The 84,348-nt window shown below is 70.0% G+C and carries 85 protein-coding genes, 4 tRNA genes, 2 pseudogenes and 1 riboswitch (1 of these 92 cut by a window edge); of the genes and pseudogenes, 52 read left to right on the forward strand and 39 right to left on the reverse strand.

The genetic code is table 11. From position 1 onward, the window contains the following. From AC3ETA_RS03300 to AC3ETA_RS03330, 7 genes are all read left to right on the forward strand, one after another. Positions 1–964, forward strand: partial view of a hypothetical protein gene (locus tag AC3ETA_RS03300; protein WP_432191276.1) — the 3' portion only. 170 nt of this gene lie to the left of the window's left edge; 964 of the gene's 1,134 nt are visible here — the last part of the coding sequence; the start codon falls outside the window, past its left edge; the stop codon is at positions 962–964. After that, positions 955–2,565 (forward strand): hypothetical protein, encoded by a 1,611-nt coding sequence (locus tag AC3ETA_RS03305; protein WP_432191277.1) that lies wholly within the window; start codon positions 955–957, stop codon positions 2,563–2,565. The genes AC3ETA_RS03300 and AC3ETA_RS03305 overlap by 10 nt, the downstream gene beginning before the upstream one ends. Beyond that, complete coding sequence (locus AC3ETA_RS03310) at positions 2,562–3,896, forward strand: AAA domain-containing protein (RefSeq protein WP_432191278.1); 1,335 nt, start codon at positions 2,562–2,564, stop codon at positions 3,894–3,896. The genes AC3ETA_RS03305 and AC3ETA_RS03310 overlap by 4 nt, the downstream gene beginning before the upstream one ends. Before the next feature lie 153 nt (positions 3,897–4,049). Next, on the forward strand, positions 4,050–4,256 hold the full coding sequence (locus tag AC3ETA_RS03315) for a hypothetical protein (protein WP_432191279.1): 207 nt from the start codon (positions 4,050–4,052) through the stop codon (positions 4,254–4,256). Continuing rightward, positions 4,243–4,752, forward strand: coding sequence for a DUF6879 family protein (locus AC3ETA_RS03320; RefSeq protein WP_432191280.1), 510 nt, complete (start codon positions 4,243–4,245; stop codon positions 4,750–4,752). Before AC3ETA_RS03315 ends, AC3ETA_RS03320 begins: the two co-directional genes overlap by 14 nt. Positions 4,753–4,775: 23 nt before the next feature. After that, a complete protein-coding gene (locus AC3ETA_RS03325) occupies positions 4,776–5,582 on the forward strand; it encodes a helix-turn-helix domain-containing protein (protein WP_432191281.1) in 807 nt (268 codons plus the stop codon). Between the two features lie 258 nt (positions 5,583–5,840). Beyond that, positions 5,841–6,062, forward strand: coding sequence for a DUF7848 domain-containing protein (locus tag AC3ETA_RS03330; protein WP_488187225.1), 222 nt, complete (start codon positions 5,841–5,843; stop codon positions 6,060–6,062). Positions 6,063–6,469: 407 nt separating this feature from the next. Here AC3ETA_RS03330 and AC3ETA_RS03335 read toward each other — a convergent pair whose 3' ends face one another. After that, a complete protein-coding gene (locus AC3ETA_RS03335; RefSeq protein ID WP_432191283.1) occupies positions 6,470–8,152 on the reverse strand; it encodes a recombinase family protein in 1,683 nt (560 codons plus the stop codon). Between the two features lie 267 nt (positions 8,153–8,419). Here AC3ETA_RS03335 and AC3ETA_RS03340 point away from each other — a divergent pair, with 267 nt between their 5' ends. The 3 genes from AC3ETA_RS03340 to AC3ETA_RS03350 all read left to right on the forward strand — a co-directional run bounded on the left by AC3ETA_RS03340 (position 8,420) and on the right by AC3ETA_RS03350 (position 9,655). Continuing rightward, positions 8,420–8,785 (forward strand): hypothetical protein, encoded by a 366-nt coding sequence (locus tag AC3ETA_RS03340; protein WP_432191284.1) that lies wholly within the window; start codon positions 8,420–8,422, stop codon positions 8,783–8,785. 140 nt (positions 8,786–8,925) lie between these two features. Further along, positions 8,926–9,591, forward strand: a complete 666-nt coding sequence (locus AC3ETA_RS03345) for a hypothetical protein (RefSeq protein ID WP_432191285.1) — start codon at positions 8,926–8,928, stop codon at positions 9,589–9,591. Next, positions 9,582–9,655, forward strand: a tRNA-Lys gene (locus AC3ETA_RS03350). Before AC3ETA_RS03345 ends, AC3ETA_RS03350 begins: the two co-directional genes overlap by 10 nt. Before the next feature lie 184 nt (positions 9,656–9,839). On the opposite strand, the gene AC3ETA_RS03355 is transcribed toward AC3ETA_RS03350, so the two are convergent. Continuing rightward, complete coding sequence (locus AC3ETA_RS03355) at positions 9,840–11,252, reverse strand: M6 family metalloprotease domain-containing protein (RefSeq protein ID WP_432191286.1); 1,413 nt, start codon at positions 11,250–11,252, stop codon at positions 9,840–9,842. Positions 11,253–11,561: 309 nt separating this feature from the next. Here AC3ETA_RS03355 and AC3ETA_RS03360 point away from each other — a divergent pair, with 309 nt between their 5' ends. Then, a complete protein-coding gene (locus AC3ETA_RS03360; protein WP_432191287.1) occupies positions 11,562–13,424 on the forward strand; it encodes a putative bifunctional diguanylate cyclase/phosphodiesterase in 1,863 nt (620 codons plus the stop codon). 16 nt (positions 13,425–13,440) lie between these two features. On the opposite strand, the gene AC3ETA_RS03365 is transcribed toward AC3ETA_RS03360, so the two are convergent. The 3 genes from AC3ETA_RS03365 to AC3ETA_RS03375 all read right to left on the reverse strand — a co-directional run bounded on the left by AC3ETA_RS03365 (position 13,441) and on the right by AC3ETA_RS03375 (position 16,276). Then, positions 13,441–14,529: an LLM class flavin-dependent oxidoreductase gene (locus AC3ETA_RS03365; protein ID WP_432191288.1), complete on the reverse strand. Its 1,089-nt coding sequence runs from the start codon at positions 14,527–14,529 to the stop codon at positions 13,441–13,443. A 192-nt stretch (positions 14,530–14,721) separates the two neighbouring features. Then, a complete protein-coding gene (locus AC3ETA_RS03370; protein ID WP_432191289.1) occupies positions 14,722–15,453 on the reverse strand; it encodes a maleate cis-trans isomerase family protein in 732 nt (243 codons plus the stop codon). A gap of 10 nt (positions 15,454–15,463) precedes the next feature. After that, on the reverse strand, positions 15,464–16,276 hold the full coding sequence (locus AC3ETA_RS03375) for a maleate cis-trans isomerase family protein (RefSeq protein WP_432191363.1): 813 nt from the start codon (positions 16,274–16,276) through the stop codon (positions 15,464–15,466). 206 nt (positions 16,277–16,482) lie between these two features. On the opposite strand from AC3ETA_RS03375, the gene AC3ETA_RS03380 reads away from it, so the two are divergent. Both AC3ETA_RS03380 and AC3ETA_RS03385 read left to right on the forward strand, forming a co-directional pair. Continuing rightward, entirely contained in the window at positions 16,483–17,466 is a 984-nt protein-coding gene (locus AC3ETA_RS03380) for a D-2-hydroxyacid dehydrogenase (protein ID WP_432191290.1), read from the forward strand. A gap of 23 nt (positions 17,467–17,489) precedes the next feature. Next, positions 17,490–18,890 carry an amidase gene (locus AC3ETA_RS03385; protein WP_432191291.1) on the forward strand — a complete coding sequence of 467 codons (1,401 nt, stop codon included), beginning with the start codon at positions 17,490–17,492 and terminating at the stop codon, positions 18,888–18,890. Here AC3ETA_RS03385 and AC3ETA_RS03390 read toward each other — a convergent pair. Then, complete coding sequence (locus AC3ETA_RS03390; protein ID WP_030954968.1) at positions 18,871–19,365, reverse strand: DUF3830 family protein; 495 nt, start codon at positions 19,363–19,365, stop codon at positions 18,871–18,873. The genes AC3ETA_RS03385 and AC3ETA_RS03390 overlap by 20 nt on opposite strands. A gap of 130 nt (positions 19,366–19,495) precedes the next feature. On the opposite strand from AC3ETA_RS03390, the gene ehuB reads away from it, so the two are divergent. From ehuB to AC3ETA_RS03425, 7 genes are all read left to right on the forward strand, one after another. Then, entirely contained in the window at positions 19,496–20,425 is a 930-nt protein-coding gene (gene ehuB / locus AC3ETA_RS03395; RefSeq protein ID WP_432191292.1) for an ectoine/hydroxyectoine ABC transporter substrate-binding protein EhuB, read from the forward strand. Next, positions 20,422–21,162: an ectoine/hydroxyectoine ABC transporter permease subunit EhuC gene (gene ehuC, locus AC3ETA_RS03400; protein ID WP_432191293.1), complete on the forward strand. Its 741-nt coding sequence runs from the start codon at positions 20,422–20,424 to the stop codon at positions 21,160–21,162. Before ehuB ends, ehuC begins: the two co-directional genes overlap by 4 nt. Beyond that, complete coding sequence (gene ehuD / locus AC3ETA_RS03405; protein WP_381452772.1) at positions 21,159–21,806, forward strand: ectoine/hydroxyectoine ABC transporter permease subunit EhuD; 648 nt, start codon at positions 21,159–21,161, stop codon at positions 21,804–21,806. Before ehuC ends, ehuD begins: the two co-directional genes overlap by 4 nt. After that, positions 21,796–22,611 (forward strand): ectoine/hydroxyectoine ABC transporter ATP-binding protein EhuA, encoded by an 816-nt coding sequence (gene ehuA / locus AC3ETA_RS03410; RefSeq protein WP_432191294.1) that lies wholly within the window; start codon positions 21,796–21,798, stop codon positions 22,609–22,611. Before ehuD ends, ehuA begins: the two co-directional genes overlap by 11 nt. Positions 22,612–22,734: 123 nt before the next feature. Then, positions 22,735–23,172, forward strand: a complete 438-nt coding sequence (locus tag AC3ETA_RS03415; protein ID WP_432191295.1) for a hypothetical protein — start codon at positions 22,735–22,737, stop codon at positions 23,170–23,172. Between the two features lie 161 nt (positions 23,173–23,333). Beyond that, positions 23,334–24,098 (forward strand): IclR family transcriptional regulator, encoded by a 765-nt coding sequence (locus AC3ETA_RS03420; protein ID WP_432191296.1) that lies wholly within the window; start codon positions 23,334–23,336, stop codon positions 24,096–24,098. 100 nt (positions 24,099–24,198) lie between these two features. Continuing rightward, positions 24,199–24,272: transfer RNA gene (locus tag AC3ETA_RS03425), tRNA-Lys, on the forward strand. Between the two features lie 101 nt (positions 24,273–24,373). On the opposite strand, the pseudogene AC3ETA_RS03430 reads toward AC3ETA_RS03425, so the two are convergent. From AC3ETA_RS03430 to AC3ETA_RS03445, 4 genes and pseudogenes are all read right to left on the reverse strand, one after another. Continuing rightward, positions 24,374–26,121 (reverse strand): annotated as a pseudogene (locus AC3ETA_RS03430) (AMP-binding protein). A gap of 206 nt (positions 26,122–26,327) precedes the next feature. Continuing rightward, positions 26,328–26,933, reverse strand: a complete 606-nt coding sequence (locus tag AC3ETA_RS03435; protein ID WP_432191297.1) for a lytic polysaccharide monooxygenase auxiliary activity family 9 protein — start codon at positions 26,931–26,933, stop codon at positions 26,328–26,330. A gap of 130 nt (positions 26,934–27,063) precedes the next feature. Further along, on the reverse strand, positions 27,064–28,194 hold the full coding sequence (locus tag AC3ETA_RS03440) for an SPFH domain-containing protein (protein WP_432191298.1): 1,131 nt from the start codon (positions 28,192–28,194) through the stop codon (positions 27,064–27,066). A 226-nt stretch (positions 28,195–28,420) separates the two neighbouring features. Continuing rightward, positions 28,421–29,845 carry a peptidoglycan-binding protein gene (locus tag AC3ETA_RS03445; protein ID WP_432191299.1) on the reverse strand — a complete coding sequence of 475 codons (1,425 nt, stop codon included), beginning with the start codon at positions 29,843–29,845 and terminating at the stop codon, positions 28,421–28,423. Positions 29,846–30,027: 182 nt separating this feature from the next. Between AC3ETA_RS03445 and AC3ETA_RS03450 the strand changes: the two genes are divergently transcribed. The 4 genes from AC3ETA_RS03450 to glxA all read left to right on the forward strand — a co-directional run bounded on the left by AC3ETA_RS03450 (position 30,028) and on the right by glxA (position 35,291). Then, a tRNA-Lys gene (locus tag AC3ETA_RS03450) sits at positions 30,028–30,101 on the forward strand. A 210-nt stretch (positions 30,102–30,311) separates the two neighbouring features. Beyond that, positions 30,312–31,028 (forward strand): FadR/GntR family transcriptional regulator, encoded by a 717-nt coding sequence (locus AC3ETA_RS03455; protein WP_432191300.1) that lies wholly within the window; start codon positions 30,312–30,314, stop codon positions 31,026–31,028. A gap of 322 nt (positions 31,029–31,350) precedes the next feature. Continuing rightward, complete coding sequence (locus AC3ETA_RS03460) at positions 31,351–33,357, forward strand: glycosyltransferase family 2 protein (protein ID WP_432191301.1); 2,007 nt, start codon at positions 31,351–31,353, stop codon at positions 33,355–33,357. Then, positions 33,354–35,291, forward strand: a complete 1,938-nt coding sequence (gene glxA / locus AC3ETA_RS03465; protein WP_432191302.1) for a radical copper oxidase GlxA — start codon at positions 33,354–33,356, stop codon at positions 35,289–35,291. The genes AC3ETA_RS03460 and glxA overlap by 4 nt, the downstream gene beginning before the upstream one ends. A gap of 125 nt (positions 35,292–35,416) precedes the next feature. Here the strand turns inward: glxA and AC3ETA_RS03470 are convergent, their stop codons facing one another. Further along, a complete protein-coding gene (locus AC3ETA_RS03470; RefSeq protein ID WP_432191303.1) occupies positions 35,417–36,445 on the reverse strand; it encodes a glycoside hydrolase family 6 protein in 1,029 nt (342 codons plus the stop codon). A gap of 202 nt (positions 36,446–36,647) precedes the next feature. Between AC3ETA_RS03470 and AC3ETA_RS03475 the strand changes: the two genes are divergently transcribed. Then, complete coding sequence (locus AC3ETA_RS03475; RefSeq protein ID WP_432191304.1) at positions 36,648–37,424, forward strand: GAF and ANTAR domain-containing protein; 777 nt, start codon at positions 36,648–36,650, stop codon at positions 37,422–37,424. Between the two features lie 445 nt (positions 37,425–37,869). Here AC3ETA_RS03475 and AC3ETA_RS03480 read toward each other — a convergent pair whose 3' ends face one another. The 6 genes from AC3ETA_RS03480 to AC3ETA_RS03505 all read right to left on the reverse strand — a co-directional run bounded on the left by AC3ETA_RS03480 (position 37,870) and on the right by AC3ETA_RS03505 (position 42,667). Then, a complete protein-coding gene (locus AC3ETA_RS03480; RefSeq protein WP_432191305.1) occupies positions 37,870–38,535 on the reverse strand; it encodes a class F sortase in 666 nt (221 codons plus the stop codon). Between the two features lie 2 nt (positions 38,536–38,537). Continuing rightward, on the reverse strand, positions 38,538–39,092 hold the full coding sequence (locus AC3ETA_RS03485) for a hypothetical protein (RefSeq protein ID WP_432191306.1): 555 nt from the start codon (positions 39,090–39,092) through the stop codon (positions 38,538–38,540). A gap of 119 nt (positions 39,093–39,211) precedes the next feature. Then, positions 39,212–39,991, reverse strand: coding sequence for an HAD-IIA family hydrolase (locus AC3ETA_RS03490; protein WP_432191307.1), 780 nt, complete (start codon positions 39,989–39,991; stop codon positions 39,212–39,214). 108 nt (positions 39,992–40,099) lie between these two features. After that, positions 40,100–40,267 carry a hypothetical protein gene (locus AC3ETA_RS03495; RefSeq protein WP_432191308.1) on the reverse strand — a complete coding sequence of 56 codons (168 nt, stop codon included), beginning with the start codon at positions 40,265–40,267 and terminating at the stop codon, positions 40,100–40,102. Between the two features lie 156 nt (positions 40,268–40,423). Continuing rightward, the gene (locus AC3ETA_RS03500; protein WP_432191309.1) at positions 40,424–41,242 is read right to left on the reverse strand and encodes a hypothetical protein; all 819 of its coding nucleotides are present in this window, start codon (positions 41,240–41,242) and stop codon (positions 40,424–40,426) included. A gap of 279 nt (positions 41,243–41,521) precedes the next feature. Further along, on the reverse strand, positions 41,522–42,667 hold the full coding sequence (locus tag AC3ETA_RS03505) for an ROK family transcriptional regulator (RefSeq protein ID WP_432191310.1): 1,146 nt from the start codon (positions 42,665–42,667) through the stop codon (positions 41,522–41,524). On the opposite strand from AC3ETA_RS03505, the gene AC3ETA_RS03510 reads away from it, so the two are divergent. The 3 genes from AC3ETA_RS03510 to AC3ETA_RS03520 are packed head-to-tail and all read left to right on the forward strand — an operon-like array spanning position 42,641 to position 44,795. Further along, positions 42,641–43,183, forward strand: coding sequence for a hypothetical protein (locus tag AC3ETA_RS03510; protein WP_432191311.1), 543 nt, complete (start codon positions 42,641–42,643; stop codon positions 43,181–43,183). The two genes, AC3ETA_RS03505 and AC3ETA_RS03510, sit on opposite strands and share 27 nt — an antisense overlap. 5 nt (positions 43,184–43,188) lie before the next feature. Then, positions 43,189–44,280 (forward strand): Gfo/Idh/MocA family protein, encoded by a 1,092-nt coding sequence (locus AC3ETA_RS03515; RefSeq protein ID WP_432191312.1) that lies wholly within the window; start codon positions 43,189–43,191, stop codon positions 44,278–44,280. Continuing rightward, positions 44,277–44,795, forward strand: a complete 519-nt coding sequence (locus tag AC3ETA_RS03520) for a heme-degrading domain-containing protein (protein ID WP_432191313.1) — start codon at positions 44,277–44,279, stop codon at positions 44,793–44,795. Before AC3ETA_RS03515 ends, AC3ETA_RS03520 begins: the two co-directional genes overlap by 4 nt. Before the next feature lie 114 nt (positions 44,796–44,909). On the opposite strand, the gene AC3ETA_RS03525 is transcribed toward AC3ETA_RS03520, so the two are convergent. The 4 genes from AC3ETA_RS03525 to AC3ETA_RS03540 form a co-directional block, all read right to left on the reverse strand. Continuing rightward, positions 44,910–45,767 (reverse strand): fumarylacetoacetate hydrolase family protein, encoded by an 858-nt coding sequence (locus tag AC3ETA_RS03525; RefSeq protein ID WP_432191314.1) that lies wholly within the window; start codon positions 45,765–45,767, stop codon positions 44,910–44,912. Positions 45,768–45,897: 130 nt separating this feature from the next. Beyond that, complete coding sequence (locus AC3ETA_RS03530; RefSeq protein ID WP_432191315.1) at positions 45,898–46,611, reverse strand: YidC/Oxa1 family membrane protein insertase; 714 nt, start codon at positions 46,609–46,611, stop codon at positions 45,898–45,900. Positions 46,612–46,728: 117 nt separating this feature from the next. Next, entirely contained in the window at positions 46,729–47,040 is a 312-nt protein-coding gene (locus AC3ETA_RS03535) for a DUF6412 domain-containing protein (protein WP_432191316.1), read from the reverse strand. 205 nt (positions 47,041–47,245) lie between these two features. Then, the gene (locus AC3ETA_RS03540; protein WP_432191317.1) at positions 47,246–47,773 is read right to left on the reverse strand and encodes a winged helix-turn-helix transcriptional regulator; all 528 of its coding nucleotides are present in this window, start codon (positions 47,771–47,773) and stop codon (positions 47,246–47,248) included. A gap of 69 nt (positions 47,774–47,842) precedes the next feature. On the opposite strand from AC3ETA_RS03540, the gene AC3ETA_RS03545 reads away from it, so the two are divergent. Beyond that, positions 47,843–49,309 (forward strand): MFS transporter, encoded by a 1,467-nt coding sequence (locus AC3ETA_RS03545; RefSeq protein ID WP_432191318.1) that lies wholly within the window; start codon positions 47,843–47,845, stop codon positions 49,307–49,309. Between the two features lie 24 nt (positions 49,310–49,333). Here the strand turns inward: AC3ETA_RS03545 and AC3ETA_RS03550 are convergent, their stop codons facing one another. Then, complete coding sequence (locus AC3ETA_RS03550) at positions 49,334–50,125, reverse strand: class E sortase (protein ID WP_432191319.1); 792 nt, start codon at positions 50,123–50,125, stop codon at positions 49,334–49,336. Between the two features lie 305 nt (positions 50,126–50,430). On the opposite strand from AC3ETA_RS03550, the gene AC3ETA_RS03555 reads away from it, so the two are divergent. The 3 genes from AC3ETA_RS03555 to AC3ETA_RS03565 all read left to right on the forward strand — a co-directional run bounded on the left by AC3ETA_RS03555 (position 50,431) and on the right by AC3ETA_RS03565 (position 56,780). Further along, positions 50,431–51,903, forward strand: a complete 1,473-nt coding sequence (locus tag AC3ETA_RS03555) for a glycoside hydrolase (RefSeq protein WP_432191320.1) — start codon at positions 50,431–50,433, stop codon at positions 51,901–51,903. Between the two features lie 207 nt (positions 51,904–52,110). Then, complete coding sequence (locus AC3ETA_RS03560) at positions 52,111–53,133, forward strand: SEC-C metal-binding domain-containing protein (protein ID WP_432191321.1); 1,023 nt, start codon at positions 52,111–52,113, stop codon at positions 53,131–53,133. A 497-nt stretch (positions 53,134–53,630) separates the two neighbouring features. Continuing rightward, positions 53,631–56,780, forward strand: coding sequence for a DEAD/DEAH box helicase (locus tag AC3ETA_RS03565; protein ID WP_432191322.1), 3,150 nt, complete (start codon positions 53,631–53,633; stop codon positions 56,778–56,780). 11 nt (positions 56,781–56,791) lie between these two features. On the opposite strand, the gene AC3ETA_RS03570 is transcribed toward AC3ETA_RS03565, so the two are convergent. Beyond that, positions 56,792–57,463 carry an ATP-binding protein gene (locus tag AC3ETA_RS03570; protein WP_432191323.1) on the reverse strand — a complete coding sequence of 224 codons (672 nt, stop codon included), beginning with the start codon at positions 57,461–57,463 and terminating at the stop codon, positions 56,792–56,794. A gap of 182 nt (positions 57,464–57,645) precedes the next feature. Here AC3ETA_RS03570 and AC3ETA_RS03575 point away from each other — a divergent pair, with 182 nt between their 5' ends. Together AC3ETA_RS03575 and AC3ETA_RS03580 are read left to right on the forward strand one after the other, a co-directional pair. After that, entirely contained in the window at positions 57,646–58,494 is an 849-nt protein-coding gene (locus AC3ETA_RS03575; RefSeq protein WP_432191324.1) for a helix-turn-helix domain-containing protein, read from the forward strand. Continuing rightward, positions 58,494–58,697 (forward strand): DUF397 domain-containing protein, encoded by a 204-nt coding sequence (locus tag AC3ETA_RS03580; protein ID WP_432191364.1) that lies wholly within the window; start codon positions 58,494–58,496, stop codon positions 58,695–58,697. Before AC3ETA_RS03575 ends, AC3ETA_RS03580 begins: the two co-directional genes overlap by 1 nt. Here AC3ETA_RS03580 and AC3ETA_RS03585 read toward each other — a convergent pair. After that, positions 58,690–59,247 (reverse strand): hypothetical protein, encoded by a 558-nt coding sequence (locus AC3ETA_RS03585; RefSeq protein ID WP_432191325.1) that lies wholly within the window; start codon positions 59,245–59,247, stop codon positions 58,690–58,692. The two genes, AC3ETA_RS03580 and AC3ETA_RS03585, sit on opposite strands and share 8 nt — an antisense overlap. A 99-nt stretch (positions 59,248–59,346) precedes the next feature. Between AC3ETA_RS03585 and AC3ETA_RS03590 the strand changes: the two genes are divergently transcribed. From AC3ETA_RS03590 to AC3ETA_RS03605, 4 genes are all read left to right on the forward strand, one after another. Next, on the forward strand, positions 59,347–60,378 hold the full coding sequence (locus AC3ETA_RS03590) for an SRA domain-containing endonuclease (RefSeq protein ID WP_432191326.1): 1,032 nt from the start codon (positions 59,347–59,349) through the stop codon (positions 60,376–60,378). Positions 60,379–60,697: 319 nt separating this feature from the next. Continuing rightward, positions 60,698–60,940, forward strand: a complete 243-nt coding sequence (locus AC3ETA_RS03595) for a hypothetical protein (protein ID WP_432191327.1) — start codon at positions 60,698–60,700, stop codon at positions 60,938–60,940. A 217-nt stretch (positions 60,941–61,157) separates the two neighbouring features. After that, entirely contained in the window at positions 61,158–61,886 is a 729-nt protein-coding gene (locus AC3ETA_RS03600) for a YqeB family protein (protein WP_432191328.1), read from the forward strand. 130 nt (positions 61,887–62,016) lie between these two features. Continuing rightward, positions 62,017–62,226, forward strand: a complete 210-nt coding sequence (locus tag AC3ETA_RS03605; protein ID WP_432191329.1) for a hypothetical protein — start codon at positions 62,017–62,019, stop codon at positions 62,224–62,226. Between the two features lie 156 nt (positions 62,227–62,382). Here the strand turns inward: AC3ETA_RS03605 and AC3ETA_RS03610 are convergent, their stop codons facing one another. Continuing rightward, entirely contained in the window at positions 62,383–63,990 is a 1,608-nt protein-coding gene (locus AC3ETA_RS03610; RefSeq protein WP_432191330.1) for a hypothetical protein, read from the reverse strand. A 317-nt stretch (positions 63,991–64,307) separates the two neighbouring features. On the opposite strand from AC3ETA_RS03610, the gene AC3ETA_RS03615 reads away from it, so the two are divergent. The 5 genes from AC3ETA_RS03615 to AC3ETA_RS03635 all read left to right on the forward strand — a co-directional run bounded on the left by AC3ETA_RS03615 (position 64,308) and on the right by AC3ETA_RS03635 (position 66,179). Then, positions 64,308–64,613, forward strand: coding sequence for a class I SAM-dependent methyltransferase (locus AC3ETA_RS03615; protein WP_432191331.1), 306 nt, complete (start codon positions 64,308–64,310; stop codon positions 64,611–64,613). Beyond that, positions 64,592–64,909, forward strand: a complete 318-nt coding sequence (locus AC3ETA_RS03620; protein ID WP_432191332.1) for a hypothetical protein — start codon at positions 64,592–64,594, stop codon at positions 64,907–64,909. The genes AC3ETA_RS03615 and AC3ETA_RS03620 overlap by 22 nt, the downstream gene beginning before the upstream one ends. 36 nt (positions 64,910–64,945) lie before the next feature. Continuing rightward, positions 64,946–65,125: a hypothetical protein gene (locus AC3ETA_RS03625; RefSeq protein ID WP_432191333.1), complete on the forward strand. Its 180-nt coding sequence runs from the start codon at positions 64,946–64,948 to the stop codon at positions 65,123–65,125. 190 nt (positions 65,126–65,315) lie between these two features. Then, positions 65,316–65,813: a hypothetical protein gene (locus AC3ETA_RS03630; RefSeq protein WP_432191334.1), complete on the forward strand. Its 498-nt coding sequence runs from the start codon at positions 65,316–65,318 to the stop codon at positions 65,811–65,813. Between the two features lie 63 nt (positions 65,814–65,876). Continuing rightward, complete coding sequence (locus tag AC3ETA_RS03635) at positions 65,877–66,179, forward strand: hypothetical protein (protein WP_432191335.1); 303 nt, start codon at positions 65,877–65,879, stop codon at positions 66,177–66,179. 291 nt (positions 66,180–66,470) lie between these two features. Here the strand turns inward: AC3ETA_RS03635 and AC3ETA_RS03640 are convergent, their stop codons facing one another. Continuing rightward, on the reverse strand, positions 66,471–66,830 hold the full coding sequence (locus AC3ETA_RS03640; protein ID WP_432191336.1) for a VOC family protein: 360 nt from the start codon (positions 66,828–66,830) through the stop codon (positions 66,471–66,473). A 104-nt stretch (positions 66,831–66,934) separates the two neighbouring features. Here AC3ETA_RS03640 and AC3ETA_RS03645 point away from each other — a divergent pair, with 104 nt between their 5' ends. Beyond that, on the forward strand, positions 66,935–68,431 hold the full coding sequence (locus AC3ETA_RS03645; protein ID WP_432191337.1) for an alginate lyase family protein: 1,497 nt from the start codon (positions 66,935–66,937) through the stop codon (positions 68,429–68,431). A gap of 318 nt (positions 68,432–68,749) precedes the next feature. Here AC3ETA_RS03645 and AC3ETA_RS03650 read toward each other — a convergent pair whose 3' ends face one another. Beyond that, a complete protein-coding gene (locus tag AC3ETA_RS03650) occupies positions 68,750–70,117 on the reverse strand; it encodes a DUF445 domain-containing protein (protein ID WP_432191338.1) in 1,368 nt (455 codons plus the stop codon). Positions 70,118–70,348: 231 nt separating this feature from the next. Here AC3ETA_RS03650 and AC3ETA_RS03655 point away from each other — a divergent pair, with 231 nt between their 5' ends. Further along, entirely contained in the window at positions 70,349–71,686 is a 1,338-nt protein-coding gene (locus AC3ETA_RS03655) for an SGNH/GDSL hydrolase family protein (RefSeq protein ID WP_432191339.1), read from the forward strand. Between the two features lie 41 nt (positions 71,687–71,727). On the opposite strand, the gene AC3ETA_RS03660 is transcribed toward AC3ETA_RS03655, so the two are convergent. The 4 genes from AC3ETA_RS03660 to AC3ETA_RS03675 are packed head-to-tail and all read right to left on the reverse strand — an operon-like array spanning position 71,728 to position 75,229. Further along, positions 71,728–72,543, reverse strand: a complete 816-nt coding sequence (locus tag AC3ETA_RS03660) for a DUF1707 SHOCT-like domain-containing protein (RefSeq protein ID WP_432191340.1) — start codon at positions 72,541–72,543, stop codon at positions 71,728–71,730. A 32-nt stretch (positions 72,544–72,575) separates the two neighbouring features. Continuing rightward, positions 72,576–73,604: an ABC transporter ATP-binding protein gene (locus tag AC3ETA_RS03665; RefSeq protein ID WP_432191341.1), complete on the reverse strand. Its 1,029-nt coding sequence runs from the start codon at positions 73,602–73,604 to the stop codon at positions 72,576–72,578. 10 nt (positions 73,605–73,614) lie between these two features. Next, entirely contained in the window at positions 73,615–74,436 is an 822-nt protein-coding gene (locus tag AC3ETA_RS03670; protein WP_432191342.1) for an ABC transporter permease, read from the reverse strand. After that, entirely contained in the window at positions 74,429–75,229 is an 801-nt protein-coding gene (locus AC3ETA_RS03675) for an ABC transporter permease (RefSeq protein WP_432191365.1), read from the reverse strand. Before AC3ETA_RS03675 ends, AC3ETA_RS03670 begins: the two co-directional genes overlap by 8 nt. 235 nt (positions 75,230–75,464) lie before the next feature. On the opposite strand from AC3ETA_RS03675, the gene AC3ETA_RS03680 reads away from it, so the two are divergent. After that, complete coding sequence (locus tag AC3ETA_RS03680) at positions 75,465–77,873, forward strand: transglycosylase domain-containing protein (protein ID WP_432191343.1); 2,409 nt, start codon at positions 75,465–75,467, stop codon at positions 77,871–77,873. 44 nt (positions 77,874–77,917) lie between these two features. On the opposite strand, the gene AC3ETA_RS03685 is transcribed toward AC3ETA_RS03680, so the two are convergent. The 3 genes from AC3ETA_RS03685 to AC3ETA_RS03695 all read right to left on the reverse strand — a co-directional run bounded on the left by AC3ETA_RS03685 (position 77,918) and on the right by AC3ETA_RS03695 (position 79,150). Next, complete coding sequence (locus AC3ETA_RS03685; protein ID WP_432191344.1) at positions 77,918–78,238, reverse strand: DMT family transporter; 321 nt, start codon at positions 78,236–78,238, stop codon at positions 77,918–77,920. Between the two features lie 34 nt (positions 78,239–78,272). Next, positions 78,273–78,344, reverse strand: a riboswitch (guanidine-III (ykkC-III) riboswitch). 64 nt (positions 78,345–78,408) lie between these two features. Beyond that, positions 78,409–78,765, reverse strand: a complete 357-nt coding sequence (locus AC3ETA_RS03690) for a GroES family chaperonin (RefSeq protein WP_030947507.1) — start codon at positions 78,763–78,765, stop codon at positions 78,409–78,411. 55 nt (positions 78,766–78,820) lie between these two features. Then, on the reverse strand, positions 78,821–79,150 hold the full coding sequence (locus AC3ETA_RS03695) for a DUF3618 domain-containing protein (protein WP_432191345.1): 330 nt from the start codon (positions 79,148–79,150) through the stop codon (positions 78,821–78,823). Positions 79,151–79,245: 95 nt separating this feature from the next. On the opposite strand from AC3ETA_RS03695, the gene bcp reads away from it, so the two are divergent. Next, the gene (gene bcp / locus AC3ETA_RS03700; protein WP_432191346.1) at positions 79,246–79,713 is read left to right on the forward strand and encodes a thioredoxin-dependent thiol peroxidase; all 468 of its coding nucleotides are present in this window, start codon (positions 79,246–79,248) and stop codon (positions 79,711–79,713) included. Here the strand turns inward: bcp and AC3ETA_RS03705 are convergent. After that, a complete protein-coding gene (locus tag AC3ETA_RS03705; protein ID WP_432191347.1) occupies positions 79,694–80,116 on the reverse strand; it encodes a GNAT family N-acetyltransferase in 423 nt (140 codons plus the stop codon). The two genes, bcp and AC3ETA_RS03705, sit on opposite strands and share 20 nt — an antisense overlap. 23 nt (positions 80,117–80,139) lie before the next feature. On the opposite strand from AC3ETA_RS03705, the pseudogene AC3ETA_RS03710 reads away from it, so the two are divergent. The 4 genes and pseudogenes from AC3ETA_RS03710 to AC3ETA_RS03725 form a co-directional block, all read left to right on the forward strand. Continuing rightward, a pseudogene (locus AC3ETA_RS03710) lies at positions 80,140–80,493 on the forward strand (HNH endonuclease); the annotation flags it as partial. Further along, the gene (locus tag AC3ETA_RS03715; protein ID WP_432191367.1) at positions 80,462–80,890 is read left to right on the forward strand and encodes an HNH endonuclease signature motif containing protein; all 429 of its coding nucleotides are present in this window, start codon (positions 80,462–80,464) and stop codon (positions 80,888–80,890) included. The pseudogene AC3ETA_RS03710 and the gene AC3ETA_RS03715, both read left to right, overlap by 32 nt. Continuing rightward, positions 80,838–81,044 (forward strand): HNH endonuclease, encoded by a 207-nt coding sequence (locus AC3ETA_RS03720; RefSeq protein ID WP_432191366.1) that lies wholly within the window; start codon positions 80,838–80,840, stop codon positions 81,042–81,044. Before AC3ETA_RS03715 ends, AC3ETA_RS03720 begins: the two co-directional genes overlap by 53 nt. A 10-nt stretch (positions 81,045–81,054) precedes the next feature. After that, positions 81,055–81,130, forward strand: a tRNA-Leu gene (locus AC3ETA_RS03725). Positions 81,131–81,185: 55 nt separating this feature from the next. On the opposite strand, the gene rdgB is transcribed toward AC3ETA_RS03725, so the two are convergent. The 4 genes from rdgB to AC3ETA_RS03745 all read right to left on the reverse strand — a co-directional run bounded on the left by rdgB (position 81,186) and on the right by AC3ETA_RS03745 (position 83,589). Next, positions 81,186–81,788, reverse strand: coding sequence for an RdgB/HAM1 family non-canonical purine NTP pyrophosphatase (gene rdgB / locus AC3ETA_RS03730; protein WP_432191348.1), 603 nt, complete (start codon positions 81,786–81,788; stop codon positions 81,186–81,188). A gap of 175 nt (positions 81,789–81,963) precedes the next feature. Beyond that, positions 81,964–82,368 carry a hypothetical protein gene (locus tag AC3ETA_RS03735; protein WP_432191349.1) on the reverse strand — a complete coding sequence of 135 codons (405 nt, stop codon included), beginning with the start codon at positions 82,366–82,368 and terminating at the stop codon, positions 81,964–81,966. Between the two features lie 146 nt (positions 82,369–82,514). After that, positions 82,515–83,270, reverse strand: a complete 756-nt coding sequence (gene rph, locus AC3ETA_RS03740) for a ribonuclease PH (protein WP_432191350.1) — start codon at positions 83,268–83,270, stop codon at positions 82,515–82,517. An 85-nt stretch (positions 83,271–83,355) separates the two neighbouring features. After that, on the reverse strand, positions 83,356–83,589 hold the full coding sequence (locus AC3ETA_RS03745) for a PTS sugar transporter subunit IIB (RefSeq protein ID WP_030945941.1): 234 nt from the start codon (positions 83,587–83,589) through the stop codon (positions 83,356–83,358). A gap of 148 nt (positions 83,590–83,737) precedes the next feature. Between AC3ETA_RS03745 and AC3ETA_RS03750 the strand changes: the two genes are divergently transcribed. Further along, on the forward strand, positions 83,738–84,348 hold a 611-nt coding region (locus tag AC3ETA_RS03750), incomplete at its 3' end, for a PTS transporter subunit EIIC (RefSeq protein ID WP_432191351.1).

Below are 84,348 nucleotides of genomic sequence, written 5' to 3' on the forward strand. Positions count from 1 at the left end.
CCTGGCGGGCGCCTTGGGTGCGCCGTCGGCCTTCGGACAGTCGCAGTTCGCCCTCACGCGCGGGAACGCCTTCGAGGCCAAGGTCAAGGCGGACGGCGGCGCTGAGCTGCTGCGCCTGGTGCGCGAGAAGCTGGACCGCGGCGCCGAACCGCCCGCCCACGCGCGCGTGCCCGAGCTCACCGCGACCGGCCCCGAGGGCCGCACGGCCCGTACGGCACTGGCGCTGCGCGAGGCCACCGAGGCGCCCGGCGAGTGGACCCTGCTCGACCACCCCATGCTCGCGCTGGACGTCGCAGGCTCGCCCGCCTTCCTGGAGCCGGACGCGGTCGTCGTGCACCCGGACGGCAGCTGGACGGTCGTGGAGATCAAGTCCTTCCCGATGCTGGACGGTTCGGCGGACCCGGCGAAGGTGGGCGCGGCCACGCGGCAGGCGGCGGTGTACGTGCTGGCGCTGGAGGAGGTCGCCGCCCGGCTGGAATCGGCTCCGCGCGTGCGCGACCGCGTCCTGCTGGTCTGCCCCAAGGACTTCTCCAACCTCCCCACCGCCTCGGCCGTCGACGTCCGCAAGCAGCGCGCGGTGACCGCCCGCCAGCTGGACCGGCTCACCCGCATCGAGGACATCGCCGACACGCTCCCCGCCGGCACCTGCTTCTCCCCCGAGCTGCCCGCGGCCGACCTGACGGCCGCCGTCGAGTCGGTCCCGGCGGCGTACGCGCCCGAGTGCCTGTCCGCCTGCGAGCTGGCCTTCCACTGCCGCGCCCGCTCCCTGGAGTCCGGCGCGGTGACGTCGCTGGGCCGCTCGGTGCGGGCCGAGCTGGGCGGCCTGACCACAGTCGAGGACGTCCTGTCGGCGGCGCGCGGCGAGTCCGGCGACCCGGACGACCCGGCGGTGGCGGCACTGCGCAGAGCGGCACACCTGCGGGCCGAGGCCCTCGGTCAGGAGGCGGTGGCCGCGTGTCGCTGATCTCCACCCTCGCCCGGCTGGAGGCCGTCAGCACCGGTCGCGCCCAGCCCGCCGCGACCGTCCGCCACCGGCATCTCTCGCAGCGCCCGCTCGTGTTCGTGCCCCTGACCACCGCCGGTGAGGCCGGTGCGCCGCTCGGCGCACTGGTCGGCACCGACCGGGACGCCCCGCACCTGCTGGTCGTACCGCAGCCGCGCGACCGGGACCTCAGGTTCGCGTTCCTGTCCGAGCTGGCGGACGTCGTCCTGCCGTACATCGACGCCTTCGCCGAGGACGTGGAGGCGGCCGAGCGCAACGAGACCGACCCGGAGACCGGCAAGCGGGTCAAGGTCGAGGTCGAACTGTGCGCGGACGCCCCGCAATTGATCATGCCGAGCCGCGCGGGCGTCGACTTCGTACGGCTGCTGGGCCGCTCGATGCGCTTTCGGCGTACGGCGGAGCAGGACCCGGAGGCCCCTTATCCGGCGCCCCCGCGCGTGCCGCTGCTCGGCCGCTGGCTGACCCACTTCGGCGAGCGGGCCCGCGTGCCCGGCTCCTCGCTGCTGCCGGCCATGACGGACCTGCTGTCCCGGCACTGGGCGACCGGCCAGTCCACGCTGGAGGACCAGCACCTGGGCGCGCTGCTGGCCTGGATCGCTCCTCCCGAGGGCGAGACGGGCGCCGAGGCGGCCCTGCGCGCGGAGCTCGCGCGGGACCGGGACGGCCAGCTGCTGTGCCCGCCGGCCGGTCCCGCGACCGACCCGGCGTTCGACAACAAGCTGCTGGCCCCCGCGATCGAGCGCTACGACCGTGCCCGCACCGCGCTCGCCGCCTCCGAGGACGGGCTGGAGGCCGACGACCGGCTCGGGGACCTCAGCGCCGCCGAGCGGGAGATCCGCGCCCTGGTGGCGAGCCGGACCCGGCCCACCTGGGACGCGGTGTGGCGGGGCCTGGACCTGCTGCGGGAGCTGCCCGAGGCCGGGCGGGTGGAGGAGCGGTGGGCCCGCGACCGCTGGTCGTTCACCGGCCACCGGGACCGGGTCGTCGCCGGTGAGCCCCCGCAGCCGCGCCGCGACGACGCCGTCACCGCCGCGAACAAGCTCGCCGCGCGGGAGCGGGAGCAGGCCCGTCTGGAAGCCCAGGAGGCGCTGGACGATCCGCTGGTGATGGCGGGGCGGCGGCTGGCCGGGGAGGCGTTCGCGGGCGAGGTCACCGAGGTGGTGATGGCGTACAGCGAGGGCAAGCGGCCGAGCCCGCGGCCCCTGGTCACCGTCCGCACGGACGACCGGCCACATCTGGGCGAGCGGGCCAAGGTGTTCCGCTCCCTGGGCGGCAAACCCCAGTCCGCGGAGTTCGTCGGCCACGAGGAGGCTCTCGACGACGAGGACGGCGGGGCCCTGCTGGTGCTGCGCGTGCTGGACAAGATGGGCCGCGGCAAGGAGCCGGAGGAGGGATCGGTGCCGCAGAAGGGCGACCTGGTCTGCTTCACGCTGTTCGAGCACGAGCAGCGGGGCGGCGCGAAGCTGCCCGAGCCGGAGCAGACACCGTGGACGCACGGCGGGCCGCCCGGGGAACAGGTGTCCGAGGCCGCCGATCCGCTCACCCAGGAGGACGTGCTGTGACCGCCGTGTTCGACCCCGGTGCCGCGGCGGCCGCGGCCACCGACGCGATCCTGCACAACACCCTGCACAGCGAGGCGCGCGGGGTCGTGGTGGACTCCCCGCCCGGTGCCGGCAAGTCCACGCTCGTCGTCCGCGCGGCCCAGCAACTGGCGGACGCCGGGCGCCCGCTGATGATCGTCGCGCAGACCAACGCGCAGGTCGACGACCTGGTGCTCAGGCTCGCCGAGAAGGACCCCGAGCTGCCGGTGGGCCGGCTGCACAGCAGCGACTCCGACCCGTACGACAAGGCGCTGGACGCCCTGCCGAACGTACGCAAGTCGGCGAAGGCGGCCGAGCTCGCGGGCCTGGCGGTGGTCCTGTCCACGGCTGCCAAGTGGGCGCATGTGAAGGTCGAGGAGCCCTGGCGGCACGCGATCGTCGACGAGGCGTACCAGATGCGCTCCGACTCGCTGCTCGCCGTGGCCGGGCTGTTCGAGCGGGCGCTGTTCGTGGGCGACCCGGGTCAGCTGGACCCGTTCGCGATCGTGGGCAGCGAGCAGTGGGCGGGCCTGTCGTACGACCCCTCGGCCTCGGCGGTGACGACCCTGCTGGCCCACAACCCGGACCTGCCCCAGCACCGCCTGCCGGTCTCCTGGCGGCTGCCGGCCTCGGCCGCGCCCCTGGTCTCCGACGCGTTCTACCCCTACACCCCCTTCCGCAGCGGCACCGGCCACGACGACCGCCGGCTCACCTTCGCGGTCCCTTCGGACGGCTCGGGCCCCGACCGGGTGATCGACGAGGCCGCGGAGTCGGGCTGGGGGCTGCTGGAACTGCCCGCCCGGCACACCCCGCGCACGGATCCCGAGGCGGTGCGGGCGGTGGCGACGGTCGTACGGCGCCTGCTGGACCGGGGCGGCGCGGCGACCTCGGAGCGCTCGCCGGACGCCGCGCCCCTGACCGCCGACCGGATCGCGGTCGGCACGGCCCACCGCGACCAGGCGGCGGGGGTCCGGGCGGCACTGGTCGAGCTGGGCGTGACGGACGTCACCGTCGACACCGCGAATCGCCTCCAGGGCCGCGAGTACGACGTGACGGTGGTCCTCCACCCGCTCTCCGGCCGCCCCGACGCCACAGCCTTCCACCTGGAGACGGGCCGCCTGTGCGTTCTCGCCTCCCGCCACCGGCACGCGTGCATCGTGGTGTGCCGCGCGGGCGTGAGCGACCTCCTGGACGACTACCCGTCGACGGAGCCGGTGCAGTTGGGGACGCTGGTGAAGTTTCCCGACGGGTGGGAGGCAATGATGACCACGTGGGATCACCTGTCCAACCACCGGGTGTCGTGGCGGCCGTAGCGCAGAGAAGCTCCTCCTTCACCACGGCTACGGCTGGTGGGGGCTTTCTGCTGCGCGGAGATGACCTTTCCCGTTCTGGAAAGCGGAAGTCCTTGACCCTTTGGCCACGGCGTCGCCAGCATCAAACAGGACAGACGACATGAGGGGGCAAGGATGCTGCGAAAGCTCTCCGGAGATCCGGACTGCAAGAACGGAACGTGCCCGACGCTGTGGGGTACCGAAGACGCCAAGGACTTCGTCGTGCAGGGCTACGTCATCACCGACCCGGAGCGGCTGGCACAACTCGACCTTCCCGAGGGCGAGACGGCCGTTGTGGTCCCGGCCGCCGTGCTTGAGGAGTACTTCAGTGCTCGCAGGTGAGGAGTTCGGCCGTCTCTTCGATACCTTCGAGCGGACCGCGTTCCGGCTGGAGACTCTCGACGTGTACGACGTGGAAGAGGAGCGGGACGAAATCGCGCGGTTCCTCGCGGGTGAGGACATGGGCCCGGAGTGGGACGACAACCCATGGGTGCGCTCGATGACCGACAAGGACAAGAGCGTGTCCCGCGTTCATGTCCTGCGCTCCCCTCTGACCGACTACCTGCGTTACGAGCTGTCGGCCTACCCCGGCAACATCAAGGCCGGGGAGTCCATCGGGATCATCGACCTTGCCGAGCAGGAGGTGATGGGCCTGCCAGACCACGACTTCTGGCTCTTCGACGACCGCAACGTGTATCGCATGCACTACACCCCCGACGGGGAGTTCATCGGCGGTGAACTCCTGCCTGCCGAACGACTCGCGAAGTACCAGGGTTACCGCGACCTGGCGCTCACCCGCGCCGTGCCGTTCGCGGCCTACTGGGAGCGGCATCACTGACCAAGGACTCGATCGGAACAGCCTTGCGGGCACTGCGCGAAGCATCGGGACTGACCGGTGACGCGGTAGCCCGCAGAGCTTCCATGTCCGCTGGGAAACTCTCGAAGATCGAAAACAGCCGTACCCTGCCCACCGTGCAAGACGTCGATCTGATCCTGTCCGCGCTCGGCGTCTCGGAGGCAGTGAAGGAACAGTTCCTCGCCACTGCCCGAGCTGAGGTCACCGAGGCCACGGCGTGGCGTCTCCTGCGTCGCATGGGCCCGTGGAAACACCAGAACACCATCAAGGCCATCGAGGCCAACACAGCCGCTCTCAGGCTGTTTCGGGGGCAACTCATCCCCGGACTTCTCCAGACACCGGAGTACGCAACGGCGGTGTTCTCCCTACCCCCAGCCTTGCCGGACGAGACCAGGACACGGACGGTGGCGGCGAGGATGGAGCGTCAGACGATGCTCTACGACGACAGCCGGTCGTTCCATTTCGTGATCTGTGAGCACGTCCTGCGGTGGCTTGTCTGCCAGCCGGCCATCATGGCGGTGCAGCTCGATCGGCTCGTCTCTCTGTCCCGGCTCCCCAACGTGACCGTTGGAGTGGTGCCCCTGGCCGGTCGGATGCCGGACTTCCCGATGACATGCTTCAGCATCCACGACGACCGACTTGTGATCGTCGAGACGTTCCACTCGGAGATCACAACACGGGACCCCAGGGACATACAAACGTACGTCGACACCTTCGAACGCTTCGCCGAAGTGGCGCTCTACGGAGACGACATGCGCGCCCTCGTCGAGAGCATCCGAGACGGGTTCTTGCCTCAACAGGAAAGAAGGTAGGGCCGATTGGCCAGAGCCCCAAGGATGGATCGCAGCGAGATCCAAGCCGGGAGTAGCCATGCCAATGACCGTCACCACGCAATCGGGACCGGTGAACCTGTCGCTTCCCCTTCCGCCTCCGGAACCTGCGCCGGACTGTGACGTGTGCGCCGCGTTGGTCAGGCAACGGGTGGAAGCGCGGGACAAGAAAGACCTGTCGGCGGCGACGGATGCCGACGTGGAGATCCGAAACCACCCGCACCGGACGCGGGGGCGGCGATGACGCGTTCCGTCCTGCGATACGTGAGGCACACGATCACGCAACACCCGGACTCCGACGTGACCTTTGAGGCCGAATGCCTGCGCTGCGACTGGACGGCGACGCCTTCAGCGGACAGTGCAGCGGTCGACGTGCAGTGCATGAGCCACACCGGCCTGACCGGACACGGAGGCTTCCGGCGCATTTGCACGTCGTTCGCGATGGTGGTCCGGGACGAGTGACCGACAGGCACTCGGAGTGCTGGGCAGACGGCAAGTACCCTCGGCCAGCGCCGCCCAAATGGCCAGCGCATGGTTCCTGAAACGATCCCCGCTGGTCACGCTCCGTGCACCACGGGGGTAACGCCCCGAGTTCAAAGCGACGTGGACCGCAGGGGAGCCATCCCTCACCCCTGTACGGGTTTCCGCTTCTCATGACGCCCTCCCGACAGAGGGAGACGCCTTGACCACCCCGGGCGTGTGACCCCTATCTCATTCGGCATGACCTCCATCCAGAAAGCTCACACAGGACACGTACATTATTTATGTGGGGGGTTATATATCCCCCACACTTTGACTTTCCTGAAGACCTGTAGGCATCCCCCGAAGGGATGCCAGCAGGACCCTCATACAAGAGGAAAGACCCGACCTCAGCAGGGGCCCTGCTTACTGTCCCCTCGCACAGAACTCTGGATTCTTTCCAGCTCAGCTTCAATGACCTCCTTGAAGATCTCCAGAGCTTGCAGATCCCATTCCTTTTCATCGCTTGGTTCCACAGCACCAGAAAGGGTATCGCTTGCCTTCGATGCCACATCATTCGGTGAGATGACGTAGATTGCCATGTCCCGACTCTTGTCCTTCGGGTGCCCCCAGACGAAGAGTCGAAATCCTGCCTTCCGGAGGAAGGATCCACGTTCCTTCCATTCCGCCATGGCGGACCACTTCGCGGCGTAGGTCTGTCCCGTACCGGTGACCTCCCACCTGCCGGGCACAAAAGGTTCCTCCTTCAACGCTTCGAGATTGACGGAATGCCGTTCCATGGTGCCCGTGATCGAGGCAACGACGGCAGGGGAGGACGCCAAGGCAATAGATTGCGCCAGGTTGTCGATGGCGTGCTCCAGTTCCTTGATTTTTTTCCTGTTGTCCTTCCCCGGGATGTAACGGCGTTCCGTGATCTCGTCACCACCCAACCTAGAGAGAAACGCTTGCTCCGCAGTGGCGTAAATCTCGTCCTGTGGCCATGAGGTGGAAAAATCACACGCCTTCCCGTTGGACCACGACGAGCAACGGAAGTACTTGTGGTGCCGTGTCTCCCCTGTGTTCAGCTTGCCTACTGAGCTGTTCTCATACATCTTCTTGCCGCACGGGCAGTACAGAACGCCCGTCATGGGAGACGCATTGGACTTAATACCCGCCCGGTGCTGACCGAGCGCCTTCACCGCCACTTGCAGCTTGTCGAACTCGCCGTCATCCAGGATCGGGTCAGCCCACCGTACGGGAATGCCGTCACGCAGCAGAGGCTCACCCTTATGCATGGCAACCCCCTTCAGGATCGGCTTCTTCAGGATCTTCCCCAGGATGGAAGTCGTCCACTTGGTTCCTTTGATTTGCGTCTTGACGCCCGCCTTTTTCTCGGCCGCGTTGACGCTCCGCTGGTAATCCTGCGACGTGAGGACACCACGCTCATTCCAGTCTTTGCAGAGATGGCTCATGCTCCACCCCTGCTCCGCGATACGCTCGTAAGCCTCTCTGATCAGAGGGCCGGTCACGGGATCAATCTCCAGCTTGTAGCGCTGCCTGCCCTGGTATTCCGTGAGCGTCGGACGATACCCGAAGGGCCAAGTGCCGCCACCCCACAATGATTCATCCCTGTAGTGCTGAGTCTGATTCCTGCGCTTCTGCACGATGACTTCCCGGTACTCCTGCGCTTGTGTCGCCTTGATGTAGGCGATCATTCGGCCGTTGCCCGGAGTGATATCCAGCGAAGGGTCATCAAGACAGATGACATCCTTTCCGCCCTGATAACACTTGTCGGCGAACATCTCCCAGTGGGTCTGATTTCGAGTGATGCGGTCAAGCGAAGTGACCATGATGGCGTCCCACTCGTACCAGAGCGGTTCACGCATCCACCTACCCAGACCGGGCCGCTCCTCGGGGCTGATTGCACCGGAGATGAACGAGTCCTCGACATCCCCCACGGCGTCGTACCGGCCTTCGACAGCCGCACCGTCCAGAGCCTCAGCCTGCCGCGCCAGGGCGGAGCTGTCCTCGGAGTCCCGACTGATGCGACGCATCTTCAGGACACGGGTGCCAGGTGACGGCTTGTACGGCATGTCGTTCCCCCCTCTATACAACAGCGGTCCCTGGCGAGGCTACATGGTGATCTTGGAATCTGAGGGTGGGAGGCGAATCACGCGGTCCTGGCCGGACTCGCGGAACATCGGGCGGACTGGCGGCCTTGAAGCCCCTGGAAGGACGGCAACCCCATTGACCTGTCCCGACGCCCTCTTGCGCGGGCGCGGGACAATGGACGGTGGACCGGTTCACAGCCGGGACGCCGGGGACCGACGAGATCGGTGACGTACGAGGAGGACACAGACATGGCGGAGCCCACGCCGCGTCGGAACGAACCGCGGCTACGCCCCGCGCCCCTGCTCTTCGAGCCCACGCAGGCGGCCGCCGACCCGGAGCACTTCTTCGACCTGGAGTCGATGGACGACCCCCGGGCACTGCTCGCGCGGGCGACCGAGCTGACGCAGGCGTTCCGGGCGGCCACGGACCGCGCGGTGGAGTTCCAGGCCATCGCGGCGGCCCAGCTCGCCGATCCCCGGCGGTTCGACCGGCTGACGCCCGCCGACATCGCCGAGCGGGCCGAGTGGACCGAGGACTACGCCAAGAAGATGGTGGAGTTCGGCAGGGATCTGATGCGTGGCGTCGAAGGGGCGGGACACGTCGACCCGGTCTGACCGGCCCGGGCCGGTGCGCTCACCCACCGCCACCCTTTGGCATATGCCAGGCGGGCAAGATACCCGCTGCCACCCTCCCCTGTCCGGCTTTTCGGCAACCCTGTGAGACCGCATGCTCACGCCAGGTAGATCTATGCGTCATGAGCAGCACACGGGACGACCTCTTCTCGGACGCCGGGTTCCACGCCACCGGGGTCGACGCCGCAGCACGGATCACCCCTGAGGGCGTCGCCTGGCTCGCCTCGGCAGGAACGTATCCGCGCAGCACGCTCGCCCTCTGGGAGGAGCGCCCCGCGGCCCCGGTGGTCCTGCCCTGCGGCTCCGTCTTCGACATCGTCAGCGCGCCCGCGCTCTTCGGGCGCCGGATGCTCGACCGGCTGTGGGACGGGGGCCCGGGATCGGGCCCGGTGGCCGTCTATCGCGGGCGGATCCTGATGTTCGCCGCGCCGGGCACCGCGCAGCGGCTGCCCTCGCTGCTGCGCTGGGAGGAGTTCGGCCGCACGGACGGCATGCCGCCGCTTCTCTGCCACGGCACGGGCGACGCGGTCACGGTGCCCGCGGCGGCGGATCCGGAAGGGCCGGAGATGACCCGTCCGGACCTGGATGTGCCGGACGTGGACCTGCCTCTCCTGACCCCCTCCGGCTCCCGCTGGCTGGTCGCGCCGGACACCCGTAATCCCTGGTTGCCGGGTCCGGAGGTACTGCTCTGGGCAGCCGTGCGGGCGGCCCGAGCTGCCGTTCGGATATCGATTTTTCCCCACCCCGATCAGGGTGCTAAGGTCTACGACGTCAGCAGGCGCCGCTAGCTCAGTTGGTTAGAGCAGCTGACTCTTAATCAGCGGGTCCGGGGTTCGAGTCCCTGGCGGCGCACAGACAGTGAAGGCCCCTCGCAGATGCGGGGGGTTTTCGCATTCCGCCGGGTCCTGCGAGACCGGCTGGGGGTCCGGGGGTCACCCCCCGGGAGATACAGCATCAGCGGGTCCGGGGTTCGAGTCCCTGGCGGCGCACAGACGGTGAAAACCCCTCGCGAGGCTGCATGTGACCGGCACCACCGCTACCCCACCGTCCGCGTGCTGCCCGCCGTCGTGATCTTCACCGTCCAGGCCCCGGCGGCCGTTCGGCCCTCCACCTCCACGCGGACTCCGTCCCCCGGCACCGTGAAGCTCTCGCCGAGGGCGACCGGGGCGTCCGCGAGCGGTGGGTACACGGACTCCTCCCAGCAGGCCTCGCTGCGGGGATGGGCGTCGATCACCTCGACCGGCCCGCTCCCGGACTCGGTCCGGCTGCGTACCCGGTACACCAGCACGCCTTGCCGGCAGGTCTCCACGTCGTTGCCCACCGGACCGCGCACCTCGAAGGCGAGGGCGCTCTCGGCACCGGTGCGGACGACGGCGAGCTTGGTGCCGTGGCCCAGCCCGAACCCCGGCACAGTGCCGTAGGAGGAGCCGGACGGGGCGGCGGAGCCGTCCGCGCCGAAGGTGCTGTCCGCACCGGCCGCACCCGTCCGCGGCGGCACCCCCGGCCCCGCCGACAGCGGCTCCAGCGTCAGCCGGACGGACCCGGCGTCACCGCCCTGCACACACACCACCTGCCGCGGCTCCAGCCAGCCGAGCTTCCACTTGTGCCAGCCGAACAGGTCCGGGGACATGCCGAACTGGCTGCCCATGAGGTCCCAGTCACCGACATAGGTGTCCCAGTCGCCCTTGCCGTCCACCGGACGGTGATACAGGTCGGGCAGGTCGAAGACATGGCCGGTCTCGTGCGCGAGGACCAGCCGGTCCGGCGGATGGTTCTCGAACACGGTGACGACGCGCCGGATGTCCGTGCCGTCGGCCCGCAGCGGCGTCTCCAGATTGACGACCTTCGTGGCGTCCGAGTCGACGCCGGGCGCGTCCGGGTCGGCGACGAAGTACACGACGTCGTAGCGGGAGAAGTCCACCTGCCGGTCCGCCACCGCGAGGGCGTCCCGCAGGTAGGCGGCCCGGTCGGCGACACGCCAGTCACGCCGTATGGCGTACGCCGTCGACGGACGCGGCATCCGCAGCCAGTGCCGCAGCGGATGCGGACGGAGGGTGAATCTGCCGTAGGAGGCGCGTTCGAAGAAGCGGGTCGTGGCCGGGAAGTGGTCCGCCGTCAGTTCGGCGGGGGTGGTCAGGGGGGCGGCGTCCGGGAAGGACAGGAACACCATGACCGCGTCGAGCTTGCGCGCCGGACGCGGATAGGCGGCGTTCCAGGTGTCCAGGCCCTCCGAGTGGTGGGCGTCGGTGCGCGCCAGGGCGCAGGGTGCCGCGTCGAAGGGTTCCGCGACCGACGGGCCGACGACCAGGGAGGTCGCGGCGAGCGCCGACATCGTGGTGAACACGGCGGCGGCACTGCGCAGTCGGGGCCTGTCCCGCAGCAGACCCATCCCACGGAGCAGGGGGTTCTGACGCGGCACGTGGACCTCCGGAAGCGGTTCGCGGGACACCGCATCCAGCCTGTGTGGGATTGTCGTACTACGTCCTGTTGTGCTGCACCGGACGGGTGAGCGGCCCGCGCGTTCCGTGGAATCGACACCCCCGAATCGCTCACGGAACGTCACAAGTGGTCGAGGGCTCGAAGAAGCTGTCCAGGTGCGAGCAGAAACGATCTGTCGGATGCGCGCGTTGCGCGGGAACACTGGACAGTAGGTGGAAGGGCCGGAGGCCAGCCTCTATGATCGGCACACTTTCCTGACACTTTTCCTGCACGGACACGGCCCGGCGACCGTCCCCCATCCACCCGGCCGACCATTCCGATGAGACCCATCCGAAGATCGAGTGCACTGCGGGAGCGAGCGGTGAGCGGAACGTCCGAAGGGCCGACACCCGCGGCAGACCTCATCGGGCCGGCCGTCACAGAGAGTAATCCCCTGCCATCCCCTGGTACGGGGGGACCGCCCTACTGGTCCGCCTTCTCCGCCGCGCCCCTGGCCATGGCCGTGGTCGACCGCGACGGCATGGTGGCGGGCGCCAACTCCACCTTCGCCGAGCTGCTCGGCACACCCGCCCAGGAGCTGACCGGCACCGCCGCCGCCGACCTGGTCGACCTCGCCTCCGACGCGCGGACCTGGCACACGTACCGCGAGGTGCTGCGCGGCCGGCAGGCCGAACTGCTCTGCACGCGCCGCCTCAAACACCCGGAGGGTCACTTCCTGTGGGTCCGGGTCACGGTCGCGCCGCTGCCCGGCGACGAGTCCGGGGGCGTCCTGCTCTCCGTCACCGACATCAGCGCCCACCGCGAACTCCAGGCCCGGGTACGGCACTTGCAGATGCACGACCCGGTGACCCGGCTGCCCAACCGCACGCTGTTCTTCGAGCGGCTGACGGCGGCGCTGGAGGTGGAGTCGTACGACGAGAGCGGCACCACGGGCCGAATCGGCCTGTGCTACCTGGACCTTGACGGCTTCAAGGCGATCAACGACACCCTCGGCAACCGCGTCGGCGACAAGCTGCTGGCGGCCGTGGCCGAGCGGCTCACGCGCTGCGCCGAACAGGCCGGGTACGCCCGCTCCAGCCCGCCGCTGGTGGCCCGGCTCGGCGGTGACGAGTTCGCCCTCCTCGTCGAGGACTCGACCGGGACCGAGCAACTGGCCGATCTGGCCGAGTCGTTGCTGGAAGCCCTGCGGGAGCCCTTCGACCTGTCCGGCCGGCGTCTGTCGGTGTCGGCGTCGATCGGTGTCGTGGAGCGTCACGCGGCCGGCACCACCCCGACCGCCCTGATGCAGGCCGCCGACACGACGCTGTACTGGGCGAAGGCCGACGGCAAGGACCGCTGGACGCTGTTCGACCCCGAGCGCAACGCCCACCTCATCACCCGTCAGGCGCTCGCCGCCACCCTCCGCGCGGCCGTCGACCGCGGTGAGTTCGCCCTGGAGTACCAGCCGTTGGTGGGTATGGAGGACGGCCGGCTGCGCGGGGTCGAGGCGCTGGTCCGCTGGAATCATCCTCAGTTCGGCGTACTGGCGCCGAATCGGTTCATCGGACTGGCGGAGGAGGACGGCTCGATCGTGCCGCTGGGCCGCTGGGTCCTGGCGACCGCCTGCCGCCAGGCCCGCGCCTGGCAGGTGGCGCACCCGGACGAGCCGCCGATCTTCGTGAGCGTGAACGTCGCCGTGCGCCAGGTGTGGGACTCCGACCTGGTGTCGGACGTGGCGCGGATCCTGGAGGAGACCGGACTCGCGCCGCATCTGCTCCAGTTGGAGCTGACCGAGTCGGCGGTGATGGGCTCGTCGGGCAGGCCCCTCCAGGACCTCCAGGCGCTCAGCGACATGGGTGTGCGCATCGCCATCGACGACTTCGGCACCGGCTACTCGAACCTGGCGTATCTGAGCCGGCTGCCGGTCTCGGTGCTGAAGCTGGACGGCTCCTTCGTCCGGGGCTTCCAGTACGAGAGCGAGAACAGCGCCGCCGTCCCGCCGAACCCGGCCGACGAGGTCGTGGTCGAGGCGATGATCCAGCTCGCCCACCGGCTGGGTCTGACGGTCACCGCGGAGTGCGTGGAGACGATGGCGCAGGCTTCACGGCTGCGCCGGATCGGCTGCGACACCGGCCAGGGATGGCTGTACTCGCGGCCGGTGTCGCCGGATCGCATCTCCGCGCTGATGGGTGCCCGCGTCTGACGCGTGCGCGGTCCCGTCAGGCCGACGGCAGCCCGTAGGCGTCCGCGATGAGTTCGTAGGAGCGCAGGCGTACGTCCATGCCGGGCGCGTTGCTCGTGATCATCAACTCGTCGGCGCCGGTGCGCTTCTGGAGGTCGTCGAGGCCGGCCCTGACCTCGTCGGGGGTGCCGTGGACGACGTTGGCGTTCCAGGTCTCGACGAACTCGCGCTCCATCGGGCTGAACTCGTACGCCTCCGCCTCCTGCGGGCTCGGTATGAGGCCGGGGCGTCCGGTGCGCAGGCGGACCATGCCGAGGGCGGCGGCCCGCACCTGGCGGCGGGCCTCCTTCTCCTCGTCGGTGGCGAGGGCGGAGACGCCGATGAGGGCGTAGGGCCGGTCGAGGACGGCGGAGGGCTGGAAGGACTCGCGGTACAGGTCCAGGGCCGGGATGGTGTTGCGGGCCGAGAAGTGGTGCGCGAAGGCGAACGGCAGACCGAGGACGGCGGCCAGGCGGGCGCTGAAGCCGGAGGAGCCCAGCAGCCAGACCGGCGGGCGGTGCGGGGACTGGACGCCGCCCGGCGAGGTCGCCTGGACCGGGCCGGGGACGGCGTGGATACGGCGGTATCGGTGGCCGTCGGGGAAGTCGTCGTCGAGGAAGCGGGTGAGCTCGGCGAGCTGCTCGGGGAAGTCGTCGGCACCCTCGTTCAGGTGTTCCGTGCGGCGCAGGGCGGCTGCCGTGGCGCCGTCCGTGCCGGGGGCGCGGCCGAGGCCCAGGTCGATCCGGCCGGGGGCCAGGGCCTCCAGGGTGCCGAACTGCTCCGCGATGACCAGCGGGGCGTGGTTCGGGAGCATCACGCCGCCGGAGCCGAGGCGGATGCGGTCCGTGTGGGCGGCGAGGTGGGCGAGGATCACCGCGGGTGAGGAGGATGCGACGCCGGGCATGGAGTGGTGCTCGGCGACCCAGAAGCGGTGGAAGCCGCGGGACTCGGCGAGGCGGGCGAGGTCGACGCTGGTGCGCAGGGCGTCCGTGGCGGTGTGGCCGGCGCTCACCGTGACCAGGTCCAGCACGGAGAGGGGGACGGGGGCGGTGCCCTGTGCCTCGCCTCGGGTCTCGTCTGCCGTCACCGGTGCCTCCTGCCGTGTTGCCGTGCGGTGTACGTCAGCGGTTAACAGGAGGCCGTCTCCGGTTTATTCCCTCGCCCCAGCCACCCCTACCCGTCCCGTCCCCGGGGCTGCGCCCCCGGACCCCCGCATCGACCTGAACGGCCTCGTCCTCGAACGCCGGACAGGCTGAATCAGAGGGCGTCCGCGGCCCCGCTACACCTGCACGATCGGCTCCCTGGTGAACAGTTCCCCCAGGGCCGGTGCGTTCACTCGGCGGTCCGTCAGGCGCAGGGCCTCCCAGACCGTGACCTGGTTGGCGGTGAGGACCGGTTTGCCCAGTTCGTTCTCCAGGGCCTGGATGTGGGCGGCCGTGTGCAGGGCCGTGTCCGGGAGGAGGACCGCCTCGGCGTCGGCCGTGTCCGCCTCCTTCGCCAGCGCGAAGACCTCGGCCTCGCCCCAGGTCCCGACCTCCGCCGCCGTGATGATCCCGGAGCCGCGCACCGCCGCGACCTCCGCGCCCGCGTCGGCGAGGAAGCGGGCGAACAGCTCGGCCACGTCGTCCGGGTACGTCGCCCCGATCGCCAGCCGGCGCACGCCGAGCTCCTGCACCGCGTGCGCGAAGGCGAACGACGTCGACGAGGCCGGCATGCCCGCCGCGACGGCCAGGCTGCGTACCTGCTCGTGGGCGCCCTTCCAGCCGTAGACGAAGCTGCCGCTGGTGCACGCCCACACCACCGCCTCGGCGCCGGTCAGCCGCAGCGCCTCCACGCCCGCCGCGAGGCGCTCGGCGGAGCCCATCCGCAGCAGGGCGTCCACCCGGTGCGCGTCCTCGCCGATGTCGGTGTGCACCAGGTCGATCCGGATGTCGCTGGCGAGCAGCTGCTCGATGCGCGGATAGTCGTCCTCGGCGGAGTGGCCCGGGTAGAGAAATCCGAGTGCGGTCATGTCAGCCTTTCTACTGCTGTTCCTGCTCGGGAACATCCGGCACGTCCGGGAGCACGGGCCCGCTGGGGGTCGCCGGATCGATCCGCGCCGCCGGGTCGATCAGCGCCTGATAAGGCCCCACCGCGCGAGTACCCAGCCTGCGCAGCGCAGCCCACATCGTCACCTGGTTGGCCGAGAGAACCGGGATGCGCAGCTCCGCCTCCAGTTGGGGGATCACGTCGTACGTCGGCAGGTTGGTGCAGCTGATGAACAGCGCGTCGACCCGGCGGCGGCCCACGGCCCGGCGCGCCATGTCGGCCACGTCGCGGTAGGGCACCTTCCAGATGTGCCGGGTCAGCCCCATGAAGGCGCATCCGGTGACCGCGACGCCCGCCTCGGCCACGTACTGCTCCAGCGCCCGGGTCACCGACACGGTGTACGGCGTCACCAGCGCCACCCGCCGCGCCCCGAGCTCGGTCAGCGCCTCCAGCAGCGCACCCGACGTGGTGACCGACGGCACCGCGCCGGCCCGGGTCATCGCCTCGCACATCGCCCGCTCGCCGGCGATGCCGCCGACGAAACTGCCCGACGTACAGGCGTAGGCGACCACCTCGGGTGCGATCGCGGTCAGGGTGTGGACGCCGTCGCCGAGCGTCTCGTGCTCACTGACCAGACGGGCCAGGTCCAGGCTGACCTCGACCGGGACGTAGGGCGTCCGGGTCAGATGGAGCGAGACCTCGTCCGGGACCCAGCGCCACAGTTCACGGTCGAGGGCGAAGTCGAAGGGGGCGACGACTCCGACACCGCGCTGCGGGCGGGGGCCGCCGAGGAAGGAGATGTCCATGGCGTCCATGGCTGGCACCGCCCTCACTGCGAGATACGGGTGAGCAACGGACCGTACGTACGCCCGTGTTGACGAAGGTAGGTTGGGGTGCGAGCGTGGTCAAACCTCGCATGTCAGACGGCCATCCCTTCCAGTAGAACTCCGAGAAACGGCCCCCGTACACCCCGGGGCACAGCCCTCGCACCCCCCTGGAGAAGCGACCCCGAATGACCTCACCCGCCACCGGTCCCTCCCCCGCCTCCGGCGCGCCGCCCACGCTCCTGGTCCTCGACGCCGAGCCCCTGCCCCGCCTCGGCCGCCTCACCGGTCGTGCCCGGGTCGAGCACGCGGACGAGTCGACCCTCGCGCAGCGGCTCCCGCACGCCGACGTCCTGCTGGTCTGGGACTTCACCTCGCACGCCGTGCGCCACGCCTGGCCCGGCGGGGGCCCGCGGCCGCGCTGGGTGCACACGGCGAGCGCCGGAGTGGACCATCTGATGTGCCAGGAGCTCACCGACTCCGACACGGTGGTCACCAACGCGCGCGGGATCTTCGACCAGCCGATCGCCGAGTACGTCGCCGCGCTGGTGCTGGCGATGGCGAAGGACCTGCCGCGGACCCTGGACTTCCAGCGCGCCCGGCAGTGGCGGCACCGCGAGGGGCAGCGCGTGGCGGGCACGCGTGCGTGCGTGGTCGGTTCCGGTCCCATCGGCCGGGCGATCGCCCGCACGCTCAAGGCCCTCGACGTCACCACCGCGCTGGTCGGCCGGGTGCCGCGCACCGGCATCCACGGCCCCGACGACCTCGACCGGCTGATGTCCCGCGCCGACTGGGTGATCGCGGCGGCGCCGCTGACCGAGCAGACGCACGGCATGTTCGACCTGCGCCGCTTCGGTGTCATGCAGCCCTCGGCCCGGTTCGTCAACGTCGGGCGCGGGCAGCTGGTGGTGGAGGAGGCGCTGGCCGAGGCCCTCGACAAGCGCTGGATCGCGGGGGCCGCCCTCGATGTGTTCGAGGACGAACCCCTCACCCCGGACAGCCCGTTGTGGCGGCTGCCGGGCCTGATCGTCTCCCCGCACATGAGCGGGGACACCATCGGCTGGCGCGATGAACTCGGGCGTCAGTTCGTGGAGTTGTACGAGCGGTGGGAGGCGGGCAGACCACTGCTGAACGTGGTCGACAAACAGCGCGGGTACGTACCCGGACGCTGACGTCAACGGCTGGAGGGCGCCCCATGACGGATCTCACCGCACTGACCGCCGTACAACTCCTCGACGGCTACCGCAAGGGAGACTTCAGCCCCCTCGACGCCACCCGCGCCGCGCTGGAGCGGGCCGAGCGGATCCAGCCGGAGGTCAACGCCTTCGTACGGCTCACCGCCGACGAGGCCCTCGCGCGAGCCGGGGAGTCGGCCGGGCGCTGGCGGCGCGGTGAGCCGGCCGGTCTGCTCGACGGCGTCCCGGTCACGGTGAAGGACATCCTGCTGCTGCGCGGGGCGCCGACCCTGCGGGGCTCGAAGACCGTCGCGGAGAAGGGCCGCTGGTCCGAGGACGCCCCCTCGGTGGCCCGGCTGCGCGCGCACGGCGCGGTGTTCCTCGGCAAGACGACCACGCCCGAGTTCGGCTGGAAGGGCGTCACCGACTCACCGCTGTCCGGCGTGACCCGCAACCCCGTCGACCCGACCCGCACCGCAGGCGGCTCCAGCGGGGGCGCGGCGGCGGCCGTGGCGCTCGGCGCGGGTCCGCTGGCGCTGGGCACGGACGGCGGCGGCAGCGTCCGCATCCCGGCGGCGTTCTGCGGCATCTTCGCCCTGAAGCCGACGTACGGCCGGGTCCCGCTGTACCCCGCGAGCGCCTTCGGCACCCTGGCGCACGTCGGCCCGATGACCCGCGACGCGGCCGACGCGGCCCTGCTCCTGGACGTCATCGGCGCGCCCGACTCCCGCGACTGGTCGGCGCTCCCGCCGGCCCCGGGCTCCTTCCGCGCGGCCCTGTCCGGCGGGGTGCGCGGCCTGCGTGTCGCCTACTCCCCGTCCCTGGGCGGCCAGGTGGCGGTGCGCCCGGCGGTCGCGGCGGCGGTGCGGCGGGCGGTGGAGCGGCTGGCGGGGCTGGGGGCGTACGTCGAGGAGACCGACCCGGACTTCACGGATCCGGTGGACGCCTTCCACACCCTGTGGTTCACCGGGGCGGCCCGGGTGACCCAGCATCTGGGGCCGCACCAGCGGGAGTTGCTCGACCCGGGCCTCAGGGAGATCTGCGGGGTGGGCGCCCGGATGTCGGCGCTGGACTATCTGGCCGCGGTGGACGTCCGGATGGAACTGGGCCGCCGGATGGGCCGCTTCCACGACTCCTACGACCTCCTGCTCACCCCGACCCTCCCGATCACCGCCTTCGAGGCGGGCGCCGAGGTCCCGAAGGGGTCGGGGCATCGCCGGTGGACCGGCTGGACACCGTTCACCTACCCCTTCAACCTGACCCAGCAGCCGGCGGCCACCGTCCCCGTCGGCGCGGACGGGGACGGCCTGCCGATCGGCCTGCAGATCGTGGCCGCCCGCCATCGCGACGAACTCGTCCTGCGGACGGCCCACGCGCTCTACGAGGCCGGCATCGCCCGGCTCACACCCTCCGGAAGCTGAGCGACTCGCCCAGGGCCCCCGACCGCCACAGGTCGTTGCAGCCCTGGGCCATCTCCTCGAGTCCCTCCACGACCTGGCCCCAGACGATGCCGGGCACCCAGCCCACGTCGCCGTTCAGCAGCAGGTTGTTGCGCTCGTAGAACAGGGCCAGGTCGACCACCGTGGTGCCGGCGCGGACCTCGCGGTCGTAGCCGTAGGACTTGGTGCCGAGTTCCGTACCGGCGAAGGCGAAATAGCACAGATCACCCGGAATGGGGGTGACCGTCGGGTTTTCCAACGGCGGCTCCGTTTCCGCGAAGGGCGGGAAGAGGGCGTAGATCTCGTTGCGGGCGTATTTGGCGTGATAGACGTCGCCGGTCAGGGGCAGGGCGTCCCAGACGGCCGCGCAGGTGAGCGGGGCGCGGTCGTCCAGGAGTTTGGCCGTGCAGTGGATTTCGCGCTTGACCAGTGACACCTCGATGAACCGATCAGTCATCACCCCATCGTCCCCATGAGGTCAAGACCGCCCGCCCCACGCGCTGACGAGCGCAACGGATACAGCACGATTGAGGCAACGGCGCAAACTGATCGGCATATCTTGTATGCCTTCGGGTAGCCGCGCGCCCATGGCTCGACCACACGCAGACCGTTCAGGAAACGACGACGGATACCACAGAGGGCTCAGCCGCCGCTCGCTGCTTGCAGGGGCGGCGTCGTTGGGAGCCGCCGGCGCTCTCGGGGTGGCCGGCTGCAGCCGTGTCCCCGACGAAGGGAAGGTGCTGGGAGGCAGCCTGCTGGAAACGCTCCGAGACCGGGGCGTGGCGAAAATCGGCATCGCGAGCGAGCCGCCGTTCGGATACGTCGGAGACGACGGCCGGGCCACCGGTGAGGCTCCCGCGATCGCCGAGGTCATCTTCAAAAGGCTCGGCATCGACGAGGTCGAGCCGGTGCCGGTGGACTTCGGAGCACTCATTCCCGGGCTGAAGGCGCAGCAGTTCGACGTCGTGTCGGCCGGTATGTACATCAACCCCCCGCGGTGCGAACAGGTCCTCTTCTCCGATCCGGACTATCTGATGCTGGACTCCTTCATCGTCAAGAAGGGCAACCCGCACGGGATCAAGACGTACGAGGACATCAAGAAGAAGGGGCTGAAGCTGGCCTCCGGCAAGGCGTACGCCGAGATCGAGTACGCCAAGGCCGCCGGCATCACGGACGTCCTGGTCCTCCCGGACCAGGTGGCCGGTCTCGACGCGGTGTCCCAGGGGCGTGTCGACGCCTTCGCGGGGACCAACATCACGGTCAAGTCGGCGGTGAAGGGGTCCAACCGCGCCTCGGCGACGGAGGCCTTCCAGCCGATGGTGGACGGCAAGCCCGCCTATGGCGCGGGAGGATTCGCCTTCCGTCAGGCGGAGAAGAACTTCCGGGACGCGTTCAACAGGGAGCTCCTGAAGCTCAAGGCGGACAACTACAAGGAGCTTCTGAAGATCGTCGAGCCCTTCGGCTTCGGTCGGGCCGAGATGACCGACCTGACGGCGAAGGAGTTGTGTGCCGGATGATGACCTCCGAGTTCTTCACCACTTGGTTCCTTCCGGGTATATGGGTCACGATCCAGGTCACGGTGTACGCCGCCGCCCTCGGGGCCGCCATCGCCTTCGGTATCGGCCTCGCCCGCACCTCCCGGCTCTGGATCGTCCGGTTCGTCGCCGGCGTCTACTTCGAGATCTTCCGCGGAATGTCGGCGCTGGTGCTGATGTTCTGGATGTTCTTCGCGCTGCCGCTCTTCGGCTGGCAACTGGTGCCCATGTGGGCCGGCGTGAGCGCGCTCGGCCTCACCTACGGCGCGTACGGTTCGGAGATCGTCCGCGGCTCGCTGGCCGCCGTCGCCCCGGCGCAGCGGGAGGCCGGTATCGCGCTCAACTTCTCCCGTTGGCAGCGGCTGCGTCTGATCGAACTGCCGCAGGCGTGGCCCGAGATGGTGCCGCCGTTCAACAACCTGCTGATCGAGCTGCTGAAGGGCACCGCGCTGGTCTCCGTGATCACGGTGGCGGACATGACCTTCGCCGGTAACCTGCTCCGGCTCGGCACCAACGAGACCACACCCGTCTACTCGCTGCTCCTGGTCCTCTACTTCGTCCTCGCCTTCCTCATCACCCGCGGCATGCGGCTGGTGGAGCGGAAGGCGAAGGCCGGGATCGGGCAGACGCCGGAGAAGACGGGCTCCATCACCCGGAAGCTGAGCACCCGCAGCGAGAGCCTGCAGGCCGGTTCGCAGTCCGCAGGAGGCATGGGATGAGCTGGGACTGGAACGTCGTCGACGACTTCATGCCGCGTTTCTGGGACGGTGTGCTGGTCACCCTGCAGGCCCTGGCCATCGGCACGCTGATCGCCTTCGCCCTGGGCCTGGTGTGGGCCCTGGCGCAGCGGTCCTCCCAGAGATGGGTGCGCTGGCCGGTGACGGCGGTGACGGAGTTCATCCGCAACACGCCGCTGCTGGTACAGCTCTTCTTCCTCTTCTACGTCGTGCCGAACTTCGGCCCGGCGATGTCGCCGCTCACCACCGGCATCGTCGGCCTCGGCCTGCACTACTCCACGTACACCGCGGAGGTCTACCGCGCCGGTATCGGCGGGGTGCCCATCGGCCAGTGGGAGGCGGCCACCGCGCTGAGCCTGTCCAAGGGCCGCACCTGGCGGGCGGTCATCCTGCCACAGGCGATCCGGCGCGTCGTGCCCCCTCTGGGCAACTACGTCATCGCCATGCTCAAGGACTCCCCGATGATCGCGACCATCGGCGCCTTCGACATGCTCGGCGAGGCCCAGGCCTACAGCAACGAGACCTTCACCACGGAGGCCCTGACCGTCGTGGGCGTGGCCTTCATCCTCATCGCCTACCCGGCTTCCCTCCTGATCAGAGCCCTGGAGCGTCGTCTTGTCCGCTGACAGCAACCTCTCGAACGAAGCATCCAACCCCACGGTGGACGGCAGTGAGCTGATCCGCTTCGAGAACGTCACCAAGCGCTTCGGCAGCAACGTCGTCCTCGACAACCTCGACTTCTCCGTGGCCTCGGGCAAGCACGTCACACTGATCGGCCCGTCGGGCTCCGGCAAGACGACGATCCTGCGGCTGCTGATGACCCTGGTGAAGCCCGACGAGGGCACGATCAGGGTCGGTGGCGACTGTCTGACCCACGAGGAGAAGAACGGCAAGCTCGTCCCGGCCGGCGAGAAGCACATCCGCGAGGTCCGCAAGAACATCGGGATGGTCTTCCAGCAGTTCAACCTCTTCCCCAACATGAAGGTGCTGCGCAACATCACCGAAGCGCCGGTCACCGTCCTCGGCCTGTCCAGGGAGGAGGCTGACCAGCGGGCCCGTGATCTGCTCGACCTGGTGGGTCTGACCGAGCACATGGACAAGTACCCGAGCCAGCTCTCGGGCGGCCAGCAGCAGCGCGTCGCGATCGCCCGGGCCCTGGCCATGCGGCCGCAGGTGCTGCTGCTCGACGAGGTGACCTCCGCGCTGGACCCGGAACTGGTCGCGGGCGTCCTGGACGTGCTTCGGGACATCGCCCGCACCACCGACATCACGATGCTCTGCGTGACCCACGAGATGAACTTCGCCCGCGACATCTCCGACCAGGTCATGATGTTCGACTCCGGCCGGATCATCGAGACGGGATCACCGGAGAAGATCTTCAGTGAGCCCGAGCACGAGCGGACCCAGGAGTTCCTCAGCGCAGTGCTGTGAGCCCGGGGCGCCGCGCCCGGAGCGGCGCCCCGCACCAGCCGCGCACGAGCAGGACCCAGCCCTGTCACGACACGTTCGACTGCATCACGGAACACGCCGGATTCGACATCAGGAGACACACAGATGCGCAGCACGTTACTGCCCACCGCTCTCACCGCCGTCGCCGCCGCCCTGGTGTTCATGACCCCCGGCTCCGCCGCGGCCCAGACGGTCCACACCGAACACGCGACGCGGTCCGGTACCCCCACTGTCGACGCCAACTGCGGCTGGGTGTCGGCCGGCGGACACGACCGCGGCATGGCCTGCTTCAAGGCGTCCGGGGACAAGTTCTACATCAAGGACCTCTACGCCGACGGCCACCACGTGGAGGTGCGCGGGCAGGACAACGTCTCCGGCGACGGATACCGGTGCTGGGAAGACGGCGGCACGGCTGCCGGATGGCAGGTCTGCGACAGCTTCTGGGACGACATCGCCGAAAACGCCACGGTGTCCTGGGTCGTCAGCGTCTACGAGGGCAGCGACCTTCTGTGGAGCGGACCCATCAAGCTCAGCAACGCCTGACGGTGGCCGGTAGGCATATGCCATTGAGATAACCCCCTGCTGAGGGCGGCGCGATCTCGTCAACAACCGCTCGACTCAGGCCTCTTGCCCGTTATCGTGAAGGGGACTGACTCACTCGAACCGGGCCCGATGAGAAGCGACGTGCGACCGCAGGGGGAACCGTGGCGCTCCAGCACGAGTCGACGACGCCGTACCACTCGGTCCAGGACGCCCTGCGCGTCCTGGAGACCGTGGCGCGGCACAGCACCGGAGTCACCGACGCCGAGCTCGCCCGGCACACGGGCATCGGGCCGGAGCGCCTGACCGGCCTCCTGCGGATGCTGCGCCGCGAGGGCTACGTCGAGCAGATCGCCGACGGGGCGTACGTCACGGGCGCCGCCCTGGCCCGCCTCGGTTCCGCCCAGGGCCGCGAGCAGGCACTGCGGGACAACCTCCAGCACACCCTGGACCGGCTGCGGGACTCCGTCGGTGCGGCCGTCTACATCAGCCGGTACGTCGACGGAGAGGTCAAGATCGACCAGTTCGCGGCCGGTCCGGCCACCCCCGTGGTCAACGAGTGGGTCGACTTCCGCTTCTCCGCCCACGCCACCGCGATCGGCAAGAGCCTGCTGGGCCAGCTCGACCACAGCGGCCGGCGCGACCATCTCTCGCGGCACAAGATGGCCCGCCTCACCTCGCGCACGATCACCGACGACAGGGTGCTGCTCTCCCGCCTGGAGTCCCAGCCGCCCACGGTCCCCCACCTCGACCTCCAGGAGTACGCGGTGGGCACGGTGTGCGCGGCCGTCCCGATCACGGCCGGCTCCTCGGTGGGCTGCCTCGCCCTGTCGCTCCCGGTGGAACACGCGCACCGGCTGCGCCAGGCGGCGGACGCCCTGAACCGCAGCGCGGCGCCGGTGCTGCTGTCGCTGGCGATCCAGTCCTGACCGGGCCGCTCCGCGGTGGTCCGAAGCACCCCTCCGGACCAGGTAGTATTTTCTTCGTCGCCGCCGCGAAAGGCACAACATCGCGGTCGGCGCGAGTCAGGCGCCGCTAGCTCAGTTGGTTAGAGCAGCTGACTCTTAATCAGCGGGTCCGGGGTTCGAGTCCCTGGCGGCGCACAGACGAAGGGCCTCTCGTGGGAGCGAGGGGCCCTTCGCTCATACCCCAGGTCCAGCGGGATCGGCTGGGGGTCCGGGGGTTACCCCCGGGAGATACAGCATCAGCGGGTCCGGGGTTCGAGTCCCTGGCGGCGCACAGACGAAGGGCCTCTCGTGGGAGCGAGGGGCCCTTCGCTCATACCCCGGGTCCAGCGGGAGCAGTTGGGGGTCGGGGTTACGAAGGGCCTCTCGTGGGAGCGGGGGCCCCTTTGGGGTATGTCAGGGCGTCCGCGTCCGTCAGCCTTCGATAGGTCCGCTCCCCCGGCGGCCGCCACCACACCGGGTCGCCGCACCGCACCCCTTCCCCTCTCAACCCCGCCCGGTGGATCTTGTTCGTGGCGGTCACCGGCATCCGCTCCACCACCCGCACGAACCGGGGTGCCATCTTCGTCCCCAGGTCCGGCTGGGCGAGCAGGAACCCGGCGAAGGCGACCGGGTCGAACTCCCCCGCGATCGTCGCCATGACCTGGTCCCCGGTCACCGGATCCGGCACGGCGTACACGGCGACGGCGTCCGCGCCCTCGTAGCGGGCGAGGATGTTCTCGATCATCGCGGCGGACAGGTTCTCTCCGTCGACCCGCAGCCGGTCGTCGCCGCGCCCCGCGAAGTACAGATGGCCGTCGGCGTCCCGGCAGAACAGGTCACCGGTCCAGTACCAGCCCTCACGCCGCCGCTCGGCCTCCGCCTCGGGGTTGCGCCAGTACCCCTCGAAGGGGTTCGGCCCCTGGTTGACCAGTTCACCGATCGCCGCGTCCCCGTTGACCAGCCGCCCGCCCGCGTCGAAGATCGCCGGCGGGCACTGCTTGCGGGTCTCCGGATCGAGTACGACGAGACCGGGCCCCGCCCGCCCGACGGCCCCCGGCGGCGTACCCGGCGACCACTGCACGGCGGCCCCGCCCTCGGAGGAGCCGTACCCCTCCACCAGCCGCACCCCGAACCGGCGCTCGAAGGCGGCGGCGTCCACGGCGCCCGCCTCCGTGCCGAAGCCGAGCCGCAGCGGGTTGTCCCGGTCGTCGGGGCGCGGCTCGGTGGCGAGCACGTACTGGACGGCCCGGCCCACATAGGTGAAGTACGTCGCCCGGTAGCGCCGGACGTCCGCGAGGAAGTTCGACGCCGAGAACCGGCGGCGCAGCGCCATGCCCGCGCCGGCCGCGAGGGCGGGCGCCCAGTCGGCGATGACCGCGTTGCCGTGGAACATCGGCATGCAGATGTAGTGCACGTCGTCGGGCCGCACCCGGAACTGCTCCGCCAGGGAGTACCCCGCCGCGGCCAGCCGCCCCTGGCTGCAGATCGCGGCCTTGGGGGCGCCGGTCGAGCCGGAGGTGAAGTACAGCAGGAGCCGGTCGCGCGGGCCGGCGCGGGAGGGGTCGGGCCGGGCGTCGGCGTACGGGGCGAGCAGCGCGTCGTACTCCGGCGTCCCCGTCAGCAGCAGGCGCACTCCCGGCAGTTCGATGCCGTCGAGCAGCGGCAGGTGCGACCGCTCGGTGACCAGGACCCGGCACTCGGTGTGCCGGATGTCGCGGGCGAGCTCGGGGCCCCGGCGGGTGGGGTTGATCCCGGCGACCGCGGCTCCGGCGAGGGCCGCCGCGCCCAGCCACATCGGGTACTCCGGGGTGTTGTCGAGGAGCACCCCGACGTGCGGCTCGGCGCCGGGCGGCAGCAGGTCGGCCAGCAGCGCCGCGCGGGCGCCGGCGCCGGCGGCCACCTCGTGCCGGGTGAGCGTCCGCTCCTCGAACCACAGCCCCGGCCGGTGGTCGCCCCACCCCGCCGCCACCAGCTCCGCGACCGTGCGTGGCGTAGTGGACTCCATGGAGACGCACGGTAACTGACGGTACGTCAGACGTGGAGAGCCGGGTGCGTGCGAGTGTCAGAAGCCGCTCATCGCGCCCAGGCCCGAGGACATGTCCGTGCGGGTGGCCATGAAGCGGGCGCCGGCGGCCACCTCTACGCCGACCCCGGTCGGCCGGCGCGGGAGGAACCTCCCCACGCCGGCCTGGGCACTGACTCAAGAGAACCTCAGAACGTGACGTCCGAGCACGCGTAGAACGCGTTGCTCGTGTCGGCGATCGTCCACACCGCGAGGATGACGTGACGTCCGCTCAGCCCGGACGGCAGGGTGCCGGTGTGGGAGAGCGTGGACGGCGGCCGCTGCCCGTTGTACGGAACGGTGAAGAACGGCGTGAGGTTGAGGTCCGAGCGGGACAGGTTGTGGTTCTGGTTCCAGCCCGGCTTGGTGACGTAGTACTTGAAGTCGGTCGTGGCGTGCATCGCGGTGAACTGCCAGCGGAAGGTGTAGCTCTGACCGCCGTTCACCTTGGTTGCGGGCCACGCGCCGCCGGACGGCGTCCTGGGCGCGCTGAGCTGGGAGAACTGACCCAGTCCGGCGTTGCAGATCGATCCGTCGGCCGGGCCGGAGCCCGGGAAGCCCTTCGGCCCCTCGACACTCTGCGGCTCCCACTGGATGGAGCCGCAGTTGGTCACGGTGCCGTTCTGGCAGAGCTTCTGCCGGCTGATGGGGAGGTCGGTGTAGCCGTGGCTGCTGGCGCCACCGGTGGAGAGCACGAGGGCCCCGGCGGTGCTGAGCCCGAGTGCGGCTGCGTACAACTTGGCCTTTCTGCGCATGCTGCTGCTCCTGGGAACGTGGGGGAAGTTCGGCGAGCTTGCAGGTCTAGACCAAGTCTCAGATTATTACTGACTGTTGAACATGTCCATACCAATCGAGGGAGATGTTCGAGGGGCCGTGAGTCGGCCGTCAGATCGCCGTCTCACCCCGTCCCGCGCAGAACGCCACCGTCAAGTCCTTGACCAGCGCCTTGCGTTCGTAGTCGTCCAGCTCGACCAGGCCCCGCATCGTCAGCCGCGTCACCGTGTCCTCCACCGAGTCGACGACCGAGTCGACCATGGTGGCCCGGTCCTGCGCGTCCAGCACGGCGACCCGGCGGCGGTGCATGGCGGCGGCGACCTCGGGCGCGTACTCCACCCGCACCGGCCGCACCGAGAACACCTCCAGGCCGACCGGGTCCGCGTCCCGCACCACCAGCCGGGTCAGTGACTCACCGGTCGCCTCGATCGAGCCCCGCGGGCCGCCCGGAGTCTCCACCGCCACCCGGGCCAGCGCCGCCTCGACGCCCTCGCGCAGATACGACTCGTGGTCCTCCACCCCGAGCAGCGCCCGCGCGGTGTCCTTCACCCGCCACACCACCTGGACGACCACCCGCAGCGCGACCCCGTTGCCGTCGGCCGCCGGCATCGGCTCGCTGCGCCAGTGCCGCAACCGTACGTCGACCCGGCGGCGCAGCAGCAGCGGGTTGACCCACATCAGGCCGGTGCGCCGGACCGTCCCCCGGTAACGGCCGAACAGCCCGAGCACCCAGGCCCGTCCGGTCCGCCCGCGGGCCAGCCCGCCGAAGCCGAGCAGCCCCAGCACCCCGGCCCCCGCGTACACCGCCCACTGCGCCGGACCCAACTCCGCCCCCGCCGACACCGGCAGCCCCAGCGCCTGCACCGCCGGCGGCGGCAGCACCCCGGCCCACCACGAGGCGGCCAGGCAGCCGGCCGCTCCGCACGCCCCGGCCAGCACGCCCGCCGTGCCGGGCAGCACCCGCGCGGGCCGTTCCACCAGCTCGGGGTCGACCTGCGGCTCGGGACGCGGCTTCGGCTGGACCGGGCGGCGCAGGCGCGGCTGCTCGCCCGTGCCCTGCCGGCGGGCCACGACCGTCGGTCTGAGCGGCACGGACACCGGGCCCGCCTCGTCACGGAACAGCAGATGGACGGGGATCTCGGTGGTCGCCTCGTTCTGGATCAGCCGCGCGGGCCGGGCCGACGCCTCGGCCGGTCCCGCGAACCCCTCGGGCTCGGGCGTGTGAGAAGTGGTCGTGGTCATGCGTTGCCTCCAGCCTCCGCGCCAGATGCGTCACAGGAAGGTCGTGCGGTCGTGGTCGTGCGGCCTTGGTCGTCCGGCCGTGGGTCGAACCGCCGTGGGTGGTACGACCCTGGGAGCGCCCGGCGCTCCGGACTGCCCTCTGCCCTCTGCCCTCTGCCCTCTGCCCTCTGCCCTCTGCCCTCTGCCCTCTGCCACTGAGGGTCCCGCGCCTCCCGTGCGGGGGCCGCTACGCGAACAGCCGCCGCCAGGTCTCCGGCCCCGGATAGCCGTCCGCCGCGCCGCCGCGCCAGCCCTGGGTGCGCTGGAACGCCTCGACGGCACGCCGGTCCGACTCGCCCCAGCGCGGGCCCGGCCCGGTCTTGTAGTGCTTGCCGAACCCCTTCTTCACCAGTTGTCGGCCGAGCTGGGTCACGTACTGGTTGTCGGCGCCCGGCCGGAACAGCGCCCGCCCCGGATAGCCCGGCACCCCGTGCGAGGACGGCTGCTCGGGCGGCGGGGCCGCGGTGGCGGCGGTGGCGGCGGGGATGTCCTTGCCCTTGCCCGTCACCAGCAGCGTCCATGTGCCGGGCCCCGGCAGGCCGTCCGCGTCCTGGCCCCGCCAGCCCTGCGCGATCTGGAAGGCCTGGGTGGCCCTGCGGTCCGCGTCCGACCAGCGGGGGCCCGGGCCGGTGGCGTAGTGACGGCCGGCGCCGCGCTCGACGAGGAGGCGGCCCAGCTGAGTCACGTGCTTGTTGTTGGCGCCGGGACCGAAGTGAGCCCGCCCCGGGTACGGCGCCGGGCTCTTCGGACTCGCCGGCTTGGCGGTGTCCGGCTTGGCGGTGTCCGGCTTGGCGGTGTCCGGCTTGGCGGCACCCTGCTGCCCGGTCTCCGCCTTCGTGCCGCTCGGCTGCCCGGTGTCCGGCTTCTCGCCCGTCGAGGTGCCGCTCGTGAGGCCCTTGTAGCGGTAGGCGACGTAGCGGTCGGAATGGTTCCAGTAGGCGTACGGGATGGACTGGCGCCGGGCGTGCGGCGGAGCCGCCTCGTAGGCGATGTAGTAGGTGTGCGTGTAGTCCGTCCAGCCGCCGAAAATGACTACGTGCGAGCCTTTCCTGGGGTCCGCGGGATTATGGAACAGCAGAATGTCTCCGGGCTGGAGTTCGTCCTTGGAGATACGGACGCCGTACTGGCCGAGGCTTCCGGTCCATTCGTTTCCGGTGAGGCTCCAGGCCATCGAGACGAACCCCGAACAGTCCTGCCGGTATCCGTCCGACCAGTACTTGGACATGCTGTACGGCACCTTCGCGGTGACCCATTTCTTGGCCCGCTTGATGATCTCCGCGCGGGTGGTCGGAGGCGTCTTGACCGGGCCTGCGGGCTGGGCCGGCTTCCCACCGGGACCATGCAGCGGGGCCTTGCCCCCCTGGGGCGTATGGGGCTCGTCACCTGCGGGAACGGCCGGGCGGTCGATGCTGCGGGGAGCGGCGAGGGCGGGGGCCGTGTGGCCGACGACGAGGGTGGTGGAGGCGGCTGCGGCGAGAATCAGCGCCCGGTGTGCCGCCGGGTGGCGGCCGGTCGTGGAATGCGGCAGGACGCGTCTCCAGTGGACGCATCCGGGGCAGTCGCAGTCACCCCCCGGATCGATTTCCTCGAATACCGGAGTCCGAGCCTCCATGCGATTCCCCTCACACTCCAGTCGGAAATGCCCGCGGCTGTACACCCCGTCAGTTTCTCAACTGTCCTCCGCACCCGCATGTTGACGGTCCGAATGGTTTACAGGCCCCGGAAGCCCCGCGCCGCCCCGCCGCCGTGGTCGGAACCACCCCCGCAGGTCAGGTAGAGTTCACGAGTCAGCAGGCGCCGCTAGCTCAGTTGGTTAGAGCAGCTGACTCTTAATCAGCGGGTCCGGGGTTCGAGTCCCTGGCGGCGCACGGCAGTGAAAGCCCCTCGCAGCAGCGGGGGGCTTCCGCATTTGACGCAGGTCACGCGGAGGCGGCTGGGGGTCCGGGGGTCATCCCCCGGAAGATGCAGCATCAGCGGGTCCGGGGTTCGAGTCCCTGGCGGCGCACGACGACGATGGTCCGGAAGCCCCTCGTGCAAGCGAGGGGCTTCCTGCGTGTTTGGCCGGATACCCTCTGGCCATGGCAGCTCGTGACCTGCAGGAGCGGATCAAGAAGCTCATCATCGACCGTCGGCTGGCCTCCGGGGCCCCGCTGCCGACCGAGCCCGAGCTGATGGCTCACCTGGGTGCCAGCCGCAACTCCGTGCGCGAGGCGCTCAAGGGTTTGCAGGCGATGGGCATCGTGGAGATCCGGCACGGCTTCGGCACCTACGTCGGCGCGATGTCCCTCGCCCCCATGGTCGAGGGTCTGGCGTTCCGCACGGTCGCCGGACACCACCGCGGCGAGGACACCCTTCTCCAGCTCGTGCAGCTGCGGGAGGCCGTGGAGACGGGCCTGGTGGCACGGCTCGCCGGCCGGCTCCCGGACACCGACCTCGTTGAACTGGACGCGCTCGTCGACCGTATGGAAGAGCAGGCGGCGCTGGGCGGCGACGGCATCGCCGAGACCGACCGGGCGTTTCACGCCACCCTCTACCGAGGGCTGGACAACGCGTTGCTGGGCGAGGTCATGGAGGCGTTCTGGGACGCCTTCCACCGGGTCCACACCGACCTCGGGGGTGCTCCGCAGGATCCCCTGGTCACCTGCCGGCAGCACCGGGAGATCGTGGACGCGGTGCGGTCGGGCGACGCGATACGGGCGGAGGAGGCGATACGTGAGCATTTCGGCAACATCCGCGCCCGTGTGTCCACAACGGATACACAACACCCCCACAGGTGCCACAATGAGCGCGTATGACCGGTAAACACCTCGTTTCGCATCTTGCGATCATGCGGAACGCCGTAGAACCCTGGGGATGGGTTTACCAAGATGCTGCGGATTCGCGGCAGTTGGGGGGCAAGAAACCGGTTGCCGGTTTTACGGGGAGTAGGGGGCCCCGTTCATGACCGCGTGCCGAGGGGGGCATGATGCAACCGGAAGGTCGCGTTTCCATGTCTAAGGTGTGGAAGATGTGGTGACTGCGGCCCACCACTGATACGCCTGTGAAGGTCGAGGGGGATCGGCACAGTCGTAAAGGAACCGACAGACACGCGGTGACCTGCGTGTGGGGGGATGACTCATGACGTCGACGCCGACGGGCGCCCGGCAGAACTTCGACCCGTCTCAGACCACCCAGCTACGGGTGCCGTCGCAAACCCGGACCGGCACATTCCGCCGGATCAAGAAGACGCTGCCGAAGTATGACTACGAGCACTACAGCCGGCTGGCCGGTCCCCTCACCCAGCCCGATCCGAACAAGCCGTACCGGGTCCAGTACCGCTCGCTGATCTCGCAGGAACCGCACCGGATCAGAGTCGCCCTGATGCTGGCCGCGGCCCCGGTGCTCTCGCTGGTGCTGCTGTTCTGGCTGCTCCAGCCCGAGCACTGGACCGAACGGGACTACCCCGCCTTCGACTTCCTGCCGGCGCTCGACATAGTCATGCTCGTCTCGATCGGCCTGATCGAGTTCTTCCGCTGCATGAACGTGCTGTCCAACGCGCACGCCACGCTGGTCGCCCGCGACCCGATCCCGGTGGTGCCGGAGACCGGCACGAGAGTGGCCTTCCTCACCTCCTTCGTGCCCGGCAAGGAGCCGCTGGAGATGGTGACGAAGACCCTGGAGGCGGCCGTCAAGCTGCGCCACCGGGGTCTCATGCACGTCTGGCTGCTCGACGAGGGCGACAACGCGGAGGTCAAGGAGGTCTGCGCCCGGCTCGGCGTGCACCACTTCTCCCGCAAGGGCGTCGCGAAGTGGAACCAGGCCAAGGGCCCGCACCGCGCCAAGACCAAGCACGGCAACTACAACGCCTGGCTGGACGCGCACGGCGACGACTACGACTTCTTCGCCTCGGTCGACACCGACCACGTGCCGCTGCCGAACTACCTGGAGCGGATGCTCGGCTTCTTCCGCGACCCGAACGTCGGCTTCGTCATCGGCCCGCAGGTCTACGGCAACTACGACAACTTCGTCACCAAGGCCGCCGAGTCCCAGCAGTTCCTCTTCCACGCGCTGATCCAACGGGCGGGCAACAAGTACGGCTCCCCGATGTTCGTGGGTACGTCGAACGCCGTACGCATCAAGGCGCTCAAGCAGATCGGCGGTCTGTACGACTCGATCACCGAGGACATGGCGACCGGCTTCGAGATCCACCGCCACAAGAACCCGGCCACGGGCAAGAAGTGGCGCTCCGTGTACACGCCGGACGTGCTGGCGGTCGGTGAGGGCCCCAGCGCCTGGACCGACTTCTTCACCCAGCAGATGCGCTGGTCGCGAGGGACGTACGAGACGATCCTCAAGCAGTACTGGAAGGGCTGGTACTCGCTGCCGCCGAGCAAGCTCTTCAACTACACGATGATGATCATCTTCTACCCGATGTCCGCCCTCAACTGGATCCTGGCCGCGCTGAGCTGTGCGCTGTTCCTGGGCCTGGGCGCCTCGGGTGTGAACATCGACCCGACGATCTGGCTGATGCTCTACGGCAACGCCTCCGCGCTCCAGATCGGCCTGTACGTCTGGAACCGCCGCCACAACGTCTCGCCGCACGAGCCCGAGGGCTCCGGCGGTGTGGCCGGCATGGTGATGTCCGCGCTGTCGGCGCCCCTGTACGCGAAGGCGCTGATCGACTCGGTGCTGCGCAAGAAGAGCAAGTTCGTGGTGACGCCCAAGGGCGATTCCGCGAGCCCCGACCGGTGGTTCGGCACCTTCCGGTACCACTGGTACTTCATCGCGATCTTCGGCGCCTCGATCGCCGCCGGTTTCGTCTACGGGCACTCGCACCCCGCGATGATCACCTGGGCGACCTTTGCCATGCTGATCACGGCGACGCCGATCTTCGCCTGGCGCTACATGCTGCGTCAGGAGAAGAAGAAGCCCGCCGCGACCGTGCCGGCTCACACCGGGCCGCAGGACGCGGTGGCGACGGGCGCGACCGCGGCTCCGTACCAGCCGCAGCCGATGCCCGCGCACGCCACACCGCCGCACTCGCCCCACGGCCAGCACAAACCGAGCTGGGCCGCGTCGGGCAGCGGCGGCAACGACCAGACGATGCAGATCGCCCTTGGTGGACTTGGGGGACGTAAGGAATGAACGACCGTGCAGGCCGCCGCCGCGCCCGTCGACTTGCGATAGGCACGGCGGTGGTGCTCGCGCTGGCCGGGATGAACGGGCCGTGGCTCTATCGCGTCGGCACCGAGAAATACCACCAGTACCAAATCAACAAGCCCGAGTACAAAGCCGAGAACGGCAAGTGGGAGATCATCGAGTTTCCCGAGGAGTACCGCCAGAACACCATCCACGCGGCGCTTCTGCACACCGGCAAGGTGCTGCTCGTCGCGGGCTCGGGCAACAACCAGGACAACTTCGACGCGAAGAAGTACGACTCCCGGATCTGGGACCCGGTCAAGGGCACGATCAAGAAGGTGCCGACGCCGAACGACCTGTTCTGCACGGGCCACACCCAGCTGTCCAACGGCAACCTGCTGATCGCGGGCGGTACGAAGCGGTACGAGAAGCTCAAGGGTGACGTCACCAAGGCCGGCGGCCTGATGATCGTCCACAACGAGAACCCGGACGAGCCGATCACGCTGCCCGCGGGCACCAAGTTCACGGGCAAGGAGAACGGCAAGACGTTCGTCTCCAAGGACCCGGTGCTGGTGCCGCGCGCGAAGAAGGTCTTCGACAAGGCGACCGGCGAGTTCCTGCGCAACGACCCCGGCCTCGGCCGGATCTACGTCGAGGCGCAGAAGAAGGGCGCCAAGTACCAGACCGGCACCCAGGACAACTACCGGATCCAGGGCCTGTCCGGCGCCGACGCGCGCAACACGTACGGCATCGCCCAGAAGATCGCCCTCGACAAGAAGGACTTCCAGGGCATCCGGGACGCCTACGAGTTCGATCCGGTCGCCGAGAAGTACATCAAGGTCGACCCGATGCACGAGGCCCGCTGGTACCCGACGCTCACCACGCTGAGCGACGGCAAGATCCTCAGTGTCTCCGGCCTCGACGACATCGGCCAGCTGGTGCCGGGCAAGAACGAGGTGTACGACCCGAAGACCAAGAAGTGGACGTACACGGCGAAGGTCCGGCAGTTCCCGACGTATCCCGCGCTGTTCCCGCTGGAGAACGGGAAGATCTTCTACTCGGGTTCGAACGCGGGGTACGGGCCCGACAACGTGGGCCGCGACCCCGGCATCTGGGACGTCGACACCAACAAGTTCAGCAAGCTGCCCGGCCTCAGCGACCCCAAGCTGATGGAGACCTCGGGCACGGTGCTGCTGCCGCCGGCGCAGGACGAGAAGTACATGGTGATCGGCGGCGGTGGCGTCGGCGAGTCCAGGCAGTCCAGCGAGAAGACGCGGATCATCGACCTCAAGGACGACGCCCCGGAGTTCGTGGACGGGCCGTCGCTGGAGAAGGGCACCCGGTATCCGCAGGCGTCGGTGCTGCCCGACGACACCGTGCTGGTGTCGGGCGGTTCCGAGGACTACCGGGGCCGCGGCGACTCCAACATCCTCCAGGCGCACCTCTACCGGCCGGGCACGAACGAGCTCGACCGGGTCGCCGACCCGCTGGTGGGCCGTAACTACCACTCGGGGTCGATCCTGCTGCCCGACGGCCGGGTGATGTTCTTCGGCTCGGACTCGCTGTACGCCGACAAGGCCAACACCAAGCCGGGCAAGTTCGAGCAGCGGATCGAGATCTACACGCCGCCGTATCTCTACCGGGACGCGCAGCCGTCGCTGTCGGGCGGGCCGCAGACCATCAAGCGGGGCGGCACGGGGACGTTCACCTCGCAGCACGCCTCGTCCATCGAGAACGTACGGCTGATCCGGCCGAGCGCGTCCACGCACGTCACGGACGTGGACCAGCGGTCGGTGAAGCTGGACTTCAAGAAGTCCGGCGACAAGATCACGGTGGCTGTGCCGACGAACCGGAACCTGGTTCCGTCGGGGTGGTACATGCTGTTCGTGACGGACGATCAAGGGACGCCGTCGAAGGCGCAGTGGGTGCGAGTGCCGTAGCGCTGCCGCGGGTTCCGTTCTCGGCTGCGGGTTCCGTCCTCGGCTGCGGGTTCCATGTGGCTGGTCGCGCGGTTCCCCGCGCCCCTCGGGGCGTGGGGCCGCCGCCAGCCACATGAGCCCCGGCGCTACTTACTGGCCTTCGCGAGGTTCAAGGCGTACTCCGCCCACCACTGGCCCGCCTTCGGGCCGCCCTTGCATTCGCCGTCCGACTCACCGGGGCGTTTGACCCAGATGTAGGCGTCGACCAGGGGGTCGGACGTCTTGGTGGTCGGGGTTTCGCCCAGGGCGCGGCCGGGCGGGTTGCACCAGCGTTCGTTCGGGTCGCCCTCGGTGTAGGGGCCGTTGCCGTTGCGGCTGGTGTCGATCACGAAGGGCTTGTCGCCCACCTTGCCGGAGAGCTGCCTGCCGTACGCGATCGAGTCCTTGGTCGTGTAGAAGTTGGAGACATTGACCGAGAAGCCGTCGGCCTGGTCGATGCCCGCCCACTTCAGGGGCTCGAAGATCTGGTCGGGATGGCCCCAGCCGGCGTTGCCCGCGTCCACGTAGACCTTGGTGTTCTTCAGCGACTTCAGCTTGCCGATGGCGCCCTTGAGGAGGTCGTAGCGCTCCTCGTGGAACTCGTCCGGGGTGCAGCCGTCCACCAGGTGCAGCAGGGCGTCGGGTTCCAGGATCACCGTCGCGGCGCGGTCCTCGATGCCCTTGGCGACACCGTCGATCCAGTCCCGGTAGGCGTTGCCGTCGGCGGCGCCGCCCTGGGAGTACTGGCCGCAGTCGCGGTGCGGAATGTTGTAGAGGACCAGCAGGGCCGTGCGGCCCGCCTTGTCGGCGGCCTCCGTGTAGCCGCGTGCCTCGTCCTCCGGGTTCTCCGGGCCGATCCACTCGCCGGTCGGCTGCTGGGCTATTTTGCGGATCTGCTCGGCGTCGTCCTTCTTGCCGCCCTTCTCGTAGTCGGCCACCTGCTCGGCCGCGTTCCCGTCCGGGTTCACCCAGAACGGGTCGGTGCCCTTGGGCTGTTGGGTGATCCCGGCACCGGTGTTGTCGTCCGGTTCGTCTCCGTCCCCGGAGGAACAGCCCGCGACCAGCAGTGCCGCCCCCAGCAGCATCGCGGACGTCCGCGCGCGAGCGCCCCTCCAGGCCCCCCTCTTCAGGTACATCCAGCTCCCCCTCGGGTGCTTTGTTCCAAGGCTCAATCCTGACATACCTGTCGTGGGGCGAACGAGGTCGCCGAGCCTTGTCGGGGAGCTGTTACAGCCACTATGACGACTTCCAGGGGCGGGGCGCCGGCGTGCCCGCGGGGCCGTCCCGCCGGCGGGAAACAGGGGAATCAGGTGAGACACGGAAGGGGAGTGTGCGGTCATGCACCGGTCCACCCGGGAGATCCGGCTCGCCGAGGCGTTGGTGGAGTCGGCGGACACGCTCGTCGAGGAGTTCGAGGCCGCGCACCATTTGTCGCGCGTCGCCGACCACTGTGTACGGCTGCTGCCCGCGCGGGCGGCCGGGATCATGCTGATCGACGACGGCCGGGCGGTGACGCTGGCGGCGGGTGGCGCGGACCGGGAGACCGTGCTGGAGCTGCTCGGGGCGCAGCACGGCGGCGGGCCCTGTCCGGACTGCTACGGCTCCGGCCGGCCGGTGCCGCCGGTGTCGATCGGGGCGGCCCGGGCCGCGGGCCGCTGGCCCGACTTCACCGAGCGGGCCCTCGCCCATGGCGTCTCCGTCACCTACGCGGTCCCGCTGCGCCGCCGGCAGCGGGTGCTGGGCGCGCTCAACGTCTTCGGGCCCGCCGTGCCCGGCGGCTCCCCGCCCGAGGACGGCACGACGCTGCGGCTGGCCCAGCTCATCGCGGACTGCGCGGCCCTCGGGCTGGAGAACAACAGCACCTACACGCAGTGCCGCACCCTGGCCGGTCAGTTGCAGCAGGCCCTGTCGAGCAGGGTGCGCATCGAGCAGGCCAAGGGCATGCTCGCCGAGCGCTGGAACACGGGCGCCGACGACGCCTTCGTGGCGCTGCGGCAGTACGCGCGCCGACACCGGCTGTCCCTGGACCGGGTGGCGCGGGCGGTCATCGACCGGGTCGCGGACGACGCCGAGCTGCGCCGGGCGGCGGGGCGGGGCGACGAGGGGCGCCCCTGACGGCTGCCGACGCCCTCCCCGGGCCTCTGACGCGCTCTTCTGGGCCCCTGGCACTTGCCCCTAGGCTCCGGGCCGTCTTCCGTTCTAGAGTCGTCCCCGGACGACCCCAGCCCCCGGTCGGCCCGTCTCCACTGGTCGTACAAGGCCTCCCGCGCCGGACGCCGGGTTACTCCCGCAGCCCGTGCGCCCGCGGTCGAGGACCGGCCCGGTCGGCGGCTCCGGGGGGAGCGGGTCACCGACCGGGCCCGGTGCGTCCGGCCCCCGTCAGCGGTCCGGCCCCCTCACAGCCCCGTACCCGTCAGGTACGGAGCGGGTCACCGACCGGGCCCGGTGCGTCCGGCTCCCGTCAGCGGTCCGGTCCCGTCACCGCCCCGTACCCGTCAGGTACGGAGCGGGTCACCGACCGGGCCAGGTGGGTCCAGCCCCCGTCAGCGGTCCGGCCCCCTCACAGCCCCGTACCCGTCAGGTACGCCGAGACGACGACGTTCGCCGAGTAGGCGCGGCTCGCCCGGTCGAAGGTGCCGGCGCAGGTGATCAGGCGCAGTTCGGCGCGGCCCGGCCGGTGGGTGCCGTAGACCTGGTGGGCGTCGAAGTTCTCGCGGGAGACGACGCGGACGTCGTCCACGGTGAACTCGGCGACCCTGCCGTCGTCGCGCAGCACCCGCACCGTCGCGCCGGGAGCCAGCGCGCCGAGGCGGTGGAAGACGGCGGGCGCGCTCTCGGTGTCGACGTGCCCCACCATCAGCGCCGCGCCCACCGCTCCCGGCTTCACCCCGGCCGCGTACCAGCCGACGGCGCCGGCCTGCGCGTAGGGCGGCGGATCGATCGCGGCATGCGCGTCGAGCCCGCGGGCGACGACCGGTGCGCGCAGGTCGAGCGCGGGGATGTCGAGGCGCTGCGGGAGCGCGTCACCCAACGGGCGTACGGCGGGCGGCAGTTGGACGGAAGCGGGGCGTCCGACCGCGGCGACGTCGCCGGACACCGGGGCATCCGCGCCCTGCCGGACATCGGTGACCTCCCTGCCCCACAGCCACAGCCCGAGCAGCAGCACGGTCCAGGCGACGCCCATGAGGATCCGGCCGCGGTGACCGGAGTTCTCCTGCTCGGCCATGGTCAGCGTGGCCGTCTGCCGCGGCGGGCGCTGCGCAGGGCGACGGCCGTGGCGGCGACGCCGGCCAGGATCAGCCCGGTCACGGTGTGGGCGGTGCCGGGGCCCTCCTCGCGGGCGTCCACCATGGCGAGCCGGGACGTGCCCCCGCCGCCGGCCCGGACGGGGGCCGTGGGAGAGGCGGAGGAGGCCGGCTGCGGCCCGTGCCTCACGGAGCGCCCGGCGGTCTTGGCGGCGACGGTGACGGCGCCCGTGCGGGGCGAGTCGCCGCAGGCGACCTGGATGTCGTAGCTGCCGGCCCTGGCGGTGGAGCGGACGCGGCTCTCGCCGACGAGTTCGCCGTCGCCGGCCACGGTGAGGCGGGCGTCGGCGACGAACGCCCTGGAGACGGCGGTGGCGGTCCGCTGCGGGCACCCGCTCACCCGCAGGGTGATGTCGCCGCCCGGCTGCGGGGCCGACGGACTCAGCGAGACACCTCCGTCCGTCGCGTGTGCCGCCGGGGTGAGGGCGACCGCCCCGAGGGCGGTGACCGTACAGAGAGTGACCCGCAGTGATCCCATCGTGAACCTCCAGATATCTGGAGGCTGCCCCCGTGGGGCGGGCCCCGCATCCTCAGCGGGGCCCGCGTTGCTCCGTACGGGTCGTGTCGCGGGTGAAAAGGGTTGGAGTGCGCCGCGCCCTAGATCCGCTCGACGAGGTCCGCGATGGAGTCGACGATCCTGGAGGGGCGGTAGGGGAAGTTCTCCACCTGCTCGGGCCGGGTCAGGCCGGTGAGGACCAGGTACGTCTGCATGCCGGCCTCGATGCCGGCCAGCACGTCGGTGTCCATGCGGTCGCCGATCATGGCGCTGGTCTCGGAGTGGGCGCCGATGGCGTTCAGGCCGGTGCGCATCATCAGCGGGTTCGGCTTGCCGGCGAAGTACGGCTGCTTGCCGGTGGCCTTCGTGATCAGCGCGGCGACGGCGCCGGTCGCGGGCAGCGGGCCCTCCGTCGACGGGCCGGTCTCGTCGGGGTTGGTGCAGATGAAGCGGGCGCCGGCGTTGATGAGCCGGACGGCCTTGGTCATGGCCTCGAAGGAGTAGGTGCGGGTCTCGCCGAGGACGACGTAGTCGGGGTCGTGGTCGGTGAGGATGTAGCCGATGTCGTGCAGCGCGGTGGTCAGGCCGGCCTCGCCGATGACGTACGCCGAGCCGCCGGGGCGCTGGTCGTCGAGGAACTTGGCGGTGGCCAGCGCGGAGGTCCAGATGTTCTCGATCGGCACTTCCAGGCCCATGCGGTTGAGCCGGGCGTGCAGGTCACGCGGGGTGTAGATGGAGTTGTTGGTGAGCACGAGGAAGGGCTTGCCGGACTCGCGCAGCTTCTTGATGAAGGCGTCGGCGCCGGGGATCGGAACGCCCTCATGGATGAGCACACCGTCCATGTCGGTGAGCCATGACTCGATGGGCTTGCGGTCTGCCATGGTGCTGTGACTCTCCTGGCCTGCGTACGGGACGAGCTGGGGGCGCCGGAACCACGCCGTACCGACGCCCCCAGGGTAATCAGGACTGGCTGATCCTGACCCCGTCGATCACCCAGTACCAGTTGTCGGACCCGGTGTAGCGGAGATCTTGGACTCGCCCATGGTGGCGCGGACGTGGTCGATGCCCGCCGCGGGGTCCGCGCCGACGTGGCGTGCGGCCGCGGCGAAGGCCCGTCGCACGGGGGCGCCGGGGGCCTGGTCGTTCGGGTGGTCCACGCAGGGATCGTCGCAGACGGGGCGGGCCGCCGGGCGGGCGCCTCCCGGCGGTCCGGGTGAGTAGGTGCAGCCGGAGCGGGCGCCTCCCGGCGGCCCGGGTGAGTAGGTGCAGCCGGAGCGGGCGCCTCCCGGCGGCCCGAGCCGGGAGGTGCGGCCTCAGCGGCGTCTGCGTACGACCAGGAGGCCGGCGCCGGTCAGCAGGAGGGCCAGGGTGGCGGTGAGGGTGACGCCCGGGGTCGAGGTGAGGCCGGTGCGGGCGAGCTCGTCGGCGAGGGTGAGCCGGTTGCGGGCCGGGTCGGTGCCGGGCGGGGCCGAGGTGTCCGGGGCGGCGGAGGTGTCCTGGTAGGACGGGTCGGCGGGGCGGATCCGGCCGGAGTCGTCGAACCGGCCGTCCTCGTCGAGGGCGCCGGTGGCGTCGGTCTCGATCTTGAAGCGGTAGTCGTTGGACTGGCCGACCCAGTCGCCGTCGTCCCCGTGCCGCTGGACGACGGCCGCGTTGGCGGTGACGTCGTTCGGTACGGCGTCCGAGGTGACCGCCAGCCGGATCTTCACGGTGACGGTCTTGCGGGGGCCGACGGTGAAACCGTCGAAACCCTCGAAGGCGCCGACGAGTTCGTCCTGGTCGGTGGTCTCGAAGCGGACGGCGTGCGGGCGGGTGCCGGCCCGGCCGTCGTAGAACTCCAGCCGCGGCTGGGACGGCTCCAGCGCCCGCTTGCCGTCGACCAGGACGACGACCGGGTGGATGCCGGTGCAGGTCCGGGTGGTGGTGTTGGTGAGGTCCAGGTACCAGGTGCCGAATCCGCCGCCGGCCGCGTAGGAGGTGGGGCCGCCGTGGAGGCGGGTGGTGAGGGGGAAGTCCCCGGCGCCGGAGGCACAACCGGGGAGCGCGGCGGGAGGTTCCGCGTGCACCGGGGGCGCCGCGGCGAGGAGGGCGGCTGCTGCGAGGCAGAGGGGGACAGATGAGTGCAGTCGCATAAACACATGACCATCCCGGGTGGGGACGGGTACGCGGTGACGCCATTCCGCACGGCACCGCAAGTCCCCTCGATCAGCGCACACCGGTCGACCCGCCTGCCGTAGCCCGGTCGCACCGCATGCCGTACACCGGTCGAACCGGACACAGCAGCCCCGGTCGACGCGCGCGCCGTAGCCCGGTCGCACCGCATGCCGTACACCGGTCGAACCGGATACAGCAGCCCCCGTCGACGCGCGTGCCGTACTCCGATCGGCCCGGATGCCGTAAACCCGCTCTTCTCAGCCCTCCGCCCGTCCGAACAGCGGGGCCAGCAGCAGTTGGGCAGCGCCCTCGGCGACCCCGCCTCCCTCGCCGGGGGCGACCCGTACCGGTACCGGGTCCTCGCCCGCACGTCCGGCGCGTTCGTCGAGGACGGCGGCGACGCCCCGTACGAAGGTCTCCGGCGCGGCGGCGACCGTGCGGCCGCCCAGCAGGACGAGGTCGACGTCGAGGAGGGCGACCAGGTTGCCGGCCGCGGTGCCGAGCACGCGTGCCGCCTCCGCCGCGTCGCCCCGCGCGACGGCCGCCAGGCACAGCGCCTCGACGCAGCCGCGGTTGCCGCATCCGCAGGGCGGCCCGTCCAGCTGGACGACCTGGTGCCCGAACTCCCCGGCTCCCGTACGGGTGCCCCGGTGCACCGCTCCCCCGATCACGAGCCCGCCGCCCAGGCCCGCCCCGAAGTGCAGGTACGCGAAGGAGGCGAGGGCGCCCGCATCGCCCGCGACGGCGAGGCCGAGCGCGGCGGCGTTGGTGTCCTTGTCGACGACGACCGGCAACGAGAGGCGCCGCGCGAGCACGTCCCGCAGCGGGAAGCCGTTCCACTCCGGGAACCCGGTGACGCGGTGCAGCACGCCGCGCCGATGGTCCAGCGGACCGGGCAGCGCCACGCCGACGCCGAGCACTTGAGGCCGACGGTCGCTGGAACCCCCTGGGGGCGCGGGGAACCGCGCGACCGGCCCCCCACCGCCCGCACCCGACCGCCCGCCCTCCCCCACCAGCTTCCCCACCTCCCGCACAGCCCGCTCGACGACCGTCTCCGCACCGGCCCCGAGATCCAGCGCGGCACTCCGCCGTGCCACAACGGCACCGGTCAGATCGCAGAGCACGGTCGTCAGCTCGTCCCGGTCCAGATGCACCCCCACCGCGTGACCGGCCTCCGGCACCAGCCGCAGCACGGTGCGCGGCTTTCCCCCGGTCGACGCGCGCCGCCCTGCCTCCGCCGCGAGCCCGTCCTCACGCAACCGGGCGGTGATCTTGCTGACCGCCTGCGGGGTGAGCCCGGTGCGTTCGGCGAGTTCGAGCCGGCTGATCCCTTCGGGCCCGGCCATGCGCAGCAGGTCGAGCACGAGCGCGGCGTTGTGGCTGCGCAGGGCGCCCAGATTCACGCCACCGACCGCGCCGCCGCCGACGGCCCCGGTCCCGGTCCCGGTCCCCGAGCCGCCGACAGCGGCACCGGCCAGGACACCACCGGCCTCGCCGCCCCCCGACGCGCCACCCCCGCCCCCGGCACCCGAGCCGCCGGCAGCAGCACCCGCCACAACACCACCCACGACCCCACGACCGCCCAGAACACCACCCACCTCACCACCACCCGACGCGCCACTCCCAGCCCCGGCACCCGAACCGCCGACAACAGCACCCACCACAGCACCACCCACGACCCCACGACCGCCCAGAACACCACCCACCTCACCACCACCCGACGCGCCACCCCCGGCCCCGGCACCCTTCGCCCCACCCTCGGCATCCTTCGCCCCGCCACCGGCACCACCGACCCCGGCACCCACCACCCCACCACCGGATCCGCCGCCGCCAACCCCGTCGTCCGTCCTGCTCACGCCGCCCATCACCCGTCCATTCTCCCCCGCGCTTGCACTTTGGCAACAGCGTTGCGAAAGTAGTCCGCATGACTGGCACTCCCGGCACGACCGCTTCTCCCCTGCGCGTGGGCCTCGTCGGCTACGGCCTGGCAGGCTCCGTCTTCCACGCCCCGCTGATCGCCTCCACCGAGGGCCTCGCCCTGGACACGGTGGTCACCTCCAACCCCGAGCGGCAGAAGCAGGCCCGCACCGAGCACCCGGACGTACGCGTCGCCGCCACGCCCGACGAGCTGCCGGCCCGCGCCGGCGACCTCGACCTGCTCGTCATCGCCTCCCCCAACAAGACGCACGTCCCGCTCGCGACGGCCGCTCTCGAGGCCGGCCTCCCGGTCGTCGTCGACAAGCCGATCGCCGGCACGGCGGCCGAGGCGCGCGAGCTGGCGGCGCTGGCCGAGGAGCGCGGTCTGCTGCTCTCCGTCTTCCAGAACCGCCGCTGGGACAACGACTTCCTGACGCTGCGCCACCTCCTGGCCGAGGGAGAGCTGGGCGACGTATGGCGCTTCGAGTCCCGCTTCGAGCGCTGGCGTCCGCAGCTGAAGGGCGGCTGGCGGGAGTCCGGCGACCCGGCAGAGATCGGAGGTCTGCTGTACGACCTCGGCAGCCATGTCGTCGACCAGGCGCTGGTGCTGTTCGGCCCCGTCACGCAGGTGTACGCCGAGGCGGTCGTCCGCCGGGCCGGCGCGGAGGCCGACGACGACACGTTCCTCGCGCTCACGCACGCGAACGGCGTCCGCTCCCACTTGTACGTCTCCGCGACGACCGCTCAGCTCGGCCCCCGTTTCCGGGTGCTGGGCTCGAAGGCGGGCTACGTCAAGTACGGCCTCGACCCGCAGGAGGCGGCGCTGCGCGACGGGCTGCGGCCCGGCGCAGGCGGGGACTGGGGCGTCGAGCCCGAGTCGATGTGGGGCCACGTGGGTGCGGGAGAGTCCCCCATGACGGGCGGCGGCCGCGCCGAAGCGACCCTGCCGGGCGACTACCCCGCCTACTATGCGGCCGTGGCGAAGGCCCTGCTGGACGGCGCCCCCAACCCGGTGACCGCCCTGGAGGCGGCCGCCACCCTCGACGTACTGGAGGCGGCGCGCCGTTCGGCGCTCGACGGAGTGGCGGTGACGCTGTGACACCCGGCAAGGCACACGGTTCGGAGATCACCCCGAAGTTCCACCCGGAACTCACCCCGCCGCTTCAGGAGCTGGAGGCGCAGGAACGGCGCCTGGTCCTCCCCCGGTTCACCCACGACGACGCCTGGGAGCTGGGCTGCCTGCTGGTCGAGATGGCCCGCGAGCGCCAGGCCCCGGTCGCGATCGACATCCACCGGTCCGGGCAGCAGCTGTTCCACGCGGCCCTGCCCGGCTCCACCCCGGACAACGACGCCTGGATCGCCCGCAAGCGCCGCGTGGTGGAGCGCTACGGCTCCGCCTCCTACATCGTCGGCGCCCGCTTCCGTGCCAAGGGCACGACCTTCGAGGACTCCTCCCGCCTGGACCCCGACACCTACGCGGCCCACGGCGGCTCGTTCCCCATCAACGTCGAGGGCGTGGGCGTCATCGGCTCGGTGACGGTGAGCGGCCTGCCCCAGCTGGAGGACCACCGGATGGTGACGGAGGCGCTGGAGCAGTTCCTGGACAAGCAGTGACGGCAACGCCCCCTGCTCTTTGCTGTTCAGGGGCGCGGGGAACTGCGCGATCAACCACGGACGGCCCGCAGCCGACCGACTGCCCGCAGTTCCCCGGCTCTCCCTGCGGAGCGCCTACGCGTCCTTGAGCTCCTGCCGCTGCCGGCCGAGCCCCTCGATCTCCAGCTCCACCACGTCCCCGGCCCGCAGATACGGCTTCGGCTCGGGGTGGCCCATGGCCACGCCCGCCGGCGTACCGGTGTTGATGACGTCGCCGGGATACAGCGTCATGAACTGGCTGACGTACCGCACGACCTCGGCCACCGGGAAGATCTGCTCCGCCGTCGTGCCGTCCTGCTTCAGCTCGCCGTTGACCCACAGCTTCAGCGCGAGGTTCTGCGGGTCCGGCACCTCGTCCGCCGTCACCAGCCAGGGGCCCAGCGGGTTGAACGTCTCGCAGTTCTTTCCCTTGTCCCAGGTCCCGCCCCGCTCGATCTGGAACTCCCGCTCGGACACGTCGTGCGCCACCGCGTACCCGGCGACATGCGCGAGCGCCTCCTCGGCCGACTCCACGTAGCGGGCCGTACGTCCGATGACGACCGCGAGTTCGACCTCCCAGTCGGTCTTCGCGGACCGGCGGGGCACCAGCACGGTGTCGTGCGGGCCCACGACCGTGTCCGCGGCCTTGAAGAAGACGACCGGCTCGGCGGGCGGCCGGGCGCCGGTCTCGCGGGCGTGGTCGTGGTAGTTCAGCCCGATGCACACGACCTTGCCGATGCGGGCGAGCGGCGGCCCGACGCGCAGACCGGTCGCGTCCAGCGCGGGCAGCTCACCGGCGTCCGCGGCGGCCCGGATCCGGCCGCGCGCGGCGTCGTCGGCGAGCAGGGGCCCGTCGATGTCCGGCACGACGCCCGACAGGTCCCGCAGGGTCCCCTCGGCGTCGAGCAGCGCGGGCCGCTCCGCTCCCGCCGTACCGACTCGCAGCAGCTTCATGATCACAGTCTCCCTCGATCGCGGGGCGCCCGCCGATGTGTGCAGCCATCGGAGGACTGGTCGATCCTCCAAGGTCCACGGCCAGTCCGCAATACCCGGTTCACGTACTGGACCGTAGGGCCGGCCCCGGCTATCGGTAGAGCGCGGCCCGCTCGACCGCGCTCCAGGTCGTACTGGTCACCACGTACAGGGCGGCGGCCAGCGGCACGACCGCCACGGTGACCAGGGTGAAGAACGACATGAACGGCATGACCTTGGTGACGGCCCCCATCCCGGCAAGCGGCTGGCCGTCGGCGACCGGCACCGCCGGGTTGGCGGCCATCATCCGCTTCGTACGGCGAAAGTTGAACGCGGCGACGCACGCGACGATCACGAACAGCCCGGCGTAGACCAGCCCCGCGCCGCCGAACGCGCCGCCGTCGCCGAGCGCGTCGGCCCACCGGTCGCCCAGGGGCGCGGCGAACAGCTGGTGCGAGAGCAGTTCGTTGGCCTGTCCGCCGATCGTCGTGTTCGAGAACAGGTGGTAGAGGACGAAGAACGCGGGCAGCTGGAACAGTCCTGGCAGGCAACCCGCCAGCGGCGACACCTTCTCCTCGGCGTGCAGTTCCATCACGGCCCGCTGGAGCTTCTCGGGGCTCTTGGCGTGCTTCTTGCGCAGCTCGGCGATCTTCGGCTGCAACTCGGCCCGCGCCTTCTGCCCGCGTGCGGCGGCCCGGGACAGCGGATGGACGAGCAGTCGTACGAGCGCGGTGAACAGGATGATCGCGGCGGCGGCCGCACCGGCGCCGAACAGCGGGTCGAGCAGGTCGGCGAGCCGCTGAACAAGGTCGGCGAAAACAGACATGGATGAGCCCTCCGGGGGTCTCGTCGTGCCGGACGGAGAGATGCCGGGAAACGGCATGGCGGCATGACGACCCGCGCGGGGTCACACGGCAGAGGTGTGCGATCTGAGGTGCGTGCCCTACGCGGCGGTCGCCGGGAGGGCGTGCCCGGGCGCCCTGGGCCGTGGCCGGCCCGAGGCGTCGGGGTCGCGTTGCGGGAGGAAGGCCGTACGGCGGGCCCGGTCGCGGATGGCCGTACGCACCCGCGTCGGCGCCACGGCGGGCGCGGCGCGCGAGGCGAGCAGGGAGCAGACGGCGAACGCGGAACCGGCGGCCGCGGTCGCGGCGAGCGCGACGGTCGCGGAGAGGCTGCCGGTGTCGAGCAGCGCGATCTCCAGGAAGAGCAGCAGGAGTGCGGCGGCGGGACGCAGACCGGCCAGTCGGCGGATCATCGGCGGCACCTCCCCCTCGTGTCCCTGCGCGGCTTGGCCGCGACGTCGCTCGTCTTGACGTTCGCCTGTATCGCTATGACGTTCGTCTGTTTCGTTATGACGTTCGCCTGTTTCGTTATACAGGATCCTCACGCCGACCCGGCTCGAGAACCCTGACGCCGACCCGGCTCAAGGATCCCTCACGCCGACCCGGCTCAAGGATCTCTCACGCCGACTCGGCCTCGATGGGCTGCAACAGCCGCTTCGGCTTCAGCAGCGCCCGGCTGACCGGATCCGCCGGGTCCGGATCGAGTGCGGGTCCCGGGGTCATGAGGACGTCCGCGACGGGTACGACGGTTGCGCAGGCCGGGCACTCGCCGTACGGCCCCAGTTCCGTGCCGCACTGCGCGTGCAGGAAGTAGCGCAGCCGGGCCTCGTCGAGGTGCTCGCGCCCCCACAGACCGAGCGAGCGCAGGGTGGGCCACAGGGCGATGCCGCGCTCGGTGATGACGTACTCGTCGCGCGGCGGCGACTGCTGGTACCGGCGCTTTTCGAGGATCCCCTCGGTGGTGAGCGCCTGGAGGCGGGCGGCCAGGACGGCGCGCGGGATGCCGAGGTGGACGAGGAAGTCGTTGTAGCGGCGCACGCCGTAGAGGGCGTCCCGGATGACGAGGAGCGTCCAGCGCTCGCCGACGATCTCCAACGCCCGGGCGATCGAGCACTGCTGTGTCGCGTAGTCCTTGCCCAATGCCATGCCGTCCACTGTAAACCCTTTTCACCTTCTTGATTCAGTGAACGAACCTACGGTGCTACGGTGGGACCCATGCCACGGTTCAATGAACGAACTCCACCCGGGGCGGTCACCACGGCGACGGCCGCACCCCAGGACGCCCCCGCCCCCGCTCCCGCCCCCGCCCCCGCTCCCGCCCCCGCTCCCGCACCCGCCGCCGACCCGGCCCCGAACCGGCGCGCCACCCTCACCCTGACCAGCGCCGCCACCGCCGTCACGCTGATGACCTACACGGCACCGATGGTCACGCTCCCCCAGACCGCCGCCGCCCTGCACACCCCGCTCTCCGCCCAGGCCTGGCTCCTGAACGGCACCCCGCTCGGCCTCGCCGCCCTGCTGCTCGTCGCCGGCAGCCTCGCCGACGACTACGGCCGCCGCCGGATCTTCGTCGCCGGCACCTTCGCCCTCGCCATCACCACCGCCCTGGGCGCGCTCACGACCAACACCTGGCTCTTCACCCTGGCCCGCATCGCGCAGGGCGCGGCGGGCGCGGCGCTCCTCGCCAGCAGCCTCGGCCTGATCGTGCACGCCTTCCCCGACCCGCGCGGCCGGCTGCACGCGACCGGCGTCTGGGGTGCCTTCGTCAGCGGCGGCATCGCGCTCGGCCCGGTCGTCACCGGCGCGATACCGAACTGGCGCGTGTCGTACGGCGTCCTGGCCGCCGCCGCGCTGATCGTGGCCGCCCTGTCCACGCGCGCCCTGTCGGAGTCGCGGGCCCCGCGCGGCGGCCGCCCCGACCTCGCCGGCGCCGTGACCTTCGGACTGGCCCTGGTCTCCCTGGTCGCGGCACTGACCCTGGGCCGCGACGGCTGGCTGCGGGCACCCGTGGGCCTGCTGCTCCTGGCCGCCGTCGCCCTGCTGGGCCTCTTCGTCGCGGTGGAGCGCCGCACGGCGACCCCGATGATCGACCTGTCCCTGCTGCGCCGCCCCCGCTTCCTCGCGTCCTCCGCCGGCGGCCTGTTCACCGGACTCGCGGTGATCGGCCTGTTCAGCTTCCTGCCGGCTCTGCTCCAGCAGACGCTCGGCCTGTCCGCGATGGACACGGCGTGGCTGTTCCTGCTGTGGTCCGGCCTGTCCTTCGCGGTGGCCCTCCAGGCCCGCCGGCTGGGCGGCCGGGTGTCGCCCCGCATCCAGCTCGCCGTCGGCTTCGTCCTGCACGCGGGCGGCACCCTGGCCATGCTCGGCGCGATCGGCGCGGGCTCCTGGCCCCGGCTGCTGCCCGGTCTGCTGATCGCGGGCGTGGGCAGCGGCCTGCTCAACGCCGCGCTGCCCCTGCTCTCGGTGGAGTCGGTGCCGCCCCAGCGCGCCGCGATGGGCTCGGGCGCCCAGCAGACCTTCCGCTACATCGGCTCCTGCGCCGGCGTCGCCCTGACCATCGCCCTCGCCACGTCCTCCGCGGGTGGCCTGGCCCGGGGCGCGGACATCGCGATGCTGGTCTCGGCAGGCCTCGCGCTGCTGGCGGCGGTGAGCGTGGTGGCACTGCGGGAGCGGGCCGCCTGACGTACGGCCTCAAGGACGCGTCCCTCAGCGGGGCCGCATCGAGACGAGCTTGCCCCACACCACCAGCCGGTACTTCGACGTGTACTCGGGGGTGCAGGTGGTGAGGGTGAGGTAGTGGCCGGGCTCGTCGTATCCCCGGTCCGGCAGGACCGTGGAGCGCGGGACCGGCCGGATCACGCCGCCGTCGTGGGCGGCCGTCTGCCGCAGGGTCCGGTCGACGGCGTACGTGTACGTCGCGCTCCGCGTCTCGACGCGGACCGTGTCCCTCGGCTGCAGCCGGTTGATGTACCGGAAGGGCTCGCCGTGGGTGTTGCGGTGCCCGGCGAGCGCGAAGTTGCCGGCCTGGCCCGGCTGTTGGGTGCCGGGATAGTGGCCGACGTAGCCCTTGTTCAGGACGCCGCTCCTGCTGATGCCCTCGGCGACGGGGACGCGGAGGTTCAGGCGCGGGATGCTGAGGATGGCGTAGGCCTTGGACCAGTCCGGCGCGGACTCGACGGCCGGGCGCCGAGCCCCGCCGCCGGACCGCCCGGACGCCCCGTCGGACGCGGGCGCGGGCGGGTCCGACGCCACCGGGACGGCCGCAGGGGACTCCCCATCCCCCTCGTCTCCCCCGCCGTCCCAGGACCGCTCCAGCGCCCGGACCTGGCGCTCGGCACCCGCCCTGGCCTCCCTGTTGGTCCACCACATCTGGTGGACGACCAGCAGCAGAAGCACGACCCCGACGGTGACGAGCACCTCCCCGCCGGCCCACAGCACCCGCCGCCGTGCGGCACGCCGCCGCAGCCCGCTGTGCCGCACGACGCGAACCCGCCCCATCCCGAGCCTCCTTCACCGGAGCCGCCCGCACGATAGGTGCCGCGGGGCGAGGTCTCCAGACCCGTGCGCCGAGGTCTCCAGACCCATGCGCCGAGGTCTCCAGACCCGTGCGCGCCCCGGCCCGCACGCCGCCCGCGTCCGACCCCCCGAACACTTCCTCCACAGGTTTGAGAAAGGGCTGTCGGAACCCTCGACAACCCGCGCGCCACACCCGATGCTTCGTGTCGGCATGAACGGGACAGGCCACGGAGCCGGGTTCGACGACGACACCGCCGACACCGGCCGTTGAGCGAAGCGGAGAAGTCATGATCCGACGCAGAACTCTGCTGGCGGCGACAGGCGGCGCGTTCCTCGGCAGCGCCCTGGCCACGGGCACCGCACACGCGGACGCGACCGTCGCCGTCAACCCCGGCACTTCGTACGGCACTTGGGAAGGCTGGGGCACCTCGCTTGCCTGGTGGGCGAACGTCTTCGGCGCCCGGGACGACTTCGCCGACCTCTTCTTCACCACCAGGTCGGTGACCTACAACGGCACGGCACTGCCCGGCCTCGGCCTCAACATCGCCCGCTACAACCTCGGCGCGTGCAGCTGGAACAGCGTGGGCGGCGAGTCGATGGCCGAGTCGGCGAACATCCCCGGCTTCAAGCAGATCGAGGGCTTCTGGCAGGACTGGAACAACGAGGACCCCACCTCCTCGGCCTGGGACTGGACCGCGGACGCGACCCAGCGCGCGATGCTGCAGAAGGCGACGGCACGCGGCGCGACCACGGAACTCTTCGCCAACTCCCCCATGTGGTGGATGTGTTACAACCACAACCCGTCCGGCGCCGCGGACGGCGGCAACAACCTCCAGACCTGGAACTACCGCCAGCACGCCTCGCATCTGGCGGCAACGGCGTCGTACGCGAAGTCGAACTGGGGCGTGAACTTCGCGACGGTCGACCCCTTCAACGAGCCGGCCTCCAGCTGGTGGACCGCCACCGGCACCCAGGAGGGCTGCCACATGGACCCGGCCGTCCAGGCCGCCGTACTCCCGTACATGCGCAGCGAGCTGGACAAGCGGGGCCTGTCGGGCATCCGTATCTCCGCCTCGGACGAGACGAACTACGACACGGCCCGCTCGACGTGGTCGTCCTACAACTCCGCCACCAAGGCCCTGGTCGGCCAGGTCAACGTGCACGGCTACCAGGGCTCGGGAGGCCGCCGCGACCTCCTCTACACGGACGTGGTCACCACGTCCGGCAAGAAGCTGTGGAACTCGGAGACGGGCGACGGCGACGGCACCGGCCTCACCCTGGCCTCCAACCTCTGCTACGACTTCCGCTGGCTGCACCCGACGGCCTGGTGCTACTGGCAGGTCATGGACCCGACGACGGGCTGGGCACTGATCGCCTACGACGCGAACACGCTCCAACCGACCACGATCCAGACCAAGTACTACGTACTGGCACAGTTCAGCCGACACATCCGCCCCGGCATGCGGATCCTGGACACGGGCGTGAGCTACGCGGCGGCGGCCTACGACGCCTCGGCCCGCCGCCTGGTGATCGTCGCCGTGAACACCTCCACCTCGGCCCAGACCCTCACCTTCGACCTCTCCCGCTTCACCACGGTCTCCGGCGGCACGGGCGGCCTGGTCCCGCGCTGGAACACGGTGACGACGGGCGGCGACCAATACCGGTCGTACTCGAACACGTACCTGAGCGGGAAGTCGGTGGCGGTGCCGTTCGCGGCGCGGTCGGTGCAGACGTTGCAGATCGACGGTGCGGTGATCTGAGGCGCTGGCGTGACGCACCCCCGGGCACCGGCCCCGCCACGGCCGAGCCCTCCCGCACCCACCCCGGCGCCGGCACGGCCGAGCCCTCCCCGCGACCGCGACCGCGTCACGCGCCCTCGGACCGCGCCGCCTCGACCAGGCAATATCTGCACCCTCTTCCCCCCTCTGTTCTCTCCTCCGTCAGCCATGGGCAGTACGGTGTCCCCCATGCGCCCCGACACGCCTGCCGAAAACGTCGACCACACCGCCGAAGCGGCACGCCTGGAGCGAACCGCCGGCCTCTACCCGGAGGACGCCGAGGCCCTGCTGCTGCGGGCCGCGGCCCACCTGGAACTGTCCGGCGACCGCCCCGCCGCGACCGCCCTCTACGACAACCTGCTGTCGTCGTCGACGCCCCTGGAGCACCCCCACCTGGTACGTGCCCTGAAGGCCTCGAACCTGTGGGAGTACGGCCACGAGGCAGAGGCCCGCGCGATCATCGACGGCGTCAGGGCAGCCGCCCCGCGCGACCCGGCCCCCTGGGTGATCGTGGCGGAGGCGCTGGAGAGTCACGACGAGCTGGAGCAGGCGCAGGAGACGTTCACGGAGGGCGTGCGGCTCCTCCTGACGGACGTGGCGGAGCCCCCGTACCCCACCCACACCCTGCTCTTCGGCCGCCACCGGGTCCGCCGGATGCTGGGCGCCCCGCACGACGAGTGGGACACCTTCGCGGACACCCTGCACTCGATGCCGGTCTCCCTGGACGAGCTCCACGACCCCAAGCGCGTGTGGTCCCTGGGCTCGGACAACCCGGCGGAACTGGAGGCGGAGATCTCCCGCCTCCGCGCGGAACTGGGCGCCTACCGCGAGGCCCTGTCCCGCCCGTTCCCGGTGGCGGTCCTGCACTGGACGACAGCCGAACTGACGGAACTCCTGGCCGCGTATCCGTCCCTGACCTCGGAGTACCCCTCCCACGAGGACCACCTGACGACGATAGAGGGCTCTCTCCGCGAACTCTCGGCCTCCGGCACCCCGAACCTCGGCATCGTCACGGGCACGGTCCCGTCCTACGAGGCCTTCGCGGCCTCCGAGCTCTCCTCCCCGGACGACGCGACACTGCTCCCGCAGTACGCGACGACACTGGCGGCCCGGGGGCGGGCCGTGGCCTGGCCGCCGCAGCGGGGGGCGGCCTGCTGGTGCGGCTCGGGCCAGGCATACGGGGAGTGCCACGGCACCCAGCCCCCGGCCTGACACCCGGGTCACCCGCCCCACCGGCCTGACACCCGCGGCACGCACCCCACCGGCCTGACACCCTGAGCGCTCCACCCACCGGCCTCAGCGCCCCACCCAACGGTCTGACACTCGCGGCACCCACCACCCACCGGAGGCCGGCCGCCAAGCCCACCCGGCGTGCCCCGAAACGCGGGCGCGCGCCCAGCCCCGCCCAACAGCCCGGCCGACCTCCCCCCACCCCACCTGGGCCCCCCACCCTTCCGGGCCGCCCGCTCGCTTCTCCCCCGTGCTGGAGCGAGCCGGGTCAAGGGTGGCCCGCAGGGCCATCGGCGCAGCCGACGCGGAACGCAGCGCAGCGGAGTGAAGCGCCCTTGACGCGGCTCGCGGAAGCACGACACTGACCAAAGAAGCGGGCGGTCCAACGGCACCTGCGAGGAAACGCACATCGTCCGTGGGGTTGTCGGTGTCGCCTGCTACAACAGAGTCACTGCTGTGTGGGGATTGGGGAAATCAGCGTGGCTCAGCCGAGGGATCTGTCGCAGCCTGTCGCGGGGGTTTACGAGGAACTCGTCACCGAGCGCCTGCAAGCGCAGATAGATCAGTTGAGCGGGGCAGGTTGGAAAGCCATCGACGACGAGGTAAGCGAAGAATCGTCGCCCCATGTACTTGCCCGACACATCGGCCAGGCTGTAAGCCGACGACTTAGTCAGCTGCCGCGTGACAAGCGCGTCGCTGTGGCGAATCAGATCATTCAGGCACTCGCGTCTGACCCGGCCGACCCGAGCAACAGCGACGCCGTCGAGGTCATTGCTGAAGGCCCCCGCCAGCTCCTAGCCCTGGCTGAGAAGGAAGCCCCCGGCGTCTACGCGGTACGCCCGCTCACGCCACTCTCAGAGACTGCCCTCATCACCAACTCTCCCGACGATCCGAGCCTCGGTAGCGAGTTGCGCGCCGAACTAGCTACAGCTGACCGGATTGATCTGCTGTGCGCTTTCGTGAAGTGGTACGGCCTGCGCGTACTCGAAGACTCCCTCCGCGCCGCCGCGGAACGGGGCATCCCCATCCGCGTCATCACCACGACCTACATCGGCGCCACCGACCGCCATGCACTCGACCGACTCGTCCGCGACTTCGGCGCGGAGGTGAGGGTCAACTACGAGGTCCGCTCTACGCGCCTCCACGCAAAAGCTTGGCTGTTCCGCCGCCAGAGCGGCTTCGATACGGCGTACGTCGGCAGCTCCAATCTCTCAAAGGCCGCACTGCTCGACGGCTTGGAATGGAACGTACGCCTTTCGTCAGTGGCCACTCCGGCCGTACTGAACAAGTTCGAGGCCACCTTCGACGCGTACTGGAACGACATCGCTTTTGAGCCGTACGACCCGGATCGCGACGCCCACAAGCTGGACGACGCTCTGCGCGCGGCGGGCGGATCGACGTCGAGCCAGGATGCCAAGATCAGCCTCTCTGGCCTTGAGGTACGGCCCTACCCCCACCAGGCCGACATGCTGGAGCGGCTACGTGTCGCGCGCGAGGTTCACGGCCACCAACACAACCTGCTGGTTGCAGCGACCGGTACGGGCAAGACGGTCATGGCCGCACTTGACTACCGCGATCTACACAAGGAATCGGACAGCAGGCAGTACCCACGGCTTCTCTTCGTCGCGCACCGCAAAGAGATCCTTAGGCAGTCGCTGCGCAAGTACCGCGAAGTGCTCGATGATGCTTCGTTCGGCGAAGTACTCTTCTCCGGCGAGCTGCCGCGCGACTGGAAGCACGTCTTCGCCAGCGTCCAGTCCCTCACCGATCAGCGACTCGACCAGTTCGCCCCCGAACACTTCGACATCATCGTTATTGATGAGTTCCATCACGCGACGGCTACGACCTATCGCCGCGTTCTCAACCATTTCAAGCCGAAGCAGTTGCTGGGCCTGACCGCCACCCCCGAGCGAGCTGATGGCCTCAACGTGCAGGACGCCTTCTTCGAGGGGCGGATCGCAGCTGAGATGCGGCTGTGGGAGGCCCTCGACAACGACCTTCTCTGCCCATTCCACTACTTCGGTGTGCCCGACGGCACCGACCTCACTCGGCTCAACTGGCGTTCTGGGACGTACGACCAGAGTCAGCTCGGTGACTTGTTCTCCGCTGACCACGCCCGAGCCCGCATCGTCATCAAGCAGGTGCGGGACAAGGTGTCCGACCCCATGAGCATGCGGGCGCTCGGCTTCTGCGTCAGCAGGAAGCACGCTCACTTCATGGCGAAGTGCTTCCAAGAGGCAGGCTTCAAGGCGGAGGCCCTGGACAGCATGTCTCGGCCCGAAGTCCGTGACCGTGTTCTGTCTCAGCTCAAGGACGGCGAGATCCAAGTCGTCTTCTCTGTGGACCTATTTAACGAAGGCTTGGACATCCCGGACGTCGACACGCTGCTTCTTCTGCGCCCCACCAGCAGCGCCACCGTCTTCCTACAGCAGCTTGGTCGAGGCCTGCGTCGCACGCCCGACAAGCCTGTGCTCACCGTGCTCGACTTCATCGGTCAGCACCGTGCCGAGTTCCGCTTTGAAGAGCAGTTCCGGGCGATGACCAACCTGTCACGTAACCGGCTGCTTGAGCACGTTGAGCATGACTTCCCCCTGCTGCCGTCCGGCTGCCAGATCATCCTTGAGGGCAAGTCCAAGGATCTGGTCCTGGACAACATCCGCACCCAGATCAAGGCGACCGTGCAGACCCTCGCTAAGGAAGTGAGAGTCTTCGGTACACCGCTCCTCGCGGACTATCTCAGGGAGAGCCGCCGCGAGATCCGGGAACTGTACAAGTCGAGCAACTCATGGACGTCAGTCCTACGCCGAGCATGCCTAGCCGACCTGCCGGAACAGCCGGGCGAGGAAGACCTCCTGAAGCGCGTACATGCGTTCTTGCACGTCGACGACCGCGAACGTGCAGACGCATACGCTCGCCTGTTGAGCGATGACGCCCCGCGGTATGAGTTGCTGAGTCCTGCAGACCAAACCTACGCACGCATGCTCTTCTTCAACCTTTGGGACAAGGCCGGCGGGTTTAGCTCCTATGCAGAGGGGCTGCAATCGCTCCGTGAGCACAGAGCGTTCCGTAGCGAAGTACAGCAGGTGCTCGACCATGTGATGGGGGAAGCGGACCACTACCCCATTCCTTTGGAGGGTCCGCACGCACATATTCCCTTGAAGATCCACAGCGCTTACAACCGCTCGGAAATCCTGACCGCGCTCGGCGTCGCTCGCCTCGGCGGTCAGATGCCCGGATCCTTCGCACAGGGTGTCTTGCGGGACGAGTCGATCCAGACGGACGCCCTGCTGATCACCCTGGAGAAGAACGAGAAGGACTTCTCCCCCACCGTCCGTTACAAGGACTACGCGCTTACTCCCTCCCTGTTCCACTGGGAGTCACAGAGCACAACCGCAGACACCTCACCCACTGGCCTGCGCTACCAGCAGCACACTCAACGCGGAAACCACGTGCTGCTGTTCATGCGGCGCTACAAGGACACCGACATCGGCAAGGCGCAACCGTGGATGCTGCTGGGCCCGGCGACCTATGTCCGCCACGAGGGCAGCAAGCCGATGGCCATCACCTGGCGACTCCACTATGAGTTGCCTGCTGATGTGTGGTCCTACTCGGGCATCACCGCGGGCTAGCCATTCAGCTCTCACACAACCCCGCCGATTTCAGCCTCGAAGTGAGACTGTGCCCGGTCGAGTACGTCATCAGGGTCATAGCCGTATGCGCACAGCCAGTGCAGTACATCGGCCAGGACCCCGATGGCGGCCTCTTCTCTTAATGCAGAGCCAAGCACGCTACCTCTGCTGGACACGGACTTCTCGCTCGGCGGCTGCCACGATTCGTATAGATCCAAGATGGCCCCGGCCCTTGTGACACGAGGAGCATGTGCGGAGTTGCTCGTGTCAGAGAGCTCCGTAGCAAGCTCACACCAGACCACCTTCGCTTCCCCTCGGACGAACACGCCCCATCGGTGGCCTGTCAGGGTGTCGACGAGCGCCATTCCCCGACCCGACTCCAGCCCATCGCTGGCGTCGATCAGGGTGGGCAACGTCCGCGTGTCGGGATCCTCAACTTCCAAGCGAAGGTACGGCCCGTTGAAGGCCACACGCAGCGTGGCGGGCGTCCCCTCACCGACGTGCTGAATGACGTTGGTGACCAGCTCCGATACGCAGACCTGTGCCATGTCAACGTGATCGGGCAGCCCCCACAGGATCAGGCGGAGTCTCAATGTCCGCCTCAGGTTGGAGAGTTCACGCGGCTGGGCAACGAGCTTATGCACCCAGGGGCCTCGCCCGACGCAATCACCAACGGAGATCATCCTCGACCGCCTTCCACTCACGCTTCGTCACACACGACTCACACCTCAATGACTCTCAGTGACAGAGTTTCAGCGCACGTCCCGTCGTGCAACATGCATGAAGGGATTCCCCCTTTAGGGTGATTGGCCTTTCGCACCCCTTCCGATGGGATGGAAGTTCCGCTACCCCGCCAGGAGTTGCCATGACCGGATCCCCCACAGCCCGCCGCCGTCGCCTTGCAATCGAGCTCAAGCGACTACGCGATGAGAGCGGCCTGACTTGCAACCAGGTCGGCAAGGAACTGGACTGGAGTAGCTCCAAGGTCAGCCGCATGGAGACGGGACAGGGGCGCGTCCAGCCCTCAGACGTCGATGCTTTGTGCCGCTTCTACGGGACCGCGGATGAGCTGCGTGATCTTCTGAAGTCATTGGCCAAGGGATCCAAGACGAAGGGGTGGTGGCATGCGCACAGCGATGCGATCCCTGCTTGGTTCTCTGTGTACGTCGGCCTCGAACAGGCGGTTTCCGACCTGCGTACCTACCAGGCCGAGTTCATCCCGGGTCTGCTGCAGACGGCCGAGTACGCAACCGAACTGAGCCGCGCATGGGTCGACCACACCCCCGAGGACATCCAGCGCATGGTCGACGTGCGGATGCGGCGACAAGAGCTCCTCACCGGCGAGAGCGCGCCCGATCTCTGGGCAGTCCTCCACGAGAGTGCGTTGCGGCAAACGGTGGGCAACCACCAGGTCATGACTCACCAACTCGAACGTATGCTGGAAATGCAGAAGTTGCGGAACGTGACCATCCAGGTCCTGCCGTTCGACGCAGGCGCCTATCCGACCGCCGGGTCGTTCACGGTCCTTGGCTTCCCAGAGCAGGAGGACCCCGACGTGGTCTATCGAGAGGGGCTTACCGACTCCGTCTACCTCGAGGAGCCCAAGGACGTGGCCCTCTACACGAAGGCATTCGACCACCTCAGAGCCTTGGCGCTGAGCCCTCAACGTTCGGCCTTTTTGATCACAAGACTGTTGGAGGGGAACTCCCGATGATGCCGTCATCCAGCATCGCCTGGCGTAGGAGCAGCTATAGCAATGGCATGGGGGGCGAGTGTTTGGAGGTAGCGGCTGCCTCTGAAGTAGTCACGGTAAGGGACTCCAAAGACGCCTCGGGACCGATACTCAAGCTAAGCACTTCCGCATGGCGAGATTTCATACGGACGCTGTCTCGCCACACAGAACGGCCCACTAGCTAGCTGGCTGGAGCGGGTCACGCATGATTTCTCCAGCCCGTTGGAGGAAAGCTGCGTAGGTCTGGGTCATCTGCCCCCTAGCTTGGTCGAAATTGGACCAATCCACCCGCGGGCCGGTCTGCAGCAAAGCACCTACGGTCGCCATCGACTTCGCTGTCAGGGCGTGAGCCAGCACATACGCTTCGTCTGGCCCCCAAAGCGCCAAATGGCTTGTTTTTGCCTTAAGTTCAACAGTGCATCCTCGGAGCTCGCGCCCCGTAGCTTCATCGATCCCGGCGCCACCCCGCACCTCAGGCATGATTCGCACCAGCACTTCATCCAACGCCGCATAGCCCGCAAGTAGGGCAGCGAAAGCCTGATGCCGCTGGCTACGCACCCACTGCCAGTGCTCCGCTGCCGCCTGACCATGCACCTGAGCCAAGGCTGCCTCAACTGCCTTACGTCCACCGGCTTCAGCTCCACGCTTGGCGTACATCCCGGCGACGACAGCACCGATGACTGCGGCTGCGAAGGCTATTGCCGCCGCAATGACTGTCCCCGTCGCGTCACTCACCGCGCCATCCTCGCCCGGATGTGGCTCTAACACAACGATGGCGCACGCCACTTGCAGCACTTCGGCACTGTGCGGCTCTACACCCATTAGCCTCAGATCATGACCACCCCCTCAGCCGGGTTCACTCCTGGCGACACCCTTACCCGCGCGCAGATACACCCCGTACTTGGCGGTAGCGGCTTCGCCGGAATCTGCCCAGCCAGAGAGAAGCGCAACGTTCTTATATTCTCCGACAGCAAGGTAGGCAGGCGTTACGGATATCGAGACGGATGGTTAGCCGAGGACGACTCCGTAGGTCCCGTATTCACCTACACCGGAGCCGGCAAGCGAGGCCATCAGAGGCTAGACGGCGGAAATGCCTCCATACTGGAACACGCAAATATGGGGCGGAAGTTGCATGTATTCGTCGCCGTGGGAAATGTTCCGGGAACTGGCACGCGGACGCACAAGTACCTAGGCGAGTTCAAGGTTGACGAAGGCCGACCGTACGACATACGCGTAGCCAAAGACGAACTCGACCAAGAGCGCAATGTCATTGTATTCCGACTACGCCCCACCGGCCCATACACGCGGGAGGAATCCGACACGCTGCCAGTGGCTGGCCGTTCGCGAATCCGCTTCCAGCCCACGGCAGGTCGTGTTGCTCGGGCGTATCGACGCCAGAGACGCCAGCGTCAACCGCAAACTGATGCCACCCGAATAGAGGCTCTCCGCGATGATCTAGCGGAGGACTTCGAAGCGCAGGAGATTGCAGCCGGGATGGACATCGGACAGATGGAGTTGTCCCTACAGAACTCGACGGATCAGATCTCGTTCGAGATTTTCAACCAGACGACCCATAGCGTTTACCAGCCAACGGGCAGCGCAGCACCCGAGTCCATCACTCAGGCTCTTGCTCAACTCCTCTATGCGCAGCGACATTTGATGGCGCTTGCCGACGACCAACCTCTCCACCTCATGATGCTTACGCCTGCGCTCCCTCGCGAGGACCTCCGCGACCTGCTCACTGAACACGGGATTGGCCTCGTGTACCGCAACGACAGCGGAGGCTTCTCAGAGTTCGCGAGAGATACCTCCACGGCCAGCACATCTCGATCCTTCCGCTGCCTGGACTGCCCCGTACCTGTCTAGGAACCCGAAGGCTCGAGCGGAGGCTCCTCAACGAGGTAGGTGGATCCATAGTCACTCTGGATCGACGCAGCCAGGCCCAGCATGGGTCGCCCGCCCTGACACGTTCTCACCCAACCGGGCTCGACTGACGACTTGCGCCTCGCCCGGCGAGGGAACCTCCCCCTGACGATGCCTCACGGCCCGCGGAACTGATTGCCCCTCATGGCCGTGGCCCGTTTGGCAGTCCCGATGAGCGGACCATGCGATATCGGCTTAGTCTCCGAAATGAGCGCAATGTGGATCTTTTACTAGTGCGCTCCACTCGACCCTAGGAGGAGAAATGCGCAAGCTTCAGAAGGCCGCTCTCGCGGCCGCGATGGTCGGGTCCCTGAGCTTCATAGCCACCGGCACCGCCAGCGCCCAGCCTGCCTACGACGGCCACGGTTGCAAGTCTCACGACCAGAACATCAATCTCCTGAACAACATCGGGATTGCCAACGGTCTGGCTGCGAACCTGCTCAACGGCGAGGGCTCCCCGGGCGCGCAGTACAACGACGTCGGCTCCAGCTGCGGGCACCACTGATCAACAGGGGTTGTGTTACGTAGTTCGCTGACAAGATTCTCGGCGCCCGGGCCTGCCGCCCGGGCGCCGAGAACTGTTCGGGTACCAAAGTTGCGGATGCCGTAGACCATCGGCCGATGGCAGGACCTGCGGCATGTCCCCAGACTGGCGGGGTCCTGGGGCGTGGTCGGCGGCCGGGACCAACTTCGGCAGAGGGCAACGCACAGGTGTGGGGGACATGAGGGGCACGGGGGATCTTTCGAAGCAGGGTCGTCCGGTGGTCGGCGGCCCTGAGCGTGGTGCCACCGTCATCGCCGAGTCGGCCTGGGTTCTGACGCTCTTTTGCCTGGGCTGCGGGGCCGTCGCCGGCGGGGTGGTCACGCTGCTCGCCGAGTGGCTGGTGAGGTTGTCGTGGGCTCCTTTGCAAGGGCCGGCCAGGCTGCTGACGTCCGTGCCGGAGCCCTGGCAGAGCGTCGGGGCCGTCGGCGTGGGGGCCGTGCTCGGGCTGGTGGTCGGGTTCATCGCGGTGCACGAGTCGCTGTCGGTGCGGGTGTCCGCCGACCGTGTGGTGCTCGGCATCAGGGACTCGTCGCAGGAGTTCGGGCGCGACGAGATCGGTCTGGTGGTGCGGGACGGCAAGCAGCTCGTGCTGCTCGGGCCGGACGGCATGGAGGTCGCCCGGGAGGACTGCGGTCTGCCCTGGACGCGGCTGTCCGAGGCCTTCGCCGCGCACGGGTACCGGTGGGCCGATCAGGATCCGCATCGCGAGGAGTTCCGGCGTTGGGTTCCGGGGATGCCCGGACTGCCGGAGGGGGCGGGCGCGTTGCTGGCGGCCCGTGCGGCGGCCCTGGAGAAGGACGAGGGCGCCGACGACGCCCGGGAGCTGCGCGGGGAATTGTTGAGGCTCGGCGTCGTCGTACGGGATGAGAAGGGGCGGCAGTACTGGCGGGTCCCCGGCCGGCGCTGAGGGCTCTGAGGGATCTCCGGGCTCCCGTGGCTCCGGTGCTCGTCCTTGCGTTCGAGCGCGACCGTCGTATCGGCTGAGTCGTATCGGCTGAGAGGATGGCGGCGACCGTACTGGAAGAAGGGGGATGAGCATGACCGTGCTCGTCTTGGTCGGCGTGCTGCTGCTCGTCGTCGGGGGATGCGTCTGTGTCGTGTGGGCGTCGCGGGGTGGCCCGCGCTGGGTGCGCGTGGTGTCCAGCGCGACCCTCGGGGTGGCCCAGGTGGTGGGAGCACTGGCCCGTGGTTCGGGGAAGTCGCGGTCAGGCTCGAATTCGAGTTCGATTTCGAGTTCGGACGAGTGATCGGCCCTTGCCGGCCGCCACGGGAAGCCGGCGGCCGGAAAGGGCCCGGGAAGCCACAGGAGTACGAAGGTGCGCCTCGACGCCGACGCCGACGCGGGCCGCACCAGCTCGTGTTGAGCGTTGCGGCCCGCGTCATGGAGCGGTGTGGGGTGGGGGTCAGCCGGACTTCGTCGGGGGCGGGGGTGCCGTCGCCCCCGCCTTGCCCTCCGTCAGGAGCCATTCGTGGTGGAGGGCGCCCAGCGGGATCTTCGTCCGGAAGACCGGGGTGCCGAAGATGGTGAGTTGGAAGTTGAGGGTGCCGGTCAGGTCCACTCCGCCGTAGAGGGCGTAGGCGCCGGATGCCGAGCCCGTGCCGTCGGCGGAGCCCTCGGCCGACGCGTCGGCGTGGGCGCGGACGTACGGGGCGAGGTCGGCGGTGACGCCCACCGTGCCGTAGAGACCGACCGTGGCCTCGGCGCCGAGGGCCGCCTTGACGTCGCCCGCTGCCGTGACCCTGGTCTTCAGGGGCTCGCCCGTCATGTCGGACTCGCTGACCGGGGTCCAGCCCTTGGCCCAGGAGAAGCTGCCGCCGACGCGGAAGTCGCCCTTGAGGTCCTGTTCGACGTCGACGGTGACCTTGCCGTCCGCGTTCACCTGGATGTAGCAGGTCAGGTCGAGGTTGACGACGACCGGGATCGGGCCGACCTGGATCACCGGGTCGGAGTGGAGCTCGGCGAAGGGGATGCGGATCGGCTGCCCCTCGGTGGAGCCGGCCGCGCGGCCCTTCAGGGACCACTTGGAGGACCAGTCACCCGAGAGGCCCAGGAAGGCGGCGCCGGGTGACGTGCCCTTCCCGTCGGAACGGGCCGAGCTGTCCGTCGTCCCGGAGGCGGCGCTGCCCGTAGTCCCGGACGCGGTGCTGCCCGTAGTCCCGGAGGTTTCCGTGTCCTGCGAGCCGTCGTACGAGAACGCGACTTCGGGGGCCAGCTGTACGAAGCCCTCCACCGACGCGGCCGCCGACGCCGGGGCGCCCTCGGCCGTGGCGATCGCGGCGCCGACGTCGAGTCGCAGGCTGCCCAGCGGGAGCTTCGCGCCCTCGGGGCCGAAGCGGAGGTCGCCGGTCTTCGCCCAGGAGACCTTCACGCCGTTCACGAGCGGCTTGACGTCGACGGAGGACGGGTCGACGGGGACCTCGCCCTCGGCCTTGCTCGCGCCCAGCACGGAGTTGAGCTTCGCCGGTTCCGTCTCGACGGCGGTACCGCCGCTCTCCGCGGCGCCCACGACGTCCGTGACCTTCGCCAGTACGCCGTCGGGGGCACCGGGGGCGGGAGCGCTGGCGATGATGTCGCCGACGGCCACCGGGGGTTGGGCGGAGGGGCTGGAGGACGGGTCGGCGGGAGCGCTGGTCGACGGCGTCGCTGTCGGCTTCGTCGCCGACGGCGACGAGATGACGGCCCGGCCGGTCTTCCTGTCGTACGAGGCGACCTTGAGGGAGGACTTCTTCGCCCCGCCTCCCCCGTCGCCGTCGGCCACGGCGGTGGGGGTGGCCGCACCGGACGGGGCCGATACGACGGCGAGTTGTTCCTGGGCGGCTGCGGGCTCGGGGCTCTCCGAAGCCGTGGCGGCCGCCGCGTCCGTGGCGGTCGGGGTGTGGGTGGAGCAGCCGGTGGTCAGTACGGCCGCGAGAGCGATCGCCGACAGTACGGCGTGGCGCTTGAACTTGGGTCTGTGCACGCGTGTTCCTCGGGAGCGTTGTATGGGGGTGCGCTGCAGGAGGTGACGCATGAGGGGCCGGTACGCCGGTCGTCGAGACGGGCATGCCGGTATGGCCGGTCCGGCGCGGGGCGCGCGGGCGGCGGCATGGTTACCCCTCAGTAGTCATTCATGAGCATGCCAGTACGACAGGGGGCCGCATCCGCTTTCTACGGCCGGGAGGGCGGTGACGTGAGTCACACCTGAGCGGGGGTCAACTCCTGTGACTGGTCGGGGGGTTCGTGGGTTTTCCGGGCAAGGCTCAGTGGTCCCCCTCGCGCCCCGCGCCGTCCATCGGCGTCAGGACGCGGGCGCCCGTGTGCCGGTAGATCACCGAGCACTACACCTGGATGCTCGGCGGTGATCTCGACGCCCTCGCGGCGGGGCAGCGTGCCGCGCTCGCGGAGTGGGGCGTGATGCCCGGGACGGCGATCGGCACGGCGGCCGGGTCGCCGGCCGTGGATCTGGGGTGCGGTCCGGGGCACGCCAGTCTCGCGCTGGCCGCGCTGGGCTTCGACTCCGTCCTCGCGGTCGATCCGAGCCGGCCGCTGCTGGGTGAACTCGCCGCGCACGCAGCCCGGTTGCCGCTCTCTTCGCCGATGTCGCCGCGGCCCTCGCGCCCGAGGGGACGGCCGTGTTCTCCTACCGCGACCTGACGGTCCCGCTCACCGGCACCGACCGCTTCCTTCCGGTGCGGGCCACCGAGGACCGGATCATGACGTGCTTCCTGGAGTACCCGGACGACTACAACGACTACACGGTCGTCGTGCACGATCTGATCCACACACGCGCCGACGGCGACGCCGACTGGACGCTCACCGCCCGCAGTTACCGCAAGCTGCGGCTCTCCCACGCCCGGGCGCTGGAGCTGCTGTGCCAGGCCGGGCTGCGGGTGCGGGCGCGGCACGAGGAGAGCGGGGCGGGCGGCCTGCGGATCGCTTCCCGCAACTGAGCCCACGCACGGCACACCACGCACAGCCGCGCCCGTATGCACGCCTACCACGCCTTCACCGGCACGCCCGACCGCATGGTCGACGGCATGCTCACCACCCCGGCCGGGATCCGCACCGCCCTCACCGCCTACGCCGATCTGGGCGTCGACGAGGTGATGCTCTACTGCTACGGCTTCGCCCCGGACCAGGTGGACCGCCTGGCCGACGTGCTGTGACACCGATCCCGTGACACCGATCCCGTGGCAGCGGCCCCGTGGCGCTGATCCCATGGCACCGGCCCCGTGATCCCGATCCTGTTGCGCTCCTGTTGCCGGAACTGTGGGCTCCACCACAGCCGGGTGCGCCGGGCCCTGTTGGACTCGTCGCACCCGTGGTCGTCCGTCGTTCCCACCACCTGGAGGCCAGGTGCTCCTGCTGCTCCTGCTGTTCGTCCTGGTCGCGGTCATCACCGCGATCGGTCTGACCGGATACGGCATCCGCACCCTGGCCGACCGGCGCGAACTGCGCACCGGAGTCCCCGGCGCGCTGCGCGGCATCGCGGCCCTCGCGGGCGCCGGGGCGTTCGCCCTGTACGCGTGGGGGCTGCTTGCCGTGTGCGGCGCGGTGATGGTGGCGGAGGACGGCGGCACCGACTCGGCGCCCCCGCGGTCCTGCCGTACGGCGGGCTGGTGGGAGCGGCACGAGCGGGGCATCGAGATCACCGGGCACAAGGTGACGTACATCCCGCTCGGGTTCGTCTGCGAGACGAGCGACGGCGGGAGTTACGACACGGGTGACGTGCCCGGCTATGTGAACCCGGGCGTGCCGGCGCTCGCCCTCACCGCAGTCGGGAGCGCCATCGGCGCGGGCTACGTGACCGAGCTGCGGGCCCGGGCGGAGTCCCGCGGGGACCGGGCCGGTTAGCCTCGGTTCTGAAGGGACCGGCCGAAGTGGTCGCCGGCCCCGGCAGCGGTGGTTGGAGGCAACATGACGAAGGTTCCCAGCGCGGTGGTCGCGGCGGGCGGGCTCGTCGGCGGGTACGGGGTGGCCCGCTGGACCAGGAACCGGCAGCTCGGCGGTGCCGTACTGGCCGTGGCGGGCGCCACCGCCGCACAGCAGTGGCGGCAGCGGGCGGGCGGCAGGGCCGCGGGCGCCCTGACCACCGCCTACGTCGCCGCCTTCGCCGGTTCGCACCCACTGGCCAAGAAGGTGGGCGCCTGGCCCGCCGTGTTCGGGGTGGCGGGCGCGATGGCCCTGGCGTCCTGGGCGGTGGCGGACCGCCGCGGCTGACGCGGGGGCCGTCTCCGCGAAGGGCGGTCCAGCACGTCACGGCCGTACGTCCCCCCTGCGACCGGTAGGTCAGGCGCACCTCCCCGTACGACCGGTAGGTCAGCCGTACCCCCCTACGACCGGTAGGCCAGCCGCACCTCCCCCTACGACCGGTAGGCCAGCCGCACCTCCCCCTACAACCGGTAGGTCAGCCGTACCTCCCCCTACAACCGGTAGGTCAGCCGTACCCCCCTACGACCGGTAGGCCAGCCGCACCTCCCCCTACAACCGGTAGGTCAGCCGCACCTCCCCCTACGACCGGTGGGTCAGGACGTTCACCACGCGGCCGCCCGGGTCCCGTACGAAGAAGCGGCGTACGCCCCACTCCTCGTCCCTGAGTTCCCGTACGATCTCCGCGCCCGATGCCAGTACCCGCGTGTACACGGCGTCGACGTCCTCGACCTCCACGCTCAGGTCGGGGACGACGGGGCCGGTGCGGTCCTCGGTGAAGAAGCTGATCTGGGCGGAGGGGTTGGCCGGGGACGCCATGGTCGTCACCCAGCCCATGTCCATCACCTCCTCGAAACCGAGCAGGCCGTAGAAGTCACGGCCCGTCGCGATCGCTTCCTCGGACCCGGCGTGGACGTTGGGGACGATCCTGCGGACGGTCATCGGTGCGGCTCCCTGGAACGGTTGTCCGGAGTTTTTGTTATCCCCCGCAGTCTGCCCCCGTCTCCCCTGCGTCCCCAGCCACAGGCACGCGAGGAACGAGACACGTGACACGACAGATCAGCCGCCGGAGCCTGCTCAGGGCCGCGGGCGCGACCGCCGGAGCCGTCGGGGCGGGAATCGGCACGACCACCCCGGCTATCGCAGCAGCCGGAGCAGCCGGGGCAGCCGGGGTCTCCTTCGCCCATCCCGGCCTGCTGCACACCCGCGCCGACCTGGACCGGATGGCCGCCAAGGTGAAGGCGGGCGCCCAGCCCTGGACGGCCGGTTTCGCCCGGCTCGCCGCCAACCCCCACGCTCAGAGCGGCTGGCGTCCCCGGCCCAGCGCCGTCGTCCACCGAGGCGCCGGAACCCCCCAGAACTACGCGGCGCTCTACAAGGACATCCACGCCGCCTACCAGAACGCCCTGCGCTGGCACATCACCGGCGAGCGTGCGCACGCCGACACCGCCGTCGCCGTCCTCAACGCCTGGTCGGGGACGCTGACCCAGGTCGCGGGCAGCGCCGACCGGTTTCTCGCGGCCGGGCTGTACGGCTATCAGTTCGCCAACGCCGCCGAACTCGTCCGCGACCACGAGGACTTCGAGGCCGAGCGGTTCCGCAGGATGCTGCTCGACGTCTTCCACCCGCTGAGCGAGAGCTTCCTCGCCCACCACAACAACGCGGTCGTCAGCAACTACTGGACCAACTGGGACCTGTGCAACATGGCCTGCGTCCTGGCCGTCGGCATCCACTGCGACGACCGGGCGAAGGTCGAGCGCGCCGTCGAGTACTTCAAGCACGGCGAGGGCCTCGGCTCGATCAGGAACGCTATCCCCGTCGTGCACGACGACGGACTGGGCGAGTGGCTGGAGGCCGGCCGCGACCAGGGGCACGCCCTGCTCGGCGTCGGCCTGATGGGCACGATCTGCGAGATGGCCTGGAACCAGGGCATCGACCTGTACGGCCACGACGACAGCCGCTTCCTCAAGGGCGCCCAGTACGTGGCCAAGTGGGCGATGGGCGAGAAGGTGCCGTTCACCGCGAACACCCGGAGGAAGGGCGCGATCGACGGCTGGTCGGGGTCGGAGACGGTGACCGAGGCCGCGCCCGTCAACCCGGAGATGACCCGCCCCATCTGGGCGATGATCGCCAACCACTACTCAGGGCGCCGGGGCCTGCCGGCGTCGTACCTCACCCGGATCGCCGCCAGGTCCGCCCCCGAGGGCGGGGGCGGGAACTACGGCCCCGACAGCGGCGGCTACGACCAACTGGGCTTCGGGACGCTGGCGTTCACCCGGGGGCGAACGACCGGGGCGGGCAGCAGCGGCGGATCGCCGAGCCCGTCCGCCTCCGGCCCCTCCGAGGCCGCCGGTACGGGGTCCGGTCCCCGCCCGCAGACCGGAACCCCGGCATCTCCCTCGCCCTCCGCCGCCGGCGACGACCTCGCCGCCACCGGCTCGAACGGCCTCCTCGGCTGGACCGCCGCCACGGGCGTCACGGCCCTCGCCGGCGGCCTCCTGCTGCTGCGCCGCCGCGACCGGGCCCGGCGCGAGCCGCAGTAGAGGCCACCGCCGCACGAAGGACCGGCCCGGTCCCGGCTCCCGCTCGGGGGAGAGCCGGGACCGGGCCCGCGGCCGCGTACGGCGGCAAGGGGCCGTGCCGGGAGGTGTCCGCCCGCAGTGGCCCCGCGGCCGCGTACGGCGGCAAGGGGCCGTGCCGGGAGGTGTCCGCCCGCAGCGGCGGGCGTCAACGAACAGCACCTCTGGAGCCACGGCGACCGCCCGACCGAGGACGGACACCCCCCGGCACGGCCCCGACCCACAACGCACACGCAGGCACGACGCGCACCCCCCACCGAACCCGCACAGGCCGCCGCAGGCCTACGCCCCCAGCGCCCGCGACACGATGTAGATCAGCAGCCCGGCGAGCGAGCCCACCACGGTGCCGTTGATCCGGATGAACTGGAGGTCGCGGCCGATGTGCGCCTCGATCTTCCGGGTGGTGTGCTCGGCGTCCCAGCTCGCCACGGTGTCCGTGATCAGGGAGGTGATCTCCTTGCGGTAGGTGGAGACGACGTACACCGCCGCGCCCTCCACCCAGCCGTCGACCTTGGCCTGGAGCCTGGGCTCGACCGCCATCCGCGCGCCCAGCGACAGCAGCGAGGCACGCACCCGCAGCCGCAGTTCGCTGCGCTCGTCCTCGGCCGCCGAGACGATCATCCGGCGTACGGCGGTCCAGGCGGAGGCGATCAGGTCCTGCACCTCGCCGCGGCCCAGCACCTCGCCCTTGAGCCGCTCGACGCGCGCGCGGGTCTCCGTGTCGGACTGGAGGTCGGAGGCGAAGTCGGTGAGGAACCGGTCGAGGGCGCCGCGGGCCGGGTGGCTGGGCATGTCCCGCATCTCGGTGACGAAGCGCAGCAGCTCCTTGTAGACCCGCTCGCCGACCCTGCGGTCCACGAATCTCGGGGTCCAGCCGGGGGCACCGCCCTGCACGGCGTCCATGATCTCGTCGTCGTGCAGTATCAGCCAGTTCTGGGCCCGGGCGACGACCAGGTCGACGACCCGCTTGTGGCCGCCGTCGGCGACGATCTTCTCCAGCATCTTCCCTATGCCGGGCGCGATCTCCTGGGCGTCGGCACGCCGGGTGATCGCCTCGCCCACGACCGCCTGGACGTCCGAGTCGCGCATGACCGTCAGGGCACCTCTGAGTGCCGCGGACAGCTCCGCCGTCACCCGGTCCGCGTGCTCGGGTTCGGCGAGCCAGGCGCCGAGTCGGCTGCCGATGCCGACGGCGCGCAGGCGCTGCCGTACGACGTCCCGGGAGAGGAAGTTCTCGCCGACGAACTCGCCCAGCGAGACGCCGAGCTGGTCCTTCTTGGTGGGGATGATCGCGGTGTGCGGGATGGGCAGGCCGAGGGGGTGACGGAACAGGGCCGTGACGGCGAACCAGTCGGCGAGCGCGCCGACCATGCCGGCCTCGGCGGCCGCCGCGACGTAGCCGGCCCAGGCGTCCGCGCCCTGGTTCGAGGCGACCTTGGCGAGGACGTACACGAGCGCGACGAAGAGCAGCAGCCCGGTCGCGGTGATCTTCATCCGCCGTACGCCGCGCTGCTTCTCCTGGTCGGCGGCGGTGAACGTCGTCATCGCACGTACGGCCGATGCGGGCACGCGCCGGTTACCAGCGGTCTCCGGCCGGGCATGCTGCTCTACGACAGGCGTTCCCGTTTCATCCTGATTCGTACGTTCCATTCCGCTCCACCCGTCCAGGATCCCCCGCACACATTGTCCCTTCCTGACCTACTCCTGGAACGAATCAAGAGTTCCCGGCGTCTGTCCCGTGGGGGAGGTCGATGGCGAAGTCCGGATGAACTCCGGCGGCCCAATGGGGGGTCCGTGCAACTCCCCTCCGCCTCATGACGCATCATGAGGTGATCACATCGGAGCCTCGGGCTCCCATCCGCCCGAGGAGACACGCACCGCATGACCAGGCGAAACGGTTATGCCCTGCTCAGCGCGATCATCGCCCTGATCGTCACGCTTTCCGCCGCGATATACATCGCAGTCGCCTCCGACGCGGGCAGCGCGACCGGCAGGAGCGCCCCCACGAAGACCGGCTCCGGACGGGGCCCCGTCGCCCCGGCCTCGACCGGCATCTGGGTGGGTGCCTGGTCCGCCTCCCCGGTCGGCGCCGAGCCCGGCACCGAGCTGGAGGGCCTCGCGGGCGACTCGGTGCGCAACGTCGTGCACACCAGCGTCGGCGGTACGAGTGCCCGGATCACGCTGTCCAACCTCTACGGCCAGTCCCGGCTGACGATCACGCACGCCTCGGTCGCGCTCGCCGCCGGCTCCTCGACGGCCGCCGCGGTCGCCGACACCATGCACCGGCTGACCTTCGGCGGCAGCCCCACCGTCGTCATCCCGCCGGGCCGGCAGGTGTTCAGCGACGCCGTGCGCATGACGATCCCGGCGGACGCCGACGTCCTGGTGACCACCTACTCCCCCACCCCGTCCGGCCCGGTGACCTACCACCCGCACGCGCGCCAGACCAGTTACGTCGCCGAGGGCGACCTCACCGAGGACACGACCGGCACGGCGTACACCGGCCAGGTCGACGCCTGGCGGTACGTGACCGCGCTGGACGTCCTCAGTCACGACTCCGAGGGCACCGTCGTGGTCTTCGGGGACTCGCTCACCGACGGCATCACGTCCACCCAGAACGCCAACCGCCGCTGGACGGACGTCCTCTCGCGGCGGCTGCGGGCGGCCGTCGCGGCCGGCCAGGACGTGCCGCGCTACAGCGTCGTGAACCAGGGCATCAGCGGCAACCAGATCCTCGCCAGCGGCGCCGGGCGCCCCGCCGACAACCAGGCGGGCATCGGCCGCTTCCACCGCGACGTGCTGTCCCGCACGAGCGTCAAGGTCGTCGTCATCGACCTCGGCGTCAACGACATCCTGCGCAACCCCGGCCTCGCCGACCCCCAGCGCATCCTCGACGGGCTGCGCACCCTGGTCCGCCAGGCCCACGCCCGCGGCCTCAAGGTCGTCGGCGCCACCCTGATGCCCTTCCAGGGCCACCGGGGCTACACCGACGCCCGCGAGAACGTGCGCCGGCAGATCAACGCCGAGATCCGCGCGGGCCGGGTCTTCGACGCGGTCGCCGACTTCGACAGGGCCGTGCGCGACCCGTACAACCCGCGCAGGTTCCGCCCCGACTACGACTCCGGCGACCACCTCCACCCGAGCGACAAGGGCTACGAGCGCATGGCGGAGTCCTTCGATCTCCAGGACCTGAAGGGCGCGGCGCCGGCGGAGCTGTAGCGGCGGCCGGCTCAGCGAGCGGGGGCGGGGGCGGGGGGCGCTCAGTCCTCGTCCCGCTCCCGGGACTTCTCCCGGCGGGCCCCGGGCTCGCTGTGACCGTGACGCCACAGGTCCCGGTGCTCCTCGAGCATCCTCCGATGGCCCTCGTAACTCTCGTCCCGCGCCGAGGACCGCAGCTCCCGCCGCTGCTCACGCCGCTCCAGCCGCTCCCGGCGCCGCTCCTCGCGGAGCTCCTGCTTCTGCGTCCGGGTCAGCTTCCGCTCGACCCCGACGCCGCCCCAGAAGGCGAACCCGGTCACGACCACCCGCGGCGCACCGGGATCCCCGGGCGCCCCGTCCTCACGGTGGTCGAAACCGCCCATGATCCCGATCCCGCGCACCTCGACCTCGACCCCGGGCGGCACGACGACCTCCACCCCGCCCATGATCGCGACACAGTTGATCTCGACCACCCCGTCCGCGAAGTTCGCCTCGCGCAGGTCGATCTCCCCGCCGCCCCAGAAGGCGAAGCAGTTGAACCGCCTCGGCACGGTCCAGCGTCCTTTGCGCTGGAACCCCGACAGCACGGCGACACCCCACGTCGAGGACCCCTCCCCGCCGACGATCCGGTCGCTCCAACTCCCGGCGGCCCCGGGCCTCTTCACCATGTCGACCTTCGGCACGGCCACCGCGCCGACCGGCAGATCCCGGGTGATCGGGGCCAGATCCCCGTAGGTGCGTGCCTTGTACGTCGCGTCGAGGCGTTCCTCGAACTCCTCCATGTCGAGGCGCCCCTCCGCGAGGGCGTCCCGCAGGACCTCGGCGACTCGTTCACGATCGGCGTCGGAGGCACGCAGCTCCGGGGCTTCGTCGCTCATACGGGCAGCCTACGAGCTACCCCGCCCGGGGGCTACGAGATCGCCCGCTCGGTCGGTCCCGCCCGCTCGGTCCGCTCGGGCGGGGGTTCGGGGGTGTCCGCCGAAGAATGCAGCATCCTGGCGATCACGGCCTCGATGTCGGGCTCCCGCACCGAGAGATCCACCAGCGGATACTCCGCCGCGATCCGCGCCACCAGCACCGCCGCCGACTCGGCCGCCGGGAACGCCAGCCACTGCCGCGGCCCCTCCACCTTCACCACGCGCGCGGGCGCCGCCTCGATCGGCGGCAGCTCGCGCTCCAGGTCGACCACCAGGATCCGCTCGCTCTCCCCCACCTCGTGCAGCCCGGCGAGCGGGCCGTCGTACATCAGCCGCCCGTGGTCGATGACCATCACCCGTGAGCACAGCTGCTCGATGTCCTGGAGGTCGTGGGTGGTCAGCAGCACCGTCGTGCCGCGCTCGGTGTTCAACTCCCGCAGGAACTCACGGACCTTGGCCTTGGAGATGACGTCGAGCCCGATGGTCGGCTCGTCCAGGTACAGCACCTCGGGGTCGTGCAGCAGCGCCGCCGCGATGTCGCCGCGCATCCGCTGCCCGAGGGAGAGCTGCCGTACGGGCGCATCCAACAGCTCGGCCAGGTCGAGGAGTTCCACGAGCCGGTCGAGGTTCTCGCGGTACCGGGCGTCCGGGATGCGGTACATGCGGTGCATCAGCCTGTACGAGTCGATCAGCGGCAGGTCCCACCACAGCGTGGTGCGCTGCCCGAACACCACCCCGATGCGGTGGGCGAGCCTGGTGCGTTCGCGGGAGGGATCGAGGCCCGCCACCCGCAGACGGCCGCCGCTCGGGGTGAGGATCCCCGTCAGCATCTTGATCGTCGTCGACTTGCCGGCGCCGTTCGGCCCGATGTAGCCCACCATCTCCCCGCGCGCCACCCGGAAGGAGATCGAGTCGACGGCCCGCACCTGCCGCCGCTCCCGTTTGAGGAAACCGGTCTTCCTGCGCACGTCGAAGACCTTCTCGACACCGTCGAGCTCGATGAACGCCGTCTCGTCCCGCATGGCCCGCCCCCTAACTCCCCGTACTCCGATACGACCGCAGCCCGGCCCGCCACGCCAGACCGGCCAGGGCACAGCACACCGCCGCCACCAGGGGCGACGCGAAGGCCGTCCACCCGGGCAGGTCGATCGGGTACGGCCGCCCCAGCACGTAGGCGGCGGGCACCCAGTTGACGAAGGCGAGGGGCAGCATGAAGGTCACGCCGCGCACCAGGTCCTTGCCGAACACGGTGGGCGGGTACTGAAGCAGTGTGGTCCCGCCGTACGTGAACGCGTTCTGCACCTCGGCGGCGTCCTGCGCGAGTATCTGGAAGGCCGCGCCCGCCACGAACACCGCCGAGAAGATCACCGCGCCGCTGATCAGCATCACCGGCACCAGCAGCACCTTCGCGGGCGTCCAGTCGATGCCGGCCGACACCAGCGCCCAGCCCAGGACCAGCGCACCCTGCATGATCCGGCCGAGGCGGCGCAGCGCGAACTGGTCGGCGCCGACCTGCGCGAGCACCGGAGCGGGCCGCACCAGCAGCGTGTCGAAGGAGCCGTCGCGGATCCGGCCGCCCAGGACGTCCATCGACCCCAGCACCAGGTCCGCGATCCCGAACGCGGTCGCCGACAGGCCGTACAGCAGGGCGATCTCCGGCAGCGACCAGCCGCCCAGGGTGTCCACCTGCGAGAACATCAGCAGGATCGTCACGAAGTCCAGGCCGGTCACCATCAGGTTGCCGAGCACCGTGACGGCGAAGGAGGTGCGGTACGTCATGCTGGACCGCACCCACATGGCGGCGATCAGCCGGTAGGCCCGCAGCCCTTCGAGCAGGGCGGAACGCTCACCCACCCTGCACCACCACCCGACGCGTCGCCGCCGACTGCGCGATCCGCCCCGCGGCCAGCAGCACCGCCGCCCACATCGCCTGGAAGGCGAACGCCCCGAGCGGCGCCCTCTCCCCCATCAGCACGTCCGCCGGCATCTGGATCTGCGCCGCCCAGGGCAGCACGCGCACGATCTCGCCCAGCACGCCCGGGAAGGCGTTCAGGGGCAGCACCATGCCCGAGAAGAAGACCCCGGTGATCATCAGGACCTGGTTGACGCCCTTGCCGTCCAGGAGCCAGAACACGCTCAGGGCCGCCAGATAGCGGATCGCGAAGCTGACGACCGCCGCCGGCAGCAGCGTCACCACGAAGGCCGCCCACAAAGTGACGTCCGTCGGCAGCGCCATCGGGAAGAACACGGCGCCGAACAGGAACGGGACCACTCCCCGCCCGATCATCTGGAACAGCGCCCGCCCCAGGTCCCCGGCCAGCCACCAGAGCTGCAGGTCGGCCGGCCGGTACAGGTCGACGGCGATCTCACCGGTACGGATCCGGTCCATCAGGTCCTTCTCCGCGCCGCCGCCCTGGATCGCGAGCGTGGCGAACAGGCACTGGCCCAGCCACACATAGGTGACGGCCTGCGCCTGGTCGTACCCGCCGAGATGAGGCTTCTGGTCCCACAGCGCGAGATACGTGTGGACGAGGATCACGCCGAAGACGGTGTTGGTGAACACCCCGGCCGCGGTGGCCACCCGATAGGTCGCGTACCTTCTGAAGCCGCCTGCCGCGACGGCCAGGTACAACCGCCCGGAGCCCACATCCACCGCCCTCCTCGCCCGCGCCCGGCACCGAAGCGCAGGAGCCTAGTGCGCGCGGATCCGGGGCTGCCAGCCATTTTCCGGGCGCCCCCGAGGGCGAAGTTTCGCTCACTTTCCAGGACACGCGCCGGTTTCCGGGAACGGAACGCCCGGTGCGAGAGTCTTCAATGGGGGCGCAGTAGGCGTACGAGGGCGTACGGGAACGTACGACGCGAAACAGGAGTCCGAGCGCGAGATGAGTGACGAGCCGCAGCCGCAAGAGCCGCAGGCCCAGCCACAGCAGCCGAACGGGAAGCCCAAGCGGCCCAGGAGGACGGGCTGGCGGCGGATCATCCCGACCTGGCGCATGGTCCTTGCCACCTTCGTCGTCGGCACGCTGCTGCTCGTCGGCGGGTTCTTCCTGGCCTACTCCATCGTCAAGATCCCGCCCGCCAACGCGCTCGCGACCAAGCAGGCCAACGTCTACCTGTACGCGGACGGCTCCGTGATCGCCCGCGACGGAGAGGTCAACCGGGAGAACGTCACCCTCGCGCAGATGTCCAAGGACGCCCAGCACGCGATCCTGGCCGCCGAGGACCGCGACTTCTACTCCGAGTCGGCCGTCGACCCCAAGGCGATGCTGCGGGCCGCCTGGAACACGGCCACCGGCAAGGGCAAGCAGTCCGGCTCCACGATCACCCAGCAGTACGTGAAGAACTACTACCTGCGCCAGGACCAGACGGTCACCCGCAAGGCCAAGGAGTTCATCATCGCGATCAAGCTCGATCGCGAGAAGACGAAGGACGAGATCCTCGAGGGCTACCTCAACACCAGCTTCTTCGGCCGCAACGCCTACGGCATCCAGGCCGCCGCCCAGGCCTACTACGGCATGGACGCCAAGGACCTCGACCCGGCCCGCTCCGCGTACCTGGCCGCGCTGGTCAACGCGCCCAGCGAGTACGACGTCGTCGCCCACCCGGAGAACAAGTCCGCGGCCGTCGCCCGCTGGAACTACGTCCTGGACGGCATGGTCACCAAGGGCTGGCTCAGCGAGTCGAAGCGGGCGGGCATGAAGTTCCCGGCGCCGAAGGAGGCCTCGACCTCCACCAACCTCTCCGGTCAGCGCGGCTACATCGTGCAGATCGTGAAGGACCATCTGACCCGGAACAAGATCGTCAGCGCGGAGGAGCTGGAGCTCGGCGGCTACCGCATCACCACCACGCTCCAGAAGGACAAGCAGAACGCCTTCGTCGACGCCGTCAACGACCAGCTGATGGACAAGCTGGACACGAAGAACAACAAGGTCGACAAGTACGTCCGCGCGGGCGGCGCCTCGGTCGACCCGAAGACCGGCAAGGTCGTCGCGATGTACAACGGCATCGACTACGTCAAGCAGTACACCCCGAACGCCACCCGCAGGGACTTCCAGGTCGGCTCCACCTTCAAGCCGTTCGTGTTCACCTCCGCCGTGGAGAACGGCTCGACCACCCAGGACGGCCGGCAGATCACCCCGAACACGATCTACGACGGCACCAACAAGCGCCCGGTCCAGGGCTGGACCGGCAAGCCCTACGACCCCGAGAACGAGGACCAGCACTCCTACGGCGACATCACCGTCCGCAAGGCCACCGACTCCTCCGTGAACTCGGTGTACGCGCAGATGGCCGTGGACGTCGGCCCGGAGAAGGTGAAGGACACCGCGATCGAGCTGGGCCTGCCGACCGGCACCCCCGACCTCCAGCCGTTCCCGTCGATCGCTCTCGGCACCGCCACCGCCAGCGTCCTCGACATGGCGGAGGCCTACGCGACGCTCGCCAACCACGGCAGGCACGGCACGTACACGATGATCGACAAGATCACCAAGGACGGTGCCGATGTCATCGAGCTGCCGGAGCGCAAGACCTCGCAGGTCATCACCCGCGAGGCCGCCGACACCACGACCTCCGTCCTCCAGAGCGTCGTCGACAACGGCACCGCCACCGCCGCCCTGGCCGCCGGCCGGCCCGCGGCCGGCAAGACCGGTACGGCGGAGGAGGACACCGCCGCCTGGTTCGCCGGCTACACACCCGAACTGGCCACCGTCGTCGCCGTCATGGGCCAGGACCCGGACACGGCCGAGCACAAGTCGCTGTACGGAGTGATGGGCCTGGACCGCATCAACGGCGGCGGGGCACCCACCGGCATCTGGGCCCAGTTCACCAAGGAGGCCCTGAAGGGCAAGCCGGTCGGTGAGTTCGACCTCCAGCTCCAGGAGGGCGCCGACGAGCCCCAGTACCCGACGACCGACCCCACCGAGGGCGACGAGGACTCCGGCGACCAGGACGAGGACGCCACCACCGGGGAGACGACGACCGGCGGCCAGGACACCGAGGGCCAGACCGGGGGCGAGACCCCGGGCGGGACGGACGGCGGCACCACCGGCGACACCACGACCGGCGGCACCGCCGACGGGGGCACCACGGACGGCGGCGCGACCGGCGGGACCGACACCGGCGGCACCGCCGACGGAGGCACCACGGACGGCGGCACCACCGACGGCGGCACGGACTCGGGCGGCACGGACACCGGCGGAGCGACCGGCGGGGACACCGGCGGGACGGACACCGGTGGCGGAGGAACGTCCGGGAACACCGCCGGGACGCTCAGCACGACGCGCCGGCCGTGACCGCCGGGGCTCACTGACCAACGGGGCTCACTGACCAACGGGGCTCAGTGACCGCTGGTCGCCTTGAGCCCCACCACGGAGACCAGCAGCAGACAGACGAAGAAGATCCGCGCGGCGGTGGCCGGCTCCCCCAGCACGACCATGCCGACCACCGCGGCACCGGCCGCGCCGATGCCCACCCACACGCCGTAGGCGGTGCCGATCGGCAGGGACCTCGCGGCACAGGACAGCAGCAGCATGCTGACGACGATGCCGGCACCGGTGAACAGGCTGGGGACGAGCCGGGTGAATCCGTCGGTGTACTTCATGCCGATCGACCAACCGACCTCGAGCAGACCGGCGACGACGAGCAGAACCCAGGCCATGACAGGCACCTCCGAGACGTACGGCGTGCAACGGGGTGCGTCGTCTTTGCGTACATCCCGGTACGGCGCGTCTCGTCGGGTTCCTTCAAAACTAGCAAAAGAAACAGCGAAAGGGGCCGGTGACGATGGTCACCAGCCCCCTCGAACCGTCGATCCCGAGGTGGAGCGGGCTACAGATAGAGCCCCGTGGAGTCCTCCGCCCCCTCGAACCGGTCGGCGGCCACGGCATGCAGATCACGCTCGCGCATGAGCACGTACGCGACCCCGCGCACCTCGACCTCGGCGCGGTCCTCCGGGTCGTACAGCACCCGGTCACCGGTCTCCACGGTGCGTACGTTCTGCCCCACCGCGACGACCTCGGCCCAGGCCAGCCGGCGGCCCACGGCCGCGGTGGCGGGGATCAGGATGCCGCCACCGGAACGCCGCTCGCCCTCGCCGGTGTCCTGCCGCACGAGTACACGGTCGTGCAGCATCCGGATGGGCAGCTTGTCGTGGTGGGTGCTGTGCTCGTTTCTGTTGGCGCTCACGCCCTTGAACCTACCTGCCTTTCCCGCCCGCATACGCCGCCGGGTCCGCCGCCGCTCAGCCCTTGCGGCGCCGGGTGCTCATCGCCAGCAGCCCCACGAGGCCGACGGCGACGATCGCGACGGGCACGATGCGCTCCAGACGGGGCGCGCCCTCCTCGTCCGTGAACTTGGCCTTCACATCGCTCACGACCCGGTTGACCTCGACATAGGCCCGTCCGAGGGTGTGGTCGATGTTGGAGACCACCTTGGCCTTCGCGTCACCGACGATCGTCTTCGGGTGCACACGCACCCCGATCTCGTCGAGTGTCTCGGCCAGAGCTGCGCGACGGGCCTTGATGTCCGCCTCGATCTGCGCCGGGGTTCTGGTGTCCGACGTGTCCGCCACCGTACGGCCTCCGAAGTGAAGCTGATGCTGTTTCCGGACAGTCTGTCAGTTCCTCCCCGGACCGCACTGTCAGGCTCCCCGGTTACGCTGGTTCGATGAGCGAGCGACTCCAGCCGGGGGACGTGGCCCCCGCCTTCACCCTGCCCGACGCCGACGGCAACGACGTGTCCCTGTCGGACCACAAGGGCCGCAAGGTCATCGTCTACTTCTACCCGGCCGCCCTGACGCCCGGCTGCACCAAGCAGGCCTGCGACTTCACGGACAACCTGGAGCTGCTGGCCGGCGCCGGCTACGACGTCATCGGCGTCTCCCCCGACAAGCCGGAGAAGCTCGCCAAGTTCCGCGAGAAGGAGTCCCTGAAGGTCACGCTGGTGGCCGACCCGGAGAAGTCCGTCACCGAGGCGTACGGCGCCTACGGCGAGAAGAAGAACTACGGCAAGACGTACATGGGCGTCATCCGGTCCACCGTGGTCGTGGACGAGGAGGGCAAGGTCGAGCGGGCGCTGTACAACGTGCGGGCGACCGGCCACGTGGCGAAGATCATCAAGGACCTGGGCATCTGAACGAGATCCACACCTCGGGTGCCAGGCCGGCCCGCCCCGGCACCGGCCTGCGCTCCTGGCTCCACATCCCCGGAGCGAGCTCCCCGGCGACCCGCCGCCAGAACCGTACGGCCCCCGGGTAGCCGTCCTGAAAGGCGACCTCCCACTCCCCGGGATGCCGCCGCACCACCTCCCGCACGGCCCGCAGACCGGCTCCGGCCCGTCGCGCTCCCCGCACGACGAAGAAGCTGTTGAGCACACGGACGGGGCCGCCGATCGCCCGCACGAAGGCGAACCCGACGGGATGCTCGCCCCTGCTGATGAGAAACGGCGCCCAGTCGACGCCGCCGGCGAAAGCCGCCTCCAGCCGCTCCCTGCGAAACGTCCCGTCCGGGTTCGGCAGTTGCCCGCCGAACCCGGACATGTCGTGCCGGAACAGCAGCCAGCCAGGTCGGGGGCAACCAAACGCACATCAGTCGCCGGATCGCCGTGCTCGGAATCGACACTTCCCACTTCGTCCCTACACGCAAGGGACGTCCGAAGGGATCGCTCGGCGCTCCGCTCACCCTGCGCAGCCCCGAGGACGGAAGGGTCCCTGGTGAGCGGCTGCTCCGCGAGCTCCTGTGTACCGGAGTCCGTGAAATCTGTGCCGCGTGCGGCACAGGGCCGGAATGGAACGGCAAACCGCTCCGCCTCGAAGTCGACCACATCAGCGGTGACTGGTGGGACAACCGCCCGGAGAATCTGCGGTTGTTGTGCCCCAACTGCCATGCCACGACCCTACGGGCTCGTCAGAAAGCGACTGGACCAATTCGGCATCGACACGTCGCACTTCACCCGTGGCCGCGGACGAGACCTCGAAGACCTTCCCCGGAACGTTCTCGCATCGGCGGCCGCCCAAGCCACCAGCGTTTCCGGCGTACTCAGGATCCTCGGCCATCGCGACACCAATGGCGCCGCCCGCGCACGAGTGAAGCGCAGTCTGGAGGCACACGGCATCGCCACTGATCACTTCACCGGGCAAGGTCACTTTCGCGGCTCCGCATCGCGGCACCGAAAGTCCCCCGACCAAATCCTGCGACGAGAGGAACCGGGCTCGAACCGCACCAAGACCGCCCTGCTACGACGTGCCCTCGACGATCTCGGTGTGCCGCACATCTGCGCCGAATGCGACATCGGCGACATCTGGCGGGGGTAAGCCCCTGGTCCTGGAGATCGATCACATCAACGGTGACCGGCTGGACAACCGCCGCGAAAACCTCCGGCATCTGTGCCCTTCATGCCACAGCCAGACGGCCACCTATGCGAATCGATCTCGCCGCATACCGGCTCCCCGAGGACCGGTAGAGTAGGCCGCGCTGCGGGCCCGTACCCCAGCTGGCCAAGAGGGCGCCGGTTTAGGTCCGGTGTGTCGTGGGTTCGAGTCCCACCGGGCCCACAGGAATGAATGGCCCGACGTCTTTATATGCAAGGCGTCGGGCCTTTTCGTCCAGTCAGCCCAACAACTCCCGCACCACCGGCACCAGCGCCCGGAACGCCTTCCCGCGATGGCTGATCGCGTTCTTCTCCTCGGAACTCAGCTCGGCGCACGTCCGCATCTCGCCCTCCGGCTGGAGGATCGGGTCGTAGCCGAAGCCGTTGGTGCCGACGGGAGCGTGCCGCAGCGTACCCATCAGCTGTCCCTCGACCACCCGCTCCGTGCCGTCCGGCAGGGCGAGGGCGGCGGCGCAGGCGAAGTGGGCGCCGCGGTGGGCTTCGTCGATGTCGGAGAGCTGGGCCAGCAGCAGGTCCAGGTTGGCCTTGTCGTCGCCGTGCCGGCCGGCCCAGCGGGCCGAGAAGATGCCGGGGGCGCCGTTCAGCACGTCGACGCAGAGCCCGGAGTCGTCGGCGACGGCGGGCAGTCCGGTCGCCCGCGCCAGGGCATGCGCCTTCAACAGCGCGTTCTCGGCGAAGGTGACGCCGGTTTCCTTGGTGTCGGGGATCTCCGGGTAGGCGTCCGCGCCGACGAGTTCGTGGCCGAGACCTGCGTCGGCGAGGATCGACCGGAGCTCGGTGATCTTTCCGGCGTTGCGGGTGGCGAGGATGAGGCGGGTCATGGGGACCAGTATCGCGTGAGGTCCCGTACCGCTTGACGCCCCCTGGGCCGCGCCCCCGAAGGGGCGCGGGGCTGTGACATGAGCGGCTCCGCCGGGCGGGCGCGACCAGCCACGACGCACCCGCGCCGGACCGAGCACCGCAACCAGGCAGACGCTCCCGGCCCGGCTGGCGCGGCTACGGCGTGCAGACCTTCGTCAGTTCGCCGGCCGCCTCCGTGACCGGGCTGATGTCAGGGGTCTCGTCGCCGTTCCTGACCGCGTCGCGGACGTTGGTGACGGCCTGCTGGAGGTCGTCCACCGCCTTGTTGACGTCGGTGTTGTCGGTCTTGTCGCCGATCTTGTCGAGGTTCTTGTCGATGGAGGTCAGTGACTCCTCCAGCTGCGTCGGGTCGTTCGCGGCGCTCTCCACGGCCTGCTGGAGTTCCGTGACGCTGTCGGCGATGGCGTCGGCGGTCTGGACGCAGTCCAGGGCCTTGTTGACGGCGTCGCAGCCGGTGGTCAGCCCCGCCGTCAGCCCGACCGCCGCGATGGCTGCGGCGGCTGTGGCGATACGGCTCCGGCGTCGTCGGCTCGTGGCCATGCTTGAAGTTCCCCTCCTGCTCAGGCCTCGCAGGCCCCCGTGTCCACTGGCCGGGCGCACAGCGGTGTGCCGTACGCCCGTACCCCTAGTGACGCCGGGAAGGGCCGTGCGGTTGCCCGAGGAGGCGGCCCGACTTGGGGCGTCCTTTACTTTTCGAGGACGGTATCAAGCGCCTTGCGCTGGAGTTCCGCGAGCTCCCCGCAGCCGGAAACGGCAAGGTCCAGCAGGGCGTTGAGCTCCTCGCGGGCGAAGGGTTCGGCCTCGGCGGTGCCCTGGACCTCGACGAAGCGGCCGTCGCCGGTGCAGACGACGTTCATGTCGGTGTCGGCCTTCACGTCCTCCTCGTAGCGCAGGTCGAGGAGCGGGACGCCGCCGACGATGCCGACGGAGACGGCGCTGACGGTGCCGGTGAGCGGGTTGCGGCCGGGCTTGATCAGCTTTCTGCCCTGGGCCCAGGCGACGGCGTCGGCGAGGGCGACGTAGGCGCCGGTGATGGCGGCGGTGCGGGTGCCGCCGTCGGCCTGGAGGACGTCGCAGTCGAGGACGATCATGTTCTCGCCGAGCGCCTTGTAGTCGATGACGGCGCGCAGGGAGCGGCCGATGAGGCGGCTGATCTCGTGCGTGCGTCCGCCGATCTTGCCGCGGACGGACTCGCGGTCGCCCCGGGTGTTGGTGGCGCGGGGCAGCATGGCGTACTCCGCGGTGACCCAGCCCTCGCCGCTGCCCTTGCGCCAGCGCGGGACGCCTTCGGTGAAGGAGGCGGTGCACAGGACCTTCGTGTCGCCGAAGGAGACGAGGACGGAGCCCTCCGCGTGCTTGGACCAGGCGCGTTCGATGGTGACCGGCCGGAGCTGTTCGGGGGTGCGCCCGTCGATTCGGGTCGTTGAGGAGGTAGCTGCCATGGCGTGAGCCTAGCCCCATACGGAAGGGGCCCCTCCCGCGGCTGTGATCGCCTGGGAAGGGGCCCCTCGCGGTGAGCTCGCAGGCTCACATCATGTCTTCGATCTCCGCCGCGATCGGGTCGGCGTCGGTGCCGATGACGACCTGGATGGCGGTGCCCATCTTCACGACTCCGTGGGCGCCGGCGGCTTTCAGGGCGGACTCGTCGACCAGCGAGGCGTCGCTGACCTCGGTGCGCAGCCGGGTGATGCAGCCCTCGATCTCCTCGATGTTGTCGATGCCACCGAGCCCGGCGACGATCTTCTCAGCCTTGCTGGCCATGTTCCTTCTCCCTGATCCGAACCGCTTTGTCGCAGTAACCCACAGTTGGCCCATCTTCGCGAGCGGTCATGCCGTCGGTGCCGAAGGATGGCGCTCACGACATGGAACCGTCGCCAACTGGTCTACACCACCTTACCGAGGGGCGTCCATGAGCGCCGACAGCTCCGCCATCAGCCCTGCGCGCGCCCGGTGGAACACCGCGTTCCAGGGACTTCAGAAGATGGGGCGCAGTCTCCAGCTCCCGATCGCCGTCCTGCCCGCCGCCGGCATCCTCAACCGCCTCGGCCAGCCTGATGTGTTCGGCGACGACGGGCTCGGCTGGACCGATGTCTCCAGGGTGATGGCGGGCGCGGGCGGGGCGCTGCTCGACGGTGCGCTGGGTCTGCCGCTGCTGTTCTGCGTGGGTGTGGCCATCGGCATGGCGAAGAAGGCCGACGGCTCGACGGCGCTGGCGGCGGTCGTGGGGTTCCTCGTCTACTACAACGTGCTGCGTCAGTTCCCGGAGGACTGCCCCGAGGGCTCGAAGGCGGTCCCGAACGTGGGCTGCCAGGTGCAGGACGGCGCGGTGACCGTGTTCGAGTACCAGAACCCGGGTGTGTTCGGCGGCATCGTGGTGGGTCTGCTGGCCGCGTTCTTCTGGGCCCGTTATCACCGTACGAAGCTGGTGGACTGGCTCGGCTTCTTCAACGGCCGCCGTCTCGTCCCGATCATCATGGCGTTCGTGTCGATCGCCTTCGCGGCGCTGTGTCTGTGGGTGTG

The organism is Streptomyces sp. bgisy027, assembly GCF_057710365.1.

Excerpts from the sequence above, each read along its gene's own strand:
- AC3ETA_RS03460 (WP_432191301.1), top strand. The coding sequence starts at position 31,351 with ATGACGTCGACGCCGACGGGCGCCCGGCAGAACTTCGACCCGTCTCAG.
- AC3ETA_RS03470 (WP_432191303.1), bottom strand. The coding sequence starts at position 36,445 with ATGTACCTGAAGAGGGGGGCCTGGAGGGGCGCTCGCGCGCGGACGTCC.
- AC3ETA_RS03375 (WP_432191363.1), bottom strand. The coding sequence starts at position 16,276 with ATGGACATCTCCTTCCTCGGCGGCCCCCGCCCGCAGCGCGGTGTCGGA.
- AC3ETA_RS03735 (WP_432191349.1), bottom strand. The coding sequence starts at position 82,368 with ATGGCCACGAGCCGACGACGCCGGAGCCGTATCGCCACAGCCGCCGCA.
- AC3ETA_RS03440 (WP_432191298.1), bottom strand. The coding sequence starts at position 28,194 with ATGACCACGACCACTTCTCACACGCCCGAGCCCGAGGGGTTCGCGGGA.
- rdgB (WP_432191348.1), bottom strand. The coding sequence starts at position 81,788 with ATGACCCGCCTCATCCTCGCCACCCGCAACGCCGGAAAGATCACCGAG.
- AC3ETA_RS03500 (WP_432191309.1), bottom strand. The coding sequence starts at position 41,242 with ATGCGACTGCACTCATCTGTCCCCCTCTGCCTCGCAGCAGCCGCCCTC.
- AC3ETA_RS03445 (WP_432191299.1), bottom strand. The coding sequence starts at position 29,845 with ATGGAGGCTCGGACTCCGGTATTCGAGGAAATCGATCCGGGGGGTGAC.
- AC3ETA_RS03370 (WP_432191289.1), bottom strand. The coding sequence starts at position 15,453 with ATGACCGCACTCGGATTTCTCTACCCGGGCCACTCCGCCGAGGACGAC.
- AC3ETA_RS03480 (WP_432191305.1), bottom strand. The coding sequence starts at position 38,535 with ATGGCCGAGCAGGAGAACTCCGGTCACCGCGGCCGGATCCTCATGGGC.
- AC3ETA_RS03715 (WP_432191367.1), top strand. The coding sequence starts at position 80,462 with ATGCCACGACCCTACGGGCTCGTCAGAAAGCGACTGGACCAATTCGGC.
- AC3ETA_RS03435 (WP_432191297.1), bottom strand. The coding sequence starts at position 26,933 with ATGCGCAGAAAGGCCAAGTTGTACGCAGCCGCACTCGGGCTCAGCACC.
- AC3ETA_RS03515 (WP_432191312.1), top strand. The coding sequence starts at position 43,189 with ATGACTGGCACTCCCGGCACGACCGCTTCTCCCCTGCGCGTGGGCCTC.
- AC3ETA_RS03705 (WP_432191347.1), bottom strand. The coding sequence starts at position 80,116 with ATGTCCGGGTTCGGCGGGCAACTGCCGAACCCGGACGGGACGTTTCGC.
- AC3ETA_RS03385 (WP_432191291.1), top strand. The coding sequence starts at position 17,490 with ATGACGGATCTCACCGCACTGACCGCCGTACAACTCCTCGACGGCTAC.
- AC3ETA_RS03615 (WP_432191331.1), top strand. The coding sequence starts at position 64,308 with ATGCTCGGCGGTGATCTCGACGCCCTCGCGGCGGGGCAGCGTGCCGCG.
- AC3ETA_RS03590 (WP_432191326.1), top strand. The coding sequence starts at position 59,347 with ATGACCACCCCCTCAGCCGGGTTCACTCCTGGCGACACCCTTACCCGC.
- AC3ETA_RS03680 (WP_432191343.1), top strand. The coding sequence starts at position 75,465 with ATGAGTGACGAGCCGCAGCCGCAAGAGCCGCAGGCCCAGCCACAGCAG.
- AC3ETA_RS03345 (WP_432191285.1), top strand. The coding sequence starts at position 8,926 with ATGAGCAGCACACGGGACGACCTCTTCTCGGACGCCGGGTTCCACGCC.
- AC3ETA_RS03605 (WP_432191329.1), top strand. The coding sequence starts at position 62,017 with ATGACCGTGCTCGTCTTGGTCGGCGTGCTGCTGCTCGTCGTCGGGGGA.
- AC3ETA_RS03550 (WP_432191319.1), bottom strand. The coding sequence starts at position 50,125 with ATGGGGCGGGTTCGCGTCGTGCGGCACAGCGGGCTGCGGCGGCGTGCC.
- glxA (WP_432191302.1), top strand. The coding sequence starts at position 33,354 with ATGAACGACCGTGCAGGCCGCCGCCGCGCCCGTCGACTTGCGATAGGC.
- AC3ETA_RS03570 (WP_432191323.1), bottom strand. The coding sequence starts at position 57,463 with ATGATCTCCGTTGGTGATTGCGTCGGGCGAGGCCCCTGGGTGCATAAG.
- AC3ETA_RS03340 (WP_432191284.1), top strand. The coding sequence starts at position 8,420 with ATGGCGGAGCCCACGCCGCGTCGGAACGAACCGCGGCTACGCCCCGCG.
- AC3ETA_RS03560 (WP_432191321.1), top strand. The coding sequence starts at position 52,111 with ATGCGCCCCGACACGCCTGCCGAAAACGTCGACCACACCGCCGAAGCG.
- rph (WP_432191350.1), bottom strand. The coding sequence starts at position 83,270 with ATGGCAGCTACCTCCTCAACGACCCGAATCGACGGGCGCACCCCCGAA.
- AC3ETA_RS03745 (WP_030945941.1), bottom strand. The coding sequence starts at position 83,589 with ATGGCCAGCAAGGCTGAGAAGATCGTCGCCGGGCTCGGTGGCATCGAC.
- AC3ETA_RS03485 (WP_432191306.1), bottom strand. The coding sequence starts at position 39,092 with ATGGGATCACTGCGGGTCACTCTCTGTACGGTCACCGCCCTCGGGGCG.
- ehuB (WP_432191292.1), top strand. The coding sequence starts at position 19,496 with ATGGCTCGACCACACGCAGACCGTTCAGGAAACGACGACGGATACCAC.
- AC3ETA_RS03315 (WP_432191279.1), top strand. The coding sequence starts at position 4,050 with ATGCTGCGAAAGCTCTCCGGAGATCCGGACTGCAAGAACGGAACGTGC.
- AC3ETA_RS03665 (WP_432191341.1), bottom strand. The coding sequence starts at position 73,604 with ATGCGGGACGAGACGGCGTTCATCGAGCTCGACGGTGTCGAGAAGGTC.
- AC3ETA_RS03360 (WP_432191287.1), top strand. The coding sequence starts at position 11,562 with ATGAGACCCATCCGAAGATCGAGTGCACTGCGGGAGCGAGCGGTGAGC.
- ehuC (WP_432191293.1), top strand. The coding sequence starts at position 20,422 with ATGATGACCTCCGAGTTCTTCACCACTTGGTTCCTTCCGGGTATATGG.
- ehuD (WP_381452772.1), top strand. The coding sequence starts at position 21,159 with ATGAGCTGGGACTGGAACGTCGTCGACGACTTCATGCCGCGTTTCTGG.
- AC3ETA_RS03635 (WP_432191335.1), top strand. The coding sequence starts at position 65,877 with ATGACGAAGGTTCCCAGCGCGGTGGTCGCGGCGGGCGGGCTCGTCGGC.
- AC3ETA_RS03610 (WP_432191330.1), bottom strand. The coding sequence starts at position 63,990 with ATGCGTCACCTCCTGCAGCGCACCCCCATACAACGCTCCCGAGGAACA.
- AC3ETA_RS03580 (WP_432191364.1), top strand. The coding sequence starts at position 58,494 with ATGCCGTCATCCAGCATCGCCTGGCGTAGGAGCAGCTATAGCAATGGC.
- AC3ETA_RS03660 (WP_432191340.1), bottom strand. The coding sequence starts at position 72,543 with ATGAGCGACGAAGCCCCGGAGCTGCGTGCCTCCGACGCCGATCGTGAA.
- AC3ETA_RS03655 (WP_432191339.1), top strand. The coding sequence starts at position 70,349 with ATGACCAGGCGAAACGGTTATGCCCTGCTCAGCGCGATCATCGCCCTG.
- AC3ETA_RS03335 (WP_432191283.1), bottom strand. The coding sequence starts at position 8,152 with ATGCCGTACAAGCCGTCACCTGGCACCCGTGTCCTGAAGATGCGTCGC.
- AC3ETA_RS03475 (WP_432191304.1), top strand. The coding sequence starts at position 36,648 with ATGCACCGGTCCACCCGGGAGATCCGGCTCGCCGAGGCGTTGGTGGAG.
- AC3ETA_RS03415 (WP_432191295.1), top strand. The coding sequence starts at position 22,735 with ATGCGCAGCACGTTACTGCCCACCGCTCTCACCGCCGTCGCCGCCGCC.
- AC3ETA_RS03545 (WP_432191318.1), top strand. The coding sequence starts at position 47,843 with ATGCCACGGTTCAATGAACGAACTCCACCCGGGGCGGTCACCACGGCG.
- AC3ETA_RS03685 (WP_432191344.1), bottom strand. The coding sequence starts at position 78,238 with ATGGCCTGGGTTCTGCTCGTCGTCGCCGGTCTGCTCGAGGTCGGTTGG.
- AC3ETA_RS03600 (WP_432191328.1), top strand. The coding sequence starts at position 61,158 with ATGAGGGGCACGGGGGATCTTTCGAAGCAGGGTCGTCCGGTGGTCGGC.
- AC3ETA_RS03525 (WP_432191314.1), bottom strand. The coding sequence starts at position 45,767 with ATGAAGCTGCTGCGAGTCGGTACGGCGGGAGCGGAGCGGCCCGCGCTG.
- AC3ETA_RS03535 (WP_432191316.1), bottom strand. The coding sequence starts at position 47,040 with ATGATCCGCCGACTGGCCGGTCTGCGTCCCGCCGCCGCACTCCTGCTG.
- AC3ETA_RS03540 (WP_432191317.1), bottom strand. The coding sequence starts at position 47,773 with ATGGCATTGGGCAAGGACTACGCGACACAGCAGTGCTCGATCGCCCGG.
- AC3ETA_RS03455 (WP_432191300.1), top strand. The coding sequence starts at position 30,312 with ATGGCAGCTCGTGACCTGCAGGAGCGGATCAAGAAGCTCATCATCGAC.
- AC3ETA_RS03390 (WP_030954968.1), bottom strand. The coding sequence starts at position 19,365 with ATGACTGATCGGTTCATCGAGGTGTCACTGGTCAAGCGCGAAATCCAC.
- AC3ETA_RS03490 (WP_432191307.1), bottom strand. The coding sequence starts at position 39,991 with ATGGCAGACCGCAAGCCCATCGAGTCATGGCTCACCGACATGGACGGT.
- AC3ETA_RS03640 (WP_432191336.1), bottom strand. The coding sequence starts at position 66,830 with ATGACCGTCCGCAGGATCGTCCCCAACGTCCACGCCGGGTCCGAGGAA.
- AC3ETA_RS03380 (WP_432191290.1), top strand. The coding sequence starts at position 16,483 with ATGACCTCACCCGCCACCGGTCCCTCCCCCGCCTCCGGCGCGCCGCCC.
- AC3ETA_RS03330 (WP_488187225.1), top strand. The coding sequence starts at position 5,841 with ATGACGCGTTCCGTCCTGCGATACGTGAGGCACACGATCACGCAACAC.
- AC3ETA_RS03530 (WP_432191315.1), bottom strand. The coding sequence starts at position 46,611 with ATGTCTGTTTTCGCCGACCTTGTTCAGCGGCTCGCCGACCTGCTCGAC.
- AC3ETA_RS03650 (WP_432191338.1), bottom strand. The coding sequence starts at position 70,117 with ATGGAACGTACGAATCAGGATGAAACGGGAACGCCTGTCGTAGAGCAG.
- AC3ETA_RS03625 (WP_432191333.1), top strand. The coding sequence starts at position 64,946 with ATGCACGCCTACCACGCCTTCACCGGCACGCCCGACCGCATGGTCGAC.
- AC3ETA_RS03575 (WP_432191324.1), top strand. The coding sequence starts at position 57,646 with ATGACCGGATCCCCCACAGCCCGCCGCCGTCGCCTTGCAATCGAGCTC.
- AC3ETA_RS03555 (WP_432191320.1), top strand. The coding sequence starts at position 50,431 with ATGATCCGACGCAGAACTCTGCTGGCGGCGACAGGCGGCGCGTTCCTC.
- AC3ETA_RS03595 (WP_432191327.1), top strand. The coding sequence starts at position 60,698 with ATGCGCAAGCTTCAGAAGGCCGCTCTCGCGGCCGCGATGGTCGGGTCC.
- bcp (WP_432191346.1), top strand. The coding sequence starts at position 79,246 with ATGAGCGAGCGACTCCAGCCGGGGGACGTGGCCCCCGCCTTCACCCTG.